This is a genomic window from Pseudomonas migulae NBRC 103157 (assembly GCF_002091715.1).
Classification (GTDB): domain Bacteria; phylum Pseudomonadota; class Gammaproteobacteria; order Pseudomonadales; family Pseudomonadaceae; genus Aquipseudomonas; species Aquipseudomonas migulae_A.
Map to the genome: position 1 here is coordinate 1 of NZ_BDAG01000007.1, position 115,343 is coordinate 115,343.

Annotated in this window: 96 protein-coding genes and 1 tRNA gene (1 of these 97 running past the window's edge); 56 read left to right on the forward strand and 41 right to left on the reverse strand. The window is 58.7% G+C overall.

Features of this window, described 5'->3' with window-relative positions; translation table 11 throughout:
- The 4 genes from PMI01S_RS07400 to PMI01S_RS07415 form a co-directional block, all read left to right on the forward strand.
- Positions 1-652 (forward strand): ArgP/LysG family DNA-binding transcriptional regulator (locus PMI01S_RS07400; protein ID WP_084318840.1); only part of this gene is annotated, 652 nt, incomplete at its 5' end.
- Positions 653-706: 54 nt separating this feature from the next.
- The gene (locus PMI01S_RS07405) at positions 707-1,699 is read left to right on the forward strand and encodes an NAD-dependent epimerase/dehydratase family protein (protein ID WP_084318842.1); all 993 of its coding nucleotides are present in this window, start codon (positions 707-709) and stop codon (positions 1,697-1,699) included.
- Positions 1,700-1,807: 108 nt separating this feature from the next.
- A complete protein-coding gene (locus tag PMI01S_RS07410; protein ID WP_084318844.1) occupies positions 1,808-2,683 on the forward strand; it encodes a coiled-coil domain-containing protein in 876 nt (291 codons plus the stop codon).
- Positions 2,684-2,802: 119 nt separating this feature from the next.
- Positions 2,803-3,651, forward strand: a complete 849-nt coding sequence (locus tag PMI01S_RS07415) for a cache domain-containing protein (RefSeq protein ID WP_084318846.1) — start codon at positions 2,803-2,805, stop codon at positions 3,649-3,651.
- 135 nt (positions 3,652-3,786) lie between these two features.
- Here the strand turns inward: PMI01S_RS07415 and PMI01S_RS07420 are convergent, their stop codons facing one another.
- Together PMI01S_RS07420 and pobA are read right to left on the reverse strand one after the other, a co-directional pair.
- Positions 3,787-5,304 (reverse strand): MDR family MFS transporter, encoded by a 1,518-nt coding sequence (locus tag PMI01S_RS07420; protein WP_084318848.1) that lies wholly within the window; start codon positions 5,302-5,304, stop codon positions 3,787-3,789.
- A 79-nt stretch (positions 5,305-5,383) separates the two neighbouring features.
- Positions 5,384-6,568 carry a 4-hydroxybenzoate 3-monooxygenase gene (gene pobA, locus PMI01S_RS07425; RefSeq protein ID WP_174602654.1) on the reverse strand — a complete coding sequence of 395 codons (1,185 nt, stop codon included), beginning with the start codon at positions 6,566-6,568 and terminating at the stop codon, positions 5,384-5,386.
- 188 nt (positions 6,569-6,756) lie between these two features.
- On the opposite strand from pobA, the gene PMI01S_RS07430 reads away from it, so the two are divergent.
- A complete protein-coding gene (locus PMI01S_RS07430; protein ID WP_084318852.1) occupies positions 6,757-7,653 on the forward strand; it encodes a helix-turn-helix domain-containing protein in 897 nt (298 codons plus the stop codon).
- Between the two features lie 9 nt (positions 7,654-7,662).
- Here PMI01S_RS07430 and PMI01S_RS31635 read toward each other — a convergent pair whose 3' ends face one another.
- Positions 7,663-7,839, reverse strand: a complete 177-nt coding sequence (locus tag PMI01S_RS31635) for a hypothetical protein (RefSeq protein ID WP_167362940.1) — start codon at positions 7,837-7,839, stop codon at positions 7,663-7,665.
- Positions 7,840-8,082: 243 nt separating this feature from the next.
- Positions 8,083-8,988 carry a LysR family transcriptional regulator gene (locus PMI01S_RS07440; RefSeq protein ID WP_208603350.1) on the reverse strand — a complete coding sequence of 302 codons (906 nt, stop codon included), beginning with the start codon at positions 8,986-8,988 and terminating at the stop codon, positions 8,083-8,085.
- A 210-nt stretch (positions 8,989-9,198) separates the two neighbouring features.
- On the opposite strand from PMI01S_RS07440, the gene PMI01S_RS07445 reads away from it, so the two are divergent.
- Both PMI01S_RS07445 and PMI01S_RS07450 read left to right on the forward strand, forming a co-directional pair.
- Positions 9,199-10,083: an MBL fold metallo-hydrolase gene (locus PMI01S_RS07445; RefSeq protein WP_084318859.1), complete on the forward strand. Its 885-nt coding sequence runs from the start codon at positions 9,199-9,201 to the stop codon at positions 10,081-10,083.
- Between the two features lie 128 nt (positions 10,084-10,211).
- Complete coding sequence (locus tag PMI01S_RS07450; RefSeq protein ID WP_084318861.1) at positions 10,212-10,826, forward strand: NAD(P)-dependent oxidoreductase; 615 nt, start codon at positions 10,212-10,214, stop codon at positions 10,824-10,826.
- A gap of 123 nt (positions 10,827-10,949) precedes the next feature.
- On the opposite strand, the gene PMI01S_RS07455 is transcribed toward PMI01S_RS07450, so the two are convergent.
- On the reverse strand, positions 10,950-11,831 hold the full coding sequence (locus PMI01S_RS07455) for a LysR substrate-binding domain-containing protein (protein WP_084318863.1): 882 nt from the start codon (positions 11,829-11,831) through the stop codon (positions 10,950-10,952).
- A gap of 160 nt (positions 11,832-11,991) precedes the next feature.
- Between PMI01S_RS07455 and PMI01S_RS07460 the strand changes: the two genes are divergently transcribed.
- The 6 genes from PMI01S_RS07460 to PMI01S_RS07485 all read left to right on the forward strand — a co-directional run bounded on the left by PMI01S_RS07460 (position 11,992) and on the right by PMI01S_RS07485 (position 19,376).
- Positions 11,992-13,629, forward strand: a complete 1,638-nt coding sequence (locus tag PMI01S_RS07460; RefSeq protein WP_084318865.1) for a 5-guanidino-2-oxopentanoate decarboxylase — start codon at positions 11,992-11,994, stop codon at positions 13,627-13,629.
- On the forward strand, positions 13,626-15,086 hold the full coding sequence (locus PMI01S_RS07465) for an aldehyde dehydrogenase family protein (RefSeq protein ID WP_084318867.1): 1,461 nt from the start codon (positions 13,626-13,628) through the stop codon (positions 15,084-15,086). Before PMI01S_RS07460 ends, PMI01S_RS07465 begins: the two co-directional genes overlap by 4 nt.
- 217 nt (positions 15,087-15,303) lie before the next feature.
- Positions 15,304-16,407: an extracellular solute-binding protein gene (locus PMI01S_RS07470; RefSeq protein WP_084318869.1), complete on the forward strand. Its 1,104-nt coding sequence runs from the start codon at positions 15,304-15,306 to the stop codon at positions 16,405-16,407.
- A gap of 142 nt (positions 16,408-16,549) precedes the next feature.
- Positions 16,550-17,458 carry an ABC transporter permease gene (locus PMI01S_RS07475; RefSeq protein WP_084318871.1) on the forward strand — a complete coding sequence of 303 codons (909 nt, stop codon included), beginning with the start codon at positions 16,550-16,552 and terminating at the stop codon, positions 17,456-17,458.
- Complete coding sequence (locus PMI01S_RS07480; RefSeq protein WP_084318872.1) at positions 17,455-18,303, forward strand: ABC transporter permease; 849 nt, start codon at positions 17,455-17,457, stop codon at positions 18,301-18,303. The genes PMI01S_RS07475 and PMI01S_RS07480 overlap by 4 nt, the downstream gene beginning before the upstream one ends.
- Before the next feature lie 17 nt (positions 18,304-18,320).
- Complete coding sequence (locus tag PMI01S_RS07485) at positions 18,321-19,376, forward strand: ABC transporter ATP-binding protein (RefSeq protein ID WP_084318874.1); 1,056 nt, start codon at positions 18,321-18,323, stop codon at positions 19,374-19,376.
- A gap of 77 nt (positions 19,377-19,453) precedes the next feature.
- Here the strand turns inward: PMI01S_RS07485 and PMI01S_RS07490 are convergent, their stop codons facing one another.
- Positions 19,454-20,383 carry an AraC family transcriptional regulator gene (locus PMI01S_RS07490; protein ID WP_084318876.1) on the reverse strand — a complete coding sequence of 310 codons (930 nt, stop codon included), beginning with the start codon at positions 20,381-20,383 and terminating at the stop codon, positions 19,454-19,456.
- Between the two features lie 335 nt (positions 20,384-20,718).
- Here PMI01S_RS07490 and PMI01S_RS07495 point away from each other — a divergent pair, with 335 nt between their 5' ends.
- Together PMI01S_RS07495 and PMI01S_RS07500 are read left to right on the forward strand one after the other, a co-directional pair.
- Complete coding sequence (locus PMI01S_RS07495) at positions 20,719-21,072, forward strand: putative quinol monooxygenase (RefSeq protein WP_084318878.1); 354 nt, start codon at positions 20,719-20,721, stop codon at positions 21,070-21,072.
- A gap of 41 nt (positions 21,073-21,113) precedes the next feature.
- Entirely contained in the window at positions 21,114-21,344 is a 231-nt protein-coding gene (locus PMI01S_RS07500; protein WP_084318879.1) for a hypothetical protein, read from the forward strand.
- Here PMI01S_RS07500 and PMI01S_RS07505 read toward each other — a convergent pair whose 3' ends face one another.
- The 7 genes from PMI01S_RS07505 to PMI01S_RS07535 all read right to left on the reverse strand — a co-directional run bounded on the left by PMI01S_RS07505 (position 21,345) and on the right by PMI01S_RS07535 (position 36,082).
- On the reverse strand, positions 21,345-21,974 hold the full coding sequence (locus tag PMI01S_RS07505; protein ID WP_084318881.1) for a flavin reductase family protein: 630 nt from the start codon (positions 21,972-21,974) through the stop codon (positions 21,345-21,347).
- 179 nt (positions 21,975-22,153) lie between these two features.
- Positions 22,154-23,473 carry an MFS transporter gene (locus PMI01S_RS07510; protein WP_084318883.1) on the reverse strand — a complete coding sequence of 440 codons (1,320 nt, stop codon included), beginning with the start codon at positions 23,471-23,473 and terminating at the stop codon, positions 22,154-22,156.
- 310 nt (positions 23,474-23,783) lie between these two features.
- A complete protein-coding gene (gene mifR / locus PMI01S_RS07515) occupies positions 23,784-25,109 on the reverse strand; it encodes a two-component system response regulator MifR (RefSeq protein ID WP_084318884.1) in 1,326 nt (441 codons plus the stop codon).
- A complete protein-coding gene (locus PMI01S_RS07520) occupies positions 25,103-26,869 on the reverse strand; it encodes a sensor histidine kinase (protein ID WP_084318886.1) in 1,767 nt (588 codons plus the stop codon). Before PMI01S_RS07520 ends, mifR begins: the two co-directional genes overlap by 7 nt.
- A gap of 103 nt (positions 26,870-26,972) precedes the next feature.
- Positions 26,973-29,438, reverse strand: coding sequence for an RHS repeat domain-containing protein (locus tag PMI01S_RS07525; protein ID WP_235864443.1), 2,466 nt, complete (start codon positions 29,436-29,438; stop codon positions 26,973-26,975).
- Positions 29,439-29,731: 293 nt separating this feature from the next.
- Complete coding sequence (locus PMI01S_RS07530) at positions 29,732-34,372, reverse strand: SpvB/TcaC N-terminal domain-containing protein (protein WP_084318888.1); 4,641 nt, start codon at positions 34,370-34,372, stop codon at positions 29,732-29,734.
- A gap of 186 nt (positions 34,373-34,558) precedes the next feature.
- Positions 34,559-36,082 (reverse strand): fumarate hydratase, encoded by a 1,524-nt coding sequence (locus PMI01S_RS07535; RefSeq protein ID WP_084318891.1) that lies wholly within the window; start codon positions 36,080-36,082, stop codon positions 34,559-34,561.
- A 468-nt stretch (positions 36,083-36,550) separates the two neighbouring features.
- On the opposite strand from PMI01S_RS07535, the gene PMI01S_RS07540 reads away from it, so the two are divergent.
- From PMI01S_RS07540 to PMI01S_RS07555, 4 genes are all read left to right on the forward strand, one after another.
- Positions 36,551-37,657, forward strand: a complete 1,107-nt coding sequence (locus PMI01S_RS07540) for a GGDEF domain-containing protein (protein WP_084318893.1) — start codon at positions 36,551-36,553, stop codon at positions 37,655-37,657.
- Entirely contained in the window at positions 37,650-38,585 is a 936-nt protein-coding gene (locus tag PMI01S_RS07545; RefSeq protein WP_084318895.1) for an iron-sulfur-binding ferredoxin reductase, read from the forward strand. Before PMI01S_RS07540 ends, PMI01S_RS07545 begins: the two co-directional genes overlap by 8 nt.
- Positions 38,586-38,614: 29 nt before the next feature.
- Complete coding sequence (locus tag PMI01S_RS07550; RefSeq protein ID WP_084318897.1) at positions 38,615-39,364, forward strand: enoyl-CoA hydratase-related protein; 750 nt, start codon at positions 38,615-38,617, stop codon at positions 39,362-39,364.
- Positions 39,365-39,686: 322 nt separating this feature from the next.
- Entirely contained in the window at positions 39,687-42,467 is a 2,781-nt protein-coding gene (locus tag PMI01S_RS07555) for an RHS repeat domain-containing protein (RefSeq protein WP_084318899.1), read from the forward strand.
- A gap of 76 nt (positions 42,468-42,543) precedes the next feature.
- On the opposite strand, the gene pyk is transcribed toward PMI01S_RS07555, so the two are convergent.
- On the reverse strand, positions 42,544-43,995 hold the full coding sequence (gene pyk / locus PMI01S_RS07560; protein WP_084318901.1) for a pyruvate kinase: 1,452 nt from the start codon (positions 43,993-43,995) through the stop codon (positions 42,544-42,546).
- 157 nt (positions 43,996-44,152) lie between these two features.
- On the opposite strand from pyk, the gene PMI01S_RS07565 reads away from it, so the two are divergent.
- Together PMI01S_RS07565 and PMI01S_RS07570 are read left to right on the forward strand one after the other, a co-directional pair.
- The gene (locus PMI01S_RS07565) at positions 44,153-44,530 is read left to right on the forward strand and encodes a hypothetical protein (protein ID WP_084318903.1); all 378 of its coding nucleotides are present in this window, start codon (positions 44,153-44,155) and stop codon (positions 44,528-44,530) included.
- Positions 44,531-44,772: 242 nt separating this feature from the next.
- On the forward strand, positions 44,773-45,132 hold the full coding sequence (locus tag PMI01S_RS07570; protein WP_084318905.1) for a PilZ domain-containing protein: 360 nt from the start codon (positions 44,773-44,775) through the stop codon (positions 45,130-45,132).
- Here the strand turns inward: PMI01S_RS07570 and PMI01S_RS07575 are convergent.
- The gene (locus tag PMI01S_RS07575) at positions 45,108-45,389 is read right to left on the reverse strand and encodes a hypothetical protein (protein ID WP_084318906.1); all 282 of its coding nucleotides are present in this window, start codon (positions 45,387-45,389) and stop codon (positions 45,108-45,110) included. The two genes, PMI01S_RS07570 and PMI01S_RS07575, sit on opposite strands and share 25 nt — an antisense overlap.
- A 290-nt stretch (positions 45,390-45,679) precedes the next feature.
- Between PMI01S_RS07575 and PMI01S_RS30955 the strand changes: the two genes are divergently transcribed.
- The 4 genes from PMI01S_RS30955 to PMI01S_RS07590 all read left to right on the forward strand — a co-directional run bounded on the left by PMI01S_RS30955 (position 45,680) and on the right by PMI01S_RS07590 (position 56,788).
- On the forward strand, positions 45,680-46,051 hold the full coding sequence (locus PMI01S_RS30955; protein WP_139273097.1) for a hypothetical protein: 372 nt from the start codon (positions 45,680-45,682) through the stop codon (positions 46,049-46,051).
- 232 nt (positions 46,052-46,283) lie between these two features.
- Complete coding sequence (locus tag PMI01S_RS07580) at positions 46,284-51,449, forward strand: Tc toxin subunit A (protein ID WP_084318908.1); 5,166 nt, start codon at positions 46,284-46,286, stop codon at positions 51,447-51,449.
- 125 nt (positions 51,450-51,574) lie between these two features.
- Positions 51,575-56,161: a Tc toxin subunit A-related protein gene (locus tag PMI01S_RS07585; RefSeq protein WP_084318910.1), complete on the forward strand. Its 4,587-nt coding sequence runs from the start codon at positions 51,575-51,577 to the stop codon at positions 56,159-56,161.
- Between the two features lie 54 nt (positions 56,162-56,215).
- Positions 56,216-56,788 (forward strand): hypothetical protein, encoded by a 573-nt coding sequence (locus tag PMI01S_RS07590; protein WP_084318912.1) that lies wholly within the window; start codon positions 56,216-56,218, stop codon positions 56,786-56,788.
- 17 nt (positions 56,789-56,805) lie between these two features.
- On the opposite strand, the gene PMI01S_RS07595 is transcribed toward PMI01S_RS07590, so the two are convergent.
- From PMI01S_RS07595 to PMI01S_RS07620, 6 genes are all read right to left on the reverse strand, one after another.
- Positions 56,806-58,137: a DUF58 domain-containing protein gene (locus tag PMI01S_RS07595; RefSeq protein WP_084318914.1), complete on the reverse strand. Its 1,332-nt coding sequence runs from the start codon at positions 58,135-58,137 to the stop codon at positions 56,806-56,808.
- 115 nt (positions 58,138-58,252) lie between these two features.
- Positions 58,253-59,254 carry an AAA family ATPase gene (locus tag PMI01S_RS07600; protein WP_084318916.1) on the reverse strand — a complete coding sequence of 334 codons (1,002 nt, stop codon included), beginning with the start codon at positions 59,252-59,254 and terminating at the stop codon, positions 58,253-58,255.
- Positions 59,251-60,414, reverse strand: a complete 1,164-nt coding sequence (locus tag PMI01S_RS07605; protein ID WP_084318918.1) for a DUF4350 domain-containing protein — start codon at positions 60,412-60,414, stop codon at positions 59,251-59,253. Before PMI01S_RS07605 ends, PMI01S_RS07600 begins: the two co-directional genes overlap by 4 nt.
- Positions 60,411-61,955 (reverse strand): DUF4129 domain-containing protein, encoded by a 1,545-nt coding sequence (locus tag PMI01S_RS07610; RefSeq protein ID WP_084318920.1) that lies wholly within the window; start codon positions 61,953-61,955, stop codon positions 60,411-60,413. Before PMI01S_RS07610 ends, PMI01S_RS07605 begins: the two co-directional genes overlap by 4 nt.
- Complete coding sequence (locus PMI01S_RS07615; protein WP_084318922.1) at positions 61,942-62,919, reverse strand: stage II sporulation protein M; 978 nt, start codon at positions 62,917-62,919, stop codon at positions 61,942-61,944. The genes PMI01S_RS07610 and PMI01S_RS07615 overlap by 14 nt, the downstream gene beginning before the upstream one ends.
- On the reverse strand, positions 62,916-63,641 hold the full coding sequence (locus PMI01S_RS07620) for an RDD family protein (RefSeq protein ID WP_084318924.1): 726 nt from the start codon (positions 63,639-63,641) through the stop codon (positions 62,916-62,918). The genes PMI01S_RS07615 and PMI01S_RS07620 overlap by 4 nt, the downstream gene beginning before the upstream one ends.
- Positions 63,642-63,825: 184 nt before the next feature.
- Here PMI01S_RS07620 and sbcB point away from each other — a divergent pair, with 184 nt between their 5' ends.
- A complete protein-coding gene (sbcB, locus tag PMI01S_RS07625) occupies positions 63,826-65,256 on the forward strand; it encodes an exodeoxyribonuclease I (RefSeq protein ID WP_084318926.1) in 1,431 nt (476 codons plus the stop codon).
- A gap of 87 nt (positions 65,257-65,343) precedes the next feature.
- Here the strand turns inward: sbcB and mvaT are convergent, their stop codons facing one another.
- Positions 65,344-65,721, reverse strand: coding sequence for a histone-like nucleoid-structuring protein MvaT (gene mvaT, locus PMI01S_RS07630; RefSeq protein WP_007933316.1), 378 nt, complete (start codon positions 65,719-65,721; stop codon positions 65,344-65,346).
- Between the two features lie 339 nt (positions 65,722-66,060).
- On the opposite strand from mvaT, the gene purU reads away from it, so the two are divergent.
- Positions 66,061-66,909 (forward strand): formyltetrahydrofolate deformylase, encoded by an 849-nt coding sequence (gene purU, locus PMI01S_RS07635; protein ID WP_017340494.1) that lies wholly within the window; start codon positions 66,061-66,063, stop codon positions 66,907-66,909.
- An 85-nt stretch (positions 66,910-66,994) separates the two neighbouring features.
- Positions 66,995-67,162 (forward strand): hypothetical protein, encoded by a 168-nt coding sequence (locus tag PMI01S_RS31640; protein ID WP_167362939.1) that lies wholly within the window; start codon positions 66,995-66,997, stop codon positions 67,160-67,162.
- Positions 67,163-67,266: 104 nt separating this feature from the next.
- Here the strand turns inward: PMI01S_RS31640 and gpgF are convergent, their stop codons facing one another.
- The 4 genes from gpgF to PMI01S_RS07655 form a co-directional block, all read right to left on the reverse strand.
- Positions 67,267-68,262, reverse strand: coding sequence for a glucosaminyl phosphatidylglycerol flippase (gene gpgF, locus PMI01S_RS07640; RefSeq protein ID WP_084318928.1), 996 nt, complete (start codon positions 68,260-68,262; stop codon positions 67,267-67,269).
- Positions 68,259-69,035 carry an N-acetylglucosaminyl phosphatidylglycerol deacetylase gene (gpgD, locus tag PMI01S_RS07645; RefSeq protein WP_084318930.1) on the reverse strand — a complete coding sequence of 259 codons (777 nt, stop codon included), beginning with the start codon at positions 69,033-69,035 and terminating at the stop codon, positions 68,259-68,261. The genes gpgF and gpgD overlap by 4 nt, the downstream gene beginning before the upstream one ends.
- The gene (gpgS, locus tag PMI01S_RS07650; RefSeq protein ID WP_174602653.1) at positions 69,028-70,149 is read right to left on the reverse strand and encodes an N-acetylglucosaminyl phosphatidylglycerol synthase; all 1,122 of its coding nucleotides are present in this window, start codon (positions 70,147-70,149) and stop codon (positions 69,028-69,030) included. Before gpgS ends, gpgD begins: the two co-directional genes overlap by 8 nt.
- A 218-nt stretch (positions 70,150-70,367) precedes the next feature.
- A complete protein-coding gene (locus PMI01S_RS07655; RefSeq protein ID WP_084318932.1) occupies positions 70,368-72,257 on the reverse strand; it encodes a methyl-accepting chemotaxis protein in 1,890 nt (629 codons plus the stop codon).
- A 173-nt stretch (positions 72,258-72,430) separates the two neighbouring features.
- Here PMI01S_RS07655 and PMI01S_RS07660 point away from each other — a divergent pair, with 173 nt between their 5' ends.
- Positions 72,431-73,918: a helicase HerA-like domain-containing protein gene (locus PMI01S_RS07660; protein WP_084318934.1), complete on the forward strand. Its 1,488-nt coding sequence runs from the start codon at positions 72,431-72,433 to the stop codon at positions 73,916-73,918.
- A 120-nt stretch (positions 73,919-74,038) separates the two neighbouring features.
- Here the strand turns inward: PMI01S_RS07660 and PMI01S_RS07665 are convergent, their stop codons facing one another.
- Positions 74,039-74,494, reverse strand: coding sequence for a DUF721 domain-containing protein (locus PMI01S_RS07665; protein ID WP_084318936.1), 456 nt, complete (start codon positions 74,492-74,494; stop codon positions 74,039-74,041).
- Between the two features lie 307 nt (positions 74,495-74,801).
- On the opposite strand from PMI01S_RS07665, the gene secA reads away from it, so the two are divergent.
- The 4 genes from secA to PMI01S_RS07685 all read left to right on the forward strand — a co-directional run bounded on the left by secA (position 74,802) and on the right by PMI01S_RS07685 (position 80,624).
- Complete coding sequence (secA, locus tag PMI01S_RS07670; protein WP_084318938.1) at positions 74,802-77,537, forward strand: preprotein translocase subunit SecA; 2,736 nt, start codon at positions 74,802-74,804, stop codon at positions 77,535-77,537.
- Between the two features lie 122 nt (positions 77,538-77,659).
- On the forward strand, positions 77,660-78,877 hold the full coding sequence (gene argJ / locus PMI01S_RS07675) for a bifunctional glutamate N-acetyltransferase/amino-acid acetyltransferase ArgJ (protein ID WP_017340485.1): 1,218 nt from the start codon (positions 77,660-77,662) through the stop codon (positions 78,875-78,877).
- Positions 78,878-79,044: 167 nt separating this feature from the next.
- Positions 79,045-79,677, forward strand: coding sequence for a glutathione S-transferase family protein (locus PMI01S_RS07680; protein ID WP_084318940.1), 633 nt, complete (start codon positions 79,045-79,047; stop codon positions 79,675-79,677).
- Positions 79,674-80,624, forward strand: coding sequence for a Nudix family hydrolase (locus PMI01S_RS07685; protein ID WP_084318942.1), 951 nt, complete (start codon positions 79,674-79,676; stop codon positions 80,622-80,624). The genes PMI01S_RS07680 and PMI01S_RS07685 overlap by 4 nt, the downstream gene beginning before the upstream one ends.
- Positions 80,625-80,720: 96 nt before the next feature.
- Here the strand turns inward: PMI01S_RS07685 and PMI01S_RS07690 are convergent, their stop codons facing one another.
- Genes PMI01S_RS07690 through PMI01S_RS07700 form a run of 3 tightly spaced genes read right to left on the reverse strand, consistent with a single transcriptional unit; the run spans position 80,721 to position 84,304 of the window.
- Complete coding sequence (locus PMI01S_RS07690; RefSeq protein ID WP_084318944.1) at positions 80,721-81,302, reverse strand: cob(I)yrinic acid a,c-diamide adenosyltransferase; 582 nt, start codon at positions 81,300-81,302, stop codon at positions 80,721-80,723.
- Positions 81,303-81,304: 2 nt separating this feature from the next.
- A complete protein-coding gene (locus tag PMI01S_RS07695) occupies positions 81,305-83,341 on the reverse strand; it encodes a sensor histidine kinase (RefSeq protein ID WP_084318947.1) in 2,037 nt (678 codons plus the stop codon).
- Between the two features lie 45 nt (positions 83,342-83,386).
- Positions 83,387-84,304 (reverse strand): putative 2-dehydropantoate 2-reductase, encoded by a 918-nt coding sequence (locus PMI01S_RS07700; protein ID WP_084318949.1) that lies wholly within the window; start codon positions 84,302-84,304, stop codon positions 83,387-83,389.
- Positions 84,305-84,444: 140 nt separating this feature from the next.
- On the opposite strand from PMI01S_RS07700, the gene PMI01S_RS07705 reads away from it, so the two are divergent.
- On the forward strand, positions 84,445-84,930 hold the full coding sequence (locus tag PMI01S_RS07705) for a YajQ family cyclic di-GMP-binding protein (RefSeq protein ID WP_018926510.1): 486 nt from the start codon (positions 84,445-84,447) through the stop codon (positions 84,928-84,930).
- Between the two features lie 220 nt (positions 84,931-85,150).
- The gene (locus PMI01S_RS07710; protein WP_084318951.1) at positions 85,151-85,993 is read left to right on the forward strand and encodes a mechanosensitive ion channel family protein; all 843 of its coding nucleotides are present in this window, start codon (positions 85,151-85,153) and stop codon (positions 85,991-85,993) included.
- 77 nt (positions 85,994-86,070) lie between these two features.
- On the opposite strand, the gene PMI01S_RS07715 is transcribed toward PMI01S_RS07710, so the two are convergent.
- Positions 86,071-87,417 carry an OprD family porin gene (locus PMI01S_RS07715; protein WP_084318953.1) on the reverse strand — a complete coding sequence of 449 codons (1,347 nt, stop codon included), beginning with the start codon at positions 87,415-87,417 and terminating at the stop codon, positions 86,071-86,073.
- A gap of 903 nt (positions 87,418-88,320) precedes the next feature.
- Here PMI01S_RS07715 and PMI01S_RS07720 point away from each other — a divergent pair.
- A complete protein-coding gene (locus PMI01S_RS07720; protein WP_084318955.1) occupies positions 88,321-88,746 on the forward strand; it encodes an HIT domain-containing protein in 426 nt (141 codons plus the stop codon).
- A gap of 3 nt (positions 88,747-88,749) precedes the next feature.
- Positions 88,750-88,956: a SlyX family protein gene (locus PMI01S_RS07725; protein WP_008029236.1), complete on the forward strand. Its 207-nt coding sequence runs from the start codon at positions 88,750-88,752 to the stop codon at positions 88,954-88,956.
- An 85-nt stretch (positions 88,957-89,041) separates the two neighbouring features.
- On the opposite strand, the gene PMI01S_RS32225 is transcribed toward PMI01S_RS07725, so the two are convergent.
- A complete protein-coding gene (locus PMI01S_RS32225) occupies positions 89,042-89,644 on the reverse strand; it encodes a cold-shock protein (RefSeq protein WP_084318957.1) in 603 nt (200 codons plus the stop codon).
- Between the two features lie 310 nt (positions 89,645-89,954).
- Here PMI01S_RS32225 and PMI01S_RS07735 point away from each other — a divergent pair, with 310 nt between their 5' ends.
- The 19 genes from PMI01S_RS07735 (at position 89,955) to nadA (ending at position 105,101) form a co-directional block, all read left to right on the forward strand.
- A complete protein-coding gene (locus PMI01S_RS07735) occupies positions 89,955-90,425 on the forward strand; it encodes a Dps family protein (RefSeq protein WP_084318959.1) in 471 nt (156 codons plus the stop codon).
- A 256-nt stretch (positions 90,426-90,681) separates the two neighbouring features.
- Positions 90,682-91,020 carry a ribbon-helix-helix domain-containing protein gene (locus tag PMI01S_RS07740; protein WP_084318961.1) on the forward strand — a complete coding sequence of 113 codons (339 nt, stop codon included), beginning with the start codon at positions 90,682-90,684 and terminating at the stop codon, positions 91,018-91,020.
- A 137-nt stretch (positions 91,021-91,157) separates the two neighbouring features.
- Complete coding sequence (locus PMI01S_RS07745) at positions 91,158-91,379, forward strand: FmdB family zinc ribbon protein (RefSeq protein ID WP_010457489.1); 222 nt, start codon at positions 91,158-91,160, stop codon at positions 91,377-91,379.
- A 100-nt stretch (positions 91,380-91,479) separates the two neighbouring features.
- A complete protein-coding gene (gene aspS, locus PMI01S_RS07750) occupies positions 91,480-93,255 on the forward strand; it encodes an aspartate--tRNA ligase (protein WP_084318963.1) in 1,776 nt (591 codons plus the stop codon).
- Positions 93,256-93,375: 120 nt separating this feature from the next.
- A complete protein-coding gene (locus PMI01S_RS07755) occupies positions 93,376-94,122 on the forward strand; it encodes a YebC/PmpR family DNA-binding transcriptional regulator (protein WP_084318965.1) in 747 nt (248 codons plus the stop codon).
- Between the two features lie 159 nt (positions 94,123-94,281).
- Positions 94,282-94,806, forward strand: coding sequence for a crossover junction endodeoxyribonuclease RuvC (ruvC, locus tag PMI01S_RS07760; protein WP_017340471.1), 525 nt, complete (start codon positions 94,282-94,284; stop codon positions 94,804-94,806).
- A gap of 114 nt (positions 94,807-94,920) precedes the next feature.
- Positions 94,921-95,538 carry a Holliday junction branch migration protein RuvA gene (ruvA, locus tag PMI01S_RS07765; RefSeq protein ID WP_017340470.1) on the forward strand — a complete coding sequence of 206 codons (618 nt, stop codon included), beginning with the start codon at positions 94,921-94,923 and terminating at the stop codon, positions 95,536-95,538.
- Positions 95,539-96,600, forward strand: coding sequence for a Holliday junction branch migration DNA helicase RuvB (gene ruvB, locus PMI01S_RS07770; RefSeq protein ID WP_008027785.1), 1,062 nt, complete (start codon positions 95,539-95,541; stop codon positions 96,598-96,600). It begins immediately after the preceding gene.
- A gap of 127 nt (positions 96,601-96,727) precedes the next feature.
- The gene (ybgC, locus tag PMI01S_RS07775) at positions 96,728-97,195 is read left to right on the forward strand and encodes a tol-pal system-associated acyl-CoA thioesterase (RefSeq protein ID WP_084318967.1); all 468 of its coding nucleotides are present in this window, start codon (positions 96,728-96,730) and stop codon (positions 97,193-97,195) included.
- Positions 97,185-97,880, forward strand: a complete 696-nt coding sequence (tolQ, locus tag PMI01S_RS07780; protein WP_017340467.1) for a protein TolQ — start codon at positions 97,185-97,187, stop codon at positions 97,878-97,880. Before ybgC ends, tolQ begins: the two co-directional genes overlap by 11 nt.
- 23 nt (positions 97,881-97,903) lie before the next feature.
- On the forward strand, positions 97,904-98,356 hold the full coding sequence (gene tolR, locus PMI01S_RS07785) for a protein TolR (protein WP_162491085.1): 453 nt from the start codon (positions 97,904-97,906) through the stop codon (positions 98,354-98,356).
- The gene (tolA, locus tag PMI01S_RS07790; protein WP_084318969.1) at positions 98,356-99,435 is read left to right on the forward strand and encodes a cell envelope integrity protein TolA; all 1,080 of its coding nucleotides are present in this window, start codon (positions 98,356-98,358) and stop codon (positions 99,433-99,435) included. The genes tolR and tolA overlap by 1 nt, the downstream gene beginning before the upstream one ends.
- Before the next feature lie 17 nt (positions 99,436-99,452).
- A complete protein-coding gene (gene tolB, locus PMI01S_RS07795) occupies positions 99,453-100,733 on the forward strand; it encodes a Tol-Pal system beta propeller repeat protein TolB (protein WP_371850910.1) in 1,281 nt (426 codons plus the stop codon).
- Positions 100,734-100,785: 52 nt separating this feature from the next.
- On the forward strand, positions 100,786-101,283 hold the full coding sequence (pal, locus tag PMI01S_RS07800) for a peptidoglycan-associated lipoprotein Pal (RefSeq protein ID WP_003178634.1): 498 nt from the start codon (positions 100,786-100,788) through the stop codon (positions 101,281-101,283).
- Positions 101,284-101,289: 6 nt separating this feature from the next.
- Entirely contained in the window at positions 101,290-102,129 is an 840-nt protein-coding gene (ybgF, locus tag PMI01S_RS07805) for a tol-pal system protein YbgF (RefSeq protein WP_084318973.1), read from the forward strand.
- A gap of 166 nt (positions 102,130-102,295) precedes the next feature.
- On the forward strand, positions 102,296-102,943 hold the full coding sequence (queE, locus tag PMI01S_RS07810; RefSeq protein ID WP_084318975.1) for a 7-carboxy-7-deazaguanine synthase QueE: 648 nt from the start codon (positions 102,296-102,298) through the stop codon (positions 102,941-102,943).
- A gap of 1 nt (position 102,944) precedes the next feature.
- Positions 102,945-103,637, forward strand: coding sequence for a 7-cyano-7-deazaguanine synthase QueC (queC, locus tag PMI01S_RS07815; RefSeq protein WP_084318977.1), 693 nt, complete (start codon positions 102,945-102,947; stop codon positions 103,635-103,637).
- A 63-nt stretch (positions 103,638-103,700) separates the two neighbouring features.
- Positions 103,701-103,776, forward strand: a tRNA-Lys gene (locus PMI01S_RS07820).
- Between the two features lie 266 nt (positions 103,777-104,042).
- Positions 104,043-105,101, forward strand: a complete 1,059-nt coding sequence (nadA, locus tag PMI01S_RS07825) for a quinolinate synthase NadA (protein ID WP_084318979.1) — start codon at positions 104,043-104,045, stop codon at positions 105,099-105,101.
- A gap of 135 nt (positions 105,102-105,236) precedes the next feature.
- Here the strand turns inward: nadA and PMI01S_RS07830 are convergent, their stop codons facing one another.
- From PMI01S_RS07830 to arcC, 9 genes are all read right to left on the reverse strand, one after another.
- Positions 105,237-105,725 carry an RDD family protein gene (locus tag PMI01S_RS07830; RefSeq protein WP_084318981.1) on the reverse strand — a complete coding sequence of 163 codons (489 nt, stop codon included), beginning with the start codon at positions 105,723-105,725 and terminating at the stop codon, positions 105,237-105,239.
- A 96-nt stretch (positions 105,726-105,821) separates the two neighbouring features.
- The gene (locus PMI01S_RS07835) at positions 105,822-106,034 is read right to left on the reverse strand and encodes a cold-shock protein (protein ID WP_007977299.1); all 213 of its coding nucleotides are present in this window, start codon (positions 106,032-106,034) and stop codon (positions 105,822-105,824) included.
- A gap of 404 nt (positions 106,035-106,438) precedes the next feature.
- Positions 106,439-107,563 (reverse strand): glycine cleavage system aminomethyltransferase GcvT, encoded by a 1,125-nt coding sequence (gene gcvT, locus PMI01S_RS07840; RefSeq protein WP_084318983.1) that lies wholly within the window; start codon positions 107,561-107,563, stop codon positions 106,439-106,441.
- Positions 107,564-107,604: 41 nt separating this feature from the next.
- Positions 107,605-108,981, reverse strand: a complete 1,377-nt coding sequence (locus PMI01S_RS07845; protein WP_084318985.1) for an L-serine ammonia-lyase — start codon at positions 108,979-108,981, stop codon at positions 107,605-107,607.
- Positions 108,982-109,181: 200 nt separating this feature from the next.
- The gene (gene gcvP / locus PMI01S_RS07850) at positions 109,182-112,034 is read right to left on the reverse strand and encodes an aminomethyl-transferring glycine dehydrogenase (protein ID WP_084318987.1); all 2,853 of its coding nucleotides are present in this window, start codon (positions 112,032-112,034) and stop codon (positions 109,182-109,184) included.
- 11 nt (positions 112,035-112,045) lie between these two features.
- Positions 112,046-112,429, reverse strand: coding sequence for a glycine cleavage system protein GcvH (gene gcvH / locus PMI01S_RS07855; RefSeq protein WP_084318989.1), 384 nt, complete (start codon positions 112,427-112,429; stop codon positions 112,046-112,048).
- Positions 112,430-112,839: 410 nt separating this feature from the next.
- Complete coding sequence (gcsR, locus tag PMI01S_RS07860; protein ID WP_084318991.1) at positions 112,840-114,348, reverse strand: transcriptional regulator GcsR; 1,509 nt, start codon at positions 114,346-114,348, stop codon at positions 112,840-112,842.
- Positions 114,349-114,542: 194 nt separating this feature from the next.
- A complete protein-coding gene (locus PMI01S_RS07865; RefSeq protein ID WP_084318993.1) occupies positions 114,543-114,905 on the reverse strand; it encodes a DUF5064 family protein in 363 nt (120 codons plus the stop codon).
- A 12-nt stretch (positions 114,906-114,917) separates the two neighbouring features.
- Positions 114,918-115,343: the final stretch of a carbamate kinase gene (gene arcC / locus PMI01S_RS07870; RefSeq protein WP_084318995.1), read on the reverse strand. 504 nt of this gene lie beyond the right edge of the window; only the last 426 of its 930 coding nucleotides appear in the window; its start codon lies beyond the right edge, outside the window — the gene reads right to left on this strand; the stop codon is at positions 114,918-114,920.

Below are 115,343 nucleotides of genomic sequence, written 5' to 3' on the forward strand. Positions count from 1 at the left end.
GGTCCCGGCGCTGGACGAAGAAGGCCTGCCGGAACGTCTGCGCATTGCCTTGAATGCCGACAGCCTCGCCACGTGGTGGGCCGCAGCCGTCAGTGATTTCTGCGCCGAGCAACATTTGTTGCTGGATCTGGTCGTTGAAGACCAGACGGTTGGTCTCAAACGCATGCGCGCAGGCGAAGTGGCTGCGTGCATTTGCGCCAGCGAGCGTCCGGTCGCTGGCGCACGCAGCGTGTTGCTGGGCGCCATGCGTTATCGAGCGCTGGCCAGTCCGGCATTCATCGCGCGGCATTTTCCTGAAGGCGTGCGCGCTGACCTGCTGGCGAAAACGCCGGCGCTGGTCTTTGGCCCGGACGATTTCCTACAGCATCGCTACCTCGCATCCCTCGGCGTAGACGGCGGTTTCGAACACCATTTGTGCCCGTCATCCGAAGGCTTCATTCGCCTGACCGAGGCCGGTCTCGGTTGGGGGCTGGTGCCTGAATTGCAGGTGCGCGATCAGCTGGAACGCGGGGTTTTGCGCGAGCTTTTGCCAGATAAGCCCATCGATGTGCCGCTGTACTGGCATCATTGGCGCAATGGCGGTCAGTTGCTGGGGTTGCTGACTGATCAATTGGTGCGCTCGTCGACGCAATGGCTGGTGCCGTTGGACTGACCGGCAGCGTCAAGACCTCACGCACTACGCAAAACGAAATATTCGGAGCACTACATGAAGATTCTGGTCACCGGCGCAAGCGGCTTCATCGGCGGACGCTTTGCGCGTTTCGCCCTGGAGCAGGGCCTGGACGTGCGGGTCAACGGTCGCCGGGCCGAAAGCGTCGAACACCTGGTACGCCGTGGCGCGGAGTTCATTCAGGGCGACTTGAGCGACCCGGAACTGGCGCGCAACCTGTGTTCCGAGGTCGAAGCCGTAGTGCATTGCGCCGGGGCGGTCGGTGTGTGGGGACGTTATCAGGACTTTCATCAGGGCAACGTGCAGGTCACCGAAAACATCGTCGAAGCCTGCCTGAAACAGCGTGTCCGGCGACTGGTGCACTTGTCCTCGCCGTCGATCTACTTCGATGGCCGCGATCACCTCGGGTTGACCGAAGAACAGGTCCCCAAGCGCTTCAAGCATCCTTACGCCGCGACCAAATACCTGGCCGAGCAAAAGGTCTTCGGTGCCCAGGAATTCGGCCTCGAAACCCTGGCCCTGCGCCCGCGCTTCGTGACCGGTGCGGGCGACATGAGCATCTTCCCGCGTCTGCTGAAGATGCAACGCAAGGGGCGGCTGGCCATCGTCGGCAACGGTTTGAACAAAGTCGATTTCACCAGCGTACAAAACCTCAACGAAGCGTTGCTCAGCAGTTTGCTGGCTGGCGGATCGGCATTGGGCAAGGCCTACAACATCAGCAACGGAACGCCGATTCCGTTGTGGGACGTGGTCAATTACGTCATGCGCAAGATGGATGTCCCACAGGTGACCCGCTACCGTTCCTACGGCCTGGCCTATACCGTGGCGGCGCTCAACGAGGGCGCTTGCAAGCTGTGGCCGGGTCGTCCCGAGCCAACCCTGTCGCGCCTGGGCATGCAGGTGATGAACAAAAATTTCACCCTGGACATCAGCCGCGCGCGGCATTATCTGGACTACGATCCGAAAGTCAGTCTCTGGACCGCCCTCGATGAATTCTGCGGCTGGTGGAAGGCTCAGGACATTCGCTGACAAATCCCGTTACTGAACGGACAGTGGGGTTCAGGGTCAATCGATGCGGCTGACGGGTTTATACTTCGCCGCATCAAGCCATCACCGCGTTCCACAAAGGTTGATTCAATGTCCATGCGTAACGATGCCAACGACGACTTCGACGATGTACCGAGCCTGCGTGCCGACAGCCTCGACGACGATGATTTTGTGCCCACCGCCCGCACCGCCGTGCATTCGCGCACCCCGCCGGTGGTCAAGGTCAAGGCTGCCAGCACCGGCCCGTTGTGGGCACTGGTCGGCGCCTTGTTCTTTGCGTTCGCCGGCCTTGCCTGGTGGAGCTTTCAGCAGATCTCGCTGATGGAACAGCAACTGGTGGCTACCCAGGAAAGTTTCGCGCGCATCAGTGAGGATGCGGCGGGGCGCTTGCAGGACATTTCCGGCAAGGTCGTCGCCAGCCAGACCAACGTCACCAGCGACAGCGAAGCGCTGAAACTGCAGATCAAGCAGCTTGAAAGCAAGCTTCAGGACCAGAGCAAGCAGCAGCAAGGCGTTGTCGGCCAGACTTCGGACCTGGACAAGCGCCTGGCGCAAATGACCGCGCAAACTGCCGATCTGGACAAGCGTCTGGCGCAAGCCACCGCCCAGAACACCGAACACCAGGCCGCCAACACGCAATTGCAAGCCCAGGTCAAAGCCTTGAGCGGCGAGCTGGCCGCGCTGAAGAGCGCCCCGGCTGACACTGAAAAATTCGACGCACAGCTGAAAAGCCTCGGCGCCGACATCGTCGCACTGAAGAAACAAGGCAATCCGAGCGCCGCCATCGAGCGTCTGGAACAGGACATGATCGTGCTCAAAAGCGAGCAGGACAACCGCCCGACCACCGGGCCAGCCTCGTCCAATACCGCTGAATTCGACGCTTTCCGTGCTTCGGTCACCCGCAACATCAACACCCTGCAGGCGCAGATTCAGAATTTGCAGCAGCAGCTGCGCGCCAGGCCTTGAGGGTGAAGGCGCGGTAATGCGCTGCAATACCATTTTGCAGACTGCTGTTCGCTGAATATCCATACATGCCCCATTGCCGTCTACGCTCTTGAAACACTGACAAGAACGGGGGATGCGCAATGGGGTTTTTGCACAAGTTGGCCCTGCTGGGCGGGATGCTGTTGCTGTGTCTGGGCCAGGCTCAAGCTGCCGGGACCGAGAAGGATGACAGCCAGGCCGCCATCGCCTTGCTGGAAAAAGCCCTCGCCTACTACCACGACAACGGTGACAAGGCGTTCGCGGCCTTCAGTCGCCAGGGCGAGTTTGTCGACAAGGACCGCTACGTGTTCGTGGTCGATACCAAAGGCGTGATGCTGGCCAGCGGTGGGCCCTCGTCGGCATTGATCGGGCGTGACGTGTCTGACGTGCTCGGGCCGGATTTGCAGAAAGCCTTCAAAGATGCGTTGAAAGTGCCGGAGGGCAATGGCATCCAGCAGGCGGAATATCGCTGGCAGAACTGGTCGGACGGCAAGGTCGAGCGCAAGCATGTGTTCTACCAACGGATCGGCCAGCGCATTCTGGCAGTGGGTTACTACCTGCCACGGGCGTCGGCGGAACAGGCGATGGCATTGCTGAACAAAGCGGCAACCGACCTGGCCAAAGACGAGAAGGGCACGCTCACGGCGATCAACTCGCTCAAGGGCGGTTATTTGCAGGATGACTTGTATGTGTTCGTGGTCGACCTGGACACCCAGCGTTATGTCGCCCATGGCACCAACCTGCGGCTGATCAACACCGATTTCGGCAAGATCAAGGACCCTGAAGGCAAGCCGGTGGGTGAGCCGATTCTGGCGTTGATGGCTAAACAGGATTACGGCGAATACGAATATCGGTGGAAAAACCCGGTGACCGGCAAGGTCGAGGACAAGCATGCGTACCTGAAAAAGGTCGGGCATTTTGTGGTGGCTGTCGGGTATTACAGCCCTTGAAGGGTGGTGGCTGACAAACTGCCTTCGCGAGCAAGCCCGCTCCCACATTTGATTTTCATCGTTCACAGATTTTGTGTACGACAGAAATCAAATGTGGGAGCGGGCTTGCTCGCGAAGGCAGACGCCTCGGTCCATCTATCGAACCTTGTCCTCCCGCCCCCGCAACACCCGGTTCGGCATCGCAATCGCCGCCGCCAACCCCAGCAGCGACACTGCGGCACTGACCATCAGCAAATGCCGGAAGGTCAGCAACAGCTCAGCACGCAAGGCGTTCTGCGCATCCCCCGCGGCAGCGTTCAAACCGTCCAGCAAGACATTCCCCGAACTGCCCTCGGCAATCAGCGTCGAGCCTGCCAGGTGGGCGAAACTCGAATCTTGCAGCAACGCCAGCAATAGCGCCGACATCAACGCCACGCCCACCGCGCCGCCCAGGGAGCGGAACAGGTTAGTGGTGCTGGTCGCGACGCCAATATCCCGTTGTTCCACTGAATTCTGTGTCCCGACCAATGACGTCGGGAATTGCATGCCAGAGGCGATACCGCTGAGCACCATGAATAGACTGCTGAGCAAAACTGCCTGGGGCGGACTGAACGCCATGCCGAGAATCGAGATTGGCATGAGGATAGCGCCCGCGAGGATCATCGGTTTGTAGCGTCCGGTCACCGAGGTCCGGCGCCCGGCGAAATACGCTCCAATCGGCAAACCCATGGCCAGTGGCAACAGGTGCAGGGCGGCACTGTCGGCCCCGGCGCCCGTCACGCTCTGGAAGCGCAACGGCATCAGCACAATCAGCGAGATCGCCTGGAAACTGGTGAAGAAAATCGTGCACCAGCACAGGATTGCATTGCGGTTGGCGAACAGGTGCATGGGCAGCAACGGCTCCCGCGTACGGCGCTCATGCCGGACGAACAAGGCCAGGACAACCACCGCACAACCCAGCAAACCCAACACCTCAGCGCTGCGCCACGAATGGCCCTGGCCGACCTGGGTGATACCGAGCAACAAAGCTGTCAGACCGATGATCATCAGCAGCGTGCCGAGGTAATCGATGATCGGCTTGCGCTGCGGTACGGGCAGCCCCACCAGCGTGCGATTGGCCACCAGCCACGCGCCCAGACCCAGTGGCAGGTTGATCAGGAACACCCAGCGCCACGACAGGTATTCGGTCATGTAGCCGCCGAGCACCGGACCGGCCACGCTGGCCACCGCGTACATGCTGCTGAAATAACCTTGATAGCGACCCCGTTCGCGAGGCGGCACGATGTCGCCGATGATTGCCTGGCTGACCGAAATCATGCCGCCGGCACCTATGCCCTGAACAATGCGCGCCAGCACCAATTGCTCCATGCTTTGCGCCATGCCGCAGAAGAACGAAGCCAGCGTGAACAGCCCCATGCCGAACAGCATCAACGAGCGCCGACCGTACAGGTCGCCCAGCTTGCCGTAGATCGGCACCGCCACGGTCATCGCCACCATGTAGCCGGAAATCACCCAGGCCAACAGGCTGACATCCTTGAACTGCGCGGAAATGGCCGGCATCGATACGGCGACGATGGTCTGGTCCAGCGCGCCCAGAAAAATCGCCAGCATCAGGGCGATGAGCACGCTGCGAATGGCCGGTTTGGGCGTTTCAGGCTGGTTGAGATTGGACACGGGAGAACCTGCGGGCAGTGAGGGTCCCGCAAGCGGCAAGGGCGAGCGGGGATGCTCGCCAGTGTAAGTCGATAGGAAGCTATTCGATAGCCTCGTACGGAAGCCCGACGTAATTTTCTGCAATGGTTTTTCGACCCGCTTCTGAATCGACGAAGTAAGCAAGTTCCGACTCGGCGATGCGCTGGCTGAACGCGTCGTGGTCGTCAAAGCGATGCAACATCGAGGTCATCCACCAGGAAAACCGCTCGGCTTTCCAGACCCGGCGCAGGCAGACCTCGGAGTATTTCTCCAGCAAATCGACCCGGCCTTCGCGGTAAACCTTCAGCAGGATATTGAACAGCGTACTGACGTCGCTGGCGGCCAGGTTCAGGCCTTTGGCACCGGTAGGCGGCACGATGTGCGCGGCGTCGCCGACCAGGAACAGGCGCCCGTACTGCATCGGTTCGACCACGAAACTGCGCAGCGGCGCGATGCTTTTTTCGATGGACGGCCCGGTCACCAGCGACTCGGCCAGCGCCGTCGGCAGACGGGATTTGAGTTCATCCCAGAAACGCTGATCGGACCAGTCCTCGACCTGATCCGAGGACGGGACTTGCAAGTAATGACGGGTTCGGGTCGCCGAGCGCATGCTGCACAAGGCAAAGCCGCGCTCATGACGGGCGTAGACCAGTTCATCGTGAACCGGCGGCGTGTCGGCGAGAATCCCCAGCCAGCCGAACGGATAAACCCGTTCGAATACCTTCAGGCACTCGGCCGGAATCGATTGCCGCGCCACGCCATGGAAACCGTCGCAACCGGCGATGTAGTCGCAGTCCAGTCGATACGTTTCACCGTCCTTTTCAAACGTCACGAAGACTTCATCGGTTTTCATGCCATGGGGCACGACGTTGCCGACTGCGTATATCGTTTGTGCGCCGGCCTCCCGACGAGCGGCCATCAAGTCACGGGTGACCTCGGTCTGGCCGTAGATCATCACGGTTTTGCCCCCGGTCAGGGCCTGCAGATCAATGTGCACGCGACGCCCGTCGAGGGCCAGTTCGAAGCCGCCGTGGACCAACCCTTCGGCGTCCATGCGACGGCCGACGCCGGCCTGACGCAGCAGCTCTACCATGCCTTGTTCGAGGACACCGGCGCGGATTCGGCCGAGCACATAGTCCGGGGTCTGGCGTTCGAGGATAAGGGTGTCGATACCGGCGTTGTGCAGCAATTGGCCGAGCAGTAATCCGGAGGGACCGGCACCGATGATGGCGATTTGGGTCTTCAGCGTTTTCATTGTTTTTATGACTCGCAAGCTTCACGCGACCAGAGTCGGTGAATTATTTTTATGGATCGAACGCTTGCATTTTTCACTTGCGGGTCTGTCAATTGAAGGTGAAAACTGAGCCGATAGCTGTACATTCTGCCAATCGGTGCGATTATCGCCCGCTACCTCCCGAGGCCTGGATTGACGTTATGAACAAGCCTGACCTGCCTTCGATACCGGTGTTCAAGCTCTACGGTGAAAGCCTGGATTGGCCGACCCCGGATTTGTTGCACTGCGAAACCATCTCCAAACGCAGCCGCGAACATCAGTGGGAAATCAAACCTCATCGTCACGCCGATTTGTGCCAGTTGCTCTTCGTGTTCAAAGGTCAGGCAGAGCTTGAAATCGAAGGCAAACGCACGCAGCTGAGCGAACCGGCGATGCTGGTTCTGCCGCCGTTATCGGTGCACGGTTATCGCTTTTCCGAGGATGTCGAAGGGTTTGTCGTGACCCTGGCCGCGCCGCTGGTCACCCATCTCCAGGCGCAACTGGGCAACTCGGTGAATGCCCTGTCCCAGGCCGAAAGTTATCCGGCCGGTAATGACGGTGAGTACCTCAACAGTCTGTTTTCTGCATTGCAAAACGAATACACCGGCCATCAACCGGCCCGGGAAATGCTCATGCATTCGCTGGTCAGCGTGATCATGGTGTGGGTCAGCCGTCAGGCGCTTCAACGTCGCTCCGCGAGTCAACGTCCGCAGCGTGCGCGGGAATACCTCAACGGGTTCATCCAACTGGTGGAAGAGACGTATCGCCAACACGTCAAGGTCGAGGACCTGGCGCATCGGCTGGGGATTTCCGTGTCGCACCTCAACGGCACGTGCCGTGAACTGGCGGGACAACCGGCGTTGCAGATCATGCACGAGCGGCAATTGCTGGAGGCCAAGCGTTTGCTGACCTACACCAGCATGACCATTTACGAAATGTCTGACGTGTTGGGTTTTTCCGATCCGACCAACTTCACGCGCCTGTTCCGACGCCGGGTGGGGATCTCGCCCAAGGCTTTTCGCGACCGCTTGAAGGCCGATCAGGACAACGAAGCCTGATCCGCTCCGCTACCGAAGGGCGTTGAGAGTCGCGTTGTGGGGGATGCAGCGCTCGAAGTTACAGCTCGCGTAATCACGGGGCAGTTGCCGCAACTGCTCGACGCGCCAGGCCGCGGTGCCATAGAGCGCCAGCGTAGCCGCGCAGGTGATGAAAATTGCGAGGTATCTTCTTGTTTTGATGTTCATGGCGTTGACCTCTGAACGAATACCCTTCGGTACTACTTTCAGCATAGGTCAGCGGCAGTGAGTTGCCAGTCACGCCGCTTGCGCATGTAACCCGATATTCAGAACACTGATGAGCCCTTGTAGGAGCCGGCTTGCTGGCGATGGACGTTAACGATTACGCGTGCTTACTGGATACCCGCGGTGCCTGTGCGTCCATCGTCGGAACGCCGCCCGCAGCAAGCCGGCTCCTACAAAAGAGCGTATTCACAATCCTGCATCCCACGCCGGTGTTTCCGGAAATCTGAGCACCAGAAAGTCCAGCAGGCTGCGCAGTGCTGCGGGCATGTGCTTGCGGGAGGCATACACCGCGTAGATATTCATCCGGCGCGGTTCGGCCTGGGGCAACAGGCGGATCAGTTCACCACTGTGGATATGCACGCCGGCCTGATAAGTCGGCAGCATCGCCACCCCGGCGCCGGCGATCGTCGCGCGCAGCAGCGTACTGGCTTCATTGGCGCTGATGTTGCCTTGCACCGGCACCGAGACCGGTTCGCCGTCCTGCTCGAAATGCCACAGGCTTTTGCCGAAATAAGAGTGCGTCAGGCAGTTGTGCTGGCTCAGGTCTTCGACCTGCGTCGGTGCCGGATGCTCGTCCAGATAAGCAGGGGCGGCGCAGATCACCGAGCGGCAGACCGTCAGCCGCCGCGCAATCAGGTTCGGGTCCAGGTCATTGCTGGTGCGAATCGCCAGGTCGATGCGCTCATCCACCAGGTTTACTGTGCGGTCGAGCATCTGCAGATCGATGCTGACGCCGGGGTAACGCTTGACGTAGGCCGCCATGGCATCGGCCAATTGTGCCTGGCCGAACGAGGTGCTGACGCTGATCCGCAGCAGGCCGCGCGGCGCATCATCCGGCTCGCTGACGGCAGCCTGCATGTCCGAAGACAGGTCGAGCATCTGCCGACACCGTGGCAGGATCTCGCTGCCGGCGGCGGTCAGGCTCAATTTGCGCGTGGTGCGGTGCATCAGGCGCGCGCCGACCCAGTCTTCCAGTTCTGCCAGATACCGCGAAACCACCGGCCGTGACAGCTCCAGGTGATCGGCGGCGGCCGACTGGCTGCCGAGGTCGACCACCGTGACGAACACCCGCATTGCTTGTAGACGATCCATGATTTGCCCGATTTCAGAAACAAACTATGTTCCAGCATCGCATTTTTTGTACTGAGTCGTGCAACTAAGCTCTGTTTTCCTGTAGGAGCGAGCGTGCTCGCGATGGACGCATAGGCACCCCGCTTTAACCGGTAAGCACGCGTCATCGTTAACGATCATCGCCAGCAAGCCGGCTCCTACAAAAAGCGTCGACAACCCACGGAGCAACAGATGATCGGTTTCACTTCCCTCAAGCGCATTTTGCTGGCCACGGCCACCCTCGGCTTCGCGGCCCACGCGGCGGCATCGACGTTGACGCTGGATGTCTACAACCCGGGCGACAAGGCGATCTTCCCGGTGACCTCGGTGTTGGTCAGCGGCGAGAAAGACGCGATCCTGGTGGACGCGCAGTTCGGCAAATCCCAGGCCCAGCAGGTGGTGGAAAAGATCCGCGCCAGTGGCAAGCAGCTGACCACCATTTACATCAGTCACGGTGATCCGGATTACTACTTCGGCCTCGACACTCTGACCGCTGCGTTTCCCCACGCCAAAGTGCTCGCCTCGCAACCGACGGTGGATCACATCAAGAAAACCGTCGACGGCAAACTGGCGTTCTGGGGGCCGAAAATGGGTGCCGATGTACCGGCCCGAACCATCGTGCCAGGTGTGCTCGAGGGTGAAAGCCTGATGCTCGAAGGACAGAAGTTGCAGGTGGTGGGGCTTGAGGGCAAGCAACCGGATCGCACCTTTGTGTGGATCCCGTCGATCAAGGCCGTGGTCGGTGGCGTGGTCGTCGCGGAAAACATTCACGTATGGATGGCCGACACCCAGACCGCGCAGTCCCACGCCGATTGGCTGGCTACGCTGCACAGCATCGAAACCCTGAAACCGACCACCATCGTGCCGGGTCACTACCTGGGCAAGAGCGCGCGTTCCCTCGCGGGTGTGCAGTTCACCGCCGATTACATCAAGGCTTTCGACCAGGAAACCGCCAAGGCCAAAGACTCTACGGCGTTGATTGCCGCGATGAAAAAACGCTACCCGACCCTGGGCGAAGAAAGCTCGCTGGAACTGAGCGCCAAAGTCGCCAAGGGTGAGATGAAGTGGGGTGAGTGAGTTTATGTGGCAACGGGATTGCCTGTGGACAGTGAGCTTATCTGTGGCGAGGGGATAAATCCCCTGCCACAAAAGCCCTTTCACCATCCGGATTTGTACTGAGTCACCCAATCCAACTGGAGAACATCATGAGCAAAATCGCAATCATCGGTGCCACCGGCCGTGCCGGTAGCCAGCTGTTGGAAGAAGCCCTGCGTCGCGGTCACAGCGTGACGGCCATCGCTCGCGATACCTCGAAGATCGGCCAGCGTGCCGGGGTGCTCAGCAAGAACGTTGACGCCCTCGATGCCCAAGCGTTGCAAGCGGCAATTGCGGGTCATGACGTGGTGATCAGCGCCGCGCACTTTACGACCCTTCCTGCCAGCGCCGTCATCGGGCCGGTGAAACGGGCCGGGGTGAAACGCTTGTTGGTAGTGGGCGGTGCCGGTTCGCTGTTGCTGCCGGACGGTACTCGCGTTATCGACAGTAAAGGCTTCCCTGAAGAGTACAAAACCGAGGCCAGTGCCGGCGCTCAATTCCTGGAAAACCTGCGTCAGGAAAAGGAACTGGACTGGACCTTTTTGTCGCCGTCGGCGGAGTTTGTCGAAGGTGAGCGCACGGGGGCGTTTCGGATCGGCAAGGATGATTTGCTGGTGAGCAGTGAAGGGCGTAGCTGGATTACCTTCGCCGACTATGCAATTGCGCTGCTGGATGAAGTGGAAGTGCCGAAGCATTCCCGTCAGCGGTTCACAGTCGGGTATTGATTGCGCGGCTTGAACCCATTCGCGAGCAAGCCCGCTCCCACATTGGGTCTCCTGTGAACACAGAAATGTGAACACCGCAGATCAATTGTGGGAGCGGGCTTGCTCGCGAAGCTTTAGAGCTTTTCAGCGGTTCTGAGCCTGCTCCACCAACCACCCCATCAATTCGCGCAACTTCGGCGAAGGCGCCGGTTTCTCCGGGAACACCAGGTAATACGCCAACCCCGTTTTCACCTTCAATTCAAACGGCATGACCAGCCGCCCGGCACTCAGGTCATCGCCAATCAATGACCAATCGCCGATCGCCACACCGGTTCCTTGGGACGCCATCGACATCGCCAGGTCCAGGGTTTCGAAATGCTGGCCTTTGCTGACGTTGCTCAATTGAAGATCCGCCGCTTTCAGCCAGGCATTCCAGTCGCGCTCGTCCCGTGTCGGGTGCAGCAACAAGTGCTGTTGCAGATCCGCCGGCGTCTGCAACGCCATCGGCCCATCCAGCATCGGCCGAGAACACACCGGCGTCAGTTGCTCATCGAACAGCAGATAAGACGTCAACGCGCTGTCCGGCGGCGCGCCATACATCACCGCGGCGTCGAATTGCTCGCGGTGGAAATCCACACCGTGCTTGACCGTGGTGGTCAGCTCCACCGGCACATCCGGGCGTTCCCGTTGCCACTGCAAAAGCCGCGGTAACAACCAACGCATCACGCAGGTCGGCGCTTTGAGTTGCAGGGTTTCGCGCTTCTCGCCGATCTGCTCCACGGCCTCGTCGATCAAGCCGAAAATCTGCTGCACCCGTGGCAGCCATTCCCGACCTTCTGCCGTCAGGTCCAGCCCGCGAGCCTGGCGAATGAACAGCTCATAACCCAGATGTTCTTCCAGCCCGGCGATCTGTCGACTCACCGCGCCCTGGGTGATGAACAGCTGTTCGGCCGCACGGGTGAAGTTGCAGCACTGCGCGGTGATCAGAAAAGTGTGCAGCGCCGGCAGGGGAGGCAATCGTTTCATTGAGATCCAAGGTATGACGTGAGGACATGGCTAGTATGACTTTTTATCCATTGTTGCGGCTATGTGTCGCCCGTTCCAATGAGGCCATCCCTGGACCTGCCCATTCATCATAAACACTGCGCAGGCCCGGCGTCTCAAACGAACAAAAAGGGCAAAAGACATGGCGACGTGTGGCGAAGTATTGGTCAAGTTACTCGAAGATTACGGGGTTGAGCAGGTGTTCGGCATTCCCGGGGTTCATACCGTGGAGCTGTATCGCGGGCTGGCCCGTTCGAGCATCAACCACGTTACTCCGCGTCACGAACAGGGCGCCGGTTTCATGGCCGACGGTTATGCGCGCACCAGCGGTAAGCCGGGTGTGTGCTTCATCATCACTGGCCCGGGCATGACCAACATCACCACCGCCATGGGCCAGGCCTATGCCGATTCGATCCCGATGCTGGTGATCTCCAGCGTGCAGACCCGCAACCAGTTGGGCGGCGGTCGCGGCAAGCTCCATGAACTGCCGAACCAGAGTGCATTGGTCGGTGGCGTGGCAGCGTTCTCCCACACCCTGATGTCGGCGTCCGAATTGCCGGGCGTATTGGCCCGCGCTTTCGCCCTGTTCCAGGCCGGTCGCCCGCGTCCGGTGCACATCGAAATTCCGCTGGACGTGCTGGTCGAAGAAGCCGATGACCTGCTCACCAGCCTGCCGGTCAACATCGATCGTGCCGGTGCTTCGCCAAGTGCGATCAGCCGCATGACCGACCTGCTCGCCGGCGCCAGGCGCCCACTGATTCTTGCCGGTGGCGGTGCCATCGATGCCGCCGCTGAATTGACTGAACTGGCTGAACTGCTCGACGCGCCGGTGGCGCTGACCATCAACGCCAAAGGCATGCTCGCATCCAGCCATCCGTTGCTGATCGGTTCGACCCAAAGCCTGGTCGCGACCCGCGCCCTGGTGGCCGAGGCCGACGTGGTGCTGGCGATCGGCACCGAACTGGCAGAAACCGACTACGACGTCACCTTCGCCGGTGGCTTCGAGATTCCCGGCGTGCTGCTGCGCGTGGACATCGACCCTGACCAGACCGTGCGCAATTACCCGCCGAAAGTCGCCCTGGTGGCCGATTCGCGCAATGCTGCCCAGGCCTTGTTGAGCGCGCTGTCGCACAAGTCGCTGGCCGAGCGCAGCAACGATTGGGGCCAGGCCCGTGCCGCACGTCTGCGCGAAGACCTCGCCGCCACTTGGGATGCCCCGACCCTGGCCCAGACCCGCTTCCTCGAAACCGTCCTGCACGAATTGCCGGACGCCGTGTTCGTCGGCGATTCGACCCAACCGGTGTACACCGGCAACCTGACTTTCAACCCGGAACGCCCGCGCCGCTGGTTCAACTCGTCTACTGGCTACGGCACCCTCGGTTACGCCTTGCCGGCGGCGATTGGCGCCTGGCTTGGCGGCAGCGTTGAAAACGGCACGCGTCCTCCGGTGGTGTGCCTGATCGGTGACGGCGGCTTGCAATTCACCCTGCCGGAACTGGCCAGCGCCGTTGAAGCGCGCACGCCGGTGATCGTCCTGCTGTGGAATAACCAGGGCTACGAAGAGATCAAGAAATACATGGTCAACCGAGCCATCGAACCGGTCGGCGTAGACATCTACACCCCGGACTTCATCGGTGTCGCCAAGGCGCTGGGCTGCGCGGCTGAAGCGGTCGACGGCGTTGATCAGTTGCGCACTGCGCTGCGCTGCGCCACCGATCGCCAAGGCCCGACCCTGATTGAAATCGATCAGACGTCGTGGATGAAGGCGGTGTCGAAATGAATTTCTCTGCGAATTTACCGACCACTCTCGATGGTCTGTTCATTAACGGCAAATGGTCCGCCGGCAGCGAACACCTGCGGGTGATCAACCCGGCCACCGAAGCGCTGTTGACCACCGTGAATGGCGGCGATGCGCACTCGGTCGATCAAGCCGTGAAGGCTGCGACCGAAGCCTTCAAGGCCTGGTCGCAAACCACCGGTGCCGAGCGTGGCGCGATCCTGCGCAAAATCGCCGCCGGCGTGCAGGGCGGTCGCGAGCAGTTGATGCAGTTGCAGTCGAGCAACAACGGCAAACCGCTGTTCGAAGCGGCCATTGACGTCGATGACGTGATCGCTACGTTCGAGTACTACGCCGGTCTGGCCGAAGGCCTCGATGCGAAACAGGACAGCGCAGTCGAGCTGCCCACCGACGACTTCAGCGCCCGTGTGCGCCGCGAGCCGTGCGGTGTGGTCGGCCTGATCGTGCCGTGGAATTTCCCTATGGTGACCACCGCCTGGAAACTCGCACCGGCCCTGGCCGCCGGTTGCTGCGTGGTGCTCAAACCTTCCGAAGTGACGCCACTGCCGGAGCTGGAACTGGCGGCGATCATTGCCGACGCCGGGTTGCCGAAAGGCGTGTTCAACCTGGTCTGCGGCACCGGCCTGGCAGTGGGGGCGCCGCTCTCGGCAGACCCGCGCATCGCCAAGATTTCTTTCACCGGCAGCAACGCAGTCGGCGTGCAAGTGATGCAACGCGCCGCCGAAACCGTGAAGGGCGTGAGCCTCGAGCTGGGTGGCAAATCTTCGTTGCTGGTGCTCAAGGACGCCGACATTGCATTGGCGGTGGAAGTGGCCTGCGGCGGTGGTTTCTTCAACGCCGGGCAAATGTGTTCGGCCACCAGCCGTGTGCTGGTCGCCGATGAGCTGGCCGACGAGTTCCTCCTGCGCCTCAAGGCCCGCGCCGAAGCCATTCGCGTCGCCGACCCGTTCGACCCAAACGTGGAAATGGGCGCGCTGGTCAATCAGGCGCAATACCAACGCGTGCTCGGCCACATCGATCGCGGTTTGAGTGCCGGCGCCAAACTGATTTGCGGCGGCAATCGTCCTGCAGATCTGACCCGCGGATATTTTTTGCAGCCAACGATTTTCACCGAAGTGCCCCTCGACAGTGCGTTGTGGTGTGAAGAGATTTTCGGCCCGGTGATCTGCGTGCGCAGTTTTGCCTCTGAAGCCGAGGCGATTGCCCTGGCCAACGACAGCCAGTTCGGTCTGGTGGCCAGTGTGGTGACGCGCGACGCCGAGGCGGCAGATCGGGTCGCCAACGCTTTGCAGGCGGGACTTGTGTGGATCAATGCGCCGCAAGTGATCTTCCCGCAGACCGCCTGGGGTGGCTACAAACAGAGCAGCATCGGCCGCGAATTGGGGCCGTGGGGCTTGCAGGCTTTCCAGGAAATAAAACACGTGGTTCGCGCGGTCTGACGGCACGAAAAAGGTGAGCGCATGCCTCGTATCGAGGCATGCACTGGCGTCATGGCTTCAATGAATTTTTATCGATAGTCAGGTGTTTTACACGACCTCAGGATGAACTCACTGGTTCAGCCAAGCCCCCGAAAATACAAGGGATAACGCTGATCCGGCCGCGCGGATGCAACAGTTTCGACCTGCCTTATACCTACAAAAACAAAGGGAGTCCGTAATGGGCGAGCATGATCTGAACAGACGTCAATTTATCAAAACCGTGGGCGTGGCCTCGGTGGCAGCGGCGGCCATGAGCTTGCCCTTCGTCAAGGCCAACGCCAGCGACACCCGTTTCCAGGGCAAGACCCTGCGCTTGCTGACCTGGTCCGATGACACCGGGCTGGCAGCGCTGCGCAACATCGCGGCGACCTTTGAAGACAAGTACGGCTGCAAGGTCATCGCTGACCGCACCGGCAGTACCTCGGAAATGGTCGCCAAACTGAAGGCCGCCGGTGATCGTCCACAGTACGACATCATCACGTTGGCCGGTGTCGGTGCCGAAGGTCTGGCCGCCGCCAACCTGCTGGAAAAACCCGATCTCAACCGCATTCCCAACCTGGTTGACGTGCCGGAGAAATACCGCACTGGCGCCAATGGTCACGGCATCGGTTACCTGCTGTGGTGCAACAGCCTCGTCTACAGCACCCGCACTATCAAGGAAGCGCCGGACAGTTACGCCGCCCTGTGGGACGCGGAGCTGTCGCCGAACATCTTCCTGCCGCCACCGAACTGGACCGAGGCCATGGACCTGATCATCATCGCCGCCAAACTGGCCGGTGGTGACGAACACAACATCGAGCCAGGCTTCAAGAAACTCGCCGAGCTCAAGGATCGTGTGGTGACCCTGGGTGAAAACCCGAACCAGATCGCCGAGCTGTTCCGCACCGGCTCCCTGGACATGGGCGGCCTGTATGCCCCGGCGTTCTTCCCGAAACAGATCCGCGATCCGGCCTACGGCCTGGGTGCCACATTCGGCATGAAGGAAGGTTTCTACACCGACCTGATGTTGTCGGTGATGCCGAAGAATCGTCCGGGCGATACCGACATGACCTACGCCTTCATCAACCACTCTCTGGACCCGCTGGTGCAGGGCAAGATGGCTGAAGACATCTACAACGGCCCGGTCAACGCCAAGGCGATCATCTCCGCCGAAGCGCGCAAGAGCCCGTACATCCTCACGCCTGAGCAGATTGCCGAGAAAGCGATCATGCACGACAACGCCTTCCTGGCCTCTGTGCATGACCAATGGATTCGTCGTTACACGGAAATCTTTTCTTCCTGATCAGTAGGAGCTGCCGAAGGCTGCGATCTTTTGATCCTGTTCTTCGGCGGTATTGAAAAGATCAAAAGATCGCAGCCTTCGGCAGCTCCTACAGGTGCCAGGCGCGAGATATTCCTGATCTTCCATTGACGAGACCCTTGCTATGGAACACCAACCTCTGACTCATCCGGTCGTTACCGCTCCGGCGCGCGCCCACCGGGGTGTTTCGCCGACGACTCGCGCCTGGTTTTTCCTTTCGCCGTCGATGCTGTTTCTGGGCGTGCTGATTGCCGCCAGTCTGCTGGTGCTGCGCATGAGCGTGGGCACCAAAGGTGCGGAATGGACCGGGTTCAGCCTGGCCAGCTATGCACAGTTGCTGGAACCGTATTACCTCAAATCCTTGCTGCTGACCTTGCGCCTGGCGCTGATCAGCGCAGTGATCGCCGTGGTGCTGGCGATCCCGGTGGCCTACACCATGTCGCGCCTGACCTCACCGTTCGTGCGCCGGATCTTCCTCGCCGCCGTGCTGTTGCCATTGCTGGTCAACCTGCTGCTGCAAAGCTACGGCTGGCTGGTGATTCTCGGCCCGGGCGGGATGCTCAACCAAGCGCTGATGGGCCTGGGCCTGATCAAGCGCCCGATCATGCTGCTGTACAACCAGAACGGCGTGCTGATGGGCCTGGTGCAAACCGCGTTCCCGCTGGCCGTGTTGCCGATTGCCAGCGCCATGCGCGGCGTCGCCCGTACCTACGAAGAGGCCGCCGCCACGCTGGGCGCCAGTCGTTTGCAGGTGTTCCGTCAGGTGGTGTTGCCGATGAGTTTTCCGGGGATCATTACCGGTGCGACGTTGGTATTCGCCTACAACGCCAGCAGTTTCGTGGTGCCTTTGCTGCTCGGTGGCCGGCGCGTGCCGATGCTGGCGGTGATGGTCCATGACCAGATTGCCCCGCTGATGAACTGGCCCGCCGCGTCCGCCGCCGGTGTGGTGCTGATCGTCACCACGCTCGCGATCATGACCTTGTCCGAATACATCACCGGCCGTCGTCGCCGCATGCTGGAGGCTTCGCAATGAGCGCAGTGATCAAGAAGCGTCATTCACTGTTGCCGGGCGATACCGGCAAGTTCGCCGGCATTCTCTCGGGTTTCATTCTGCTGCTGGCGGTGCTGCCGATCCTGACCATGATCGTCATGTCGTTCAGCGGCGCGTCGAACCTCGACTTCCCGCCGAGCAGCTACAGCCTGCAATGGTACAAGGCCGCCTGGCACACCTTTGTCTCGCCGGACTCCAGCGATGTGCTGAGCCTCGGCAAAGCCATGACCACCAGCCTGATGGTGGCGTGCCTGACCATGGTCTTCGCCACGATCATCGCGGTGCCGGCGGCCTACGCGCTGACCCGTTGCGAGTTCCGTGGCAAAGCCGTGGCGTTGCAATTGATGTCGCTGCCTCTGGTGTTTCCGATGGTGGTGTTGGGCCTGGCTTTGTTGCTGGTGTTCGACAGCCTGCCGTTCCAGATGACCACCTCGCGGCTGGTGATTGCCCACGTGATTCTGGCGCTGCCCTTTGTGGTGAAAAACTGCACGGCGGCGATGCTTTCCATCGGCAGCGAAGTCGAAGAGGCCGCGCAAATGCTCGGCGCCTCACCGCTGCGGGCGATTGTCGATGTGGTGGTGCCCTTGATGAAATCGGGGATTCTGGCGGGGATGCTGCTGGCGTTCATCGTCTCGTTCAACGAATTCACCGTGACCTATTTTCTCTACACCATCGACGTGATGACCGTGCCGATCTGGATGTACAGCCGCACCGTGTCTTCGCTCGACCCCACCGTATTTTCGTTTGCCGTGCTGATCGTGCTGATCGACTTCGTCCTGATCTGGGCGCTGGAGAAGCTGGTCGGTGAAGGTGGCGTTTCGTTCTGATTCTTGAGGTGATTCATATGTCTGGTCTGATTCTGGAAAACGTCGAGAAACACTACGGCTCGGCCTGCGCGGTAAAGGATGTGAACCTGCATTTGCCGGAAGGCAAACTGGTGTGTTTTCTCGGCCCGTCGGGTTGCGGCAAAACAACGTTGCTGCGGATGATCGCCGGGCTCGAAACCCTGACCGGCGGCGAGATTCGCCTGGACGGTGAAGACATCGGCCACACGCCGGCGCATCAGCGCAATTTCGGCATGGTGTTTCAATCCCTGGCGCTGTTCCCGCACATGACCGTGGGGGAGAACATCGCTTATCCGCTGAAACTGCGTGGGGTCAGCAAGGCTGATCAGCAGAAGCGGGTGGTGGAGCTGCTGGAACTGATTCAGTTAAAGGAAATGATTGATCGCCCGGTGGCGAAACTGTCGGGCGGCCAACGTCAGCGCGTGGCGATTGCCCGGGCGATTGCCAACCACCCGAAAATCCTTCTGCTGGATGAACCGCTGTCGGCGCTGGACGCCAAGCTGCGTGAGTCGATGCAGGTGGAAATCCGTCAACTGCAACAGCGCCTGAACATCACCACCATCATGGTGACCCACGACCAGCGCGAGGCCATGACCATGGCCGATATCGTCGTGGTGCTGGGGGAGCATCGCGTGCAGCAGGTCGGCACGCCGATCGAGATTTATCGTCATCCGGCCAACGAATTCGTCGCGGACTTCATCGGCTCGGGCAACATTTTCCCGGCCACGGCGCTGGGCAACGGCAAGGTGGGCCTGCCCGGTGGCGATTCGCTGGAAGTGCCGATCTGCAGCAGCATCGTGGTCGGCGAAAAAGTGAAAATGCTGATCCGCCCTGAAGACCTGCAACTGTCGCACCCGCAGGCGACGGCGGGGAATCGGTTGCTGGGCAAGGTGACGTTCGTGCGCGATATCGGTGCGACGATCGAGACGACCGTGGAGTGTTCGGGCGTGTCGTTTACGGCGCTGAGCACGCCGTGTCAGGGATTTGGGTTGAGCATTGGCAATCCGGTGTCGGTGACGTTGCCGGCGGAGGCTTGCCGAGTGCTCGGTGCCTGATCCGGATTTGATGGTGGCCTTACTGGCCTCTTCGACTTGCTCGCGAAGAGGCCAGTCGCAACACCGCAAAAATCAGATCAAACGGTCAACCGCAACCGCGCCAAATCCCGCAACGGCGGCGCTCCGAACAACCGGCTGTACTCCCGGCTGAACTGCGACGGGCTTTCATACCCCACCCGATAACCTGCCGCCGACGCTTCCAGTCCTTCCGCCAGCATCAACCGACGCGCTTCCTGCAACCGCAACTGCTTCTGATACTGCAACGGACTCATCGCCGTCATGGCCTTGAACCGGTGATGCAGCGTCGAGACGCTCAAATTCACTTCCTTCGCCAATTCATCAATGCGCAGCGGTTGCTCGTAATTGCCGTTGAGCCATTTGATCGCCTGGCTGATGCGGTGGCTCTGGCTGTTGGCGATGGCAATTTCGTACAACCGATAGCCCTGCTGGCTGCGCAACAATCGATAGAGAATCTCCCGACGAATCAACGGCGCGAGCATGGCGATGTCTTTCGGTGTGTCCAGCAATCGCGCCAGGCGCAGCACCGCGTCGAGCATCGCCGTGTCGATCCGTTCGACATACAAACCGCGACCGGTGGGGCGGGTCGGCACCCCAAGCGGACCGGCGTCGGCAATCAGCGCGGTGATTTCCGCCGGGTCGATGTCCAGCCGGACCGAGAGGATCGGTTCTTCAGACGTGACATTCACAATTCGCCCGCTCAGGGGCATGGAGACCGACACCACCAGGTAGTTCAGCGGATCGTAATTGAAGAATTCGTCGGCCAGCCTGACCTCTTTGCGCCCCTGCGCCATGATGCACAACGCCGGTTGTGCCAGTACCGGGGCGAAGTCATGGGACTTGCTGTGTTTGCCCAGAAACAGAGAGCCGACGGCGGTCGCATAATTGCCATCTTCCGTGGTGTTGCGACGGATGATGGCCGCCAGTTCCGCGCGCTGCTTCTCTATGTCGGCGTCCAGCGGGGCTTGAAAGTGATCGAGCGACGACATGCAGGGCATCCTCGGCGAAGCAGTGGGAATGAGCTGAGCTTAAATTTGTGCAAGGCGCAGCGGTAGACACATCCTGCGAAAAGCTTGCCTGATTCTGCACGGGGTTACGCCGGCGGGTGGCTCTGACTGTTTAACGCAGGGAAAACTTGCTCGAACCTTCGTGTTTCAGCCCCGTAACAGGTTTTACACATTGTTACAGGTGCTGAAGGCAGCTTCGCAGGATTGTGCAATAAGCCGGCAGGAATCGACTAACGGGGCAGCGTGCCGACGCTTAACCTTGGATCCTGTCGCAGCCCGTCCCACGGCTGCCACTCGAGTACCTGGGAGGGTTGAACATGTCTACGCAGATCCCCGTCAGTCATATGGCCTTTGTCCGCGCCCGCGCCGGGCGTTCGGCGGAACTCGGTGCGCGCCTCAGCGCCTTGATCGAACCGTCGCGCACTGCGCCAGGCTGCCTGAGTTTTTCCCTGCAGCATTCGCAATGCGATCCGGAGTTGTGGCTGGTGTCGGGTTTCTGGACCCATCAGCAAGCCATGACGGCCTATTTCAGCACGCCGGCGATGGAGATTTTCGCCGAGCTGGTGCAGGAGCTGGTGGTCAACAGCCTCGATTTTCATACCTTCAAAGAGGTGTCGGCCGTCCAGGCGCTGGGCCAGACCCAGTCCTGGGTACACAAAATGGCGGGTTGAGGGTTTAATGGCTCGACTTTCCATCAGCCAGGATCCGCGACATGGCACGCAAAGCCTTTGAACATTTCGAAGCTGTTTCCGCTGTAGTACCGTGCGAGGGTGGCTACCACGCCGCGATTGCCGTCAAAGCCCTGGGTGGTTCAGGGACACCGCGCTTTCACAAAGTGCTTGCAGGGCAAATCTTCAAGACAGCCAATGAAGCCGATCTGGCTGCCGCCAAAGAGCTGACCCGCCTTAAAGACGTCAAAGAAGACACCGACCTGCTCTGGTAATTACTTGACCGCCCCCGGGCGGAACATCTTGAACAAGGCCTCAGGCCCCAGCTGAAAATAATCCGCGGGCCCACCACCGCGCAGAATCGGTTCTGCCGCGGCGGTGTCGTACACGCCGTCCTTCAGCAGCCATTTGGCAATGTGCACGGCCACCACTTCGCCAAGAATCAGCCAGCTCGGCACCACATTGCCGTCGGCGCGCTGCAACTGGATGATCTGCGTGACTTTGCACTCGAAGGACACTGGGCTTTCGGCCACCCGTGGCACCTGAATGACCTTCGACGCCACAGGCGTCAGCCCGGACAACTCGAACTCATTGACCTGCGGCCCGACCATCGCGCAGCTCTGGTTCATCTGCTCGGCCAGTGGCCGGGTCGCCAGGTTCCAGGCGAACTCACCGGTCTGCTCGATATTGTTCAGGCTGTCTTTACGCCCGACGCTGGAAAACCCGATGATCGGTGGAATGTAGTTGAAGGCGTTGAAGAAACTGTACGGCGCCAGGTTCAGGCGTCCGTTGGCATCCTGCGAAGAAATCCAGCCGATGGGGCGCGGGCCGACGATGGCGTTGAACGGGTCATGGGGCAGGCCGTGGCCGTTGGCGGGTTCGTAGAAGTGGATGTCGTCGGGCATGAAGGGATTCCTGTTGGTGTGGCGTTCATAGTGCAAGGATGAACTCATAATTTCCAGCGCACGCAATCCCCTGTAGGAGCCGGCTTGCTGCGGGCGGCTCCTACAGGGGGTTGTGTTTCTTCAATGAAAAAGGGGCAGACCTGCGAAGGTCTGCCCCTGTTTTTATTGCGCGAGCCGAATCAGTCCGTCTCGATCCGCGAATGCTTGCGGGTGTCTTTCATGGTGATGTACACCAGCAACGACACGGCAATGCACGCGGTGACATACCAGTAGTAACCGGTTTCCATGCCGATGCTCTTGAACCACAGCGCGATGTATTCAGCGGTGCCGCCGAAGATCGACACGGTCAGCGCATACGGCAGGCCAACGCCCAGCGCACGGATTTCGGTCGGGAACAGCTCGGCTTTCACCACCGCGTTGATCGAGGTGTAACCGCTGACGATGATCAGCGCCGCCATGATCAGGAAGAACGCACCCCACCAAGACTGGATGGTGTGCAAGGTGGTGAGGATCGGCACGGTGAACAGCGTGCCGAGGATGCCGAAGGCAATCAGGATCGGCCGACGACCGACCTTGTCCGACAGCCCGCCGATGATCGGTTGCAGGCACATGAACAGGAACAGCGTGGCAGCGGAAATAGTGGTGGAGTCGGAGATGCTCATGCCGACGGTGTTCACCAGGTATTTCTGCATGTACGTGGTGTAGGTGTAGAACGCCAGGGTGCCGCCCATGGTCAGGCCAACCACGGTCATCAGTTCCTTGGGATGGCGCATCAAGGTGCGCATCGCGCTTTCCTTGGCCTTCTCTTTCTTGGTGAACGACTCGGTTTCTTCCATGCCACGACGCAGGTAGAGCGCGACTACGGCACACAGCGCGCCGATGGCGAACGGGATGCGCCAGCCCCAGGCGTACAGCTCTTCGGTGGTCAGCACTTGTTGCAACACGATCAGCACGGCCAAGGCTATGAGCTGGCCGGAAATCAGGGTCACGTACTGGAAGCTGGAATAGAAACCGCGACGTTCCTTGGTCGCCATCTCGCTGAGGTAAGTCGCCGAGGTGCCGTACTCGCCGCCGACCGACAGGCCCTGCAGCAGGCGGGCGAACACCAGCAGGATCGGCGCGCCGATGCCGATGGTTTCATAACCCGGGCTCAAGGCGATCAGCAGCGAGCCGAAGCACATCAGGTACACCGAGGCCATCAACGCGCGTTTGCGACCGGCCTTGTCGGCGTAGAGGCCCATCAGCCAGCCACCGATCGGGCGCATCAGGAAGCCCACGGCGAAGATCGCAGCGGTGTTCAGCAGTTGTGCGGTGGTGTCGCCTTTGGGGAAAAACGCTTTGGCGAAGTACAGGGAGAAGGCGGCGTAGACGTACCAGTCGTACCACTCGACCATGTTGCCGACCGAGCCGCTGAAAATCGATTTGATGCGACTGGCGGTGGTTCTTTCTTTAGCCGGCACGGCAGCCGACCCAAGGGGCAGGGCGTTGGAGTTATCCATTGAAGGATCCTTCGTTTAATTGTTTTTGTGGAGCGCGTTGAAACGCAGCCTGCGTGGGCTATAGCAGGAGCTGTGCCAAGGGGAGGAGGGCCGGTTTAGAGGGGTTTAGAGGTTTGAGTGAGCGGAAATCCGCTGATTGAAGCGCGATCGTGAGCGGAAAGTCGCTGATCGGACCTGTGGATTTGTCTTGTTGGTACGGGCCTCTTCGCGGGCAAGCCCGCTCCCACCGTGGTCAGTGTCGTACACAAGATTACGTACGACGCCGAACCCTGTGGGAGCGGGCTTGCCCGCGAAGGGGCCCGTCCAGACACTACAAAAACATTTCCCGCGTCAGCCCATGCCGCTGCATCTTTTCATTAAAGGTCCGACGCGGCAGTTGCAGCTCTTCAAGCACCGCCTTCACATCGCCCTTGTGCCGGGTCAGCGCCGCGCGCAGGCAATGCGCTTCAAACGCTTCCTGCTGCGCCGCCAGCGATTGCCCCGGGTCGACGCCTGCGAGTGCGGGCTCACCCAGCCCCAACACCTGCCGCTCGGCCACGTTCGCCAGTTCGCGCACATTGCCCGGCCAGTCGTGGCTCAGCAAATGGCTCAACTGCGGGCCGCTCAGCGGCGGGAATGTGCGCCCCAATCGTTCGGCTGCGCTGTGCGCAAACGACTCGAACAACAGCGGAATGTCTTCGCGGCGCTCACGCAACGGCGGCAAGCGCAACTCGGCGACGTTCAGCCGATAGGCCAGATCCTCGCGAAACCGCCCGGCCCGCGCCTCATCCAGCAGATCGGGTTTGGTCGCAGCGATGATCCGCAAGTCCACACGAATGCTCTGGTTGGAACCCAGCCGCTCCAGCTTCTGCTCCTGCAACACCCTCAGCAATTTCACCTGCTGGGCCAGCGGCATGCTTTCGATTTCATCGAGAAACAGCGTGCCGCCATCGGCGTATTCGAGCTTGCCGATGCGTTTGCCCTGAGCGCCGGTGAACGCGCCGCTCTCGTGACCGAACAGCTCGGCCTCGAACAATTGCTCAGGAATCGCCGCACAGTTGAGCGCGACAAACGGCTTGCCGGCACGCGGCCCGAAGTCGTGCAGGCAACGGGCAACCAGCTCCTTGCCGCTGCCTGTTTCACCACGGATCAACACGTTGACCGGTAACGCCGCCAGGTCCAGCACTTGCCGACGCAGCGTCTGCAAACCACGGGACACACCCAGCAACGTGGCATCGAGTTTGGCGCGGTTGTCGGCCTGTTCGTGCAAGGCGCGGTTTTCCAGCACCAACCGGCGCTTGTCCAGCGCACGGCGCAGGCTGCCCAGCAGGGTTTCCGGGCTAAAGGGTTTTTCGAGGAAATCGTAAGCGCCATCGCGCATGGCATCGACGGCCATCGGCACGTCGCCATGGCCGGTCAGCAGAATCACCGGCAAGTCGGCATCGCGGCGCTGCACTTCGGCCAGCAGTTCCAGCCCGGTCATGCCGGGCATGCGCACGTCGCTGAGGATCACGCCGGGGTAATGCGCTGGCAGTTGCGCCAGGCATTCATCGGCGCGGCTGAACAGTTGCACCTCGAAACCCGACAGGCTCAGCCATTGTTCGACGGCGCTGCGGATGCTGCTTTCGTCGTCGACCACCATCACTGAATTCAGCATGCGTCAGGCGCCTCCGGGTCGATGGGCAGGGTGAGTGTGAACACCGCGCCGTTGTCGTGATTATCGGCGCTCAGGCGTCCGCCCGATTCGTGAACGATGGCAAAGGATACGGCCAGACCGATGCCCAGGCCATCGCCCACCGGTTTGGTGGTGAAAAACGGGTCGAACACCTTCGACAGGTTTTCTTCGGCGATGCCACTGCCGTTGTCGATGACGCTCAGGCGCCACAGTTGTTCGTCGGCTTCGAGGCGGATTTCCAGGCGTTTGCAGGGTTTGTCCTGCATCGCGTCCAGCGCATTGCGCAGCAGATTGATCAGCACCTGTTCCAGACGAATCGCATCGCCGCGCACCCACGCCGGGCGCGTCAGGTGCAGCACCGTGCTGACCTGTTCATCGCGCAGGCGAGTGTCGAGCAGCTCAAGCGATTGGTCCACCACCGCCGCCAGGTCCAGGCGTTCACGCAAGCCGCTGGGGCTTTTGCGGGCGAAGGTTTTCAGGTGGCCGGTGAGGGCGGCCATGCGCGTCAGCATGTCGTCCACCGGTTTCAGTGCCTTGTAGGCGTCATCGACCCGGCCGTGATCGAGCAGCAGGCGCAGGGTCGCGAGCTGCATGCGCTGGGCGGTCAACGGTTGATTGATTTCATGAGCCAGGGCCGCCGACATCTGGCCGAGGGCCGCGAGTTTGGCCGATTGCACCAGACCGTCCTGCGCCGTGCGTAAATCGCGAGTGCGCTCTTCCACCAGTTGTTCGAGTTCCTCTCGACTGCGCTGGCGCATTTTCGCCAGACGCCAGCGCTGGTTGAGGAACAGCAGCAGGAACACCAGCGTCAGCCACAGCCCGGCGGCGGCGAGTGCGGCGTTGCGGCTGTCTTCGAACGCCACCTGCGGGCGGCGCAGCAGGTGCAGCGTCCAGTCTTCGGTGGTCAGCGGCAGGGATTCCCACAGGTAATCCGTTTTGCCGTCCGGGCCATCGACCCGCGCCAGCTCACTGTTGTCGTCGAAGCGGCGCAGCGATTGATAATCCAGCAGCGTCAGGGGTTGCTTGTCGTATTGGCGGGTGGCCTTGAGCTCGGCGTGATCGCTGTCGCTCAGCGGTTTCAATTGGCGATAGCGCCAGCCCGGCTGATTGGCGATAAAGATGATTCCGCGTGCATCGCTGACCAGCAGCGTATCGCTGCCCTGACGCCATTCGCGTTCCAGTTCCGGAAACTCGAGCTTCACCACCATCGCCCCGAGAAACCGGCCATCGTCATCGGTCACGGCGCTGGACAGGAAGTAACCGGGAATCCCGCTGGTCACGCCCACTGCATAAAAGCGCCCGGTGCCCTGGGTGCGGGTCTGGCTGAAGTAGGGGCGGAAACCGTAGTTGTGGCCGACGTAGCTGCTGGGCAAACGCCAGTTGCTCGCCGCCACGGCGAGGCCGGTGTGATCGAGCAGTTCCAGGGTCGAGGACTCGGCAGCGCCGTTGATTTTTTCCAGTTTGCGATTCAACGCATCCTGTTGCTCGGGGCTCACCGAACCTTTGAGCGCTGAACGCAACTCCGGGTCCAGCGCCAACACGGCGGGCAGGGCACGGTAGCGTTCGATCAGGGTGTGCAGGGAGGTGGCATACAAACCCAGTTGCTGATTGGCGCGGGCAGCGTCTTCCACCAGGGCCTGACGCTCGGCGTGACGCATGGCCAGGGTGGCTGCGAGGGCCGCGCCGGCGAGGATGATGAAGGTGTAGAGCGTCAGGCGCAGGGTTCGGGAAATCGGAATCATGGAGCGCGAGTCGGACTGGTGATAGGACGCGCAAGATAGCATGTGGGCTGTCTTGAACGAGCAGTCATCGCAAGTTGAGCTGCTGCATTTGATCAATGATGAGTTAGCGGTTCAAAGTGTTTCGAAAATGTGCCATTTCATTGCTAAGCAGTCCAAGCGAACGAATGGGTACCGCATGATTCATCAATTCATCGTAGTTTAAATGCGCCTCATGCATACCGTTGGCCAATCCGGTTTGATTGGATGGACTGACGTCTGTGGTTTGACCAAGGTGTTCGAGCATTCCCTGATTATTCAAAACCAGGTTTTCAAGTAAGGAAACTCCGCTCACACCGGTAGCATCAAGTTCATAAAAATAGTAATCACCGCCTCCTTGTATTGCATAGAACATCACACCTTCAAGAGCCTCTGACACAATCAACGCCTCCTGGTCATGTTCGCGACTGAGTTTTTCGAGCATGTTTGGAATTGCAGTGAAGTCATGCGAGGGGTTGAACCCATTCAGTTCTATTTCATTGGGTGGGCGCCGGCTCACCCGATAGACCTTTCCGCCAAAATCATCTCTGACCAGCAAGTTTCTATTGTTTAAACGGTAAGGCTGCTGATCGGGGTCGGTGCCGTTGTTCAGTATGTCAAGAACGGTATGTTGCTCCGCCGTCTCCGGAGCCGTGCTTTCCGGGGAGCCTGGAGACTCTGGAGCGGCTTCCTCTGGCGAGTTACTACCCAGTGACGCGGTGGGTGAATCCTGGTAGTCCATTGACTCATCATCGTCTTGTTCTGAAGCAGACTGTACGATCGGCGGCAGGCCAAACGCAGCCCTCAGATCCGGTTCGACGATTACAAACTCATCCAGAAATTCATCATCGTACGGCTGCCACATACGCCCATCAGGATCGATCCTGCAGATCGGGTTGTTTCCACAAAACCGATAAAAATTCAGGCCGTCAATCGAGCCGGCCGGATCCGGACTCACCCACCGCCCCAACCACGGCGCGTAATACCGAAACCCATAGTAATAAAGCCCACAAGCATCCCGCTCTTTACCCGAATACCGAACGGTCTTGTAATCGGCATCGACACGCGAACGGGCCGCCCACCAGGCTGTACCGCCAAATGGGTAATAGCCTTCATGACTGATCACACCCGCGTCTTTATCCAGTTCCAGACTGCAAGACCCCACATGATCGTCGACGCTGTATCGCAGTTGATCAGCGTCGATATCAACGGGTTTGCCCTTGACCCAATGCAGGCACCGCACGCTGCCTCGAGCCAATGCAACGCAGATGACCTGCAACTCTTCATCGTCATCGGTTGTACGCACTTCCAGCTCCGGAAGGTAATGAACGACACGTCGATGAGCTACGGCACGGGCCTGCTGGGTACTGAATTTAACCACCCGTTCACCGCCAGCATCGTAGCGATACCACTCAGCATCATCGACGGCTGTCGGGCGGCGAACCGTGGTCACGCTTTGTAGCTGATTCAGCGCATCCCAAGTCATCGGTCGAGCACCGGGAACCAGCCGTTGCAGATTGCCGTTTGCATCGAAATCGCGCCGATAATCCGGCTCGTCATCACCCTCGTTCCAGGGCAAGGCGCGGTTGCTCTGCGGATCGACGCGCAGCTGTTGCCTGAACGGGTTTTTATCGCTGACATGGCGCAACCGGGTGCGGTTGCCGACCGCGTCGTACTCGTAATGCTCGGTGTAGTTGAGTAGCCGGTCAGGGTCGATGGGACCGGGAATGATGAGTTCCGGCAAACCGGGGTTCTGACCGGCATTGGCGGTCTCACGACCTGTGGCGCAGATGAGTTGGTAAAGGCTGTCGTAGGAAAAAGTGTTTGCTGCCTCTACACGCTGGTTGGCGAAAAACGTGACGGGTTGGGTGTGGTCCAGTAGTCGCAGGATGTTGCCGACCGGGTCGTACTCATAGCGCAGATCCTGCAGGCGAACACTTTCCAGGGTGGTAGCGGTCAAACGTTTCAACCGGCCGCTCGCCGCCTCGTAGGTCGCGCTGCTGGTGACGTCGTTGCCGGTCACCTGCGTCAGCAACTGGCCTTCGGCGTTGTAGCTCGCCGCTTTCAACAGCGGTTTCAGGCCTTGAGAGGCGAGGATCAGGTCAATGCGTTGCAGTTGCCCGGCGCGATCAAGGTAGAAGTGTTGTCGATGACCACCGGCATCGGTTTGCTCAAGTACTTGCCCCAACGGTCCGAAACGGCTCGCGGTGATGTAGTCCGCGCCGGGTTGCAGCAGCGCGTCGCGTTCGGCTTCGACCACGGGCCAGTGGGGAAGGACTTCAGCCTGATCCGGTAAAAATCGCTGGCGTTGGCGGATGACGCCGCCGCCGAGCGCCTGCTGGTCGAGCCAGACAACACCGGCTCGATCATCGTGGCGGATCAGCTGCCCACACTGATTGCGCTCGGCGAATTCGTCCGTGTTGTCGGCGTAGGTCAGGCGTTCAACGGTACGTACGGTCGAGCCCTGCATGTGTTCATGAACTGCGGTCAGCCGTTGCTGGACGTCGTACTCATTCTGCCAATGGCTGCCTCGGCCATCCCAGTGCTCGCGCATTTGCCCGGTCCCGTCGGGTAACCCCAGGCGCCATCCGGCGTCGCGACTTTCAGTGCACAACGCAGCGCCAGACAAGCTGTAAACCATGGCCACGTTCGGACGGGACCCCGGCGCGAGGAAGCGCGGATCCCGTTGCGCCACCAGGCGGCCGGCGACGTCATGTTGCTGAGCCGTTACCAGCGCAACGGGACTGAGTTCAGCAGCGTCCCGCCGCCAGTACGCGACCTGACGGACTGACAGGCCACGGTTGTCGATGACGCCAACGTGCGGAGTCTGCGAATGAACGCCTGAGATCAATGCAGCGTCCAGCCATTGCGCGTTGTCGGGGAGGGCGGCTGATTAAATAGATCGTTTTCATCGAACTTGATGGTGTACCAGCAACGGTAGCGCTGTTCCCGACGCAACGGCAGGAGTTCCGAGTTGGGGCCTTGCGGCATTTTTTTCGCAAGGATGGTGTGCGTCGGCCGGCCGGCAGCATCGTAGAGTTGCTGGTCGTGAAAGGCGTGAACGCGCATCGACTGATCGTTGATGTATCCCCACCAGTCAGCGAAGTACGGCCTGTAGATTCGCACCTTCTCGCCCTTGTTGTTGTATTCGACCGGTTCGCTGACTCGCCAGCGCCGCGTGGCCTCGGCTTCCTCCGGGGTGCCATCGTCCTTCAGTTTCAACGTGCCGTCGTCATTCACCACCCAGGCCTTGCCGGGCTCGACTTCCTGCTTGGTCTGCAAGACTCGAGCGAAGCCATCCTGGTGGGTGATGACGATACGGATCTTCACGTCGGGATCGCCTGGATAACGGTCCGCCTGGAAGATCGCGACGTGAACCGGCTGTCGATGAGCCTCCTCGATGTATCGCTGAAGAAGCTTTTCGTTCTGGTTCGGGTCTTGGAGTTCCAGCAGGTGCTGCCGGGCTCGGTCACAGAGGTGGCCACTGGGTAACACAAAGCCTTCTGCCCTGGCCCAGGTCAGCCATTCTGCTGTCGGAGGTTCGGCTTCCGGGACCCGACCCATCCAGCTGAAAGCATCGCTGAACATGGCCATGGCGTAATTGCCGATGGCGTCATCGGCATTCTTAATCGCATGGCCCGGGCTGCGGTCGTCAGGGCGTGCATAGTCTTTCAGCGAATCGAAGCCGACCTTCAAACCCAGTTCGGTGCCATAAAAACTGGTGACCAGCACTTCGCCGAAGGCGTTGTAGCAGGCTTCCTGGGTATTCTGATTAGGGTCCTGGATGGCGGCAGGCAGAAACGTGCAGTAATCGGTGTTCAGGGTTTGGGTGATGCAACGGTCCGGCAGTTCGATGGCCGTGTGCAGGCACCAGTGAGCGTCATAGGTGACTTTGGTGATGCCGTGGCTTTGGGTCTGCTGGAAGTAATCGACGTTGTAGAAACCTTCCAGCCCAAGATAGTGCGCAAAACCACGGTGCACGGACCACAGGTAGTCCTTCGCGTCGGGAGGATTCTTGTCGACGGGCGATGAAACGTCGGGCAGGAACCAATCCATCTTGTGGTAACCCACGGATACAAGCTTGTCGTGGAGATCGAAGGGCATGTCGCCATTTTCATCCTTGAGCTTGTCGTAAGCGCTCAAGGCCTTGGCATCCAGTTCGGCGATTTCCACGTAGCCTGGCAGCGCATGCACGGTTGCCGTGCCCTTTTCCATGACCTGATTGGTAGCGGGATCAATGTAGAACTGCATGGACATCCCGGCGAGCACCGATAGTTTTGACCATTCACCACCGTCCTCGCTCCACTCGAGAACGTTCTTATGGTGGATTTCCTTGATACTCAGCTTCGTCTTTTCCAGCACCAGTGCATTACTGCGTTCCCGATACGGCAGCCCCAGTCGAAAGGACGTCCCCGGTTTCCAGGTCGTTTCGTCGTACACATGGTTGTATTCGGCTTTCGACTCGGTCACATACCAGCACTGCTGGGCATCATCTTGGGCGTCCTCCCAATATCGTTGTTCATGTTCATCGTCAAAGGGCGGAGCGCCGTCGGTTTCGCGTCGCGCGTAATGGATGACGCAAGCATGCAGCGGAGCGCCGAATTCGTCCCATTTGAGATTGAGGGTGTGTTCGCAACGCGGGTCGTCCGGCATTTCCGGTTCGTACTGACAGCTTCTGGATTCCAGCGCCATGGGTTGCAACACGGCATAAGGGTAATGCTCGCCTTTTGCGCGCAGCAGTCGTACCTGGAAGCGATGGTCTGTCACCGCATAAGGCACCACGGGATTGTCAAAATCGAACACTTCGGTGCGCAACGTCGAGCCGCTGAGCGCACGTGCGATTTCCCGGGCGGTTTGCTCGTCCGGCTCCAGCGGCTCTGCGGCTTTGTCGCGCAAGTGAAACCGTTCGAGCCGGGTGGGTTGCAATGCCACGGCCTGGTCGTCGCCGCTGTAACAGCCGATAGTTGGCTGATCCACGGACCTGCCATTGTGAAACCAGGTCTTGCTCAATATCGGTGCCGTGAACCCGAGGCTCGCACGCTCCGATTCGGTGGCTTCGGTGTCGGTCTGCAGTAGCAGGCCAAAGCCGCGGAGCTCTCGTTCGATTGGGTCGTAGTAACCCTGGCGGTAGCTCATGAGTTGGGTCAGTTTGTTGCCAGTGATTTCATCGATCTGGGTCTGGCGTTTGACCACGTGCATCGCGAACGGCACGCCGGATTCAACGACCTTGTCTGGATCGACCAGGTGCTGTTCGTATTCCTCATCCAGAAACTCCTGCGCCGAACTGCGGTAGTCGATGAGGCTCAGCGTGCCCATGTTGTTGTTGCTGCGATTGACCAGGTACGGCTTGGCTTTGACGAAGTCATAGCGCCAGTGCCGGGGGGACATGTGGGGTTTGGTGAAAATCAGGCTGGTGCAACCCAGTCCGAGCAGGTCCGCCGTGGTGACCTGACACAACCGGTCGTAGCGCATGCCTTCGGGCCAGGGCAGAACAATGGGATCGGTGGCGAAACCTTTGCCGCAGTGGTTCATGTACACCAGGAATCGATCGGATTCCAGGTAGATCAGGTCAGTTGCGCCCGAACCATCCAGGTCCGCCAGCAAGACTTGAGAAGCACTGAAGGATTCGTAAGGAAACGTCGGCGCGGTGAGCACGATTCTGTTGCCAAAGCGCCCATGGCCGAGGTTGGGCCAGCATTCCAGGCTGTTGTGGCGGATACGGAACAGGTGCTGTTTGCTACTGCCCATCACATCGCTGAAACCCACCACTTCGGTTTCTGCACTGCTTGGCAAGGGTAGGGTGTCGCTTTCGTCATGAGGTACGTCACGGCCTGCGCTGAAACCATTGTCATCGCCCAGGTTGGTGTACAGACGCACGCTGTTGCTGCCAATCATCGCGACATGAGTGCGACCGTCGCCTATCAGGTCGGCCATTTGTGCCTGAGGATGGAAGTACTCCAACGGGAAGGCCTTGTATGGCACGAAAGTCGACCACTCGCGATTGGGGTGCATCGTGAAGCAGCCATTGATGGTCGGCGCGTGCCACCCCAATTCCAGCCTGCCATCGCCGTTCAGGTCACCGAGGGTCTGGCGGATCGATTTGCTGCTGTCGGCTGCCGGAGTGTATGGCAGTTCTTTCAGTTCACCGTACCGCACATCATCGCCGCCGCTGCGGGCCCGCGAGGGTTCGCGGTAGTACCACGCCTTGTCGTGGCGACATAAAATGCCTGGCATGCCTTTGCCATACAAATCCACCAACTGGTAGCGCTGGCCATCGTTGAGACCCGGCATTTGCGGAAATTCCTTCCACCCTGGCTGATCATCTTTTTCAAGATCGAAGGGCGCGTAATTGAACTCCATCGGCGGACGGCTCTCGACCTTGCCTTTGCTGTCGTAAGCCTGGAGGTGAGCGGCGGTCAGATGGTTGTAATCCAGGGAGGTCTGGCGGTGCTCCAGCAGCAGGCGTTGAACCAGCACCGGCGAGGCACCCAGCTCGGCGGTGAAATGGTGAAACATCAATACCTGTCGGCACAGGCGGCGAGTGCCCAGTGGAAACCCGTAATCGTGATTCCAGAAAGTATCGCTGCGCTCGAGCCATTCACCGTATTGATCGCCGTCCTGCAAGTAAGGCGGGCCGTAGGCCGGTGTTTGCGTCAGGTCGTGACTGCGTTCGCCGTAGTCGAACAGCAGATGAAAGTGGAAATGCACATTTTTCCACCCATCGGGGTCCAAGGAGTACAACGTCGATTGCGCCACTGCATTGCCATAGAGCACCCGGTGCAGATAGCGCTGGGCACGATAGTCGAGAAAATTCGGCGCGAGCGGTGCTTCCGTCTCGGCCTTGTATTCATTGACGATGTGCTCACCACGAGAAGTGACGATTTCATCCAGAAGCCAGACGCCGACGCGTTCAGGTTCAAGTGGTTTTTTGTCGTCCCTGGGTTCGGCCCGGCGCGAAGCCAGGGTCTTGCCATACACCTGAATGCTGCCGTCAGCGCTATGAATCAGCCAGAAACCCGCGGCGTCGTCGTCACTCGACAACCGTTCGATTTTGGCGAAGCCGCCCTCGATCCGTGGCTGATAGCGAATCGCTCGATAGTTTGATGTGCCGAGGGTGACGGGTCTTTCGACAATCTCGCCGTTAGCGTCGAGCTCCGGCATCCAGGTCTCACCGTCGGGGCCGACGACCAGATCCTTGCGCTTGTCGTAAAGCGGAACGCCCTTGCTGGTGCGCACGGTGATGGCGTTGATGGTCAAATGCCAGCCGATGCCAAACAGGCTGTTGCCCACATGACTGCTGTAACTGAGCGAAAGCGCCGGCACCAGACCACGATTCGGTGCACTGGAAATCGGCAAGGGCACTGTCTGCGACGCTGAGCCGGTCGTACCCACTGCCCCAAAACCGCCAAAGCTTGCAATGGCGCCGCCAATTTTGGGTTGGGCGGGGGCCGAAATATTGATAGTGCCTTTTTGTTCTTCCGTGGCCATTTCTGTTTCCACCTGACAAGGATGCACAAGTGCAATCAACTTATCAGGGGATGTAGCGGCTGTGACCTGTCACATCTGACAGGTCCGCCGGATTGAACGTGAAAAAAACCGGTTTTTCTCCAGGCGAAAAAAAACCGGGATGTCAGCGTCGACAGCCCGGTTTCTTTAATGGCGTTTCAATGCAGCTTACTGCACTTCCACCGCCAGACTCTCACTGATCTTTTTCTGCCAGATCGCAGGACCGGTGATATGCACCGATTCACCCTTGCTATCGACGGCAACGGTGACCGGCATGTCTTTCACGTCGAACTCGTAGATCGCTTCCATGCCCAGTTCGGCGAAAGCCACTACGCGGGATTTCTTGATCGCTTGCGCCACCAGGTAAGCCGCGCCGCCAACCGCCATCAGGTAAACGGCCTTGTGGTCCTTGATCGCGTCGATCGCGGTCGGGCCGCGTTCGGATTTGCCGATCATGCCCAGCAGGCCGGTTTGCTCGAGGATCTGACGGGTGAACTTGTCCATCCGCGTGGCGGTGGTCGGACCGGCAGGGCCCACCACTTCTTCGCGCACCGGATCAACCGGGCCAACGTAGTAGATGAAGCGACCCTTGAGGTCTACCGGCAGGGTTTCGCCCTTGTTCAGCATCTCGACCATGCGCTTGTGCGCGGCGTCGCGACCGGTGAGCATCTTGCCGTTGAGCAGGACGGTTTCGCCCGGCTTCCAGCTCTGCACGTCTTCCGGGGTCAGGGTGTCGAGGTTGACGCGACGGGCCGACGGGCCGGCTTCCCAGACGATTTCCGGGTAAGCGTCCAGCGGTGGCGCTTCCAGGGTCGCCGGGCCGGAGCCATCCAATACGAAGTGCGCGTGACGGGTGGCGGCGCAGTTCGGGATCATGCACACCGGCAACGAAGCGGCGTGGGTCGGGTAATCCATGATCTTCACGTCGAGCACGGTGGTCAGGCCACCCAGGCCCTGAGCGCCGATGCCCAGTTGGTTGACCTTCTCGAACAGCTCCAGGCGCATTTCTTCGATACGGTTGGACGGGCCGCGCTTTTTCAGCTCATGAATGTCGATGGATTCCATCAACACTTCCTTGGCCATGACAGCGGCTTTCTCGGCGGTGCCGCCGATGCCGATGCCCAGCATGCCCGGTGGGCACCAGCCGGCGCCCATTTCCGGAACGGTCTTCAGCACCCAGTCGACGATCGAGTCGGACGGGTTGAGCATGGCCATTTTCGACTTGTTCTCGGAACCGCCGCCCTTGGCCGCCACGTCCACTTCCACGGTGTTACCCGGAACGATGGAGTAGTGGATAACGGCCGGGGTGTTGTCCTTGGTGTTTTTGCGAGCGCCCGCCGGGTCGGCGAGGATCGAGGCACGCAGGACGTTTTCCGGCAGGTTGTAAGCCCGGCGCACGCCTTCGTTGATCATGTCGTCCAGGCCCATGGTGGCGCCATCCCAACGCACGTCCATGCCCACGCGCACGAACACGGTGACGATGCCGGTGTCCTGGCAGATCGGGCGGTGGCCGGTGGCGCACATGCGCGAGTTGATCAGGATTTGCGCCATCGAGTCACGAGCCGCTGGCGATTCTTCGCGCAGGTAGGCTTCGTGCATCGCCTGGATGAAATCAACGGGGTGGTAATAGGAAATGAATTGCAGGGCGTCGGCAACGCTCTGAATCAGGTCGTCTTGCTTGATCACGGTCATGAGTCGCGCTCCTCTAAAAGACGGGAACATTCAATAAGGTGCTTGCAGCTTGGGTGCATCGGTCGGTTGCAAGCACCTTTCAAGGCACGCCGGGCATGCTGGCGCGACGCTAAAAAGGCGCGGCAGTATAACGCGCCTCGGTGCCCGGTACACGCGTCGACAGTCAATCGTTGGTCGTACAGATCAAGCTTGCGAACGCGCACTCACCTGTAGGAGCCGGCTTGCTGGCGATGGCGGTGTAACAGTCGACATTAATTTCGAATGTCAGACCGCCATCGCCAGCAAGCCGGCTCCTACAAGGTTGGTGAGGTTTATGCACAAATCCAGGGAGGGTCTAAAGTCATGACCTTGACGCCAGTTTTCCGGCCTGAAAATTGAATGGTCATTTGTCAGACACGCCACTAAAGTGGCATTCGGTCTGTAGAGTAGGACACTCGGTCAGCCTCCTTTCGCACGGTGAGTCAACGATTGACCCATAACGCCATCCAGCGCCTTTTGCTCAAACGTTTTGCCCTCGCAGCCGGCACCTACGCCCTGGCCCTGCTGCTGCTGTGGCTGGCGTTTTTCACGGGCCATTACGATGAACCCCTGGCCAATGTCGCCGTTGGCAGCGCGCTGGTGGTCATCAGCCAGGCGACGTTGTTCGCGGTGTTCTACAGCGGCTGGAACCTGCGGTTTTCCGACCCCAGCCTGACCGAAGCGCAAGTGTTGCTGGGACTGGGCTGGCAAACCTGGCTGATCGCCCATCTGGATGAGGCACGCGGCGCGTTTCTGGTGTTCTACGTGCTGATTCTGCTGTTCGGGCTGTTTCACTTGTCACGCCGGGCCTTTGTGCGGTGCGCGCTGTTGGTGTTTTTCAGTTTCAGCGCGATCACGCTGTGGGAGGGCTACCACTTCCAGTTGGCCGACCCGGCGCTGGCCGCGTTGCAGGTGTGCGTGCTGTTTATCGTGCTGGTCTGGCTGGAGCTTTACGCCCGCTATGTACAGGCCTCGCGCCAGCGGATGCGGCAACGCCGCTTTGCGTTGCAGGCGCATCAGGACACCCTGCGCGGAATGATGCGCCAGCTCGAAGACCTGGTGGCCACCGACGAGTTGACCGGACTGTTCAACCGTCGGCATTTCCTGCGCCTGGCCTCCCGCGAACTCAACGCCATGGAAATCGGTGTCGTGCATGGCCTGGCGCTGATCGACCTCGACCATTTCAAACGCATCAACGATGTACACGGCCACGCTGCCGGCGATCAGGTGTTGCAAGCGTTCGCCGGTGTGGCCAGCGCCTGCTTGCGTGAAGGGGATGTGCTGGCCCGTTATGGCGGCGAAGAGTTCGTGGTGCTGCTGCCCGATTGCGGCCCTGAACGTCTGACGTCCTGTTGCGAGCGGTTGCGGATTGCCTTCACCGACGTCGAGTTGATCGGCCTGAAAGTGGGCAACCTCAGCCTGTCGGCGGGCATGACTCTGCTGGAATTGGGCGATGATCTCGACGACGCCTTGCAGCGTGCCGATCAGGCGCTGTATCGCGCCAAGCGCGACGGCCGCAATCGTTGCGCGGCGGCGTGGGAGAACGTCGATGCCTGAGTTGCGGGTCGGCGATCGTCAATGGTCGGTAGCGCCTGGCAGCAACCTGCTGGATGCGTTGAATCAAAACGGTGTGTCCGTGCCCTACAGTTGTCGCGCCGGCAGTTGCCATGCGTGTCTGGTGCAATGTACGCAAGGATTGCCGAGCGACAGCCGGCCCGATGCGCTCAGCGCAGAACAGCGTCAGCAAGGCTGGCGCCTGGCGTGCCAGTGCCAGGTGGTCGAGGATTTGCAGGTGCATGCCTTCGACCCGCAACAGGACGGCCGTCCGGCCGAGGTCGCCGCCGTCGATTGGTTGAGCAGCAGCGTTTTGCGACTGCGCCTGACGCCACAACGCCCGTTGCGCTACAGCGCCGGTCAGCATCTGGTGTTATGGGCCGGCAACGTGGCGCGGCCTTATTCCCTGGCCAGCCTGCCGGAAGAAGACCGTTTTCTGGAGTTCCATCTCGACTGTCGCCAACCCGGCGAATTCAGTGATGCTGCGCGTCAGTTGAAAATCGGCGATCCGCTGCGACTCGGCGAATTGCGCGGCGGGGCCTTGCATTACGATCCGGACTGGCACACCCGGCCACTGTGGCTGATGGCCGCTGGCACCGGACTGGGCCCGTTGTTCGGCGTCTTGCGTGAAGCCCTGCGCCAGAATCACCAAGGCGCCATCCGCGTGATTCACCTCGCCCATGATGCCGATGAGCATTATCTGGCCAAACCCTTGCAGGCCATGGCCGCCAGCCGCCCGAACCTCAGCGTCGAACTGTGGACACCGACCGAGTTGCCCGCGGCTTTGGCGCAACTGCGGCTTGTTTCGCGACAAACCCAGGCCTTAATCTGCGGATCCCCCGACAGCGTCGATGCCTTTGCCCGGCGCCTGTACCTGGCGGGACTGCCGCGCAATCAACTGCTGGCCGACGTCTTCCTGCCTCGCGGTTGAGCGCTGATTTTTCAGACGCGAGACCTTCCATGACCGATGCCATCCAGATTGAACGCGAACGCGGCCTGCTGACCCTGCGCCTGAACCGCCCCGACAAGAAAAACGCCCTGACTCGTGCGATGTATAGCCATCTGGCCGAAGCGCTGAAGCAGGCTGACACCGACCCCGAAATCAACGCGGTGCTGATCACCGGTTCCGCCGAGTGCTTCACCGCCGGCAACGATATCGCCGACTTCCTGCAGCAACCACCGAGCAACCTGGATAGCCCGGTGTTCCAGTTCATGCTCACGCTGCTGGAATGCCGAAAACCGGTGATCGCTGCCGTCGCGGGTGCGGCGGTGGGCATCGGCACGACGCTGCTGCTGCATTGCGATCTGGTGTATGTCAGCCGTGATGCGCGCTTGCGCATGCCCTTCGTCAACCTCGGCTTATGCCCGGAGTTCGGCTCCAGCCTGCTTTTGCCTCGATTGCTCGGGCATGCCAAAGCGGCGGAACTGTTGCTGCTCGGTGAAGGTTTCAGCGGTGAACAAGCGGCCGAGTGGGGCATCGCAACCGAAGCGCTGGGCAGTGGCGAAGCCGCATTGGCCAAGGCGCGGGAGATGGCGCGGCGTTTCGAATCGCTGCCACCGGAAGCGGTGCGTATCAGCAAACAATTGATGAAAGCCCCGGACCGCGAGCAAGTGCGCAAGGTAATAGAAGAAGAGGGCGCCTTGTTCACCCAACGACTGCGTTCGCCGGAAGCGGTTGCGGCGTTGTCGGGGTTTATCAACCGGCATTGAGATATCGCTGGCCGGACGGGCCCCTTCGCGGGCAAGCCCGCTCCCACAGGGATTGGAGGTGACCACAAATTTAGAGTTTCACTCAGGAACCTGTGGGAGCGGGCTTGCCCGCGAAGGCGGTCGTCCAGACAGCCTGTCTTCCAGATCAAAAAAGGCCCTGCCGTTCACACGGCGGGGCCTTTGCGTTTCAGCGGCTTCGGGGCAACCCGTTCATCGCTGCTGTCAACCTTGACAGTAGCGCCTACGCGCCAGTGAGGGTAATGAGAGGGAAGTTGTTTTCGGGCTGCTATCTTCGCTATGCCACGGCCACCAATGGATTGAAATGTCGATGCTCAATACCTTGCAAATCTCACTGGACGCATTCACTCCAAAAGTGACATCGGTAGATCCTCGTGGATTGGCAGTCAGAATGATCGACTACCACCGTGCGCAGGTAGGGTCGCCAGCAGAGTCCAGAATCACTCGTCAGAAGCATGACTGGCATGGACGCTTAAGCGCTTCCATCGATCCGAGACTCGGGCGTCAAGCAGAGTCGGATCCAGCAGTGAAGGAAAATCTCTGCGGCCATTTCAGCTTGTCCGCTGCGACGGTTTTTTCTGACAGTGTGGACTCGGGTTGGCGTTTGATGCTGTTCGATGAAACCGGGGAATCAACATGCTTCTGGGACAGTCGCGGACATTTCCGCCAGCAAACACGCGACGCATTGAACAGGCTTGTCGCTGTGACAGAGACCATGCCGGATCAACCTTCGGCAGTGGTCGAGCGATTGAGTTACGGCCAGGCCGATGCCGAGTCGGTCAGTCGAAATCAATGCGGTCGACTCATTCGACATGACGACACCGTCGGTAGTGAAACGACTTCAGACTTCGGGCTGCTGGGCGCACCACTTGTGCAGACGCGACGCTTCACCCATTCCCTGCTCTCCGCGGACTGGCCGTTGGATGAATTAGAACGAGAGACCTTACTTGAACAGCAGCCCTTCACAACACGCTGGGAATTAAGTGCGCTGGGCGAAACGCTTCGACAGATCGACTCCCGCCAAAACATCCAGCGCAATATCTATGACCTGGCCGGAAATCTGAAACAAGCGCATCTACAGATCAAAGATGCTGTCGAAAAGCCTGTCGTCGAATCCATCGAATACAACGTGGATAACCGGATTGTGCGCGAAGTCGCTGGCAATGGTGTCATAACCACTCGCGTGTACGATGATCGTGACGGGCGGCTTGCTCATCTGCATAGCGCAGCAAACGCTCAACGGCCCTTGCAAAGTCTGCGTTATGCCTACGATCCGGTGGGCAATGTGGTGGAGGTCAATGACGAGGCCGCAGCAACTGTTTACTTTCGCAATCAGCAAGTTGATCACCGTTGTACCTATGGTTATGACTCGCTCTTTCAACTGATCTGGAGTACGGGGTTCGAGGCACTCGATACCCAGGACTCCGCTCAGGTCGCCAACTTCCGTGAAGACTATGAATTTGACGAGGCCGGCAATTTGCGCAGGCTGGTTCATGTCGGCGGCAATCAGTACACGCGCAAAATGGTCACTGCGATCCACAGTAATCGCAGCCTTCCGGTGTACGACGATGAGGTACCCGGCGAGCCAGAAATTGCCGCTGGTTTTGATCCCAATGGCAATAGCCGGGCGTTGTTGCGCGGACAGGCATTGGAGTGGGATGGCAGGAATCAATTGCAGCGTGTGACACCGGTCTCCCGGCCCGGTGACGAGGACGATAGCGATGTCTATAGGTACGACAGCCAAGGGCAGCGTCTGCGTAAATCCACTACTCGGTTGAGTAGATTCGGAAACGTGATTCGAGAAGTTCGTTACTTGCCAGGAATCGAACTGCATACGGATTCAAATACTGGCAAGGCTTATCAGGTTGTCAGGCCAGAGGCAGGGCTGACCACGATCAGTGTCATGCATTGGGAATCGGAACCTCCTGCCGGTATGGCGCCGGAGCATTGGTGTTATAGCCAGCCAGACCACTTGGGATCCAGTAGCCTTGAGTTGAACCAGACAGCGGATGTGCTGAGTCGGGAATGGTATTTGCCTTACGGCGGAACAGCCTGGTGGATGGATAACGGAAGTCCCGAGGCCAGTTACAAGACCATTCGATATTCAGGTAAGGATCGTGATGCCAGCGGGCTTTATTATTATGGGCTGCGTTATTACGCGCCTTGGTTGCAGCGGTGGGTCAATCCTGATCCCGCTGGAAATATTGATGGGCTAAATTTTTACCGGTTCGTAAGGAATAATCCGATCACCTTCAGCGATACCGATGGGCTCTCTCCGCCGATAGATTTGATCTACGGTTTTGGCGATGTGCGCAGCCGGTTTCTTCCGCGTTTTGGTAATGCCAATCCGGACCGGAGTTCGATAACCATCGATATGCTCAATAACGGGCTGAGTGTCTTCGGTATGGCGGCCGAGATGAACTATTCGGGTTTAATGAAAAAGATCGGGAACGGCATTGTCGTTGATGACGATCGTGCCAAAGAGTTTGTAGATGATGCCCACTTCTACAGGGGGACTATCGACGATGCGAAGGCCATGTTGCAGAGCTGGGCGGACTATCTGAAGGAAAACGTATCCTTGTTGAATATCGGCGGGAAAATGGAACGCCTGTACGCACACGGTAAACCGCTGGATGAGTTCTTGAAAAAGAACGCGAAAAGGCCGATGCCGACGTCTCACGTGTCAGCTATGAAAGATTTTTTACAGAAAACCCCTGACGAGGTTTTCTCAACGGTCGAGGGCTTGCCAGCAGCGGTGAAAACTACGATCGCAACTTGGTTTATTCGTCAGACGTCAAAAATAGGAATTGATTGGTTTGAGCAAACGCAGGGGCGTGGAAACTTTGTTTTTCTGGATGTAGAGCTGCAAGAGCCACATCAACGCCATGGCGGATGGCAGCCACTTGCATCTGTCGTGTTAGAGACCAAGCGGTATAAGGAACCTGCGGAGATTGGCCAGACTTTCGAACCGATCACGTACTCGGAAAGACGCCACCTTCAGAAAAAAATGATTAATCTCCACTCGACGCTAGTTAAAAGAACTCAAATTTTGAATCACGCGCAAGTGTCGGCCTATTTGAAATAGATCGTGCCAGCGAGGCGCAAACGAAAAAGCCCCGCCATTCACATGGCAGGGCTTTCTTTTTTCAGCAAGCGGTCACTCAGACCTGCGGATCGCCAACGTGCAGGATTTTCATCCCGTTGGTGCCGCCGGTGGTGTGGTAGCTGTCGCCCTTGGTCAGGATGACCCAGTCGCCTTTCTCCACGACGCCGCGCTTGACCAGCTCGTCGATCGCCTTCTGGCTGACTTCGTGTGGCTCAAGCGAAGCCGGGTCGAACGGAATGGTGTACACGCCACGGAACATCGCTGCGCGCGCCTGGGTTTCGCGGTGCGGCGAATACGCATAGATAGGCACCGAAGAACGGATGCGCGACATGATCAGCGGGGTGTAACCGCTTTCGGTCAAGGCGATGATCGCTTTCACGCCCGGGAAGTGGTTGGCGGTGTACATGGTCGCCAGCGCAATGCTCTCGTCGCAGCGGGTGAATTCCTTGCCGATGCGGTGGCTGGAGGTCTTGCCGGTCGGGTGCTTTTCAGCGCCGACGCAGATGCGCGCCATCGCTTGCACGGCTTCCAGCGGATACAGGCCGGCGGCGGATTCGGCGGACAGCATCACGGCGTCGGTGTAGTCGAGCACGGCGTTGGCCACGTCGGACACTTCGGCGCGGGTCGGCATCGGGTTCTGGATCATCGACTCCATCATCTGGGTCGCCACGATCACAGCCTTATTGTGGCGGCGTGCGTGCAGAATGATCTTCTTCTGAATGCCCACCAGCTCGGCGTCGCCGATTTCCACGCCCAGGTCGCCACGGGCAACCATCACGGCGTCGGAAGCCTGGATCAGACCGTCGAGGGTTTCGTCGTCGGCCACGGCTTCGGCGCGTTCGATCTTCGCCACCAGCCAGGCAGTACCGCCGGCCTCGTCACGCAGTTGACGGGCGTAGTTCATGTCGGCCGCATCACGCGGGAAGGACACGGCCAGGTAGTCGACCTGCATTTCTGCGGCGAGCTTGATGTCAGCCTTGTCTTTCTCGGTCAGGGCTGGCGCAGTCAGGCCACCGCCGCGACGGTTGATGCCTTTGTGGTCCGACAGCGGGCCGCCGATGGTCACGGTGCAGTTCAGTTCGGTCGCGGTGGCGGTATCGACGCGCATTACCACACGGCCGTCGTCGAGCAGCAGTTCGTCGCCGACGCCGCAGTCCTTGACCAGGTCCGGGTAGTCGATGCCGACCACTTGCTGGTTGCCTTCGGTCAGAGGATGGCTGGTGGAGAAGGTGAATTGATCACCGATCTTAAGCTCGATCTTCTTGTCGGCGAATTTGGCGATACGGATTTTCGGGCCTTGCAGGTCACCCAGCAGGGCAACGAAGCGGCCGTGCTTGGCAGCGAGGTCACGCACCAGCTTCGCGCGAGCCTTGTGCTCGTCGGGGGTGCCGTGGGAGAAGTTCAGGCGGGCGACGTCCAGGCCAGCCAGAATCAGCTGTTCGAGAACTTCCGGCGAGTTACTGGCCGGGCCAAGGGTAGCGACGATTTTGGTACGACGGACGGACATGCATAGACTCCTGAGTTCAAGCGCTGAGTGAGGCTACTATGGTCTCCGGTTGTAGTCATTGTTCGTTTGCACTACTTATTCGTTTGTTTCTTTAAACGAACATTCCTGAAGATTTTGCACCACGGGTCGATACAGAGCTCAAGACAGGAGAACCCCCATGCGATTCGTGCTCATAGCCATCCTTGCCCTCAGTGTTGTGGGCTGCACCCGTTTTTCGATGAACCATCATTTGAATAATGCCTACAAGGCTTATGACCGTGGCAATTGCGAGCAAGTGACGCTTGAGCTGTCCAAAGTCGAGCGCGCCAGCCGCGCGCGGTCTTATGTGTGGCCGGAAGTGTCGATGCTGCGCGGGTTGTGTCTGGAGCGGCAGAAACTGTTCGTCGATGCGGCGCAGACCTACCAGTTCATCATCGCCTCCTACCCGCAAAGCGAGTACGCCTACCGCGCACGCGCCCGGTTGGAGACCTTGCAGTCGCTGGGTCATTACCCGCTGCGCAGCACCGCCGCCGTGGTTCGCCCGACCCGGTTCTGATTGCATTCGACGGCTGGCTCGCTGGCGGTGGTGAGCTATAGTCGAATAAGCCGGTTTAGAGCCTTGCTGTTAAGCCGACGTAACACCTGTGATCGGCAGAATCAAGCGACAGCGGCTCCATGGACTGTCGCACCGGGATCGGGGAGAGCGCGCCCATTGCCTAAGGTCTTGTTTGATCAAGGCAGGCCCGTTCCGAAGCATTAGTGCGGCCCTGCTTAAGGGCCTTGCTGGGCGTATTGCGCATGTTCACCGACCGCCGGATCGAGCGGCATCAACTGCCGTATTTTCTGAGAGTATTCAACAGCGTCACTGATAAACCGATCGGCTTCCTGGGCAATGTCTCTGAAGACGGGTTGATGCTCATCAGTCAGTTGCCAATCATGATCGGCGCCGATTTCGATTTGCGCCTGAAAATCCCCATGGCCGAAGGCTGCCAGCAGGTGATCGACCTCAACGCCTGCTGCCTGTGGTGCCATGAAGACGCGACACCTCACCACTATGACGCCGGGTTCAGCCTGCAATGGGCACCGCCGGAGTATGGGCAATTGGTGGCGGCGCTGAAGCAGTACTTCAGTTTTCAGCCGTTGCCTGCTTCGGCCTGATACCGCAAAAGATCGCAGCCTGCGGCAGCTCCTGCATTGACCGTGGCCATCGCAATGTTGCGTTTGATCACCGGTTCTGTAGGAGCTGCCGCAGGCTGCGATCTTTTGATCTTGCTGCACATCGCCTTGATCGCCTGCTCGTTCTCCAGCGACTTCTCCACCAGCAGCAACCCCGACTCACTCAACTGATCAATACCCATTGCCAGAGGCCGGGGCTGACAGATGGAGGTGCTTTGCACCTTGTTGATTACCCCCATCGACTAAACCCGCTTACTGATGAGCGGCGACGAGAATCAAATTATGGGGCAGGCACCAGGCGCATAAGCCGGCGGATTTTGGCGGACGTGAGGCAATGCCGAAAAACGTTCTGGCCAATGGCTTGGGATAGAAACGAATTAATAGCAGACAAGCGGTAGCGGTTATCAAGGCGATTAAGGGATTACCTGTTATTTATGACAGTAGTCAGAGCCAACTGCCCGGAGGCTAAATAGCGACAACCTCGCTCCGTACTGTTTCCGGAGCTCTGCATCCGAAAAGGAGCGCTCCCATGGCAGCCCACCGCATTGAGTCATCCACCGCAGCCCGGTCAATCGATACATCCATTGCGAATGCATCTCCAGTACCACCACCGGATACACTACCTCAACCAGGCAAGTTTTATGCCTCCCCGCTGAGTTTCACCGGAACAAATCCTCACGGGGGGGATACCGGATTTGTCAATGGAGTAATCGATAAAGACAAGCCTGGGCAGGTTATCGGCAGACAGGACCCTCCCGGTTACCTCGATTATTCCTTTTCAGTTCCAGTCGCTTCAGGGCCCAGATCGATTTATCTAATTCATGGATTTCTGCTCGTCGGCGGAGGTGCTGATGGAGATGAGTATCTTTTTGATGTGTACATCCTGACCCCTCCAAAATAACCACCAGTGCAGCTTCCCAATTGTTTTCTCGGGAAAGGAAATCTGCCATCTGGCGGGTATTTTCCGGGAAGAAGTTTCCAATGACTTACCTGTAGCGCACATGACCGTCCGTCTGAGCTGTCATTTTTAACAGGTAGATAAATCATTACCCGCGGCGTAAAAAATCACTTGTGACCCAGACGTATGCCTTCAGCATTTCGTTTTTCTTCGCCCGTTCGCAGGAGAAAGTTCAATGAGTGACAATCTGACTAACCCTGCCCTGGAGCAGCTTTTAAAGTTGACAACGGCAACCGTCGATCCCTCGATATTGAGTCGATTCCAGGGTTTCATCCAGAAGGGCGGAACGGTTTATGAGCTGTTGGAGATGGGGCCGCATGTCATTGTAGAAACGTTTGATATACATCTGCGGGACGCTCATGCCCTTTTGGAAAGCGCTACTAGCCTGGCGGTATATACGGCCCGTGAATACCGTGAACAGCAACTGTTGCGCCAAGGACCACCCAATCCATTGCACCATTCCGGGATCAGGACGGTGGGGGACACGCCGACACTGGATGGATTGTTCGACACCGACTGGGAGAATTGCACCCCGCCACAAAGTCCGGATGCCAACAATGGCGCTTGTGCCTACCTGGTTAAATTGTGCGAGTTGGCCCTTGACCTGGAAGGTCGAGCCGGCGGTGAGACTCTGACTATCAGGAGCCGGAGGCCGGATATCGGCACACTACAACTCGACGCGACAAGCCTGTATCAGCTCAAGTCGACGGTATCACTCGTTAACGGAGTCATGGAGGACATAATCAAAGCCAGCGTCACACTTCAATCCGACCATGTGGTGGATGACTTGATGCTGCAGACGCGTTTCCCTTTCCGAAGCATGCCGTTCGAGTGGTATCACGAGCAATGGAGCCAAGTACTCCAGCACAACAATATTTTGCTGGGTGAGGTGGTACGCGCCATAGATAAATCCGCCCCGTACTTCAAGCAGAAAGGTGCGCATGGCACTTCTTCCGATGTGGCGCTGCGTCAGTCCAGTTGCGTGGGCCCTGTGGGCCAGCTGTTGTTGACAGAGTCCTACAAATTTCCTCTGACCAGTCAAACTGAAAGTGATGAAACATTGACCGGTACCCCCGCCGCGCAATGGGTAGCTCCAGTTCCATCTTTTGAACAGTTCATAAGCGACAATTTCGGCACAACTCCTGACGCTCTGCTCGACTCGGTGCACTTTTGTACTAAAGCATCAATTAATGCGCAGGATCTGACGGAGTTTCTTTCCATCGAAGACCACGCGACCGGCTGTTCAAAAAACCAGACGATTGTGCCTGTCGATGCCTTCGGCCCCGAGAAATTCGGTTCGGTGTTCATCAACGATGGCAAGTCCCCGGCGTTGGGTCTTTCGGATGCGTCAAAGGGGTTAACCCGTCAGTTGATTAATACCAATCAGAATCGCTTCGAGCGCATCAACCGTATGTTGCGGCTGGCGCGCTGGTTGAAGCTGCCGTTTCAGGCGTGCGATCGACTGGTGGTTGCCGCGATCAGAGCCGAACAACGTCGGAACTTGCAAAGCACGTCAAGCGCCGATCCGGCGCCATTGCGAATCACCAATAACACGCTCCGAGCACTAGGGCTGTTTCAGGAGTTCAGGCAAGCATTCAACTGTTCAGCTGAAGAATGTGCCGCGTTGTTCGACGAAATTTCACTGTTTTTTACAGGAAAGGAAGACTCCCAGTTCGACAGGATTTTTAATAATAAAGCCTATTTCGATGCCCCGCTCATACTCGACAACGGCCAGTTTTCTATCAATGCGCAGACCCGTGCCGACAAGCGCACCGTTGACCATATCTGCTGTGCCTTGGGGCTCAACGAGGAAGAGTGGCGTTACCTGGCTCGAGTGGTCGCCAAGAGCCACAATTTAACCACTCACTTGGAGCGCAGCTTACCGATCCTGTCGTCGTTGTATCGCCTGGTGAGGTTGTCTTCCTTGTTGAAAGTCACACCCATCGAGATGGGGGCACTGTTGGAGACGTTCAGCGAGCGTGGAGCGGGCGTGTTGCTGCAGAAAATTACCGGGGAATCTCGTATTTCGGTAAGCGGTGTCACCAGCGATGGCGACATATTAAGCGTGATGAGGGCTGCGGCGGATTGCGTTCAGTGGTGCAGGGAAAATGACCTCAGCGTGTCCTGGGTGGTGCAAAAAGTCGCCCCCGTTATTGTGCCGCAACTACCTACCGCGGCTGATACGAGTTTGCTGGAAACATTGCATCAACGTTCGCAACCGGTGTTGTTCACGGAAGCCAAGTTGCTCGAAGCCGGTGTGCCTGTCAGCCGAAACATCGACTATGCGGGCTGGTTGGATTTGTTGAAAGTGGTGGTCGACTCCCATGGGTTGGTACGGGCATTGGCGGTTAACGACGGGGAAGCATACGAGCGACTGGCTCGCGCAGAAATCCAGGTCGCTGCTCGTGAAGAAAAGCTCGAGCCCGATGAGGCCGAGCGTGTGGTGTCGATCATTTTGGCCATGCTGCTGCAAATCAAGGCCTCCCAAAGTGCTGTAGTGCAGGAAAGCCTGTCGGGCTACCTGGATTTGAATCCGGACCTGACGCTTCCACTGCTCAAATGGGTAAGCCAGGGCGGCGTTTCTCTCTTGCTCACGGAGGCTGCTCGAGCTTTGAGTGCCGTGACATCAGGTGCCGATAAAATCAGGGTAGGTGATGAAGTGTTGTCGTTGCTGGCGCATCTGTTGCGTCGCGCGGCAGTGGTGCAAAAACTGGGTCTTAGTTCGGCGATGCTCGTCACCCTGACAACCAGGGAAAACTGGAAATGGTTCGGCCTTCTGCAAGCCAAAGACCTGACGTTGCATACGATGTACAAACTGACCTTGTACCGGCGCGCTGTTATTCATACTGAGCAGCCCGCCGAAAAACTGCTGGATTATTTGCAGTTGGTCAACAGCCTGCCGGAATGTTTAACGGACGAGGATTTTCGCCTGATTCGCGACTCAGCTGCGTCTCAACTGGCGCAAGTATTGAAGTGGGGAGTCAGAGAGGTACTCGATTGTATTCTGCATCTTCTTCCCGATAGTCCGATTGTTAAGGGGTTTGACGTTCTGGATACGTTACTTCGTATTCGCGGCCTGGCCGTGCGCAGTGGTCTGGCTGCCAAAGCCATTATCGAGCTGGGCAAACTGACGCCCGATAGCGATAAGTACGCCTGCCGCAGTGCCGCCGAGCATTTGTTGGAGTCTCTGTCCGAATCTTCAATCCAGGGCGATGATCAATCGTTTGGTGAGTTGGGCCAAAGCAGCACTGCAGAGATCAATTGCTTAGGTACTCCACTCATAGCCAATGCCGGCGAAGAACAGGTGGCATTGATCGAGTTGAAAGTACGTGATCTGGACGACAAACCTTATGTGGGTATCACCGTGAGATGGAGCTGTGATCGTCCTGGTTTGCTCGACGATGAGTCCTTCACTGACCAGGACGGGCGTGCCGTAGCGCGTTTCAAGGCTGGCAGCTGGATGGGTATTGCACATGTGAAAGCCGTTTATGGTTTGCAGCAGGTGGCTGTTGCCGAAGTCGTCATCGATTGTGACGAGAGAACGCTGGGATTTGCGTTGGACAGCCTTCGGTTTGAATCCAGAGAGTATTTGGCCGGTGGTCAAGACTTCATTCCGCTCGAGGTGCAACTGGTAGATTTTCACGAAAACCCCGGTATCGGTCGTACTATGGAGTTTGCCGGTCACGGTATACGCGCCGATTACTTGTCGGCGGTAACCGATGAGAACGGGTTTGCCAGGACGAATCTCAGAAGCATGGAGCCTGTAACGAATGCGACGGTGCTGGTTCGTTACAGCACTCTGAGCCCTAAACTGATCGGCAATATCACTTTCCTGGACCGGCCTTCCGTCAGGCTGTTGGCGGCTGAGAGTATGGCGGTTGTCGGGACTGATCTTGTTTTGCGATGCCATGTCATCAAACTGGATAGAACAGCCGCTCCGGACGTCGACGTCATGCTGAAGTACGATGGCAAGACGTTGGGCCCGATCAAAACTGATGGATACGGGGTTGCACGATTTACGATCCCGAGTCCTGATGCCGGCATGCAAACATTCACCGCCGTAGTGGGGTCAAGTGAACAGTCGCTGAAGCTTTATGTGGCCGAAGGCGCAGTGATACACGGACACGCGTCGGATTACCCTTACCCGGTGGCCGACAAAGGTTCGTCTACGTTGTTGTGGGTGAAAGTGCTTGAGAAGGCCGACAACCAGGCACGTCCTGTGCCGAATTGTTCAATTACGTGGGTGGTCGACGCGCTCGATGTACCTCCGCCTGAGGTTTTCCTTTCTTCCATTGTCCTGACGGATGAGCAGGGGCGATCCGCTTATCCATTTGAAGCCCTGGAACCTGGAAAGTATCGAGTCACTGCGTACCGCACGGACATAGCAGAACAAAAAGTCGTGTTCTCGCTGGAGGTGGTACCCGCTATCGATTGGAGTTTTGAGTGGGTCGATGTCACTCCCGAAAGTAAGCCTGTTACGGAAGCTCCGCTGCTGTTTATCAGGGGCCATGAGTATCGCCTTGTTATCAAGTTGCCGGAAGGTGTGGATCTTCAGAATGCTCGCGCGATGCTGAGCTGGACCGGCGATTTTTCTGCCAAGGCGCTGGGCCTGAATTTCACGCCTCTGACTGGGGCTTACGTACTGATCCGACCAGAGGACAAGAAGCTCAGTTGGGTGGTTCGGTGTGATGACGATCGTAATGGCAGTTTCAATTTGACGTTCTTCTGCAACCGCCTCAACCAGCGGCTCGAATTGCCAGGGCGTCTGGATGCTCCACCCCCTGTATTAACCTATCCAGAAAACGGGGATCAAACTGTTGAAGTTCAGCCATTGCTGAAGGGCACCGGCAGCGCTTTTGCCGAAATCAGTGTGTTGGAGGGACGAGACAGTCAGACGCGTCTCGCTCAAACCAGCGTGAATGCACAAGGTCGATGGTCAGTGAGGTTTCCAGAGCCGCTGACTTTGGATTCTCATGTGTTCTCGGTCATGCAGCGTCATGTCGATGGAAGTGAAGGCTGGGCGCCAGACGTGAATGTCAAGGTGACGGATTTTATCGACAGGGCGCAAATCACCAGTCCGGCGATGCACGCTAAAGTGGGGCCTTCGTCCTGGGTTGAAGGATTGGGGTTGCCGGGCGCAGATATCCGGTTGTTGAAAAATGAATCTAATGAAGAGATTGGCAAAGGCATCGTCGCTAAAGATGGCCACTTCAGAGTTCAGTTCGCTCCACCGCTTACTGTTGGCAGTTTGACATTCCAAGCGGCATTTTATGTAGATGGCGAAAAAAAATCAGATTTGTTGCTTGAACCCTATGTTGTCGACGTAGTTGATCGAGGTTGACCCGGTTTTTTTCCGGTAATAGCAATCGTAAACGAATATCGGTAATTAAACGGCATTCTCTTGAGTGCTGCGGCAGCATGTTTTTCAAATTCCGAAAAATACGGTATTGAAGAAGGGAGTGTGAGATGGAAAAGTCCGTTATTGGAGTGCTTGATGAGCGCCGCAGCGCGGCACTGTCCGATTATTATCTTGGCCAAGTAGCTCCAGAAAAAGATGAGATACCAGACTTGTCTTCGTTGGAAGATCTGTATCAGTATTTGTTGATGGATACCCAGGTTAGCTCATTGCTTGACTCTTCCAGAGTGGCCGAAGCCATTGCGGCTTTACAGGTTTATATTGGTGCAATTTACAGTGGTATGGAGCCTGGTCATAAGAGAGAATTTACCAAGGAGGAGTTGGAGGCCTGGCATAAGCGCTATTGTAATTTCAGTGATTGGGCAGGGTATTGCTTGTTGGAATACTATCCCGAAAACTATATCAACCCCAAAATGCGCCTTAATAAATCGGAATCCTTTAAAGCGCTGGAAAATAATCTTGCTCAAGCCAGTTTAAGTAATGCTGCTGTGCAAAAATCAATTTATGAGCACCTTGTAAAGTTTGAGACGGTCTGCAATCTCGACATTATTGCCGGTTACATCGATGAAACAGAAGAAGATAGTGGGCAGTTCAAAAAGGCGGTTTATTATTTTGTTGGTCGGCAGCGGACTCAACCCCGCGGTTATTTCTGGCGTAAGGCAACTGTAGAGCTAAAACAGGACAGCCGGTATTTGCATCCGGCCTCCTGGAGTGACTGGCGTTCGATCGACATACCCTTGGGCCCACCAGTGTTGGCCATCCGGCCAGTGTTTTTTGCCGGACGTCTAATGGTCGTGTTGGTAGAGGGAACGCGCGATCCGGATCTGCGCCTTGAGAACGGCCAGACTGCTCCAGGCAAATGGCATCTGGAAATGAAAGTGGCTGAACTGGCCATTAATGATCGCTGGTCTTTACCCATCAGCATCGGGAAACAGGATTTCTCCGATGTGCCGGAGGGCTCCCTGCGTTTGTTGGCAGTAACCTATCGTGGGAAACGCCAACATGTGGATGACGTGTTGGCCGTTTGCTGTACGACCACGAAGATTCCTCCAGGCATGACGACAGAGAGCATGACAGCGGATGATGGAAAGGAAGAAGGATGGATGTTCGCTGCACTGGACTCAAAGTTCGAATCGCAAGTAGCTGAGGAGGCGAGCCTCAAAGTATTGATCAACGGTCGTTTTGCAGATCCGATGGCGCTGCAGCATAAACTAAGTTTGAGCGAGCGCTCGATACTGAGCCAGATCCTTGTCCCCCCACCGGCTGTCACAACAGTTGATACCACTCAGGATGGATTACTCAATAAGTATCTGGCGACTAATATAAATTTTACCAGTCGGGCCAATACAGTCGATGGGGAGACGGTAATCACCAATGTGTTGCAGGTGCAAGGGGGGTGTGATGTTATCCGGCCTGAATATGAACTGGCTAATATTGTGGTGGCGGTTAAAACAGATATTTCATCGCGGGTAACTTTTTTCGAACTCTCAAAGGTGGGAGCGAAAGGTATAAAATTGACCTGTCATCACCAAGCTGAGGAAGGTTTCGATTTTTCCTTGCGCCTGGAAAACGAGAGCACGGAAGCATCGGATGTACTGGCTTCAATGACCAAGGGGGATTTTGACAAAACAGACTTTGGTGTTCTGGCGATAAAAGATATAACCCTGACACATGCCCAGCTGGAACGGTTATGGTTGCTTCCATCCAGTAGTATTCGCTTTGGTGCCGGTTTTTTTATCACGCATGGTTCGTCCGATAGTTATGAGGTGTATTTAGGTAATTCAATTAATAAGCTGGCGGTGCAAAAAAAGCATGAAAAAGTACAGTTGGAGCTAAAAATCATTGTTGAGGGTGTCGTCGTAGAGGATTCCTGGAAAGGCACTGTCGAGTTGAACGGTTGGACGGAATCTCGCTGGATTCAATACAGTTGGACAGGCAATCCTGTCGATAAGAGCCTTGATGTAGTGTGGGGGCAGAGTGCTGACGGCGAATACGGACGCAATCGTTATAAACTGACAATCAAACAAGTTCCGAACGAAAGCGCTGTGCCACTCATCAGCAAACAGGCTTCTGGCGGACAGTTTCTCGATCTGCGCCCCTTGAAACTGGAGACGTTGCACTGGATACAGCTTAACTCCACCTTTGGCCCCGTACTGGTCGCCAAAGCAGCGATTTCCATTGATGAAGTGTTGTCCAGACCTACTCAGTTCACTGATGAGCCAACGCCTTGGGAAGATCCCAATACCGCCCCAAATACATTAACCACTCCCATGGATTTCAACAGCGCTCATGGCATGTTCTATTGGGAGTTATTCTTCCACCTGCCGTTTCTGATCGCCTATCGTCTGACTGAAGAACGCAACTATCTCGAATCGCAAAACTGGTATCACTACATCTTCAATCCGCAGCTTCGGGTAAACCGTCCGGACACGGAGAACAATGAGCGCTACTGGCTTTGCCGGCCATTATTGGACCCCGGCGATATCAGTTACGTGGCCCGAGACCTGGTGGACCCTGATGCCATCGCATTCGCAAAACGTATCCACTACCGTAAAGCCATTTTCATCAACTATGTGCGCTGCATCATCGCCCATGCGGACTCACTTTATCGGCACTTGACCCGCGACAGTCTGGCGGCAGCCAAATTACAGTACATACGTGCCTTGTTTCTGATGGGAAAGGCTCCCGAAGCAAAAGCAATGAGTTATTGGGAACCTGCTTCTGTGGACCACATTCTTGGAGTGCGAGATGACGGCAATTACAGTTTGCTGGAAACCTTTAGTCGGACGCTGAATATACACGTTCCGGATTTGCCGGCTCGAATCCACGGGACACCAGATTTCTCGATACTCAAACGGGACGTCTTCCGCCCCGTTGCCAATGACGATGTACTCGGTATATGGAAGTACATCGACAACTGCCTGGACAACATGCGAAACGGCATGACCCTTGACGGCAAGCCGATGTCGCTACCGCTATATGCACCACTGACACACCCGATGAAGCTGCTTCAGGCTCAGGCGGGCGGCTCGTCTGGTTCGTCACGCAATGCCGGCGGCTGGCGCAATATTCCGCACTATCGGTTCCGTGTCATGTTGTCAGCGGCACAAAACGCGGTCCAGACACTTATCGGCTTTGGGCGTGAAGTCCGGCAGTGCATGGAGGCGCGGGATCGAAGTAAGCAGGAGGAGTTGCAACAAAAGCACCTGATTGAACTGGGAACCTACGCCGCAGCCATCCAGCAGGAGGCGCTAAAACAGCAGGAAGCGTCGTTGAAGTCATTGCAGGACAGCAAAAAGGTGATTGATGGGCGTATCGATCATTTTAACTTGCTGCTTGAGCAGCACGTGTCTCCGTGGGAGTCCTCTGCGCTGGAGAGTCAGATGGGGGCAAGGGGCGACATGAACGCTGCAGGTAACGCTTTTGTATTGGAGAGCGGTTTGAATCATGCCCCCAATTTTATAATCGGGGGGATGGCCGCGGGGGTTGGTGGCGTCGTGCTTGGTGGTGGGCCACGTGCCGCAGGGTTAGTGGCCCAGGGCTCTGCCGAGAGAGAATTGATTGCCGCCGATAAGTCGGCAACTAGTGCTCACTACCTGCGCAGAGCCGAAGAGTGGCGGCTGGCTCTCACCCAAGGTGAAGCCGAAATGCAGGTACTGCTGGAGCAGGAGAAGGCGCAGGTCCACGCGGTAAATGCTGCCCGATCCAGCCTGGAACATGCCGAAAAAGCCAACGCTCATGCCCAGGATATCTATTCGTTCTATAAAACCCGTTCAACCAATGTCGAACTGTACCGCTGGCTATTGAGCCAAATGGCCGTGCTGTACTTCCAGGCATATGACGCCGTGGTCGGGATGTGCCTGAGTGCCGAAAGCTGTTTTCAGTATGAAATGGGTGACTTCGACTCACAGATCATTCGCCCGGATATGTGGATGGATAATTTCCATGGCCTGAGCGCTGGCGAAACCATGCTGTTTGACTTGATGTCGCTTGAGAAGGAGTTCCTCAGCCGTAACGAGCGGCGACTGGAATTGACCAAGACGATTTCTCTGCGACAACTGTTCGAGGCGGGAACATTTGCTAGCCAGAAAGAATGGAGCACTGTTCTGAAACAACTTACAGACACAGGGAAACTGGATTTCGAGTTGACTCAACAGCTGTTTGACCATGATTACCCAGGGCACTACTGCCGCCAGATAGTCAGCGTTTCAGCGACTTTCCCAGCGTTGCTCGGCCCATACCAGGACGTGTGTGCGACGCTGACGCAAACCGCCAGCACCACGGTACTCAAACCTGATGTCGAGCTACTCGATTACTTGTATGGCAACAAGGGCCAAACACCGCCTCGGTACATCCTCTTGAACCTGCGCAGTCATCAACATGTCGGTTTCAGCCACGGCCTGGATGACTCCGGTTTGCACCAGATGATGTTTGGCGATGAGCGTTATCTGCCTTTTGAGGGCACTGGAGCCCTTTCTTGCTGGCAATTGCACTTTCCATGGCACGGTACAAGACAAGCAGCGCTGATCAATAGCATGCCGGACATCATTATCCATGTTCGGTATCTGGCCAAGCCCGGTGGGAATGCTTACACCGATGCGGTGATGGATCGATTGACCGAGACTTTGTACAGATGAACGGTTTAAACGATGGCTACACCCAAGAGTGGGTAACAGAGAAAGGAGAACATCATGTGTGCAGACAAGATTCGCGGTCGTAATCTGGTGAAAAGTGGAAGATTTCCTCCCGATTGGAGTAACGAAGACTGGAAACGGATTGTGCAAGAAGGTGGGGAGGGATGGCACGAAAGCGCTTATTACGATTATTTTTTGATATTGAACGGGAAGAGGGCTTATTCGCAGTCGATTAACATACCGTGTTTCACCGTGCCGCAATTTGCGCAAGTGAAATACCTGTTAGGTTTTCAGTATGAAAATCTAGGGGAGGGCCCAGAGGCTAAGGTTGTGCTAAAGCCGAGTGACGGGGCAGAAGAAACGATCGATTTAAGCGGCAAGAAAAAAGGCATATTCGATGACGAAGAATGGCGCCCTTATCTGGAACACACCATCAAGGTACTCCAAGCCGATACATCTATAGACCTTCAGATTCACGGTCCCACCAGCGGAGGTCGAAACGGTTTACGAACTACTGATTTTGATCTTCAGATCGATCTGCCCGAATTACAGCTCAAGGGCCTGAAGCTGGATAAAAGGGAGTATTGCCCCACCCGATCCAAAGCTGACGTTAAAGCGGCTTTAGTTTGAGTCGCAGATACAGACTGCTATGGCGCACCGCTACGCTTCCAGGCCAAGTAACTCGTTACCAGATCGGGGCCCATCTGCTCTGGGCGCGCCTCGATCACCGCCACTCCATGAGCGCTCAACCGCTCATGGAGTTCGGCCCGCGCGTTCAGGTAGTCCACCGTCCCGCAATAAACCAATGCTTCGTTCAAGGTTTGCACCGGTGCCTGACGCAGATGGTCGAGCACATCTTCCCTGAGGCTCGCCACCAGCACCCGATGCTGCTTGCCCAGGCGTTTGACTGCCGTGAGTAATTCCTCATCATCTTCATCCCGCAAATTGGTCACCAACACCACCAGTGCCCGACGTTTCTGCCGGCCCAGCAGTTGAGTGACGGCGGCTTGATAGTCGGCGCTGTGTTGGGTGCTATTCAGGTCGTAAACCGCATTGAGCAAGACGTTGAGTTGGCCGGCACCTTTTACCGGGGCGAGGTAGCGAGGCTGTTCGCTGGCAAACGTGCAGAGCCCCACCGCGTCGCCCTGACGCAACGCCACGTAACTGAGCAGCAGGCACGCATTGAGCGCGTGATCGAAATGCGCCAGTTCACCGTCCTGGCTGCGCATGCGTCGACCGCAGTCGAGCATGAAAATGATCTGCTGGTCGCGTTCGTCCTGGTACTCCCGGGCAATCGGTGTGCGCTGGCGGGCGGTGGCTTTCCAGTCGATCTGGCGCAGGCTGTCGCCTTCGCGAAATTCCCGTAGCTGGTGAAACTCCAGGCCCAGGCCGCGTCGTTGTCGCTGGCGCACGCCGAGCTGGCTGAGCCAGTTGTCCACAGCCAACAGTTGACCACCGTAGAGGCGGGCGAAGTCGGGGTACACGCGGGTGTGGTCGGACACGTTTGGCAGGCGTTTGTCGGACCATAGACCCATGGGGCTCGGCAGGTTGATTTCGCAGTGTTCGAAGGTGAAGTGGCCGCGCTTGAGTGGACGCAGGCGATAGCCGACCTGGCTGTGCCGGCCGGGTTGAAGTTCGAGCGACAGGGGCAGGTTTTCGAAGCTCAGGCCGTCGGGTACGTGGTCGAACATCCGGATAGTCAGTGGCTGGAGAAAGTCGTGTTCAACCTCCAGTCGCACTTCACTCCAACGGCCGAGCGCGAGGCTGCCGGGCATTTGTCTGGTTATCCGGGGTGAGGGCAGGCGTTTAAGGCGTACGCCATCGATTATTGCCAGAGCCAGTAGCGCCAGCAGCAACCCCCAGTTGATCGACAACAGCGTTGAAGGAACGGCGATCTCCAGCGCCCGCAGTGTGCCGAGTACGATGCCAATGGCCAGCAGCGCGGCGAGCCAGATCAGCAGCAGGCGTGAGGGTTTCATGATTTTGCACCGTGCGGGCAGGTCAGAAGATCGCAGCCTTCGGCAGCTCCTACGTCGAATGCGTGCCCCTGCAGGAACTGCCGAAGGCTGCGATCTTTTCCCCTGGCGACGATGTTCACAAACGCGGTGCCGGTACTTGATCGAGCAATTGCTGCAGCACGTGATCGACCTCCAGCCCTTCGATATCCAGCTCCGGCGCGATGCGTACACGGTGGCGCAACACCGCCAGCGCGCAGCCCTTGATGTCATCCGGAATCACGAATTCGCCGCCGCGCAACAAGGCTCGCGCCCGAGCGCAGCGCACCAGCGCAATGGAAGCCCGAGGCCCTGCGCCGAGGGTCAGGCCGGGCCAGCTACGGGTGGTGCGCGCCAGGCGTACGGCGTAATCGAGGACCTGGTCGTCCAGCGGCAGGTCGCTGGCGATGCGTTGCAATGCCAGCACGTCCTTGGCTTGCAACACGGTGCGCAGCGGTTGTACGTCGAGCATGTCGGCCCGGGTCGAGCGGCTGACCTGGCGCACCATGTCCAACTCCTGATCGATGTCGGGGTAGTCCATGCGCACCTTGAGCATGAAGCGGTCCAGCTCGGCTTCCGGCAGCGGATACGTACCTTCCTGCTCGATGGGGTTCTGCGTGGCGAGCACCATGAACGGCTGCGCGATGGGCAGGGCCCGGCCTTCGAGGGTGACTTGGCGTTCCTGCATGGCTTCAAGCAACGCCGCCTGGGTTTTCGCAGGGGCGCGGTTGATTTCGTCGGCGAGCAGCAAGTGGGTGAACAACGGACCTTTGCGCAGTTTGAATTGCTCGGTCTGCAGGTCGTACACCGCGTGCCCGGTGACATCGCTGGGCATCAGGTCCGGGGTGAACTGGATACGCGCGAATTCGCCGCCGAAGCAGCGGGCGAGTGCACGCACCAACAAGGTTTTGCCCAGCCCCGGCACACCTTCGAGCAGCACGTGGCCGCCGGCAATCAGCGCGGTGAGTACATCGTCGATCACTGTGTTCTGGCCGATGACGGCTTTTTGCAATTCAGTTCTGACGGCCTGGGCCAATTGGCTGGCGCGCTGGCGTTGCTGCGCGGCGTGGCTCGGTGCGCCGGGCTCGATCTGTTCACTCATAAGGCGTTCCTCAAGGTTTGCAGGTGGGCGACCTGACGACTGAATTCAACGCTGGACAGCCGTTGCTTCGGTCGCGGGCTCATGGCCTGGCTGATAGCGCGTGTGGGTTGGCCGGTGAGGCGTGCGAGCACCAGCCATTGTTCGGCGACGCCGAGGTGTTCAAAACCGGGATGACGGCGCCGCACCCGGCGCAGGATGTCGTGCTGCAAGGCTTGCAGCAGGCTGGCTTGGCCGGTGTGGCGCCACATGAAATCGGCGCTGGCACGCAGGTGTTCGTGGAGTTGCCGACGGGCTCTCGGAGCGGGTTCGATCAACGGGCCGTGGCGCACGCCGACATGCCAGAGACCCAGGCCGATCAGGGCCATGAGGGCAACCAGCGCCTGGGGGAAATAGCGCAGCAACAAGGTCAGCAGGCTGTCGTGGTCGGTGTTGAACAGCAGGGTCACGTTCGTGTCTGCGGTCAGGTACCACAGCAGCCAGGCGTTGTCGTACCGGTCGATGGCCGGGGTTTTCCACAGGTCGGCGTCGGTGACGACGATGATCGAACCGAGCCCGTGGCTCAGCTGCATCATGTGCGTGGCCTTGCCGCTGTTGGCCCAGGCTTGCGCGAGGTTCTTCGGGTCTTCGAGATGGAACGCGGTATCGAAGGTGGCATACGCCGGCGCGTCTTCGTTTTCAAGGTACAGCTTGGTCAGTTTGGGGTAGGGATCCTTTTCGATGTCGGTTGGCGGGTCCTTGAGGTCTTTGCTCAATGACTGATGCACCTGGACCCGGTCGAGCAACAGGTCATTGCTCTGGCCCAGTTTTTCATCCCACAACGACTCGGCGATGAACAAAAGACGTCCGCCGGCGCGGGTCCAGTTCAGCACTTGATCGATCTGGCGCGGGGTCATGCCGGAGCGGTCGCCGAGCAACAACAGGCTGCGTTGCCGAGGCTCCAGCGTGGGCAGGATGTCGAGGCTGTTGGCATGGCTGACGGTCAGGCCTTGTTTGCGCAGGAAATGTTCGGCGGCCAGATAAGGGTTGGCCTGGGCTTCGGGCGACGGGCCGTGATCGATGTCTGCCTGATAGGGCGTCGCCCTGGCATACAGATAAAAACTCAACGCGCCCAACAGCACGGCGATGAATACGCCGGCGGCGAGCCACACTCGCCGGTTCAATGCGCAGCCCCCGGACCGAACAAGGACCGCCAGCCGTCACACAGTTCCTGTTGCAAATGCGCCGGTGGCAGGCGATGCCCGTAGGCCATGTTCTGCCAGTGCCCGGTCAGGTTTTTGCTGAAGGCCAACAGGGCGGGTCGTTGCAGTCGTTCGACGCGCGCCAGGACCTGGCCTTCGGTATCGGCGGGTTTCAGCGCCATGTTGTAATCGTGCAGCAAGTGACTGAGCAGCGCGCGATAGAGCAAACCGAGCGCCTCGCGAGGGTTGGATTGCCAGAGGCTTTCGGCGCTGGCGGCAATGTCGGCGGGCAGGGTTTCGCGGTTCAGGTCCAGGCCGAATGCCTGCTGCGGCAGCGGCCGCGCGACCTTGCCCTTCAGCGCCGGTCGACGACTGACGAACGCCTGCAACCATGCCCGGTAACGCCAGATCAACCCACCGATCCCGCCAATGACGGCGCCCCACAGCACCCCTTCAATCAAGGTCGCCAAGGTGCCGAAGCGCTGGTTATCCAGCAACTTGAGCAGGGCCTTCAGCCATTCGGGGGCTTTGCCATCGTCGGAGGTTTCGGCGGATGGCTTGTCCTCGCCAAAACGATAGCGTGTGACGGTTTCCTTGTTCTTGAACGGCGGCTGATCGAGGATCGCCTTGATGCTGTCCCGGGACGCCTGGCTAGTCAGTGGCTGGTCCAGCAGACGCGGACTGTCAGGGGTAATGACCGGCTCGTCGGCCCAGACGTTTTGCCCGGTCGGCACCAGAAAAAAGGCCGCCAGCAGCAGGGTGAGGGCGGTGCCGCTCAAGCGTTGGCGCAGGCGGCGGAACACCAGTTCGATGTCCCAGGCCTCCAGCACCGTGCGCCGATTCAGGTAAAGACTGAAGCCGCAGGCCACGTAGATCGGTTCCCACACCACCAGCACCAACACGTAAAACCCATTGGTCAGGTGTTCCAGCCAGCGCCAGTCCTGTGTGGCGGCGGACAGCAATGTCTGCCAGCTCCAGTCGAGTTCGACTTGTGGCGGCAGGAGCAGGTAAAACAGCACCATCAGGCCGATCCACAGCGCACTTTCCAGATGCACGCCGATGATGGTCAGCCAGCGCGCTGCACCGCCGTCGCGTTGCAATAGCACCTGCAAGCGCTGTTGTCGTGCCAGGCCATTCAGGCCTTCGAGTTGCACCACCGGCAACAGGAAACTGCGACTCAGGCTCAAGCGTCGCCAGGTCAGGCTGGCCAGCAATTGTGGTTTGAGCAGTCGTGGCCACTGGCGCAGCGCCTGTTTCAGCGTGGGCGTTTCACCGAACATCGCTTTGGACAGGATGTACAGCGGCAGGCGCTCGAACGCCGGTTTCAGCCACCAGAAGATAAACACGGCGAGGGAGGGCGAATCCCACAGCAGCAAGGTGAGCAGGACGAAAACTGGCAGGGTCACGATGGCCCAGCTGGCCATCAGCAGGCGTCGGTGCCGCTGGCTCAGCAGCACGCCCAGGTCCATGGCTTCCCAGGTGGTTCGAGGGCGGATCACCACGGTCGCGTCACTCAGGCGCATGGCGGGTCCGTCCGGCGAACAGCAGGTACATCGCTACCAGGAACCACAGCGCCGCGCCGACCAGATATTTGGTCATCGGTGCTGGCCCGGTCATCGACGACCAGTAGGCTTCGATAAATGCCGCGATCAACAGAAACAGCATGACCCCGCAAATCAGCAGCACACTTTTACGCGCCGCCACACGCAAGGCTTCGGCGCGCGGCAGTCGTCCCGGTGCAATCAAGGCCCAGCCCAGTTGCAGGCCGGCAGCACCCGCCAGGGCAATGGCACTGAGTTCGAAGGCGCCGTGGCCGATCACAAAGGACCAGAAGGTTTGCCCGTAGCCGATCTGAGTCAGGTGCCCGGCCACCGCGCCGATCATCAACCCGTTGAAAAACAGGAAAAACGCGCTGCCCAGGCCAAACAGCAAACCGCTGGCAAAAGTCTGAAAGGCAATGCCGATGTTGTGCATGATGTAGAAACCGAACATCACCCAGTCTTCACTGGCTGCCCGTTCCGCCGAGCGCCCAAGGCGACCGGCGACAGGATCGTACATGCCTTGCATTTCGCTGACCTGTTCGGCCGGGATCAGGTTGTAGACCAGGTCCGGGAACAGATACACCAGCACCGCAAAGCCGATCAGGCTGCCGAAAAACATCAGGCTGGCGGCGAGCACGAAACGCCACTGTTCACGCACCAGTCGAGGGAAATCCGCCAGGATGAAACCCAGTGCGTTGGCACCCAGGCGGCTGCGATGCTGATAAAGCTGTTGATGCCCGCGCAGCACCTGTTGCTGCAGCGAGTCGATCAGAAAACTGCTGTAGCCGCGTTCCTGGGCAAGCGCCAAATGCTGGCAGAGCCTCCGATAATCTTTCGGGAAACTGGCGATTCGCGAGGTGTCCTTGTTCCGCTCCAGCCTGTCGAGCAGGAGGGAAAACTGCGCCCATTCAGCCTTGTGGCGATTCTCGAAAAGACTTTGCTTCATGCGGGGCCCAACAAACCGCGGGCGATGCCGTTGAGTTCCGCCACGGCGCGTGGCGCTGAAACCTTCAACGGTTGCGCGAGGATGGACGCGAGTTCCGTGACCCGCGCTTCGGAGAGTTCACCCTGGCGTTCGGCAAACCCGAGGATGGCGCGTTGCTCGGGCAGCGTCAGGGCAAACGACGGACGCCGTGGCTCGGCGTCAGGCAGTTGCGGTCGGGTGAGCGGCTGTTCGCGGTAGATTACCAGCGTACCGGCAGCCAGGTCGCCGAGGCGTTTGAAGTTGGGGTGTTGCAGGCAACTGATGGCGCCGAGGAAATAGCCGAACGGCAACAGGTCGACAAAGCGCAGCAGGTTGCGCAACAGCGACGCGGACCAGCCGATCGGTGTGCCGTCGTCCTGCACCACCCGCAGGCCCATCCATTGCTTGCCCGGCGAGCGTCCCTGGTTGAGCACCTCGAACAACACCATGTACCACCAGCTCACTACGAACAGCAGGATCGAGCCCAACCCGGCGCCGAGTTTTCCCAGGAACGCGAGGACAATAAACAGCAGGCCCAGAATCAACCCGCGCAGTCCGAGGTCGATGGAGAACGCCAGCGCACGCACCATCAACCCGGCCGGGCGCAGTGGCAAGTCGATGCCTTCCGGCGTTTCAACCTGATACCGCGTATCCAGTGGCGGGGACAGCGTCGCTTTCCTTGGCAGTGCTGCGGTCTCGAGCATGGGCAACCTGATGATGTGGCCTGATCGGGATTCTCTGTGCGGCCGATGCTAGCAGTCTCTAGGGGGAAAACGACATAACTATGTATTGCACGGTGCGTGGCCAGAGGTGATTGAATGCAAGATTGCTGGCCGTGGCGGGATGCAAACGCCTAGACTTCGCCGATCTTCAGTTCAGGAATAGCCCGTGACCTCGATCTTCTGGTACGACTATGAAACCACCGGCATCAACCCTCGTTGCGACCGTCCGCTGCAAGTGGCGGGGCTTCGCACTGACTTCGATCTCAATGTCATAGACGAGCCGGTCAATCTTTACTGCCAGCCCAGTGAGGACATCCTGCCGCATCCGGCGGCCTGCGCAATCACGGGCATCACACCAGGCCAATTGACCGGGCACGGTTTGAGCGAAGCCGATTTCATGACCCGGGTGCACGCCCAACTGGCGGCGCCGGGCACTTGTGGCGCGGGTTACAACACTTTGCGTTTCGACGACGAGATGACTCGTTACAGCCTGTACCGCAACTTTTTCGACCCTTATGCACGTGAATGGCAGGGCGGCAATAGTCGTTGGGACCTGATCGATGTGGTGCGTGCGGCGTACGCCTTGCGACCGGATGGCATCACCTGGCCCAAGGATGACGAGGGGCGGGTAACGCTCAAGCTCGAACGCCTGACCGCCGCCAATGGCATCGATCACGGCAATGCTCACGAAGCGCTGTCGGACGTTCGCGCGACCATCGCGCTGGCCCGTCTGATTCGGGAAAAACAACCGAAGCTATACGACTGGCTGTTCCAGTTGCGCAGTAAACAAAAGGTGATGGATCAGATTCGGCTGTTGCAGCCGATGGTGCACATTTCCGGGCGCTTTTCGGCGGCGCGCAGTTATGTCGGCGTGGTGCTGCCGCTGGCCTGGCACCCGCGCAACAAGAATGCGTTGATTGTCTGCGACCTGCACCTGGATCCCCAAGGCTTGCTTGATCTGGACGCCGACGCTTTGCGCCAGCGCCTGTATACCCGTCGCGATGATCTGGCCGAGGGCGAGCTGCCAGTGCCGCTCAAGCTTATCCACATCAACAAATGCCCGGTGGTCGCGCCCCTGTCAGTACTTCGTCCCGCTGATCAGCAACGCCTGGGGCTGGACATGGCGCTATATCAGGAGCGCACGCTGCGGCTAAGTGACGCACAGCAAGTTTGGCGAGATAAAGTTCAGGCCATTTATGCCAGCGAAGATTTCACCCAGAGTCAGGACCCTGAGCAACAGTTATACGATGGTTTTATCGGAGATCGGGATCGGCGCCTTTGTGAGCAAGTCCGAGCGGCTGACCCGGCGCAATTAGCCAAGGAACAATGGCCTTTCGATGATGAACGTTTACCCGAATTATTGTTTCGATATCGAGCACGCAACTTTCCCGATACGTTGAATTTCGAAGAGCAAGAACGTTGGCGAATATTCTGTCGGCAACGTTTGTCAGACCCTGAGTGGGGAGCGCCCAATACGCTGGAAACTTTTACAGAGGCCACGGCCCAATTGAACATGACGGCAACGCCGTTCCAGCAAGAGGTGCTCAACGAGTGGAGCAATTATGTCCAGGCATTGCGCAAACGTTTGAATCTTTGAAAATGAAAATGCCCGGCACTGAATACCGGGCATAAAAAAACGCCAGCGTTTGCTGGCGTTCTTTTTTGCAGAAGAAAGCGTTGCGGCTTAGCCCAGCAGGGTAGCCCAGCCTTCAACCACGTCACCGCCCCACTTGGCTTTCCACTCTTTCAGAGTCTTGTGGTTGCCACCTTTGGTTTCGATGACTTCGCCGTTGTGCGGGTTTTTGTATTGTTTAACTTTGCGAGCGCGCTTGGTGCCAGTAGTTTTTACTGCGCCGCCGCGTGGTGCTTTGGTTTTGGATTCTGGATCCAGCAACGCGATGATGTCACGCAGGGACTTGGAGTATTCGCCCATCAGGGTGCGCAGTTTGCCTTCGAATTCCAGCTCGGTTTGCAGTTTGTCGTCTTGGGACAGGTTCTTCAAACGGGCTTGCAGCTCTTTGATAGCTTCTTCGGTGGCACGATATTCGTTGATCAAGGACATGGGGACTACCTTATGTTGGTGCACTGGATGTCAGGGGACAGTGCCGCAATAATAGTCAGGGTGTTTCATCAAGTAAACATTAAACCGGAGTTTATTTAAATTAGTTGTCGTGAATAGGGCGCCCGCGGGATGTGCAGTTAAATAGTGTGACGCGGGTATCACAGATATTCACAATTGAGTACTTGAAGATGGGCAATAAGAGCACCATTGCGCGGGTGAGCGGGCGCTTTCACGCTTGTGCCTGCAGCCCTCGAGCAAGGCAAGGTGTCATCTATACTGCAGTTTTTTCGCGCAGTCGCTAGAATGGCGGCCTTTGCGAAGTTCTGGAGTTTCCCCCCCATGCGCACTTTTCGGCTGGTGATTGCTTGCCCGGACCGCGTCGGCATCGTTGCTAAAGTCAGTAACTTTCTGGCGTCACATAACGGCTGGATCACTGAAGCGAGCCATCACTCGGATAATCTCAGTGGCTGGTTCTTCATGCGTCACGAAATTCGAGCCGATTCTCTGCCTTTTGGTATCGAAGCCTTCCGCGAAGCGTTCGCGCCGATTGCCGAAGAGTTCTCGATGAACTGGCGCATTACCGATACCGCGCAGAAAAAACGCGTGGTGTTGATGGCCAGCCGCGAGTCTCATTGCCTGGCCGACTTGCTGCACCGCTGGCACAGTGACGAACTGGACTGCGAAATCTCCTGCGTGATTTCCAACCATGACGATTTGCGCAGCATGGTCGAGTGGCACGGTATTCCTTACTACCATGTGCCGGTCAATCCACAGGATAAAGAACCGGCGTTCGCCGAAGTCTCGCGTCTGGTCAAACAGCACGAAGCCGAGGTGGTGGTACTTGCCCGTTACATGCAAATCCTGCCGCCCGAGTTGTGCAGTGAATATGCGCACAAGGTCATCAACATTCACCACAGCTTCCTGCCGTCGTTCGTCGGCGCCAAGCCCTATCACCAGGCTTCCCTGCGTGGGGTGAAGCTGATCGGTGCAACGTGCCACTACGTGACTGAAGAGCTGGATGCCGGCCCTATCATCGAGCAGGACGTGGTGCGTGTCAGCCACAGCGACAGTATCGAAGACATGGTGCGTTTCGGGCGTGATGTCGAGAAGATGGTGCTGGCTCGTGGTCTGCGTTATCACCTGGAAGACCGGGTGCTGGTGCATGGCAACAAGACCGTGGTGTTCTGATACCCGCACGGCACGGTTGAAATTCGAAGGGCCTGGGCGTTCAATCGCTCAGGCCCTTCGCCGTTTCTGCACTGAGAACATGACCATGGCCGATCCACTGGACAAAGCTACTTCCAAAGCCCCCGCCACACTGGGGGAGGGGTGTTTGAGCCGCTACGACCCGGATGACTTGAGCCCTGACGATGGCACGGAGTTTCCGGGGGCGGCGGAGTTGTGGGAGGCGTTGAATCCGGACCCTGACCCTGACTTGTAGGAACCGGCTTGTTGGCGAAGCGGCCTTGAGGTTTGGCGCGCGGACGCTTTTTGTGTGCATATCCGTTGCTGCGGTAACGGATAGGTACACAACAAAAAACTCCGCTAAGCCTGCCTGAACCTCATCAACTTCTTCAACAACGGCCGCCCAAGCATCAGCAAAAACACCGGCCCCCCAACCGCCAGATAAAAGTAATAAGTCACCGCCCGCCAAATCAGAATCGCCGCCGCCGCAGTGGATTTCCCCACCATGGGCGCCAGCAGCGCGGCCGAGGTCAATTCCGCAGCACCAGCGCCGCCCGGCAACAGGCTGAATTGCCCCGCGCTCAGCGAAAGCATCTGAATCAGAAAACTCCAGGCCCACTGCAAATCCGCACCGAGCCCACGCAACGCCAGATACAACACGCTGTAACGCAGAAGCCAATGCACACAGGTCAGGGCAAACACCTTGATCAACGTCTGAACAGGCAACTTCAGCGTGTCAGTGAAAGCCGCCAGAAAATGCAGGAGCTTTCGCGCCCAACGCATTCGCGTGCTGCCTTTGACATTCAGGCGCACGAGCAAGCGTCCACTCAGGCGAATCAGCAGCCGATGGTAGCGCGCGATTACCACGCAACTGAGCAGCCCGCCGAACATCGAAATGGCGCTGACCGTCAGCAGCCATTCCATACGTTCGCTGAGGTGCTGGAACAACGCATAAATCAGAATCCCGCTTAACGCGCAGAGAAAGAACAGCAGATCGCTCAGTTGATCCATGGCGAAAACCGCGCTACCCCGTGCCGGTCGCACGCCGTTGCGTGCCAGCAACGCCATGATCGTCAGCGGTCCGCCGCTGCCGCCCGGCGTGGCGCAGTAGGCGAACTCGGCCGCCATCACCACGCCAAGGCTTTTGACCGGGCTGACCTTGTCGCGCTGATCGCCCAGCAACAGACGCAAGCGCATCGTGTTCACCACCCAGCACAGCAGGATCATGCCGAACATGATCAACAGCCAGCTCAATGGAAAACTCTGCAGTCGCGACCAGGTCTGGTTGCCGCCCAGCAACAGAGGAATCAGCACCGCAGCGAGCAGCGCGACAAACAGCACAATTGCGCGACTCATGCGGCGCGACCGACACGGTCGTCGTGCAGCGCCAGCCACCGCGCCTTGGTCAACGGCACGCGGCCCTCGGCGAGCAGGCGCTTGAGGGTTTGCAACCAATAATTGCGTGAGAAAGGGTGACGCATGTCCACCGGATGCAACCCCAGGCGAATCACTGGCGCTTGACGCCAACGCTGTTCGCGCTGATCGCTGACCAGCTTCGACAAACCCCGACGCCAGGCACTGCGTGCACTCCATACCAACCCCGGCGCATCGACCGGGGTGAAATCCGGCAGGCGATACAGGTGTTGCGGATCGCTGGTGTAACTCAAGGGTAATTGGCGCAAGGCCCGGCGCGTTCCTTCACTCATCAGCCAGGCCGGGGCGACAAAACCCTCCAGCGGCCAGTGATAACGATGGAACACTTCAATGCCGGCACGCAGACGTGCGAGCGCGGCTTCCTGAGACAGGCTGTAAAACTCGCCTTCGTGGGTGTAGATGCGGCGCATAAACCAGTCTCGCGGTGTGTGGGGGGCCGGGCTTTCATCGCAATGAAAATAGCCGTGCAGCGCCAGTTCGTCCCCTAGGCCGACACGGCCGGTGAGCATCCGCCGAAATCCCGGATGGGCCTCAAGATCGTTGTGCTTGTGAAAATCCGGCACAACCAGCCAGGTCATCGGCACTTCGCCCAAGGCGTCAACGGCGTCGACGAAGGGTTGGTAGTCGGCCCAGGTCTGCGGCGCGACGTCGTGCAACACCAATAGCAGACTGGACGCGTTCATGGGCTCAGCCATTGGCGATCCGCGGCCATTGGCTGCCGAGGACGGCGTGATAATGACCCAGCAGGCTGTCGACCACTGCGTCCCAGGAATAATGTCGCTCGACATGACTGCGGGCCTGTTGGCCCAAAACCGCACTCCCCGAAGCGAACAGCTCCCGAACGGCGTTGGCCATCGCCATTGAGTTGTTTGGCGCGCAAAGCAGACCGCATTCTGTGGTGATGATTTCCTGAAAGGCCCCGGCTGCCACGGCCACCACCGGAATGCCGCACGCCATGGCTTCTAGAATCACCAGGCCGAAGGTTTCCTGATCGCCGGCATGCAGCAACGCATCGGCACTGGCCATCAGCCTTGCCACTTGCGTCGCCGGGCAGAATTCATCGATCACCGTCACGTTTTCCGGCACCACCGCAGGCATAGACGAACCCACCAGCAGCAAGTGATAGCGGCGACCCAGGCGTTTCATGCAGTCGAGCAACACCGGCAGGTTTTTTTCCTTGGAGCCGCGCCCGGCAAAAATCAGCAGATGGGTATTTTCATCGATGCCCAGTTCTGCGCGCAGGCCCGGGTCTCGGGCATCGGGATGGAAGGTGTGCAAATCGACACCCAAGGGTTGTACGAAAACGTTCTTCACCCCGAGGCCGATCAATTTGTCGGCCATGATCCGGCTCGGCGCCAGCACCCGGTCGAAGTTACCGTAGAGCTTTCTGACATAGGCCTCGACATTGGTGGTGACCCAGTTGCCCATGCGGTTACTGACCAGCAGCGGCAGGTCCGAGTGATAAAAGCCGATCACTGGCACATCGAGTTGCCGCCGAGCATCGAGCGCTGCCCAGGCCGTGAGGTACGGGTCACCGACTTCAATCAGATCGGGCTGCAAATCCTGCAGGACATTGCGCCAGGGGGCGAGACGGAGAGGGAAACGGTAACCCTTGCCGAAGGGCAGGGCGGGAGCCGGTACCGTGTAAACGCCATCCAGTTCACTCAGGTGTGAACCAGGGACCAGCAGACTGTGGCGAATGCCCGGCTTACTCCCCAGGCGACGGTGTTTTGCATCCAGATACGTGCGCACGCCACCGCTGGCAGGGGCGTAGAACATGGTTATGTCCGCGATATGCACGATGAGCATCCCTCCGGTCCGTTGTTCTCCCTTGGTTGACCTTTATGAAGGATAGATGTTCGGCTGGGTTTTGTGGCGGGGATGTCGGCGAGGTTTTTGCGGTGTGTTACAGGCCGCCTTCGCGAGCAAGCCCGCTCCCACGGTGATCTCAGTCGTACACATAATTTGTGTCCACCAAAGATCACTGTGGGAGCGGGCTTGCCCGCGAAGGGGCCCGCAAGAGCGACTTAAATCCTGAAACTGCCTACCAACTGTTTCAGCCGCGCCGCCTGCTGCTCCAGGTCAGAGCACGCCCGCAATGTCGATTGCAGGTTTTCCACCCCTTCCTGGTTCAGCGTGTTGATCTCGGTGATGTCGACATTGATCGACTCGACCACCGCCGTCTGTTCCTCGGTCGCCGTGGCCACCGACTGGTTCATTCCGTCAATTTCGCCAATGCGCAAGGTCACGCTGTTCAGGCGCTCGCCCGCCAGGTTGGCGATTTCCACGCTGTCCTGGCTGTGACGCTGACTGTCGCTCATGGTGCTGACGGATTCGCGGGCGCCGACTTGCAGCTCCTCGATCATGGTCTGCACCTGTTGCGCCGATTCCTGTGTGCGGTGCGCCAGGTTGCGGACCTCATCGGCCACCACGGCAAAACCACGCCCGGCTTCACCGGCACGGGCGGCCTCGATAGCGGCGTTGAGCGCCAGCAGGTTGGTTTGCTGGGAAATGCTGGTGATCACTTCGAGGATCTGCCCGATGTTCACGGTTTTGCTGTTCAGCGATTCGATGTTGGTGCTGGAGGCGCTGAGCATGCTCGACAGTTGGTTCATCGCGACAATGCTGCGATCTACCACTTGCTGGCCATCTTCGGCCAGGCTGCGGGCATCGCTGGCCTGACTCGAGGCCTGGGCGGCGTTGCGCGCAATTTCCTGGGCCGCGGCACCGAGCTGGTTGATGGCGGCGGCGACGCTGCTGGTGCGCGAAGCTTGCTGGTCGGAGTTGTACATCGACGAGTTGGAGGCCGCGACCACACGCAACGCCACTTCGTTGACCTGGCCGGTGGCCGAGGACACTTCGCGGATCGAACCGTGAATGCGCTCCACGAAACGGTTGAACGCGGTGCCGAGGCTGCCGAATTCGTCGTTGTTCTGGATAGTCAGGCGTTTGGTCAGGTCGCCTTCGCCGTCGGCGATGTCGGCCATGGCGCGGGTCATGACGTGCAGCGGCTGGATCAGGATGCGGATCAACATACCCAGCAGGGCGATGATGATCGCGACTGCAATGACAGTCGCAACCACCGCCGAGGCGCGGAATTCGCTGAGCTTCGCGAAGGCTTTATCCTTGTCCACCGACAGACCGATGTACCAGTTGACGGAAGACAAGCCTTTGATCGGGGTGAACGTGACGATGCGGGTTTTGCCATCGGCTTCTATTTCACTGAAATCGCTGCTGATGCGGGGGGTATTTTTCGGGTACGCCTCGGCCAGGGGTTTCATCACCAGCGCTTTGTCCGGGTGGACCAGGATCTTGCCGTCGGCGCTGACCAGGAACGCATAACCCATACCGCCGAAGTCCAGCGCATTCAGGCTGTCAGCGATCACTTGCAGGCTCAGGTCGCCGCCGACCACGCCGATGTTCTGGCCGTCCTTGAGGACGCTATTGACGATGGAGATGACCAGTTGGCCGGAGGCCAGATCGATATAGGGTTCGGTCAGTGCCGAGCCGCTGGTGCTTTGGGCGCTTTTGTACCAGGGACGGGCGCGAGGGTCATAGCCATCCGGCATTTTGCTGTCCGGGCGAATGATGAAGGTGCCATCCTTGTTGCCCAGATAGGCGCCCATGAAGGTCGACGTCACCGCCTTCTGCTCCAGCAGCTTGGCGACGTTGCCGATGTCAGCGTTCAGCGCGACGTTTTGTGAGAGGTTTTCGACCAGCAGGCTGCGGCCGGTCAGCCAGGTCTGGATATTGTTGGCAGTCACACTGCCCATTTCTTGCAGATAGTTGTCCAGGTCCTTGCTGATCGCGTTGCGCTGCAGATAGTCGTTGTACAGCGTGAACGAGGCGAACGCGGCAATAACGATGAGGGCGGCGGCAAGCAGGATTTTATGGCTGAAGCGCAGGTTTTTGTTCATGGCTTGGGGTTCCGCTAAGGTCTTAATGCCCAAGGCGTGCTTTTATAAAGAAACGCACAGTGGGCGGTCATGAAAACAAGCTGATATTTCCTTCCTTCCTTAGGGGGATAACCGATGCTTTTCAGTCTTTTATATCGGCCGCACAGAATCAAAGATTAACCAAAGGTGACCAAATGCCTGATTCATCGCAACTCGTTATCGGTGCCGATCTCACGGGGCAACCGATCGCTCAGGCCATGCGCCTGGCGAACCGCCACGGTCTGGTCGCGGGGGCTACCGGGACCGGCAAGACCGTCACCTTGCAAAAACTGGCCGAAGCGTTCAGCGATGCTGGCGTGGCCGTGTTTGCGGCGGATATCAAAGGTGACCTGTGCGGCCTCGGCGCAGCCGGCAACCCTCAAGGAAAAATAGCCGAGCGCATCGCCGGGATGCCCTGGCTGAACCACACGCCTCAGGCCTATCCGGTCACCCTGTGGGACATTCACGGTCAGTCCGGTCATCCATTGCGCACAACCTTGAGCGAAATGGGCCCGTTACTGATTGGCGCCCTGCTGGAGCTGACCGACAGCCAACAGTCGGCGTTGTACGCGGCGTTCAAAGTCGCGGACCGCGAAGGCTTGTTGCTGCTGGATTTGAAAGACCTGAAGGCACTGCTCAATCACCTGCGTGACCACCCCGAATTGCTGGGGGACGACGCGGCGTTGATGACCACAGGGTCGAGTCAGGCGCTATTGCGACGCCTGGCGATTCTGGAACAACAAGGCGCCGAAGCACTGTTCGGCGAACCGGCGCTGCAACTCGAAGATATTTTGCAGCCGACCGCCGAGGGGCGCGGGCGGATTCATCTGTTGGATGCCAGTCGTCTGGTGCACGAGGCGCCCAAGGTCTACGCGACATTCCTCTTGTGGCTACTGGCCGAACTGTTCGAGCAACTGCCGGAGCGCGGCGATGCCGACAAACCGCTGCTGGCGCTGTTTTTCGACGAGGCACATTTGTTGTTTGCCGATACGCCCAAGGCGCTGCAGGAACGTCTGGAGCAAGTGGTGCGGCTGATTCGCTCGAAAGGCGTGGGCGTGTATTTCGTCACCCAGTCGCCGGGCGACTTGCCGGATGACGTGCTGGCTCAACTCGGCCTGCGCGTCCAGCATGGCTTGCGCGCGTTCACGGCCAAGGAACAGAAGTCCCTTCGGGCCGTGGCCGAGGGTTTCCGGCCGAACCCGGCGTTCGACGCCTTGTCGGTGTTGACTGAGCTGGGGATTGGCGAAGCGCTGGTCGGCACGTTGCAGGACAAGGGGACGCCGGAGATGGTCCAGCGCGTATTGGTCGCGCCGCCGCAATCGCGGATTGGGCCGTTGAGCGAAACCGAGCGCACGGTGTTGATCGCCGGGTCGCCGTTCAAGGGACGGTATGACAAGCCAGTTGATCGCGAATCCGCGTATGAAATATTGATGGGGCGTAAAGGTCTGGCGCCGGAGGCAGAAGCGGTGCCCGGCAAACCGGCGCCAGAGGAGCCGAGCTTCACCGACAAGGCCGGGGAATTCCTCGGCACAGCGGCAGGGCAGGCACTGAAATCGGCGATGCGACAGGCGGCCAATCAGTTGGGGCGGCAGTTGGTGCGCGGCCTGATGGGTTCGCTGCTCGGTGGCAGTAAACGCCGCTAGCGAGTGGGCCTAATCAAAATGTGGGAGCGGGCTTGCTCGCGAAAGCAGTGTGTCAGGCGATACAGATGTCGACTGACACTCCGCTTTCGCGAGCAAGCCCGCTCCCACATTTGATGTGTATTAATCCTTGGGTTTGGCGTGAGCCGCCAATCGCTCAAGCGCCGCTCGCAGGTTGGGGTCGGTAATCCCCTCAGCCGTCGCCTGAATGGTCGCGCCTGCATCGCTGGACAAACTGATGGTATGCCCCGCTGCCCCTTGCTGGACGGTCGGCGGCTGTACCTTGAACAGAATCCGCGTCAGGCTGGCGAATTCATCGAACATCTGTAACTGCCGTTGCAGACGCTTCTGTTGATAACGCAGACGGGTTGCCCAATGACCATCGGTGACGATCAGCAACAAACTGCCTTCGCGCCACGATGCCACATGGCAATGCTCGCGGGCGGCGGGCTGCAATTGGCTTTCCAGCAGACGTTGTAAATGACCCAGGCGTTGAGCATGGCCAAAAATGGCTTTCAGCGGTTTGGCTTCGCGAAGCAGAACGGCGGGTGCTCTGGCCGTAAGAGGGCGAAATGCCATGATCAGACACCTGAAGTAACAGAGCCGCCATGGTAGCAGAAAGCACTGGATGCGCCCGACCCATTGCTTTGCGCGCGCTTTACCCATTAAATCAACAAGTAACTTCTGCTGTAACCGGCTTGAAGTTCAGCAAAAAGCCCTTATTTTAAGTGAGCCCCGTCACAGCGCAGTGCATGCATCGTGGAACAACGCCACTTTCCTCACCATCGTTTCCGGGTAGAATGCTCGTTCGCATGCGGCCATGAGGGCTGCACGGGCGACTCACGGGGCCGCCCTCCATCCCTTTAGTGTGGAAGATCCTGCCGATATGTTTGCGCCTTTGTTAAAGAAACTTTTTGGAAGCAAGAACGAGCGTGAAGTCAAACGCATGCTCAAGACGGTGCAACTCGTCAATGCCTTCGAAGAGCAAATGGTGGCCCTTTCGGACGATCAATTGCGTGCCAAGACAGATGAGTTCAAGGCCCGCATCGCCAAAGGGGAAACCCTCGACAAGCTGCTGCCAGAAGCCTTTGCGGTCGCCCGCGAAGCCGGCAAGCGCGTCATGGGTATGCGCCACTTCGATGTCCAGCTGATCGGCGGCATGACCTTGCATGAAGGCATGATCGCGGAAATGCGTACCGGTGAAGGCAAGACCCTGGTGGCCACACTGGGTGTTTACCTCAACGCGCTGTCCGGCAAGGGCGTGCACGTTGTGACTGTGAACGACTACCTGGCCCGCCGTGACGCCAACTGGATGCGTCCGCTCTACGAATTCCTCGGCATGACGGTCGGTGTGGTCACGCCATTCCAGCCGCCGGAAGAGAAACGCGCCGCTTACGCCGCCGACATCACGTACGGCACCAACAACGAATTCGGTTTCGACTACCTGCGCGACAACATGGCGTTCAGCATGGAAGAAAAATTCCAGCGCGAACTCAACTTTGCCGTGATCGACGAAGTCGACTCCATCCTCATCGACGAAGCCCGTACGCCGCTGATCATTTCCGGTCAGGCCGAGGACAGCTCCAAGCTGTACATCGAGATCAACAAACTGATCCCTCAGCTTGAATTGCATGTCGAAGAAGTCGAGGGCGAAGTCACCAAGGCCGGCCATTACACCGTCGACGAGAAGACCCGTCAGGTCGAGCTCAACGAAGCCGGTCACCAGTTCATCGAGGACATGTTGACCCGCGTCGGCCTGCTGGCTGAAGGCGAGAGCCTGTACTCTGCGCACAACCTGGGCCTGCTGACCCACGTTTATGCCGGTCTGCGCGCTCACAAACTGTTCAATCGCAACGTCGAATACATCGTGCAGGACGGTCAGGTCGTCCTGGTCGACGAACACACCGGTCGTACCATGCCGGGTCGCCGTTTGTCCGAAGGCCTGCACCAGGCCATCGAAGCCAAGGAAAACCTGAACATCCAGGCCGAAAGCCAGACACTGGCGTCGACCACGTTCCAGAACTACTTCCGTCTGTACAACAAGCTGTCCGGCATGACCGGTACCGCGGACACCGAAGCGTTCGAATTCCACCAGATCTATGGCCTGCAGGTCATGGTCATCCCGCCGAACAAGCCTTTGGCGCGTAAAGACTACAACGACCTGGTGTTCCTGACCGCCGACGAGAAATACGCGGCGATCATCAACGACATCAAGGAATGCATGACCCAGGGCCGTCCGGTGCTGGTGGGTACTGCAACCATCGAAACTTCCGAGCACATGTCTGCGCTGCTGCAGAAGGAAGGTATCGAGCACAAGGTCCTGAACGCCAAGTTCCACGAAAAAGAAGCCGAGATCATTGCCCAGGCCGGTCGTCCGGGTGCACTGACCATCGCCACCAACATGGCCGGTCGTGGTACCGACATCCTGTTGGGCGGTAACTGGGAAGTGGAAGTCGCGTCGCTCGAAGATCCAACGCCGGAGCAGATTGCCCAGATCAAGGCCGACTGGCAGAAACGTCACCAACAAGTGCTCGAGTCGGGCGGTTTGCAGGTGATTGCATCCGAACGTCACGAATCGCGCCGTATCGACAACCAGTTGCGTGGTCGTGCCGGTCGTCAGGGTGACGCCGGTTCCAGCCGTTTCTACCTGTCGCTGGAAGACAGCCTGATGCGCATCTTCGCCTCCGACCGGGTGAAGAACTTCATGAAAGCATTGGGCATGCAGTCCGGTGAAGCGATCGAGCACCGCATGGTGACCAACGCCATCGAGAAGGCTCAGCGCAAGGTTGAAGGCCGCAACTTCGACATCCGCAAGCAACTGCTCGAGTTCGACGACGTCAACAACGAACAGCGTAAAGTGATCTATCACATGCGTAACACGTTGCTGGCCGCCGACAACATCGGTGAAACCATCGCCGACTTCCGTCAGGACGTACTCAACGCTACTGTCAGCGCACACATTCCACCGCAATCGCTGCCTGAACAGTGGGACGTTGCCGGTCTGGAAGCCGCGTTGCAGAGCGACTTCGGTGTGGCACTGCCGATCCAGCAATGGCTCGACGAAGACGATCACCTGTACGAAGAAACCCTGCGCGAGAAGCTGATGCAGGAGCTGATTGCGGCGTACAACGAGAAAGAAGATCAAGCGGGCGCGGATGCGCTGCGCACCTTCGAGAAGCAAATCGTTCTGCGCGTACTGGACGACCTGTGGAAAGACCACCTGTCGACCATGGACCACCTGCGTCATGGCATCCACTTGCGTGGCTACGCCCAGAAGAACCCGAAGCAAGAGTACAAGCGCGAGTCGTTCACGCTGTTCTCCGAGCTGCTGGATTCGATCAAGCGCGACTCGATCCGTGTGCTGTCGCACGTTCAGGTTCGCCGCGAAGACCCGATCGAAGAAGAACAACGCCTGCGCCAGGAAGCCGAAGCATTGGCGGCGCGCATGCAGTTCCAGCACGACGAAGCGCCTGGTCTCGAGCAACCGGAACTGCTCGGTGAAGAGGTCGATGTAGCCCTCGCCACCGCACCGGTACGCAATGAACAGAAGCTGGGCCGTAACGAACTGTGCTACTGCGGTTCGGGCAAGAAATTCAAGCATTGCCACGGGCAGATCCAGTAAACCCCGTTTCATACGCTGAAATACCCGCGCCGCGACCGGCATCAGCCGTCGCGGCGTTTTGCCATTTACACCACCGTTCTTCCTGAAAGCGGTGCTGACATCATTTATTAAGGAGCGCATTCATGGCTGTTGGTCTTGGTCCTTTGCCAACGTTGCACCCGGTTGCCGGTTTTGAACTCGGTATCGCCTCGGCCGGCATCAAGCGCCCTGGGCGCAAGGATGTCGTGGTCATGCGCTGCGCCGAAGGTTCCACGGTGGCTGGCGTGTTTACCCTGAACGCTTTTTGCGCAGCTCCGGTGATCCTGGCCAAGCAGCGCGTGCAAGGTCCGGTGCGTTACCTGCTGACCAACACCGGCAACGCCAACGCCGGCACCGGCGAACCCGGCCTGGCCGCCGCCGAGCGCACCTGCGCGAAACTGGCTGAATTGACCGGCGTCGATGCCAGCCTGGTGCTGCCGTACTCCACTGGCGTGATCGGCGAGCCGCTGCCGGTCGAGAAGATTGAAGGTGCGTTGCAAGCCGCCCTGGACGACCTGTCGGTGAACAATTGGGAAGCTGCCGCCACCGGCATCATGACCACCGACACGCTGCCGAAGGGGGCCAGTCGCCAGTTCCAGCATGACGGCGTGACCATCACCGTCACGGGTATCAGCAAAGGCGCGGGCATGATCCGTCCGAACATGGCCACCATGCTCGGCTATATCGCCACCGACGCCAAAGTCTCCCGCGATGTATTGCAGAACCTGTTGCTGGACGGCGCCAACAAGTCGTTCAACCGCATCACCATCGACGGTGACACCTCGACCAACGACTGCTGCATGCTGATCGCTACCGGTCAGGCTGCGCTGCCGGAAATCACCAGTGCGAGCGGTGAGTTGTTCGCCAAACTGAAACAGGCCGTGTTCGAGGTGTGCATGGACGTGGCCCAGGCCATCGTTCGCGACGGCGAAGGCGCGACCAAATTCGTCACCGTTGAGGTCAACGGTGGCGGCAATCATCAGGAATGCCTGGACGTCGGTTACACCGTGGCGCACTCGCCGTTGATCAAGACTGCATTGTTCGCGTCCGACCCGAACTGGGGCCGCATCCTCGCCGCCGTCGGCCGTGCCGGCGTGCCAAACCTGGACGTGAGCAAGATCGATGTGTTCCTCGGCGACGTGTGCATCGCCAGCCGTGGCGCCCGCGCATCGACCTACACCGAAGCCCAGGGCGCAGCGGTGATGCAGCAGGAAGAGATCACCATCCGTATCGAACTGGGTCGCGGCGATTGCAGCGAAACCATCTGGACCACCGACCTGTCCCACGAATACGTGAAGATCAACGCCGAGTACCGTACTTGATCACTCGCTAGACCGAGTTGTCCCCTTCGCGAGCAAGCCCGCTCCCACATTTGACTGAGTTCTTCCCGTAGAAATACGATCAAATGTGGGAGCGGGCTTGCTCGCGATGGCGGACGACCAGACACTAAAGCTTCTGGCCTGTTCCACTTACCAAAAGGCGCCCGAACATGAGCCTCCACCTGATCATCGGCGACAAACTGCTTTCTTCCTGGTCCCTGCGCGGCGCACTGGCCCTCGATCTGGCCGGCGCGCCGTACACCGAAGAGCTGATCAAGCTGAACCAGCCGGACACCCGTGAACGTGTGCTCAAGCATTCGCCGACCGGTAAAGTCCCGCTGCTGAAAACCGCACACGGCACCATCGCCGATTCCCTGGCGATTGCCGAGTACCTGGCCGAACAATTCCCTGACGCCGGCCTCTGGCCCAAAGATGTCGCCGCCCGCGCACAGGCACGTTCGGCGTGCGCGCAGATGCACGCCGGGTTCTTCGCCATGCGTGGCAACATGCCGTTCGACCTGAGCCGCGACGCACCGCTGTCGCCGGTGCCGGCAGACGTTCAGGCAGACATCGAGCGGATGCTGGCCTTGTGGGCCGAGTGCCGCGCAGCCGCGACCGAAAGCGGTCCGTTCCTGTTTGGCGGCGCGACCCTGGCAGATGCCTTCTTCGCACCCATTGCCGTACGCCTGCGCACCTATCAGGTGAAATTGCCGGCGGCGGATGAAGCCTACGTCGAAACGATCTACCAATGGCCCGCCTTCAAGGCGTGGCAAAAAGCAGGTCTGGAGGAGATAGGGCAGTGAAACGAGTACATGTAGCGGCTGCCGTCATACGCGATAACAGCGGCAAGATCCTCATTGCACGCCGTGCCGACAATCAGCATCAGGGCGGTTTGTGGGAGTTCCCCGGTGGCAAGGTCGAGGCCGACGAGTCCGTGACCACGGCGCTTGGCCGTGAGCTTCACGAAGAATTGGGCATCGTCGTCGATGTCGCGCGACCGCTTATCAAGGTTCAACACGACTACCCGGACAAACAGGTGTTGCTGGACGTTTGGGAGGTTTCGGCCTTCACCGGCGAACCCCACGGCGCCGAAGGCCAGCCTTTGGAGTGGGTCGCGCCCCGAGATCTGTTGAATTACGATTTCCCGGCCGCCAACCAGCCGATCGTGGCCGCCGCACGGTTGCCTGCGCAGTATTTGATTACCCCCGATGACCTGGAAACCCCGGCCCTGCTACGTGGTATTCAGAAAGCCATCGCCGGTGGCATCAAGCTGATCCAGCTGCGGGCACCCAACGGCTACGACCCTAAATACCGCGATCTGGCGGTGGACGCGGCGGGGCTGTGTGCCGGCAAGGCGCAGTTGATGATCAAGGGGCCGTTCGAGTGGCTGGGCGATTTCCCGTCGGCCGGTTGGCACATCACCTCGGCACAACTACGCAAATACGCGGCTGCCGGCCGTCCGCTGTCGGCGTCGCGCTGGTTGGCGGCGTCGTGTCATAACGCTGAAGAGCTGGCGCTGGCCGAGCAGATGGGCGTGGACTTTGTGACCTTGTCACCGGTGCAGCCGACCTTGACGCACCCGGGAGCTCTGCCGTTGGGTTGGGAACAGGCTTCGACCCTGATTGAAGGCTTCAGCAAACCGGTGTTTTTGCTGGGTGGTGTCGGACCAGCACAGGTTGATAAAGCCTGGGCGGCAGGCGCCCAAGGTGTGGCGGGGATTCGGGCGTTCTGGCCTGATTCTTCGGTGTAGCTGCCGGCCTCTTCGCCAGCAAGCCGGCTCCTACAGGTTTACGCGAACCATCTGTAGGCGCGGGCTTGCTCGCGATGGCGACCTGACAGGCGCCGACTAAACCCCTGGCTTCACCGCCGGCTGCCACAAAATCTCCGCAATCCCCTGGCGCTTGGCAATCAACCGCGCCACCACAAACAACACATCCGACAGCCGATTGATATACGCCAATCCAACCCCGGCCAACGGTTCAATCGCATTCAACTGCTGACACCGCCGTTCGGCACTGCGTGCCAGACTTCTACACACATGAGCCTGGGCAATCAGCGCGGAACCTCCTGGCAGAATGAAATTCTCCAGCGGTCCCAGCTCTTCATTCCACACATCAATCGCCGTTTCCAGGCGTTCAATTTCTGCCGCGTTCAGCGCCTGATACACCGGCATCGCCAGCTCTCCGCCCAGATCGAACAACCGATGCTGACAAGGCGCCAACACCTCGATCACTTCGTTCAACCCCGGAAATTGGCCACTTTCCGCTGCCAACCCGGCCAACAGCACGCCGACCTGACTGTTCAACGTATCGACTTCACCAATGGCTTCGATCCGGGGATGGTCCTTGGGCACGCGGCGGCCGTCGCCCAGTCCCGTTTCGCCTTTGTCGCCGGTGCGGGTGTAAATCTTCGACAAGCGAAAGCCCATGGTTACCTCGATAGCTGATTGAGTTCTTGAGAGACGAGCGGGGTGCTCGCCAACGGCAGACGCAAGGTGAAACACGTGCCCTGGCCCGGCGTCGATTGCACTTCCATCTGCCCCTTGTGGTTGTTGGTGATGATGAAATACGAGACCGACAGCCCAAGCCCGGTGCCCTGGCCAATTTCCTTGGTGGTGAAGAACGGCTCGAAGGTGCGTTTGCGCACACTCTCGCTCATGCCGATGCCGTTGTCCTCGACCTGGATTTCCGCCCACGGCGGATTCAGCTTGGTACGCAGGATGATCCGCCCGGGCTCACGGTCATCTTCACGCTGGTGAATGGCTTGCGCGGCGTTTTTCAGCAGGTTGAGCAGCACTTGTTCGAGTTCGTTGGCGGTGCCGGGCACCGGGCCCAGCGCCGGATCGAACTGGCGAATGATCGCCTGGCCCTTGAAGTCGAAGCCGATCGCCAGGTCGAAATCGTTGCCGGCGATTTCCACGGCCTGATCGATCAGCGCCGGCAGATCGCACGGGGCCATTTGCCGGGTGCTGCGGCGGCTGAAACTGAGCATGTGAGTCACGATCTTCGCCGCCCGGGTGCCGGCCTGCTGAATGCCGTCGAGCAGTTGCGGCACTTCACGTGCTTTCAGGTACTCGTTGACCGTGTCCAGTTCAATGCCGATTTGCTCGGCTTGCTCGAGGTTCTTCGGCAGATCGGGGGACAGGCGTCGGCGAATGTTCTGCACGTTATGCAGGATCGCGCCCAGCGGGTTGTTGATCTCGTGGGCCATGCCGGCGGCGAGGCCACCGACCGAGAGCATTTTTTCCGACTGCACCATCATTTCTTCCAGGGACAGGCGCTGGGTGATGTCATCGATCCGGATCACCACCCCGCGCCCGGCGCCGCCCATCAGCGGATAAAAAGTCAGGGCGTAATGTTTGGGTTCGTCATCCTTGAACCAGGTTACGCGCTCGATTTTCGCCACGGTGTGTTGCTCGACAGTCTGCTTGAGCTGCGGCAGAAACGGCTTGAGCGGTTCGAAGGCGAGGAAGATCGGCTGGTTCAGCGCTTCGTCCAGCCGCGTGCCGGAGAGGGCGCTGGCCTCCTGATTCCATTGCGTCACGTAAAGCTGCTCATCCAGGGCGATCAGCGCTGATGGCATGGAGTCGATGATGCTGTTGAGGTAGTTCTGGAACCCGGTAAGTTTCTTTTCGATCTTGCTGCGCACCTGGACTTCAAGCTCCAGTTTGCGGTTGGTGTGACGGGTTTCCTCGGCCAGCCCCTGGGCCTGATCGTAAGCCGCCTGGGAATCGTCACGCGCACGTTTGAGTTGCTGCTCCCGCGCCTCGATTCGCGAGAGCATGGTATTGAAGGCCTCGGCCAGGCTGCCGATTTCGTCGTGGTTGCCGCGGGAAGCGCGCAGGGCGTAGTTCTCTTCCCGGGTCACTTGCCGGGACAGCTCCTCCAACTGATGAATCGGCCGGGTAATCAGGCGTTTGATCTGGCGGGCGATCACCAGCCACAACAACACACTGAAGATCAGGATACCGAGGCTGGCGGTCAACGTCCCGGTGTAGAAAGCCATTGGCAACTCGCTGCTGGCGACCAGTAACAAGTGGCCAGGCGCAGTGCCGGGGCGGGGCAGGGTGATCACCTGATTGCTGCGAAATTCAGTGGCTTGCCAGGATTCGAGATGGCGGAAGTGCTCCGGCAGGTTCAAGTGATCGCCACTTTGTAGCTGCGCCAGTCGTTCACCCTTGCCGTCATACAGCGCCGCTGCGCGCAATGGCGAGTAACTGTTGAGCTCATTGAGCAGCCGTTCGGCACTTTGCGGCGACTGCAACGCCTCGGACACCAGGCTCGGGTTGGACACCAGCCGGCCGATGGTCTGCAAGGCCTGGGGCGCCATGCTTTCCTGGGAAATGTAGTACGCGGCGCTGATGAAGGTCAGGTTGGCGACCAGCAAAACGGTGGTCAACAGCACCAGCAGGGCGGCCAGCAGTTTCTGGCCGACCGGAAGGTTTTCGAGGCGCTGGCGCAATGGCATCAGTTTTATCGCAGAAAAGGAACAAGTGGCCAGCGTAGCCGCTGCTCAGTCGCTGGGCAATCCAAGGCTGTGCAGATGGGTGATCAACCGCTGTTGCAACTGGTTGAGGTGCGGAAGGTTCAGCTGATGGCGCGAGGCAACTTTGCAGACGTAGCCCAGCAGGTAGCTGATTTCGGTTCGGCGTCGATTGGCGACGTCCTGGTACATAGAGGAGAAATTGGCCGCGGTCGCGTGAATCACCCGCTCGACTTCCTGCTGGAGGTGCTCGGCCGCTGCCGGCTGGCCGCAGCGTTCAAGCACTTCGGTCAGTTCACCGCAGAGGGTGGCGACTTCGCAGTGGTGGTTCTGCAAGCCGCCGTTACGGCAATCGTGCAGCACCGTCAGCGGATTGATCGCACAGTTGAGCGCGAGTTTGCGCCACAGCCTGGTGAGAATGTCGGTGCTCCACTCGTGGGGAATGCCGGCGGCACTGACGTCGTCCAGCCAGATCGGCGCCACCGGATGCCCGGCATCACCCAGCCAGGTGTAGCCGTGGCCGGCGAACACGACGCGCCAGTCGCCATCGCGAAACGCGCCTTCGGTGCTCGACGCATAAATGCAGCGCGCCTGCGGAATCTGCGCGGCGACGGCGTCCTGACTGCCGAGGCCGTTCTGGAGCAAAATCAATTCGGCATCGGGCACCAGACGCGGCGCCAGTCGGGCCACGGCCTGCTCGGCGTCGTAGGCTTTGCAGGCCACCAGCAGGCGATTGATCGGCTCGTCGCTGTCGGCAGTCTCGCCCGGTATGTCCCAGGTTGTTGCTTCGCCATGCTCCACCAGCGTCAGCCCGCCCGCCGCCTGATAAGCCTGTAATCGCGCCGCATCACGAATAATCAGCCTGACCGGCACCCCGGCCCGCGCCAGACGCGTGGCCCATAAGGTGCCGAGGCTGCCGGCGCCCAGAACATGCCAGGTGGTGGACATCAGCTTTTTGCTCTGTTTGAGGCGCGCATCGGAGGCTCGCAGTGAATGATGGGAAAGACCCGTTATAATCAGCGCGGATTTTAACCGCAAGCCAGGCGTGCTCCATCTTGATCGAGCGCGCCCTTTATTGGAGAGATTACATGCCGTCGTTCGACGTGGTATCCGAACTGGACAAACACGAAGTCACCAACGCGGTCGAGAACGCCGTCAAGGAACTCGATCGTCGTTATGACCTGAAAGGCAAAGGCAGCTTCGAGTTCAAGGAAAAGGACCTGACCGTCAACCTGACCGCTGAAGCCGATTTCCAGCTCGAAGCGATGATTGAGATCCTCAAGCTGGCGCTGGTCAAGCGCAAAATCGACGTGCAGTGCCTTGAAGTCAAGGATGCCTATGCGTCGGGCAAGCTGATGAAGCAGGAAGCCGTCCTCAAGGAAGGCATCGACAAAGAGCTGGCGAAGAAAATCGTCGCTCACGTCAAGGACGCCAAGCTCAAGGTTCAAGCGGCCATTCAGGGCGAGCAAGTGCGCATCACCGGCAAGAAGCGTGACGATTTGCAGGAAGCCATTGCGGCCCTGCGCGCCAAGACGTTCGACATGCCGCTGCAGTTCAACAACTTCCGCGACTGATTGTTCAGGCGGGAACCTGTGGGAGCGGCGGTGCGACGATTCGACTTGCTCGCGAAAGCGGTGTGTCATTCAAAAGTGATATCGACTGATACGCCCACTTCGCGAGCAAGTCGGATCGTCGCACCGCCGCTCCCACTTCGATTGTGCTCAATCCGGTGGTTTTTTTCTGCCGCATAATTTTTTTCGCGTGCCGGGTAGCCGGGAAATCAGGAGAACGTAGATGGACTTGAACGCTGAAGTGGACAACCTGGTCAAGGCGTCCCAAGCCTGGATTCCGATGATCATGGAATACGGCAGCCGCGTACTGCTGGCGATCATCACCCTGGCCATCGGCTGGTGGCTGATCAACAAAGTGACGCAGAAACTGGGCGGTTTGCTCGCGCTGCGAAACGCCGACCTGGCGCTGCAGGGGTTTATCAGCAGCCTGGCGAATATTATTCTCAAGGTTTTGCTGATCGTCAGCGTGGCCTCGATGATCGGCGTGGAAACGACTTCCTTCGTCGCGGCGATCGGTGCGGCGGGATTGGCCATCGGTCTGGCGTTGCAGGGCAGCCTGGCGAACTTCGCCGGTGGCGTGCTGATTCTGTTGTTCCGTCCTTTCCGTATCGGTGACTGGATCGAAGCCCAAGGGGTCGCTGGTACGGTCGACAGTATTCAGATCTTCCATACCGTGCTGCGTACGGGCGATAACAAAACCATCATCGTGCCTAACGGCAATTTGTCGAACGGCATCATCACCAACACTAACCGCCAGCCAACCCGCAAGGTTGTGTTTGATGTAGGTGTGGATTACGAAGCGGACTTGCAGAAGGCCCGTGAAGTGTTACTGGATCTGGCCAAGGATGAACGCATCCTGGCTGAACCGGCTCCACAGGCAGTCATTTCTACCCTCGGTGACAGTTCGATCACTGTTTCCCTGCGCGTATGGGTGAAGACAGCGGATTACTGGGACGTGATGTTCATGTTTAACGAGCAGTCCCGTGACCGTTTGAAAACGGCCGGTATCGATATCCCGTTTCCACAGCGGGTGATTCGTGTGGTTCAGGAATCTGCCGTGCAGTAAGTGACAAACAGGCAACAAAAAAAGGCCCATCCGAAGATGGGCCTTTTATTTTGTTACCGCAAACTAACTGAATGCGATTACAAGATCGACAGTGGGTAGTCGACGATTACACGGAACTCTTTCACGTCGCCTTCACCTTCGTCGGCGTTAGCAAAGTGCCAAGCTTGACGGAAGCGAACGGACAGATCTTTTGCCGGGCCAGACTGAACAACGTACTTGGCTTCGAAGTTGGTTTCGTTGTGCTTGCCATTGTTACCGTACAGGCCGGCGTAAGGGCTGCCAGCCGGAGTGTTGGTGCCGTCGATGTCCCAACCTTTCACGTAACGGGTCATGAAGCTCAGACCTGGAACGCCGTACTCAGCCATTTTCAGGTCGTAACGAACCTGGGCAGACTTCTCGCCAGGGGCGTTGAAGTCAGAGTACTGGATGGAGTTGGCGAGGAAGATCGAGTCGCCGCCGCGGTTGTTCTTGCCGATACCGATGTAGTCGAACGGGGTATCGCCATTAACCTTTTGGAAGGCCAGGGTAATGGTGTGCGCTTTCAGGAACGACAGAGCAGTTGCCAGCGAGAACGCGGTGTTGCTGATGTCACCAGCTTTCGCGTCACCGGTATCGGTGGTGCGGTAGATGTTGAAGTCAGTGTTCAGCGACGTGTCACCACCAAACGGAGTGGTGAGGTTCACGTTGGCGTAGTACTGGTTCCAGATGTCTTCCAGCTTGGCGCCATACAGCGATGCGGAAAGGTTATCGGTAATGCCGTACTTGCCACCGAAATAGTCGATGGTGTTGGCTTCAACGCCAGCGTAGGTTGCGTACAGGCCGCCGTCACGGGCGTTTTTGTCCTGGCTGGAACCCGAGTAGAAGTGACCGGCTTCGAGGTCAAGGTCTTTGACTTCGCTGCTTTGCAGTTGGAAACCGCTGGCAACTTGCGGAAGGATACGGGAACCGCCAACTGCAAACACTGGAGCAGTGCTTGGGGACATGTCGCCGACTTTCAGCTCGGTTTTGGAGACGCGGAATTTAACGGCAGCGCCGGCTTTACCCTGGCTGTCGTTGACGTCGCGGCCACCGTTGGCGTTGACAGTGTCGCTACGGCTCATGTTGCCCGAACCGGAAGTGCCATCGCCGCCATCCAGTTTGATGGCCAGGTAACCGAATGCATCAACACCAACGCCTACAGTACCTTGGGTGTAACCGGAGTTGTAGGTACCCCAAAGACCTTGGGTCCAGTCTTTGACGTCGCGGCCGCCGTCTTTGTTGTCACGGTTGAAGTAGTAGTTGCGAACCAGCAAGTTCAGCGAGCTGTCTTCAACAAAACCTTTGGCTTCAGCCTGGTCACTTACGAAAGGTGCGGCCATAGCCACTTGAGTACTGGCTGCTGCTGCAACTGCCAGTGCGATCATGCTCCACTTCATCACGCGCATCGTGATTTGCTCCTTTGGTTTTAGAAGAGTACTGCCGTCCCACCTGTTTTATTATCTGGGCGGCTCTTTCTTTTTGTGTCGGCGCAAACTTATATCACGCCGACCATGTTGGCGATACTTGCGCATCTAACCTTTCAGCTTCTTTACGACCCTGTCGCAAACGGCTTGGTAGATGTCGCAAATTTACAGCCCCAATGCAATAGGAATGACAACTTCAACGCTGTTTTCCGGGGGTTGAGCATCGGTAAAAAGAGTCCTTGGTGAAACGTGTGAATCTCCATCGGGCAATCCTGCCACTGTTTTTATTGCCTTGAAGGCTTCCACTTCCAGCGGACGCTTTGAAGGCGATGTGAGTGTGAATGCAACAAGCGTGCACAAATCAGAAATTCGCTGTTTTTTTTTCTGAACGCCTGCCTGTTACCGTAAAAACCTCATAAAACCGGGGGTTACAAGCACCTTTTGATGGGACTTGACGCCATGGTTTGCATCGTGTTGCACCTCCCTGGCCGACTGCGCGACAACCAAAAACGTTACCGGTTCACCCCCTCAGTGAGTACTTGGCGGATGCCCGACGCACTGAGCGTAGACGCACTGTGCGGTTTTGGTGCAAAAAATCTTAATCGCTGTACTGAATTCATACAGTGTTGCCTGTCGTAGAGCGTGAACAGGCCTTGGTTTGTTGGTCACTTCAGTGTTTTTTGCGTGGCTGGCGGTTCTGTAATGGTGCGCTCACGCAAAAAATGTCTCATGTCGGAGCGGTCTTGTGGGTGATGGCTGCGCTTCGACAGTCGTACGTCGTGAAGCCGGCGACGTTCGCAGGTATGCTGCCGTCCTGTCGCTTGGTGCGCCGTCTCTCAGAATGGGCGCTAAGCTGAAAATGATGAGCTACCGGGAGTGCGCGCTGTGTTCGCTTTAGATCCACGACTTCAACAAGACACGTTACCGATCGGGGATTTCCCGCTCAGCCGGCTGCTGTTGTCCAATGATTCGAACTACCCGTGGTTCATCCTGGTGCCGCGTCGCGATGATATCAGCGAGATATTTCAGTTGGATGTCGCCGATCAGCGGCAGCTGTGGCAGGAAACGACTGCGCTGGCCGAAATGCTCAAGGACTCGTTCGACGCGGACAAGTTGAATGTCGCGGCCCTGGGTAACGTTGTCAGTCAGTTGCACATGCATGTGATTGTGCGCAAGCGCGAGGATGCTGCCTGGCCCGCGCCGGTATGGGGTAAACACCCGGCCAAACCGTACACGGCGGAGCAGATCGCGGTCATTCGCGAGCGGTTGCGTCTGGTGTTGACCGATGATTTCACGTTTCTGGAGGGTTGAATCATGAGCCTGGAAGAGCGCGTTACCGATCTGGAGAGCCAGCTGGCGTTTCAGGATGACACCATCCAGGCATTGAGCGATGTGCTGGCGACGCAACAGCGTGCGGTGGAACGCCTGCAACTGCAAATGGCAGCCCTGCTCAAGCGGCAGGAGGAAATGGCCGGTCAGTTCGAAACCTTTGAAGAAGAGGCGCCACCGCCGCATTACTAGCTTTTGTTTCAAGGTTTTTTGTTAAACAAAAGGCAATAAAAAACCGCGAACAGCCAGGCTGCTCGCGGTTTTTTTTAGCCTTGAATCAGCGTCGCGGCAACGCGGCGATCACGTCTTCGGCTTGCAGGCCCTTGTCACGATTCATGACGGAGAACTCCACGCGCTGGCCTTCGACCAGAACGCGATGGCCTTCGCCACGGATGGCCCGAAAATGCACGAAAATATCATCGCCGGAATCACGGGAAATGAAGCCGAAGCCTTTGGAGGTGTTGAACCACTTGACGGTGCCGGTATCGCGGTTGCTCATGTCATAGTTTGGCGAGGCGGTGGCCGGTGAGGATTTGTAGAAACTGATGGCCAGGTGCAGAAGAACGGCGATCAGGGCAGCCACCAGGCTGAACAGAACGGCAGGTTGACCGGCGATGACAGGCATCGGCGCCAGCAGCGTCAGCGTTTGCAGGACAACAGTCAGAACCAGCAGGGCGCTGACCAGGTTTTGCAGTTGATGACGCGGACCTTTGTTCCAGTACGGAATGACAGGTGCGAGGGTGAGATTGAGCAGGCCGAAAAAGGCCAGGTACAGCGCATCGGGTTGTTGCAGGTAAGGAACAGCTTCGGATCGCAGGCTAGGGATGAAGGACAGCAGCAGGGCTGCTGCGCCCATTAGCAGGTGGACGATTTTCAACATTTTGATTAACTCACGTTAAGACGGATCGCAAGGAAGAGCTGATGGGGGTGCGGTTCGCTTCAGAACTATAAGAGGCGTTGGGCACGCACCCGGTATCAGCCTATGCGCAGCGCCCCGAAAAAATAGGCGCCAGCGACACACCGTCTATTTAACAGCAAAGCTTGCAGCTACTCAAATCAGGGAGTCCAGCGGTGCATCGGGGGCGATTTGTCGCAGGTCTCGGGGGCTATCCGGGCTGCGGTTGCGCGACAGGCTTGCTAGAGTGGTCCTGCACCTGTCGGATGAAATTCATCACCTTTAGGGGAAAAACATGGCAATCGATATCGGTATCAGTGAAGAGGACCGCAAGTCCATCGTCGACGGACTTTCGCGTCTGCTGTCGGACACTTATGTACTTTATTTGAAAACCCATAACTTCCATTGGAATGTCACCGGTCCCATGTTCCGGACCCTGCACCTGATGTTCGAGGAGCAATACAACGAGTTGGCCCTGGCGGTCGATTCGATTGCCGAACGAATTCGTGCGCTCGGTTTTCCTGCTCCGGGCGCCTACTCGATTTATGCGCGCCTTTCTTCTATTAAGGAGGAGTCGGGCGTGCCAAGCGCAGAAGACATGATCAAGCAACTTGTCGAAGGGCAGGAAGCCGTCACGCGGACTGCGCGCGGGATCTTTCCCTTGCTCGACAAAGTCAGCGACGAGCCAACGGCGGACTTGCTGACCCAGCGCATGCAGGTTCACGAGAAAACCGCGTGGATGTTGCGTTCATTGCTGGACCAGTAACGCTGCCGGTGCGCGGATGACGCTGCCCGGTGTCGTTCGCGCCCTGTCCTTCGGAGCCTGTTCGTTGAAGGATCTTGCCCCCGATCGTGTAGGACGTTGTCCTGACTAGGACGGTCTCCATGATCCGCCTTCAGTTGTTGGCTTATCCTACGTTGATGGTCATAAAGTCATCTGGATATAACTTTGCGCCTGCGCTTTTATAAGACCCGCAACATGGCTCTTATAGAAACCAGGGATGGCAAAGGAGTGTCAACGGATGGTTTATGAAAGCAGGTTAAACGAGGGGAGGCTGGGTCCGTTCAAGGAAGTAAGGATCGATCCGTTTGTCAGTGAATTCGACATGGGCCTGGCTCGGCCATTATCACGCTCGGTACGTTTGAATGGCTTTGCCACCTGCTTGCGACTCGAGCAGGTGTATTGGAATATTTTGGCAGAAATGGCCAGGATCAATTGCTGCTCGGTCAGTGCCCTGCTGTCCCAGGTGGATCGCGAAGTGCATTTGCGGCACGGCGGGGTGAAGAACTTCAGTGGGCTGGTACGGGTGGTTTGCGTTGTGCACAGCCTTAAGGAGGGGAGTTGCGTCGTCATGGCGTAGCCGTGGCAGTGGAATGGCCTCGAGTGTCGGTCTGTGCAGTCTTACGGCTGCACAGGCTGCATTTAATGGATATAATCCCGCTCTTTGCCGCAAAACCCAGCGTGCGCGGTAGCAATCTGATCGCCGAGACAACCCCCATGCCGATGTACGACTATCAATGTGCTTCCTGTGGTCATCAGTTGGAAGCCATTCAAAAGATCAGCGCAGCACCGCTGGTCGACTGCCCTGCCTGCCAGGCGCCAGAGCTCAAGAAGATGCTGTCCATGCCGGGCTTCCGCCTCAGTGGCACCGGCTGGTACGAAACCGATTTCAAGACCGGTTCCAAGAAGAATCTGGCCGGCGGCGACAAAGCCGACTAGGGTCTGGAACCTGAGTTGAACGACACGTGCGAGCTCTTGCGTCATCCCGAATGCAAGGCCTCCAACCGAATTTCGAATTACGAGAAGTGAAACCACTACCATGATGCGCAGCCATTATTGCGGCCAACTGAACGAAAGCCTGGAAGGCCAGGAAATTACCCTTTGCGGATGGGTTCACCGTCGCCGTGACCACGGTGGGGTGATTTTCCTCGATATCCGTGATCGTGACGGTCTGGCCCAGGTGGTGTTCGACCCGGACCGCGCCGATAGCTTCGCCGCCGCCGATCGCGTGCGCAGCGAGTACGTCGTGAAGATCACCGGCAAGGTCCGCCTGCGTCCGGCCGGTGCCACGAACGCCAACATGGCTTCGGGCATGATCGAAGTCCTGGGCTACGAGCTGGAAGTGCTGAACGAGTCGGAAACCCCGCCGTTCCCACTGAACGAGTTCTCCGACGTCGGCGAAGAAACCCGCCTGCGTTATCGCTTCCTTGATCTGCGTCGCCCGGAAATGGCCGAGAAGCTGCGTCTGCGTTCGCGCATGACCACCAGCATCCGCCGCTATCTGGACGAGAACGGCTTCCTCGACGTCGAGACGCCGATCCTGACCCGTGCCACGCCTGAAGGCGCACGCGACTACCTGGTGCCGAGCCGTACTCACGCCGGTTCGTTCTTCGCCCTGCCGCAATCGCCGCAGCTGTTCAAGCAATTGCTGATGGTGGCCGGCTTCGACCGTTACTACCAGATCGCCAAATGCTTCCGCGACGAAGACCTGCGTGCCGACCGTCAGCCTGAATTCACCCAGATCGACATCGAAACCAGCTTCCTCGATGAAAAAGACATCATGGGCCTCACCGAAGGCATGATCCGCAACCTGTTCAAGGAAGTGCTGGATCTGGAATTCGGCGACTTCCCGCACATGACCTTCGAAGAAGCCATGCGTCGTTACGGTTCCGACAAGCCGGACCTGCGTAACCCGCTGGAACTGGTGGACGTTGCCGACCAGCTCAAAGAAGTCGACTTCAAGGTCTTCAGCGGTCCTGCCAACGATCCGAAATGCCGTGTTGCCGCCTTGCGCGTTCCGGGCGCAGCGAGCATGCCGCGCAAGCAGATCGACGATTACACCAAGTTCGTCGGCATCTACGGTGCCAAGGGCCTGGCGTACATCAAGGTCAACGAGCGCGCCAAAGGCGTTGAAGGCCTGCAGTCGCCAATCGTCAAGAACATCCCTGAAGCCAACCTCAACGTGATCCTCGATCGCGTGGGTGCGGTCGATGGCGACATCGTGTTCTTCGGCGCCGACAAGGCCAAGATCGTCAGCGAAGCCCTGGGCGCGTTGCGGATCAAGGTCGGCAACGACCTGGATCTGCTGACCTGCAAGTGGGCGCCAATGTGGGTCGTCGACTTCCCGATGTTCGAAGAAAACGACGACGGCAGCTTCACTGCCTTGCACCACCCGTTCACCGCGCCGAAATGCACCCCGCAAGAGCTGGAAGCCAACCCGGCGACCGCGTTGTCGCGTGCCTACGACATGGTTCTGAACGGTACCGAGCTGGGTGGCGGTTCGATCCGTATCCACCGCAAGGAAATGCAGCAGACCGTGTTCCGCCTGTTGGGTATCGATGAAGCGGAACAGGAAGAGAAGTTCGGCTTCCTGCTCGATGCGCTGAAGTACGGTGCGCCGCCACACGGTGGCCTGGCCTTCGGTCTGGACCGTCTGGTGATGCTGATGACGGGCGCCCAGTCGATCCGTGAAGTGATCGCATTCCCGAAAACCCAGAGCGCGGCTGACGTCATGACTCAGGCACCGGGTGCTGTAGATGCCAAGGCATTGCGCGAACTGCACATTCGTCTGCGCGAAACGCCAAAAGCTGAGTAAGGCTGACCGCAAAGGCGCATCCTTCCCGGATGCGCCTTTTCTTTAGGTCGAGATTTTTGTATTGCTGGCTGGTGCATCGTGCACAGCGGGCAACGTTTCAAAGAAAATTCGGAGCGAGTTATGGCGGGTCATTCCAAGTGGGCGAACATCAAGCACCGCAAAGAACGTCAGGATGCCAAGAAGGGCAAGATTTTCACCAAGTGGATTCGTGAGCTGACCGTTGCGGCCCGTCAGGGCGGCGGTGATCCGGGCTCCAATCCGCGTCTGCGTCTGGCGCTGGACAAGGCGCTGGGTGCGAACATGAGTCGCGACATCATCGATCGCGCGGTGGCCCGCGGTGCCGGTGCTGCCGACACCGACGACATGGTCGAACTGAGCTACGAAGGCTACGGCCCGGGTGGCGTGGCGGTGATGGTCGAGTGCATGACCGACAACCGCAATCGCACCGCAGCAGCTGTTCGCCATGCGTTCAGCAAGTGCGGCGGCAACCTGGGTACCGACGGTTCGGTGGCCTATCTGTTCGAGCGCAAGGGGCAGATTTCCTTCGCGCCGGGCGTTGATGAGGACGCCTTGATCGAAGCGGCCATGGAAGCGGACGCTGATGATGTGGTCACCAACGAAGATGGCTCCATCGACGTGTTCACCTCGTTCGCCGGGTTCTACTCCGTGCGTAACGCATTGGAAGCGGCCGGTTTCAAAGGTGATGATGCGGAAATCGTGATGCTGCCGACCACCAGTGCCGAACTGGACCTGGAAGGCGCCGAGAAAATCCTCAAGCTGATCGACATGCTTGAAGACCTGGATGATGTGCAAAACGTCTATTCCAATGCGGATATCCCTGAAGCAGTGGTCGCACAGCTCGGTTAAGGGGTCACAAAATCTGTAGGAGCCGGCTTGCTGGCGATGAGGTCCTCAAGTCTTGAACTGCCTTAAGGCCGCCATCGCCAGCGAGCCGGCTCCTACAGGTCGGGTTGCCTTCGCGTAATGTGTGATCTGCAGGCCTCACCCTTTTAAGCTGCAGGCGTTATGACTTTAATTCTTGGTATCGACCCCGGTTCGCGCATTACCGGTTACGGCGTGGTACGCGATACCGGGCGTGGCTGCGTGTACGTGGCGTCGGGCTGCATTCGCACCGGTTCCGGCGAACTGCATGAGCGTTTGCAAATCGTCTATCGCGGCGTGCGGGAGGTCATCCAGACCTACGGCCCGGTCACCATGGGCATCGAAAAGGTGTTCATGGCACGCAACGCCGACTCCGCGTTGAAACTCGGCCAGGCGCGCGGTGCGGCAATCGTTGCCGGCGCCGAAGAAAACCTCGAAATCGCCGAATACACCGCAACCCAGGTCAAGCAAGCCGTGACCGGGACCGGTGCGGCCAATAAAGAGCAGGTGCAGATGATGGTCATGCACATGCTGAAATTGATCAGCAAGCCGCAAATCGATGCCTCGGATGCCCTGGCCATTGCCATTTGTCATGCTCACACCCGTTCCAGCCTGTTGCCTCATGGCTTGGGTACGGCACGCAGTCGTGGCGGGCGCCTGCGTCTCTGATAGCATCAGCAGTCATTTTTACGGAATGAGGGTTTTGCGCCTGTGTTGTCGGCGCAAAACCTTTGTTCTGTCAGTCGCCAGCACCGGTCTGGCCAACGCTCAAGGATCTGAAACGTGATTGGACGCTTGCGCGGCACACTGGCTGAGAAACAGCCGCCGCACCTGATTCTGGATGTAAACGGTCTGGGGTATGAGCTTGAAGTGCCCATGACTACGCTGTATCGCTTGCCGTCGGTCGGTGAACCGCTGACGCTGCACACCCATTTGGTCGTACGCGAAGACGCGCAGTTACTCTATGGCTTCGCCAGCAAGCGTGAGCGAGACTTTTTTCGTGAGTTGATCCGTCTCAATGGTGTGGGGCCGAAACTGGCGCTGGCCTTGATGTCGAGCCTGGAAGTCGATGAACTGGTACGTTGCGTGCAATCCCAGGACACCTCGGCGCTGACCAAGGTGCCGGGCGTGGGCAAGAAGACGGCCGAGCGTCTGCTGGTGGAACTCAAGGATCGCTTCAAAGCCTGGGAAACCGTACCGGCGATGTTCGCGTTGGTGCCAAACCAGCCCGGTGGGCCAGATGCGCCGCATCCGGTCGCGACCGCCGAAAATGACGCGGTCAGCGCGCTGATCTCCCTGGGCTACAAACCGCAGGAGGCCAGCAAGGCTATTTCCGCGATCAAGGAGAAAGGTTTGAGCAGTGAAGACATGATTCGTCGTGCCCTGAAGGGAATGATCTAAGTGATTGAAGCTGATCGTCTGATAGCCGCCACGCCTGGCCCTCGCGACCGCGAGGAAGTCCAGGACCGGGCGATTCGTCCTGTCAGTCTGGCCGAATACATTGGTCAGCCGACCGTTCGCGAGCAAATGGAGCTGTTCATCCAGGCTGCCCGTGGACGTAACGAATCCCTGGACCACACGCTGATCTTCGGCCCGCCTGGCCTGGGTAAAACCACCTTGGCCAACATCATCGCCCAAGAGATGGGCGTGTCGATCAAAAGCACCTCCGGCCCGGTCCTCGAGCGTCCCGGTGACCTGGCCGCGCTGCTGACCAACCTTGAACCTCACGACGTGCTGTTCATTGACGAAATCCATCGGTTGTCGCCGATTGTCGAAGAAGTGCTGTACCCGGCCATGGAAGATTTCCAGCTCGACATCATGATTGGCGAAGGGCCGGCTGCGCGTTCGATCAAACTGGATTTGCCACCGTTCACGCTGGTGGGGGCGACGACTCGCGCCGGCATGCTGACCAATCCGTTGCGTGACCGTTTCGGCATCGTCCAGCGCCTCGAGTTCTACAGCACGGCTGATCTGGCGACGATTGTCAGCCGCTCGGCGAACATCCTCGGTTTGCCGCTGGATCCGGAAGGCGCCTTCGAAATCGCGCGCCGTGCCCGTGGTACGCCGCGGATTGCCAACCGTTTGTTACGTCGGGTGCGCGATTTCGCTGAAGTTCGCGCCAAGGGCCACATCACTAAACCGATTGCCGACCTTGCCTTGAATCTTCTGGATGTCGATGAGCGTGGCTTCGACCACCAGGATCGACGTTTGCTGTTGACCATGATCGAGAAGTTCGACGGTGGACCGGTCGGCGTCGACAGTCTGGCTGCCGCGATCAGCGAAGAGCGCCACACCATTGAAGACGTGCTGGAGCCGTACCTGATCCAGCAGGGCTACATCATGCGCACACCGCGGGGGCGGGTGGTCACTCGGCATGCCTATCTGCATTTCGGTTTAAATATTCCGTCACGATTGGGCGAGATGCCCGTGGTAGACGAGTTCCTCGATGCCGTGGACGATTAATTAACATTTGCGGGCAGATTTTTCGGGCATTGTGCTGTCCTAGGACCGTGGTTTTGCCTGAAAGCCGTGAATCAATGAAAAACAGTTGCCTGGCCGGATTGGCAACCTGAGGAGTAAGCACTAGAGTATGCGCGCGCAAAACGGGCTTGAGCCTTTCGCACTTCGTTGTCGCGTTTATTACGAGGACACCGATGCGGGCGGCATCGTGTATTACGTTAATTACCTCAAGTTTATGGAACGGGCTCGAACCGAGCGGCTCCGGGAGCTGGGCTTTGCCCAATCCCAGCTGGCAGGGGAGGACCTGTTGTTTGTCGTGCATTCCAGCGAAGCGCGTTATCACGCGCCGGCGCGACTGGACGACGAACTCCTGGTAAGCGCTGAAGTAATCGAATTGAACCGTGTCAGCCTGCGCTTCAAACAGCAGGTCAGGCGAGCCACGGATAATGCGCTGCTCTGCGAAGGGCAGTTTTTGGTGGCCTGTGTGCGCACTGAAAGTTTAAAACCCCGGGCCATTCCCGAAGCTCTACGTGCGGCCTTTGCCGACGTGAGCGGCGCGGGTACACACTCAAAGCAGGAGATAAAGCGTGGAAGCTAACGTCGTCGACCATTCCTCCATGTGGAGCCTGGTCAGCAATGCCAGTATCGTGGTGCAACTGGTAATGCTGATCCTGGTAGCCGCATCGGTGACCTCATGGATCATGATCTTTCAGCGCAGCAACTTGCTGCGCGCCGGTCGACGTGCCCTGGAGAGCTTTGAAGAGCGCTTCTGGTCGGGCATCGACCTGTCCAAACTCTACCGTCAGGCCGGCAGCAATCCTGATCCGGATTCGGGCGTAGAGCAGATCTTCCGTGCCGGTTTCAAGGAATTCTCCCGTCTGCGCCAGCAGCCAGGCGTTGACCCGGAAGCGGTCATGGAAGGTGTTGCCCGTGCCATGCGCGTAGCCATTTCCCGCGAAGAAGAAAAGCTCGAGCAAAGCCTGCCGTTCCTCGCCACTGTCGGCTCCGTCAGCCCGTACATCGGTCTGTTCGGTACGGTCTGGGGCATCATGAACTCCTTCCGTGGTCTGGCGACTGCCCAGCAAGCGACCCTGGCCACTGTGGCTCCAGGTATTGCCGAGGCACTGATTGCCACCGCGATCGGTCTGTTCGCAGCCATCCCGGCCGTTATCGCCTACAACCGTTTTGCCGCTCGCAGCGAAACGCTGATCAGCCGTTACTACACCTTCGCCGATGAATTCCAGGCGATCCTGCACCGCAAAGTGCACACCAGCGAAGAATAAGCAGGTAATTTCCAATGGCTTTAATCGCTCGAGCTCGCAAAAAGCGCAAGCCGGTCGCCGAGATGAACGTGGTCCCTTACATCGACGTGATGCTGGTACTGCTGGTCATCTTCATGGTGACCGCGCCGATGCTCAATCAGGGCGTGAAAGTTGATCTGCCCAAGGTTTCCAGCGAAGCCTTGCCGCAGGACAACAACACCCAGGTCCTGACCATTTCGATCAAGGCTGACAAGACCTACTACTGGAACCTTGGCAGCGAAGTCGACACGCAAAAGCAGCAGGACAAGGCAATGACCTTGCCGCAAATGACTGACGCCGTGACCAAGATCATTCGCGCCGGTACTGAAGGCGGCAAGCGTACCCAAGTGTTCATCCGCGGCGACAAGACCGTTGATTACGGTTCCGTCATGGGCGCGATGGGCGGGTTGCAGAAAGCCGGAGTCGGTAACGTTGGCTTGATTACCGAGGCGCCCTGATGCAGCAACAGCGAGAGCCAACAGCCTCGGAAAGCTACTTCTGGCCTAGTGTCTGGGCGATTGTCTTGCACGTGCTGGTTTTCGGCATGCTGTTCGTCAGTTTCGCCTTCACACCGGAGCTCCCGCCGGCCAAGCCGATTGTCCAGGCAACCCTGTACCAACTGAAGTCGAAAAGTCAGGCGACCACCCAGACCAATCAGAAGATTGCGGGTGAGGCGAAGAAATCCGCCGCGCGCCAGACCGAAGTCGAGCAGATGGAGCAGAAGTTGATCGAGCAGGAAGCGATCAAAGCCGCGGAACAAAAGAAGGAAGACGCGGCTCAAAAAGCCGAAGAATCCAAGAAGGCCGACGAGACCAAGAAAGCGGAAGAGGCTAAAAAGGCTGATGAAGCCAAAAAAGCCGATGAAGCGAAGAAGACCGCCGAAGCCAAAAAAGCTGAAGAGAAACAATTGGCTGATATAGCCAAGAAGAAGTCTGAAGAAGAAGCCAAGAAAGCGGCTGAAGAAGAGGCCAAGAAAGCGGCCGCGGAAGAAGCCAAGAAGAAGATCGTCGAAGACGCGAAGAAGAAAGCCGCGGAAGACGCCAAGAAGAAATCTGAAGCTGAAGAGGCGAAGAAGAAAGTCGCCGAAGACGCGAAGAAGAAAGCTGCTGCCGATGCTGCGAAAAAGAAATCGCAAGAAGCGGCACGTAAATCCGCCGAAGAGAAAAAGGCTCAGGCCCTGGCAGATTTGCTTTCCGACACGCCAGAGCGTCAGCAGGCCTTGGCGGATGAGCAGGGTGACGAAGTCGCCGGCAGTTTCGATGACCTGATTCGTGTGCGTGCAGCAGAAGGCTGGACTCGTCCTCCTTCGGCGCGCAAAGGCATGACGGTCGTGTTGCAAATCGGCATGTTGCCGGACGGTACGGTGACTTCGGTCAGCGTATCCAAGTCCAGCGGCGATGGTCCTTTTGACGCTTCGGCTGTAGCGGCGGTCAAGAATATTGGACGTTTGACAGAAATGCAGGGAATGAAGTCGAGTGATTTCGCTCCATATCGTTCATTCAAGATGACATTCACACCTGAGGACTTAGCCCAGTGAGAAACCTTCTCCGAGGAATGCTGGTCGCTATCTGCTGCATGGCAGGGATGGCGATGGCAGATGAGAAAAACATTCTGGTCACCAGCGGCAGCGATCGGGCTACCCCGATCGCCGTTGTACCGTTCGGTAACCAGGGCGGTAGCGTGCTGCCGGACGACATGGCTGAAATTATCGGTAACGACCTGCGCAACTCGGGTTACTACTCGCCGATTCCAAAGCAGAATATGATCAGCCAGCCGAGCCAGGCCAGCGAAATCATCTACCGTGATTTCAAGGCGCTGGGCGCTCAGTACGTCATGGTCGGCAGCATTGCTCCGGCGGGCGGTCGCCTGCAGGTTCAATACGCTTTGTTCAACGTCGCTACCGAACAGCAAGTGCTGACCGGCAGCGTGTCGGGCAGCGTTGATCAACTACGCGACATGTCGCACTACATTGCGGACCAGTCGTTCGAAAAACTCACCGGCATCAAAGGTGCGTTTTCGACTCGTCTGCTGTACGTGACTGCAGAGCGTTTCTCCGAGAAGAACACGCGCTACACACTGCAACGTTCGGATTATGACGGTGCCCGCGCCGTGACCCTGCTGCAATCGCGCGAGCCGATCCTGTCGCCGCGTTTCGCACCGGATGGCAAGCGCATCGCTTATGTGTCGTTCGAGCAGAAGCGTCCGCGTATTTTCATGCAGAACATCGACACCGGTCGCCGTGAGCAGATCACCAACTTCGAAGGCCTGAACGGTGCACCAGCCTGGTCGCCGGATGGCAATCGCCTGGCGTTCGTGCTGTCGAAAGACGGTAACCCGGACATTTATGTGATGAACCTGGGTTCGCGTCAGATCACTCGCGTCACCAACGGTCCCGGCATCAACACCGAACCGTTCTGGGGTAAGGATGGTTCGACCCTCTACTTCACTTCAGACCGTGGCGGCAAACCACAGATCTACAAATCCAGCGTTAGCGGCGGCGGTGCCGAGCGTGTGACCTTTATCGGTAACTACAACGCCAACCCGAAGCTTTCGGCTGATGAAAAGACCCTGGTGATGATCCATCGCCAGGATGGTTTCACTAATTTCAAGGTGGCGGCCCAGGATTTGCAGCGCGGCAGCGTAAAAATCCTCACTGATAGCACTCTGGACGAGTCGCCTACTGTTGCGCCCAACGGCACCATGGTAATCTACGCCACCCGCCAGCAGGGCCGGGGAGTCTTGATGCTCGTGTCCATTAATGGGCGCGTAAGGCTCCCGCTTCCTACCGCACAAGGCGAAGTCAGAGAACCTTCCTGGTCCCCTTACCTGAACTGACGCGGCGCTACACGTTTTACTTAACACACTGGGGTTCATTAGGAGTTTCACGATGGAAATGCTGAAGTTTGGTAAATTTGCTGCGCTGGCTCTGGCCATGGCTGTAGCTGTAGGTTGCTCGTCCAAAGGCGGCGACAACGCCGGTGAAGGCGCTGTTGATCCAAACGCTGGTTACGGCGCTAACACTGGTGCCGTTGATGGCTCCCTGAGCGAAGAAGCTGCTCTGCGCGCAATCACCACCTTCTACTTCGAATACGACAGCTCGGACCTGAAGCCAGAAGCCATGCGCGCTCTGGACGTTCACGCCAAAGACCTGAAAGCAAACGGCGCTCGCGTTGTTCTGGAAGGCAACACCGACGAACGTGGTACTCGTGAGTACAACATGGCACTGGGCGAGCGTCGTGCGAAAGCCGTTCAACGCTACCTGGTACTGCAAGGTGTTTCCCCAGCTCAGCTGGAACTGGTTTCCTACGGCGAAGAGCGTCCAGTTGCTACCGGCAACGACGAGCAGTCCTGGGCTCAAAACCGTCGCGTCGAACTGCGTAAGTAATTCGTCATGCGAACGTGCCGTCGTGCTGTAACTGTTTTGGCTCTCAGCCTTGCACCGCTTGCGGTGTGGGCTGCGGTTCCTGTGGTCGAGGACAACTCCGGCTATAACAATAGCGGGAGTAGTTATCCGCCTGCGGGTTACGGTACGAACGGCGCCTATGCCGGGGGAGGGGTTTCGGCTCCTGTCTCGGCACAGGGCGAGCTGTTCAACCAACTGCAATCGATGCAGGAGCAGATCTCGCGCCAACAAGGCGTCATCGAAGTTCTGCAAAATGATGTAGCGCGCATGAAGCAGGAAAACCTGGAGCGATATCAGGATCTTGATCGGCGCATAGGAACCGGCGTTGCACCAGCCGCAACTCCTGAGAATTCTTCCTCCGGTGGCAATTTGAACGCCCCCGGTGCAGCAGCGGGCGCAGGTGCTGGGGCGGCAGCCACTCAAGCTCCTGCCGCGGGTAGCGAGCCGGCGGATCCGGCGAAGGAAAAACTGTATTACGATGCAGCCTTCGACCTGATCAAGGCCAAGGATTTCGACAAGGCCAGCCAGGCTTTTGCCGCTTTCCTGCGCAAATACCCGAACAGCCAGTACGCGGGTAACGCCCAGTACTGGTTGGGCGAAGTGAACCTGGCCAAAGGCGATCTGCAAGGTGCAGGTCAAGCATTTGCCAAGGTGTCGCAGTTGTACCCCAAGCACAACAAAGTGCCTGACTCGCTGTACAAGCTGGCTGATGTAGAACGCCGCCTCGGTCATCCCGACAAGGTCAAAGGCATTCTGCAGCAGGTTGTGTCCCAATATCCGGGCACTTCCGCCGCTCAGTTGGCCCAGCGCGATCTGCAGCGCATGTAAGCCTGCCAGACCCGTTTCAAAGAAACCCGCGCTTGTCGCGGGTTTTTTCGTTAGAATTCACGCCCTTTTTATGAAACACGCTTTTTGGGATCTGCGCATTGGCGGGGTTCCTTGAAGTGCCTGACGGAGGCGGACAGCCTGTTTAGCTGTTACGCCCGTGGCGACTATGCAAGACACATTGAGAATCACCGAAGTTTTCTACTCGTTGCAGGGTGAAACGCGGACTGCCGGGCTGCCCACTGTTTTTGTGCGCCTGACCGGTTGCCCGTTGCGTTGCCAATACTGCGACAGCGCCTATGCGTTCTCTGGCGGCACTGTCCGTACGCTCGACGATATCCTCGAGCAAGTGGCCGGTTTCCGCCCGCGTTATGTGTGTGTCACCGGCGGCGAGCCGCTGGCGCAACCTAATGCCATCCCATTGCTCAAGCAGTTGTGCGACGCCGGTTACGAAGTGTCACTGGAAACCAGTGGTGCACTTGATATCTCGGCGGTAGATTCCCGGGTCAGTCGCGTTGTCGACCTGAAAACCCCGGGTTCGAAGGAAGCGCATCGCAACCGCTACGAGAACATCGAGCTGCTCACGCCCAACGATCAGGTGAAATTTGTCATCTGTTCGCGGGAAGACTACGACTGGGCTGTGTCGAAGCTGATTCAGTACGGTCTGGACCAGCGTGCCGGCGAAGTGCTGTTCTCGCCAAGCCACCATGACCTGAATGCTCGGGACCTGGCGGATTGGGTGGTGGCGGACAACCTGCCAGTGCGTCTGCAACTGCAGCTGCATAAATATCTTTGGAATGACGAGCCGGGGCGCTGATATGACAGAACAACTGAACACTGCTGAAAAACGTGCGGTCATCTTGCTGTCCGGTGGTCTCGACTCGGCGACCGTCGTGGCCATGGCCCGTGCTGAAGGCTACAGCTGCTACACCATGAGTTTCGACTACGGTCAGCGGTCACATGCCGAATTGCATGCCGCTGAGCGTGTTGCCCGGGATCTGGGTGTGGTCGAACACAAGGTGATCGGTCTGAACCTTAACGGCATCGGTGGCTCGGCACTGACCGACACCAGCATCGACGTGCCGGAGGAAACTGGCGAGGGCATTCCGGTGACTTACGTGCCGGCGCGCAACACGGTGTTCCTGTCCTTGGCGCTGGGTTGGGCTGAAGTGCTGGGCGCACGTGACATCTTCATCGGCGTGAACGCCGTCGATTACTCCGGTTACCCGGATTGCCGTCCCGAGTTCATCGAGTCCTTCGAGCGCATGGCCAATCTGGCGACCAAGGCCGGTGTAGAAGGCAATGGTTTCCGTATCCAGGCGCCGCTGCAAAACCTCAGCAAGGCGCAGATCGTCCAGGCGGGCGTGAAGCTGGGCGTCAATTACGGGCTGACCGTTTCCTGCTATCAAGCCGACGATCATGGCCGCGCATGCGGCAAATGCGACAGCTGCAGACTGCGTGCTGAAGGCTTCGCAGCGGCCGGAATCAGCGACCCAACACCTTATTTCTGATTTATTTCAAATAAGGTGTTGAATAACCGTTAAAAATCAGTATTATACGCGCCACCACACAGCGGGTCGTTAGCTCAGTTGGTAGAGCAGTTGGCTTTTAACCAATTGGTCGTAGGTTCGAATCCCACACGACCCACCATTTTTGTAGCAGTTTTAAAAGTCTGGAAGGCCCACGCAAGTGAGGATTTCCGGATTTTTTTTTGCCCGCGATTTAAGGTCGACCCCGTTCGGGGCTGCACTGCGTGACACAGGTCAGAATCATCTTTTGCATCCACGGGATATTCTGTAGCCTTGCGCAGCTTCAACGTGCCTGATGAATACCCACTTTCCCGGCGGTACCCTGAAGGGTCCGGAGCCGGGTGTATACTCGACTTTCGCGCGAATGCGCCTGCAGGTCTTGCGAACATGACGCAGATTTCCGAACGCCTTCTGGTTCAAGCCCACCTCGACGCCAAGCAGCCCAAACCGCTGACAGTCGAGGAGGAGGCCTATTACCGTGCAGCCATCGCCGCCGAGCTCAAGGCTCAGGACGCGGTGCTGGTTGCCCACTTTTATTGTGATCCGGTCATTCAAGCCCTGGCTGAAGAAACCGGTGGCTGTGTCTCCGACTCGCTGGAGATGGCCCGCTTCGGCAATGCTCACCCGGCCAAGACCGTGGTGGTCGCCGGCGTGAAATTCATGGGCGAAACCGCCAAAATCCTCAACCCTGAAAAACGCGTGCTGATGCCGACCCTGGAAGCGACCTGCTCGCTGGACCTGGGTTGCCCGGTAGACGAGTTTTCGGCGTTCTGCGATCAGCACCCGGAACGAACCGTCGTGGTGTATGCCAATACTTCGGCGGCAGTCAAAGCCCGGGCGGACTGGGTCGTGACTTCAAGTTGTGCGCTGGAAATCGTCGAAAGCCTGATGGATAACGGCGAGACGATCATCTGGGGCCCGGACAAGCATTTGGGCACCTACATCCAGCGCAAGACCGGCGCGGACATGCTGCTGTGGGACGGTGCCTGCATCGTTCACGAAGAGTTCAAGTCCAAGCAGCTCGAAGACATGAAGGCGCTTTATCCGGATGCGGCGATTCTGGTGCATCCGGAATCGCCGACTTCGGTGATCGAACTGGCGGACGCCGTCGGTTCCACCAGTCAATTGATCGCGGCAGCGCAGAGCCTGCCGAACAAGACGCTGATCGTCGCCACCGACCGCGGCATCTTCTACAAGATGCAGCAGTTGTGCCCGGACAAGGTGTTCATCGAGGCGCCAACGGCGGGTAACGGCGCGGCGTGCCGCAGTTGCGCACATTGCCCGTGGATGGCGATGAATACGCTTGAGCGCGTGCTGAAGAGCTTGAAAGAAGGGACGAACGAGATCTTTGTTGATCCGGCACTGATCCCGCAGGCCATTCGGCCGTTGAAGCGGATGCTCGACTTCACCCAGGCGGCACGGATGAAGCTGGCCGGGAACGCCTGAGATTTATCAGGCAAGTCGCAAAAACTGTGGGAGCGGGCTTGCTCGCGAAAGCGGTGTGTCAGGCAGCATAGATGCAGTCTGACACACCCCTTTCGCGAGCAAGCCCGCTCCCACATTGATTTTCGCGTTCCGGGATTACTTGGTTTTCTTTGGAATGCGAACAAGCTGGGTATTGGAATACATGTCATGCCAGCTGCGCTTCTGTTTATCGAACAGCGACCAGATGAAACCAAGGCCCACACACAGCAACGAAGCGATCGACACCACAAAGCGCAGCAGCGCCTGCCACAGGCTGATGGACGAGCCGTCGGCGTTCTGCACACGGATGCACCACACTTGCATGCCCAGGGTCTGACCGGACCAGGTCCAGAACTTGGCAAAGAAGCCGAACAGCACGAACAACAACACCGTCGACAGCAACGGATCACCGTCCAGCGCACCGGCTTCGGTCAGGGTGCGCATTTTGTCTTCGCCGATGATCGCCATCTGGATCATCTTGTAAACGCCGCTGGTGACGATCAGCAGGGCGGTGCACAACAGGAAGTCATAGAACATCGCTGCCAGGCGACGACCGAGGGTCGCGGCGGGAAAGTCGCCCTGAGGTTTGAGCAGGTGTTTCGACATGGCAGGGCTCTCGACGAAAAAAGAAGCCATTTTACGGATTTACGCGCACAAAAAAGCCCCTGATGTCAGCATCAGGGGCTTTTTCGTAACAGAAGGTTAGGCTTCTGCTTGTACTTCGTCAGCCTGCATGCCTTTCTGGCCTTGCACGGCGATAAAGGTCACTTTCTGGCCTTCTTTCAGGCTCTTGAAGCCGTTGCCCTGAATAGCGCGGAAATGCACGAACAGATCCGGACCGCTTTCTGGAGTGATAAAACCAAAACCTTTCTCGTCGTTAAACCACTTGACGGTACCGCTCTGACGTTGGGACATTTCTTATTTCCTTTGACGCAAAAATTAATGACAGTCTCTTTCTCATGAAAGAGTACTGGGGCTGGTTGCAGGAGAGTAAGAAGACGTCGAACGGGATGTAGCTAACTTGTAGGCTACTGCCCAGGTCACGATTCCAAGCGACCCATGCAAACACAGTGAACAAACTCTACGCCAACTACGGGAGAAAAAACAAGCCCTGTGAGAGGCCCGGTTTTGCTCGCGTTGGTGGCATTCTCATGCCAACTAGTGCTGGCTTATGCGATAGAGGTGTTCAATTGTTTTCGATCGTTATAAGCAAAGTTCATAAACGAAGCTTACAGTCAAAGACATGCACTGTTTTATGGCGGTTGCGTTACACATTAGTGCACTGTTAACGCAACCGCGTTACTTATAGAAACAGTCAATCAGCCACGATAGTAGCGTTGTGGAACAAATGGCATTTTGCTTACAAGCATAGGCACCTTTTTCCCACGAACGATCGCGAACACTGGTGTATCGATGGCGATGTAGGCGCTGTCGAGGTAACCCATGGCCAAAGGGCCGCCCAGGGTCGGGCCGAACCCGCCGCTGCACACGGTGCCGATGATGTCGCCCGCTTCATTGACGATTTCTGCACCCTCGCGCACGGGGGTGCGCTCCTGCGGCAACAGGCCTACGCGCTTGCGGCTGACACCGGCTTGCTGTTGAGCGAACACAGTCTCTGCGCCAGGGAAGCCGCCAGCCCGTGCGCCATCAGCGCGACGTGGCTTGGAGATGGCCCACAGCAGGCTCGCTTCGATCGGGGTGGTCTCGGTGTTCATGTCGTGACCGTAGAGGCACAAACCGGCTTCCAGGCGCAGCGAGTCGCGAGCGCCAAGGCCAATGGCCGCGACTTCCGGTTCGGCCAGCAGGGCACGAGCCAGGGCTTCGGCGTTGGCGGCCGGCACGGAGATTTCGAAACCGTCTTCACCGGTGTAGCCGGAGCGGCTGACAAAGCAGTCCACACCCAGCAGTTTCACCCGGGCGAACTGCATGAAAGTCATCTTCGCCACTTCAGGCGCCAGGCGTGCGAGCACGGTGACTGCCGCCGGACCTTGCAACGCCAGCAGCGCGCGCTCTTCAAACAGCGGCTCGATGGTGCACTGATCACCGATGTGCTGACGCAGATGGGCCAGGTCCTGATCCTTGCAGGCCGCGTTGACCACCAGGAACAATTCGTCGTTGCCGAGGTTGGCGACCATCAGGTCGTCGAGGATGCCGCCGGTCTCGTTGGTGAACATGGCGTAGCGTTGCATGCCCACCGGCAGGTCGATGATGTCCACCGGTACCAGGGTTTCCAGGGCCTTGGCGGCATTGGCGCCGGTCAGGCGGATCTGGCCCATGTGCGAAACGTCGAACAGCCCGGCCTGATCACGGGTGTGTTGGTGCTCTTTCATTACGCCCAGCGGGTATTGCACCGGCATGTCGTAGCCGGCAAACGGCACCATGCGGGCGCCGAGTTCGATGTGCAGTGCGTGCAACGGGGTTTTCAACAGTTGTTCGGTGGACATATCCAGCTCCTGAAAAAGTGTGCAGATGCAATGAGCGTGCATCAGCACTCGATAATGTTGACCGCCAAACCGCCACGGGCGGTTTCCTTGTATTTACTTTTCATGTCGGCGCCAGTCTGGCGCATGGTGCGGATGACCTTGTCGAGGGAGACGAAGTGTTGACCGTCGCCGCGCAGGGCCATGCGCACCGCATTGATGGCTTTCACCGAACCCATGGCGTTGCGTTCGATGCAGGGCACCTGCACCAGCCCGCCGATCGGGTCGCAGGTCAGACCGAGGTTGTGTTCCATGCCGATTTCGGCGGCGTTCTCCACTTGCTGCACAGTGCCGCCCAGTACTTCGCAGAGGGCACCTGCCGCCATCGAGCAGGCCACGCCGACCTCACCCTGACAGCCGACTTCGGCGCCGGAGATCGAGGCGTTCTCTTTGTAGAGAATGCCGATGGCGGCGGCCGTCAGCAGAAAACGTACGACACCGTCTTCGTTGGCGCCGGGGATGAAGCGCATGTAGTAATGCAAAACCGCCGGGACGATGCCCGCTGCACCATTGGTGGGCGCGGTAACCACGCGTCCGCCGTTAGCGTTTTCCTCGTTGACCGCCAAGGCGTACAGGTTGACCCAGTCCAGCACCGACAGCGGATCGCGCAACGACGATTCCGGGTTCTTGCACAGTTGCCGATGCAGCGCTGCCGCCCGGCGTTTGACCTTCAAGCCGCCCGGCAGGATGCCTTCGTTCCTGCAACCGGCGTCGACGCAATCCTGCATCACTTGCCAGATTTTCAGCAGACCGGCGCGGGTTTCCGCTTCCGGGCGCCAGGCACTTTCGTTGGTCAGCATCACCTGGCTGATCGACAAGCCATAAGTGGTGCAATGACCGAGCAGGTCCTTGGCGCTTTTGAACGGGAAGGTCAGTGGCGTGGCGTCCTCGACGATGCGATCGGCGCCGGCGGCGTCTTCATCGACCACGAAACCGCCGCCGACCGAGTAGTACTCGCGGCTGCGGATCTGCAGACCTGCGGCGTCGAATGCGCGAAAGATCATGCCGTTGGGGTGATAGGCCAACGGTTTGCGGATCATTGCCAGGTGTTCTTTTTCGTTGAACGCAATGCTGTGTTCGCCGAGCAGGTTCAAGCGACCGTTGCCGCGGATGTCTTGCAGGCGGGCAGCGACGGTTTCGGTATTCACAGTGTCCGGGTGTTCGCCTTCCAGGCCGAGCAACACAGCCTTGTCGCTGCCGTGTCCTTTGCCGGTGGCGCCGAGTGAGCCGTAGAGCTCGACTTTGACGCAGGTGGTGGCGGCCAGCAGCCCTTCACGGCGCAAACCTTCGGCGAAGCGCGCAGCGGCGCGCATCGGGCCGACGGTGTGGGAGCTGGAGGGGCCGATGCCAATCTTGAACAGGTCGAACACGCTTAACGACATGGTTGTTCTCCGGTTTCTTGTTATAGGAATTGGCGAGAATCTTGTGACTGAATGCGGTCCTGTAGGAGCTGGCTTGCTAGCGATGGCATCAACGCGGTGCATCATTTCGACCGAGGTGATGCCATCGCTAGCAAGCCAGCTCCTACAGGGGTTTGTGGCATTTTGCTAAATGGGGGCGAGCGAACCCGCCCCTCATTGGTTTAAGCGTAGCTTTCGATCGACGGGCAGGCGCAAACCAGGTTGCGATCGCCGAAGACGTTGTCGACGCGACCGACCGGTGGCCAGTACTTGCCTTCGATCAGCGACGCGACCGGATACACCGCTTGCTCGCGGCTGTACGGATGCGTCCACTCGCCAACGATTTCCGCCGCGGTGTGCGGAGCGTTTTTCAGTGGGTTGTCATCCTTGTCCAGGGTGCCGTTTTCCACTGCGCGGATTTCTTCGCGGATGCGGATCATGGCGTCGCAGAAGCGGTCCAGTTCTTCCTTGGATTCGCTTTCGGTCGGCTCGATCATCAAGGTGCCAGCCACCGGGAACGACATGGTCGGGGCGTGGAAGCCGAAGTCGATCAGGCGCTTGGCGACGTCATCGACGCTGATGCCGCTGCTGTCTTTCAATGGACGCAGGTCGAGGATGCATTCGTGCGCCACCAGGCCGTTGCTGCCGGTGTAGAGGACTGGATAGTGCTCTTCGAGGCGACGGGAAATGTAGTTGGCATTGAGGATCGCCAGTTGCGAAGCGCGCTTGAGACCCGCGCCACCCATCATCCGAATGTACATCCAGGTGATCGGCAAAATGCTCGCGCTGCCGAACGGTGCCGCGCAGACGGCGCCTTCCTTGCGTTCCATCTGGGCGTGGCCCGGCAGGAATGGCGTCAGGTGCGACTTGACGCCAATCGGGCCGACGCCCGGGCCGCCACCGCCGTGCGGGATGCAGAAGGTTTTGTGCAGGTTCAGGTGGGACACGTCGCCGCCGAACTTGCCCGGCGCGCAGAGGCCGACCATCGCGTTCATGTTGGCGCCGTCGATGTACACCTGGCCGCCGTTGTCATGAACGATGCCGCAGATTTCGCGGATGCCTTCTTCGAACACTCCGTGGGTCGATGGGTAAGTGATCATCAGTGCAGCGAGGTGTTCGCGGTGCTCGATGGCCTTGGCGCGCAGGTCTTCGATGTCGACGTTGCCACGGGCATCGCATGCGGTCACGACCACACGCATGCCTGCCATGTTGGCGGTAGCGGGGTTGGTGCCGTGGGCGGAGGACGGGATCAGGCAGATGTCGCGACGGTCTTCGCCACGGCTCTGGTGATAGGCGCGGATCGCCAGCAGACCAGCGTATTCACCTTGCGAACCGGCGTTCGGTTGCAACGAGATCGAGTCGTAACCGGTGGCGGCGCAGAGCATCGCTTCCAGTTCATCGGTCAGTTGCTGATAACCGGCGCTTTGTTCGGCCGGGGCGAACGGGTGCAGGGCACCGAATTCGGCCCAGGTCACCGGGATCATTTCGCTGGCGGCGTTGAGTTTCATGGTGCACGAACCCAGCGGGATCATGGTGCGATCCAGGGCCAGGTCCTTGTCGGCGAGCTTGCGCAGGTAGCGCATCAGCTCGGTTTCCGAGTGATAACGGTTGAACACCGGATGGCTGAGGATCGGCGATTGGCGAACCAGAGCGGCCGGGATGGTGCTGACCACTGCAGCGGCGAGGGCGGTGAAGTCCGGCAGTGCCTTGCCGTCGGCGAGCAGAGCCCACAGCGTTTCAACGTCGGCTTGCGAAGTGGTCTCGTCGAGGGACAGGCCCAGACGCTCGCCATCAACGACGCGCAGGTTGATTTTCTGTGCGTGCGCTTTGTCGTGCAGTTTGGCGGTGTTTGCACCGGTTTTCAGAGTCAGGGTGTCGAAAAAGCTGGTTTGCTCGACGGTCAGGCCCAGCGCGCTCAAGCCTTTGGCGAGGATCGCGGTCAGGTGATGAATGCGGTTGGCGATCTGCGTCAGGCCTTTCGGGCCGTGATACACGGCGTACATGCTGGCGATGTTGGCCAACAGAACCTGCGCGGTGCAGATGTTGCTGGTGGCCTTCTCGCGGCGGATATGTTGCTCGCGGGTCTGCATGGCCAGGCGCAGGGCCGGCTTGCCGAAACGGTCCACGGAGACGCCGACCAGACGGCCCGGCATGTCGCGCTTGAACGCATCTTTGGTAGAGAAGTACGCCGCGTGCGGGCCACCGAAGCCCAGCGGAACGCCGAAGCGTTGGGCGCTGCCGATGGCCACGTCAGCGCCGAATTCGCCCGGCGGGGTCAACACGGTCAGGGCCAGCAGGTCAGCGGCAACCGCCACCAGTGCGTTGGCGGCATGGAAGCGTTCGGTCAGTTCGCGGTAGTCGAACAGGTCACCGTTGCTTGCCGGGTATTGCAGCAGGGCGCCGAAGAACGGCGTCACGTCAGTCAGTTCAAGCTCGTCACCGACGACGACGTCGATGCCCAACGGCTCGGCACGGGTGCGCAGTACGTCGAGGGTTTGCGGGTGGCAATGAACCGATGCAAAGAATGCGTGGCTGCCCTTGTTCTTGCTCAGGCGTTTGCAGAAGGTCATGGCTTCGGCAGCGGCGGTGGCTTCGTCCAGCAGCGAGGCGTTGGCGATCGGCAGGCCGGTCAGGTCGCTGATCAGGGTCTGGAAGTTCAGCAGCGCTTCGAGACGACCCTGGGAAATTTCTGGTTGATACGGGGTGTACGCGGTGTACCAGGCCGGGTTTTCCAGCAGGTTGCGCAGGATCGGCGACGGCGTGTGAGTGCCGTAGTAGCCTTGGCCGATGTAAGTCTTGAACAGTTGGTTCTTGGCGGCGATGTCTTTGATCAACGCCAGGGCGTCGGCTTCGCTCAGGCCGTCGTCCATGCCGAGGACGCTGGTGCCTTTGATGCTTTCCGGAATGACGCTGGCGCTCAGGGCTTCCAGCGAATCGAAACCGAGGCTGTTGAGCATCGCTTGCTCATCGCCGGAGCGCGGGCCGATGTGGCGCGCGATGAATTCGTTGGCGGTCGTAAGGTTTACTTGAGTCATGTCAGCGCTCCTCAGGCTTCGGCGTTGGCTTTGATCAGACGGTCGTAGGCGTCCTGATCCAGCAGTTTGGCGACAGCCGAAGCGTCGGCAGGCTGGAAGCGGAAGAACCAGCCTTCGCCCAGCGGATCTTCGTTGACCAGTTCCGGGCTGCTGTCCAGCGCCGGGTTCACTTCCAGCACTTCACCGTCCAGTGGCATGTACACGCCGCTCGCGGCTTTTACCGATTCCACGGTGGCGGCTTCTGCGCCTTTGTCGTAGGACTGCAGCTCAGGCAGTTGTACGAAAACCACATCGCCCAGGGCGTTCTGCGCGAAAGCGGTGATGCCGACAGTAACAGTGCCGTCAGCTTCGGTGCGCAGCCATTCGTGATCTTCAGTAAAACGCAATTCGCTCATGGAAACTCCTAAGGGGGGCCAGACTCGTCTGGTGGACGCGATTGAATGCTTGGGCAAAAGCCCTTCTTTATAAGTGGCTACTAAGCAAGATCGCGGCCAACGTTAATAACTCCTTATAAATCAGTGTCTTATTGTTTTTTGGAGAACGAGCGAACTGAGCGCCTGTAGCGAAATCGCTACAGGCTGAGGCGAAGAAAAAAGCGTAATGGGATCAAAGCCTTGCACAGCGGTGATTAGGAGAGGGTGTATCGATATCGTTCCGCTGTAGCGCTTTCAGTACAGGTGGAGGTCGCTTTCAGATGCTGTTACCCGAGGCGCCACCACCTGTAGGCGCTGGCTTGCTGGCGATGGCGTCTGCGAAATCGCCATCGCCAGCAAGCCGGCTCCTACAGGTCGAGGTTTAGCAAGGGTCAGGGCTTGTTTGGAATCCCGTACTTGCGCAACCGATGAGCAATCGCCGTGTGGGAGGTTTGCAGGCGGCTGGCCAGTTGCCGGGTCGAGGGATAGCTGACGTAGAGTTTTTCCAGCAGGGTTTTTTCGAACTCTTCCATCGCCTGTTCCAGGCTGTCGACTTCGTTGTCGCTCTGGCGTGCCACGGAGGTGCCAGCGATGTCGAGGTCGCCGATGTCCACCAGGCTGCTTTCGCAAATCGCGGCGGCGCGGAAGATCACGTTCTGCAGTTGCCGCACGTTGCCAGGCCAACGGTTGCCCAGCAGCGCAGGATAAGTGCCCGGTGCCAGGCGACACACTGGTCGCTGAATCTGCGCGCAAGCCTGCTGCATGAAATAGCGGGCCAGCAGCAAAATGTCCTGGCCACGTTCGCGCAGCGGCGGAACTTCGACGTTCAGGACGTTGAGGCGGTAAAAAAGGTCCTCACGGAACGTGCCCTCGCTGACCATTTTTTCCAGGTCGCGGTGCGTGGCGCTAAGGATACGCACGTTGACCTTCACCTCGCGGTCGCCGCCTACCCGGCGGAAGCTGCCATCGTTCAAAAAACGCAGCAGTTTCGCTTGCAAGTACGGCGACATTTCGCCGATTTCATCGAGAAACACCGTGCCCTGGTTCGCCAGTTCCATCAGCCCCGGTTTACCGCCTCGTTGCGCGCCGGTGAAGGCGCCGGGAGCGTAGCCGAACAGTTCGCTTTCGGCGAGGTTCTCCGGCAATGCCGCGCAGTTCAGCGCCAGGAAGGGTGAACTGTACCGGGCACTGATGGCGTGACAGGCGCGGGCGACGAGTTCTTTGCCGGTGCCGGTTTCGCCTTGGATCAGCAGCGGCGCATCGAGGGCCGCTACACGTTGGGCACGGGCCTTGAGCGTGCGAATCGCCGGAGATTCGCCCAGCAGCGCATCGAACCCTTCGGCATGGTCGTGATGCAGCGCCGAGAGGCGTTCGCCGATGCGGTTCGGTTGATACAGCGTCAGCAGCGCACCGGCGTCGGTGATCGGCGTGGCGTCCAGCAGCAGGGTCTGGCCGTTGACGGTGATCTCGCGCAGCGGCAGGCGAAAGCCTTGTTCCAGCAGGGTGTCGAGCAGGGCGGGATCGGCAAACAGATCCGCCACGCTTTCACCGGCCGGTTCACGCCCGTACAAGGCAACCAATGCCGGGTTGGCCAGCAACACGTTACCGTTGCTGTCCAGGGCCAGTACCGGGTCGGTCATGGCGGCAAGCAAGGCATCGAGCTGCAAGTGCCGACGTTGGCCGGGAAGGATGTCGACCACCGTCATCGCCTGAACGCCACGGACGCTGAGCAACGCATCGTGCAACTCTTCGAGCACTTGCGGGCTGAGGGTCGGGGCGTCGATGTAGACGTTGGGCGGAACCATTTCCACCGCATCCAGATTGAGATTGCGCCCACCGAGCAGGGCCAGGACTTCCTGGGTGATGCCGACGCGGTCGATGAAGCTGACGTGGATACGCATGGGACGATTTTGGTTCTGGAATGCGGGAGGTGGCAAGTATGCCTTGGGGCGGGCGAATGGTGAAATCCGCTGACAAGCGCACCACCTGTAGGAGCCGGCTTGCTGGCGATGGCATCGACTCGGCTTTTCAGATGCACCGCGGTGATGCCATCGCCAGCAAGCCGGCTCCTACAACAGGTGTTGCGGAGAGTGGGTTATTCGAAGTGCTCGAGGTTTACCGGGTCGCCGGACTTCATGTCCAACTGCTTCCGGATGTCTTCAAACATTAAATCGTAATGCTTGTGAACCGAGCCGATCTGGCTGTGTGTCTTAGGGATTCCGTACTTCTCGGCGATTTTCGTCACGTTGTTGGCGAAGTTGTAGGCTTCCTCTTTGCGCAGAAAGAAGGGCTCTTTCACGTCCTTTCCTTGAATACTGCCATGCAGGGTGAACTGAATCCCTTTCTCCCCCGCGGGATTCTTGCTGACTTCATAATCAAGATGAATGTTGTAGTTGACATCATCCGGCGTCAGCGCGTGGCGCTCGATGTGCAAGTGACCGGGCTCGAACTGTGCCATTGCCGTTTCTCCTCACAAATAAGTTATGCCAGGTTTCGCCGTGCTGATGCGTGTGCCGGCCGTGCCCTGGACGATCGCTTCGATGTCCGAGAGTGAACCGATCACTGCAGTTTTTCCAGTATGGCGGGCGAATTCACAGGCTGCCTGAACCTTGGGTCCCATGGAGCCGGCGGCGAAGCCGAGTTTTTCCATTTCGTCCGGGTGCGCCTGGGCGATGGCTTTCTGGGTCGGTTTGCCAAAGTCGATGAAGGCGGCGTTGACGTCGGTGGCAATCACCAGCAAATCACTGTCGAGCTGTTCGGCCAGCAGCGCCGAGCACAGGTCCTTGTCGATCACCGCTTCCACGCCTTGCAGTTTGCCGTGGGCGCCGTACATCGTCGGGATGCCGCCACCGCCGGCGCAGATCACGATGCTGCCTTTTTCAAGCAACCACTTGAT

Bases quoted from the DNA above. Each gene is read 5' to 3' on its own strand.
- PMI01S_RS07500 (WP_084318879.1), top strand. From the start codon at position 21,114: ATGGCACGCAAAGCCTTTGAACATTTCGAAGCTGTTTCCGCTGTAGTA.
- PMI01S_RS07545 (WP_084318895.1), top strand. From the start codon at position 37,650: ATGCCTGAGTTGCGGGTCGGCGATCGTCAATGGTCGGTAGCGCCTGGC.
- PMI01S_RS07535 (WP_084318891.1), bottom strand. From the start codon at position 36,082: ATGACCGTGATCAAGCAAGACGACCTGATTCAGAGCGTTGCCGACGCC.
- pal (WP_003178634.1), top strand. From the start codon at position 100,786: ATGGAAATGCTGAAGTTTGGTAAATTTGCTGCGCTGGCTCTGGCCATG.
- queC (WP_084318977.1), top strand. From the start codon at position 102,945: ATGACAGAACAACTGAACACTGCTGAAAAACGTGCGGTCATCTTGCTG.
- PMI01S_RS07655 (WP_084318932.1), bottom strand. From the start codon at position 72,257: ATGAACAAAAACCTGCGCTTCAGCCATAAAATCCTGCTTGCCGCCGCC.
- ybgC (WP_084318967.1), top strand. From the start codon at position 96,728: ATGCGCGCGCAAAACGGGCTTGAGCCTTTCGCACTTCGTTGTCGCGTT.
- PMI01S_RS07485 (WP_084318874.1), top strand. From the start codon at position 18,321: ATGTCTGGTCTGATTCTGGAAAACGTCGAGAAACACTACGGCTCGGCC.
- PMI01S_RS07495 (WP_084318878.1), top strand. From the start codon at position 20,719: ATGTCTACGCAGATCCCCGTCAGTCATATGGCCTTTGTCCGCGCCCGC.
- PMI01S_RS30955 (WP_139273097.1), top strand. From the start codon at position 45,680: ATGGCAGCCCACCGCATTGAGTCATCCACCGCAGCCCGGTCAATCGAT.
- ruvC (WP_017340471.1), top strand. From the start codon at position 94,282: ATGACTTTAATTCTTGGTATCGACCCCGGTTCGCGCATTACCGGTTAC.
- PMI01S_RS07460 (WP_084318865.1), top strand. From the start codon at position 11,992: ATGGCGACGTGTGGCGAAGTATTGGTCAAGTTACTCGAAGATTACGGG.
- tolA (WP_084318969.1), top strand. From the start codon at position 98,356: ATGCAGCAACAGCGAGAGCCAACAGCCTCGGAAAGCTACTTCTGGCCT.
- PMI01S_RS07555 (WP_084318899.1), top strand. From the start codon at position 39,687: ATGTCGATGCTCAATACCTTGCAAATCTCACTGGACGCATTCACTCCA.
- PMI01S_RS07725 (WP_008029236.1), top strand. From the start codon at position 88,750: ATGAGCCTGGAAGAGCGCGTTACCGATCTGGAGAGCCAGCTGGCGTTT.
- nadA (WP_084318979.1), top strand. From the start codon at position 104,043: ATGACGCAGATTTCCGAACGCCTTCTGGTTCAAGCCCACCTCGACGCC.
- PMI01S_RS07595 (WP_084318914.1), bottom strand. From the start codon at position 58,137: ATGAAACCCTCACGCCTGCTGCTGATCTGGCTCGCCGCGCTGCTGGCC.
- pyk (WP_084318901.1), bottom strand. From the start codon at position 43,995: ATGTCCGTCCGTCGTACCAAAATCGTCGCTACCCTTGGCCCGGCCAGT.
- ybgF (WP_084318973.1), top strand. From the start codon at position 101,290: ATGCGAACGTGCCGTCGTGCTGTAACTGTTTTGGCTCTCAGCCTTGCA.
- PMI01S_RS07580 (WP_084318908.1), top strand. From the start codon at position 46,284: ATGAGTGACAATCTGACTAACCCTGCCCTGGAGCAGCTTTTAAAGTTG.
- PMI01S_RS07575 (WP_084318906.1), bottom strand. From the start codon at position 45,389: ATGGGGGTAATCAACAAGGTGCAAAGCACCTCCATCTGTCAGCCCCGG.
- PMI01S_RS31640 (WP_167362939.1), top strand. From the start codon at position 66,995: ATGGCCGATCCACTGGACAAAGCTACTTCCAAAGCCCCCGCCACACTG.
- PMI01S_RS07715 (WP_084318953.1), bottom strand. From the start codon at position 87,417: ATGCGCGTGATGAAGTGGAGCATGATCGCACTGGCAGTTGCAGCAGCA.
- gpgF (WP_084318928.1), bottom strand. From the start codon at position 68,262: ATGAGTCGCGCAATTGTGCTGTTTGTCGCGCTGCTCGCTGCGGTGCTG.
- PMI01S_RS07600 (WP_084318916.1), bottom strand. From the start codon at position 59,254: ATGAGTGAACAGATCGAGCCCGGCGCACCGAGCCACGCCGCGCAGCAA.
- PMI01S_RS07700 (WP_084318949.1), bottom strand. From the start codon at position 84,304: ATGTCCACCACCTGGCATGTTCTGGGCGCCGGCAGCCTCGGCACCTTA.
- PMI01S_RS07415 (WP_084318846.1), top strand. From the start codon at position 2,803: ATGGGGTTTTTGCACAAGTTGGCCCTGCTGGGCGGGATGCTGTTGCTG.
- tolB (WP_371850910.1), top strand. From the start codon at position 99,453: ATGCTGGTCGCTATCTGCTGCATGGCAGGGATGGCGATGGCAGATGAG.
- PMI01S_RS07490 (WP_084318876.1), bottom strand. From the start codon at position 20,383: ATGTCGTCGCTCGATCACTTTCAAGCCCCGCTGGACGCCGACATAGAG.
- gcvT (WP_084318983.1), bottom strand. From the start codon at position 107,563: ATGTCCACCGAACAACTGTTGAAAACCCCGTTGCACGCACTGCACATC.
- mvaT (WP_007933316.1), bottom strand. From the start codon at position 65,721: ATGTCCTTGATCAACGAATATCGTGCCACCGAAGAAGCTATCAAAGAG.
- gcvP (WP_084318987.1), bottom strand. From the start codon at position 112,034: ATGACTCAAGTAAACCTTACGACCGCCAACGAATTCATCGCGCGCCAC.
- PMI01S_RS07695 (WP_084318947.1), bottom strand. From the start codon at position 83,341: ATGCCATTGCGCCAGCGCCTCGAAAACCTTCCGGTCGGCCAGAAACTG.
- PMI01S_RS07565 (WP_084318903.1), top strand. From the start codon at position 44,153: ATGCGATTCGTGCTCATAGCCATCCTTGCCCTCAGTGTTGTGGGCTGC.
- PMI01S_RS07610 (WP_084318920.1), bottom strand. From the start codon at position 61,955: ATGCGCCTGAGTGACGCGACCGTGGTGATCCGCCCTCGAACCACCTGG.
- PMI01S_RS07405 (WP_084318842.1), top strand. From the start codon at position 707: ATGAAGATTCTGGTCACCGGCGCAAGCGGCTTCATCGGCGGACGCTTT.
- PMI01S_RS07665 (WP_084318936.1), bottom strand. From the start codon at position 74,494: ATGGCATTTCGCCCTCTTACGGCCAGAGCACCCGCCGTTCTGCTTCGC.
- PMI01S_RS07465 (WP_084318867.1), top strand. From the start codon at position 13,626: ATGAATTTCTCTGCGAATTTACCGACCACTCTCGATGGTCTGTTCATT.
- PMI01S_RS07740 (WP_084318961.1), top strand. From the start codon at position 90,682: ATGGTTTATGAAAGCAGGTTAAACGAGGGGAGGCTGGGTCCGTTCAAG.
- gpgS (WP_174602653.1), bottom strand. From the start codon at position 70,149: ATGCTCATCGTGCATATCGCGGACATAACCATGTTCTACGCCCCTGCC.
- gpgD (WP_084318930.1), bottom strand. From the start codon at position 69,035: ATGGCTGAGCCCATGAACGCGTCCAGTCTGCTATTGGTGTTGCACGAC.
- PMI01S_RS07710 (WP_084318951.1), top strand. From the start codon at position 85,151: ATGGACTTGAACGCTGAAGTGGACAACCTGGTCAAGGCGTCCCAAGCC.
- PMI01S_RS07845 (WP_084318985.1), bottom strand. From the start codon at position 108,981: ATGTCGTTAAGCGTGTTCGACCTGTTCAAGATTGGCATCGGCCCCTCC.
- PMI01S_RS07530 (WP_084318888.1), bottom strand. From the start codon at position 34,372: ATGGCCACGGAAGAACAAAAAGGCACTATCAATATTTCGGCCCCCGCC.
- PMI01S_RS07455 (WP_084318863.1), bottom strand. From the start codon at position 11,831: ATGAAACGATTGCCTCCCCTGCCGGCGCTGCACACTTTTCTGATCACC.
- gcvH (WP_084318989.1), bottom strand. From the start codon at position 112,429: ATGAGCGAATTGCGTTTTACTGAAGATCACGAATGGCTGCGCACCGAA.
- queE (WP_084318975.1), top strand. From the start codon at position 102,296: ATGCAAGACACATTGAGAATCACCGAAGTTTTCTACTCGTTGCAGGGT.
- PMI01S_RS07430 (WP_084318852.1), top strand. From the start codon at position 6,757: ATGAACAAGCCTGACCTGCCTTCGATACCGGTGTTCAAGCTCTACGGT.
- PMI01S_RS07705 (WP_018926510.1), top strand. From the start codon at position 84,445: ATGCCGTCGTTCGACGTGGTATCCGAACTGGACAAACACGAAGTCACC.
- argJ (WP_017340485.1), top strand. From the start codon at position 77,660: ATGGCTGTTGGTCTTGGTCCTTTGCCAACGTTGCACCCGGTTGCCGGT.
- PMI01S_RS07585 (WP_084318910.1), top strand. From the start codon at position 51,575: ATGGAAAAGTCCGTTATTGGAGTGCTTGATGAGCGCCGCAGCGCGGCA.
- PMI01S_RS07480 (WP_084318872.1), top strand. From the start codon at position 17,455: ATGAGCGCAGTGATCAAGAAGCGTCATTCACTGTTGCCGGGCGATACC.
- PMI01S_RS07410 (WP_084318844.1), top strand. From the start codon at position 1,808: ATGTCCATGCGTAACGATGCCAACGACGACTTCGACGATGTACCGAGC.
- mifR (WP_084318884.1), bottom strand. From the start codon at position 25,109: ATGCTGAATTCAGTGATGGTGGTCGACGACGAAAGCAGCATCCGCAGC.
- PMI01S_RS07615 (WP_084318922.1), bottom strand. From the start codon at position 62,919: ATGAAGCAAAGTCTTTTCGAGAATCGCCACAAGGCTGAATGGGCGCAG.
- PMI01S_RS07660 (WP_084318934.1), top strand. From the start codon at position 72,431: ATGCCTGATTCATCGCAACTCGTTATCGGTGCCGATCTCACGGGGCAA.
- PMI01S_RS07830 (WP_084318981.1), bottom strand. From the start codon at position 105,725: ATGTCGAAACACCTGCTCAAACCTCAGGGCGACTTTCCCGCCGCGACC.
- PMI01S_RS31635 (WP_167362940.1), bottom strand. From the start codon at position 7,839: ATGAACATCAAAACAAGAAGATACCTCGCAATTTTCATCACCTGCGCG.
- PMI01S_RS07745 (WP_010457489.1), top strand. From the start codon at position 91,158: ATGCCGATGTACGACTATCAATGTGCTTCCTGTGGTCATCAGTTGGAA.
- PMI01S_RS32225 (WP_084318957.1), bottom strand. From the start codon at position 89,644: ATGTTGAAAATCGTCCACCTGCTAATGGGCGCAGCAGCCCTGCTGCTG.
- gcsR (WP_084318991.1), bottom strand. From the start codon at position 114,348: ATGCGTATCCACGTCAGCTTCATCGACCGCGTCGGCATCACCCAGGAA.
- PMI01S_RS07620 (WP_084318924.1), bottom strand. From the start codon at position 63,641: ATGCTCGAGACCGCAGCACTGCCAAGGAAAGCGACGCTGTCCCCGCCA.
- PMI01S_RS07835 (WP_007977299.1), bottom strand. From the start codon at position 106,034: ATGTCCCAACGTCAGAGCGGTACCGTCAAGTGGTTTAACGACGAGAAA.
- PMI01S_RS07865 (WP_084318993.1), bottom strand. From the start codon at position 114,905: ATGGCACAGTTCGAGCCCGGTCACTTGCACATCGAGCGCCACGCGCTG.
- aspS (WP_084318963.1), top strand. From the start codon at position 91,480: ATGATGCGCAGCCATTATTGCGGCCAACTGAACGAAAGCCTGGAAGGC.
- PMI01S_RS07505 (WP_084318881.1), bottom strand. From the start codon at position 21,974: ATGCCCGACGACATCCACTTCTACGAACCCGCCAACGGCCACGGCCTG.
- PMI01S_RS07550 (WP_084318897.1), top strand. From the start codon at position 38,615: ATGACCGATGCCATCCAGATTGAACGCGAACGCGGCCTGCTGACCCTG.
- PMI01S_RS07450 (WP_084318861.1), top strand. From the start codon at position 10,212: ATGAGCAAAATCGCAATCATCGGTGCCACCGGCCGTGCCGGTAGCCAG.
- secA (WP_084318938.1), top strand. From the start codon at position 74,802: ATGTTTGCGCCTTTGTTAAAGAAACTTTTTGGAAGCAAGAACGAGCGT.
- PMI01S_RS07590 (WP_084318912.1), top strand. From the start codon at position 56,216: ATGTGTGCAGACAAGATTCGCGGTCGTAATCTGGTGAAAAGTGGAAGA.
- PMI01S_RS07570 (WP_084318905.1), top strand. From the start codon at position 44,773: ATGTTCACCGACCGCCGGATCGAGCGGCATCAACTGCCGTATTTTCTG.
- PMI01S_RS07475 (WP_084318871.1), top strand. From the start codon at position 16,550: ATGGAACACCAACCTCTGACTCATCCGGTCGTTACCGCTCCGGCGCGC.
- purU (WP_017340494.1), top strand. From the start codon at position 66,061: ATGCGCACTTTTCGGCTGGTGATTGCTTGCCCGGACCGCGTCGGCATC.
- PMI01S_RS07470 (WP_084318869.1), top strand. From the start codon at position 15,304: ATGGGCGAGCATGATCTGAACAGACGTCAATTTATCAAAACCGTGGGC.
- PMI01S_RS07680 (WP_084318940.1), top strand. From the start codon at position 79,045: ATGAGCCTCCACCTGATCATCGGCGACAAACTGCTTTCTTCCTGGTCC.
- PMI01S_RS07735 (WP_084318959.1), top strand. From the start codon at position 89,955: ATGGCAATCGATATCGGTATCAGTGAAGAGGACCGCAAGTCCATCGTC.
- PMI01S_RS07445 (WP_084318859.1), top strand. From the start codon at position 9,199: ATGATCGGTTTCACTTCCCTCAAGCGCATTTTGCTGGCCACGGCCACC.
- PMI01S_RS07525 (WP_235864443.1), bottom strand. From the start codon at position 29,438: ATGCGCGAGCACTGGGATGGCCGAGGCAGCCATTGGCAGAATGAGTAC.
- PMI01S_RS07440 (WP_208603350.1), bottom strand. From the start codon at position 8,988: ATGGATCGTCTACAAGCAATGCGGGTGTTCGTCACGGTGGTCGACCTC.
- PMI01S_RS07755 (WP_084318965.1), top strand. From the start codon at position 93,376: ATGGCGGGTCATTCCAAGTGGGCGAACATCAAGCACCGCAAAGAACGT.
- PMI01S_RS07520 (WP_084318886.1), bottom strand. From the start codon at position 26,869: ATGATTCCGATTTCCCGAACCCTGCGCCTGACGCTCTACACCTTCATC.
- PMI01S_RS07690 (WP_084318944.1), bottom strand. From the start codon at position 81,302: ATGGGCTTTCGCTTGTCGAAGATTTACACCCGCACCGGCGACAAAGGC.
- PMI01S_RS07510 (WP_084318883.1), bottom strand. From the start codon at position 23,473: ATGGATAACTCCAACGCCCTGCCCCTTGGGTCGGCTGCCGTGCCGGCT.